The sequence below is a fragment of the Nostoc sp. LEGE 06077 genome (assembly GCF_015207705.1).
Lineage (GTDB): Bacteria > Cyanobacteriota > Cyanobacteriia > Cyanobacteriales > Nostocaceae > Nostoc_B.
The window spans coordinates 57,672-173,014 of sequence record NZ_JADEWI010000007.1 but is presented as its reverse complement, the minus strand read 5'-3'; the positions used below and the strand labels follow the sequence as shown (position 1 = coordinate 173,014).

Sequence of the window (115,343 nt, the reverse complement as noted above, 5' to 3'; positions counted from 1 at the left end):
AAAACGAGAACCTGTTGTCAAGTTAATTTTTTGAGCTTCCTGCCATCTTCTATAATTGATAAAACCTGCACATATATTCTTAGGCATGAAGCTGTGACGGAAACTGGAAGCTACAAAGACACTGTAAATCTACCTAAAACTAATTTTGAGATGCGGGCTAACGCCATCAAGCGTGAACCGGAAATTCAAAAGTTTTGGGCAGACAATCAAATTTTTGAACGCCTGTCGCAAGAAAATCCAGGCGAACTATTTATACTGCACGATGGCCCACCCTACGCAAATGGCTCTCTGCATATTGGTCATGCCTTAAATAAAATTCTCAAAGATATTATTAATCGCTACCAGTTGTTACAAGGGCGAAAGGTTCGTTATGTGCCTGGTTGGGACTGTCACGGCTTACCAATTGAACTGAAAGTTTTGCAAAATCTCAAGTCGGCAGAACGGCAAAATTTAACGCCTTTGCAATTGCGCCAAAAAGCTAAAGAATTTGCTTTAAAAACGGTAGATGACCAACGCCAAAGTTTTAAACGCTACGGTGTTTGGGGTGACTGGGATAACCCATATCTGACGCTGAAGCCGGAATACGAAGCGGCGCAGATTGGTGTATTCGGGCAGATGGTGTTAAAAGGATACATCTATCGCGGGTTGAAGCCGGTTCACTGGAGTCCAAGTTCTAAAACGGCTTTGGCTGAGGCGGAGTTGGAATATCCAGAAGGTCATACTTCGCGGAGTATCTATGCGGCTTTTCCAGTCACTGGTTTGTCGGAGGCTGCAAAATCAGCTTTGGGAGAGTATCAGTCAGAGTTGGGTGTGGCTGTGTGGACTACTACACCTTGGACAATTCCCGGTAACTTGGCGGTGGCGGTGAATGGGGATTTAAATTACGCGGTGGTGGAAGTTTCAAGCACAGACGCTCAAAGTAATTTTAAATATCTCATTGTAGCGGCGGATTTGGTGGAACGGTTGGCGGCGACTATCTCGGCTGAGTTAACGGTGAAGGCGACTTTTAAAGGTAAGGAGTTGGAACATACTACTTACCGTCATCCCTTATATGACCGCGAAAGTCCGGTTGTAGTTGGTGGTGATTACATCACTACTGAGTCGGGTACTGGCTTGGTACATACTGCCCCTGGTCACGGTCAAGAAGACTACATTGTGGGTCAGCGTTATGGTTTGCCTATCCTTGCGCCTGTTGATGATAACGGCAACTTTACCGAGGAAGCGGGACAGTTTGCTGGGTTGAATGTGTTGGGTGATGGAAATCAGGCGGTTATTGATGCGCTGGCGGCGGCGGGTTCGCTGTTGAAGGAGGAGGCTTACGCGCATAAGTATCCTTACGACTGGCGGACGAAAAAGCCGACGATTTTCCGGGCGACTGAACAGTGGTTTGCTTCAGTGGAAGGATTTAGGGAAGAAGCACTAAAGGCGATCGCATCGGTAAAATGGATACCAGCCCAAGGTGAAAATCGCATCACGCCAATGGTGGCGGAACGTTCTGATTGGTGTATCTCTCGTCAGCGTGCTTGGGGGGTGCCAATTCCCGTATTTTATGATCAGGAAACAAACGAACCTCTGCTAAACGAGGAAACTATCAACCACGTTCAAGCCATCATCGCCGAGAAAGGTTCTGATGCTTGGTGGGAATTATCGGTGGCGGAATTATTACCAGAATCCTATAGAAATAATGGTCGGTCTTACCGCAAAGGTACTGACACAATGGACGTATGGTTTGATTCTGGTTCATCTTGGGCGGCTGTACTTAAGCAACGTCCAGAGTTAAGCTACCCTGCTGATATATATTTAGAAGGTTCCGACCAGCATCGCGGTTGGTTCCAGTCAAGTTTGCTGACTAGTGTAGCGGTAAATGACATTGCGCCTTACAAAACTGTGTTAACTCACGGCTTTGCTTTGGATGAGCAAGGGCGTAAAATGAGCAAGTCTGAAGGAAATGTGGTTGACCCCAATGCAATCATTGAAGGCGGGAAAAATCAAAAATCAGACCCAGCTTATGGTGCAGATGTATTGAGATTGTGGGTATCATCGGTAGACTATTCCGGTGATGTCCGCATTGGGAAAAATATCATCAAGCAACTAAACGATGTGCGCGGTAAGATTCGCAATACAGCGCGGTTCTTGTTGGGTAGCTTGCATGATTTTGACCCAGAAAAAGATGCAATTCCCTTTGAGGATTTGCCGCAGTTGGATAAATATATGTTGCACCGCATTCGTGAGGTGTTTCAAGAAGTAACGGAAGCGTTTGAAAGTTTCCAATTCTTCCGCTTCTTCCAAACTGTGCAGAATTTTTGTGTTGTGGATTTATCCAACTTCTATTTAGATATCGCCAAAGATAGGCTATATATCAGTGCGCCCAATGCTTTCCGCCGTCGCAGTTGTCAGACAGTTATTCACATTGCTTTAGAAAATTTAGCACGAGCGATCGCACCTGTTCTCTGTCATACTGCGGAAGATATCTGGCAATATCTCCCCTATAAAACACCCTACAAATCAGTATTTGAAGCTGGTTGGGTGCAGTTAGAAGATAAATGGGATAACCTCGAACTGGCAGAATTTTGGAAAACACTGCGACGGCTTCGCACGGATGTAAATAAAGTCTTAGAACAAGCCAGGATAGAAAAAATGATTGGTTCTTCCTTAGAAGCTAAAGCTTTAATTTACATCAAAGATACAAACATTCGTAACGCCATTGCAACTTTAAATCCTCAAGTTGGTAAGGGTGTAGATGAACTGCGTTATCTATTCCTAACATCTCAAGTTGAATTGTTAGATTCTGCTGATAAACTCCAAGCATTGAAAACCTTAAACGTCCAAGGTGAGGATAATTGGGAAATTGGAGTAGCGAATGCAGATGGTGAAAAATGCGATCGCTGTTGGAACTACTCAACCCATGTGGGAGAATCAGCAGAGCATCCCTTATTGTGCGAAAGGTGCGTTTCTGCCTTAGCTGGGGAGTTTTAAAACAGGTTTAACATGAATGTAGGGACGTTTAATCAAACGTCTCTATGTTTATGTAGGAATTGATATTTTCCAAGATTATGAACACCCAAACACCTGTAGCCACAGAAATCTTACCAATGGTGCTGAAAATGCAACCAAACATAATCGTAAGTGACGAGCAACTTTTTGATTTCTGTCAAGTAAACCGTGATTTTCGCATTGAACGTAATCACCTGGGAGAATTATTGATTATGCCCCCCACAGGCTCAGAAACAGATGAACGCAATTTTAATTTAATTGTCCAGTTAGGTATTTGGACAAAGCAAGATGGTACGGGTGTAGGTTTTGGTTCTAGCGGTGGTTTTACTTTACCCAACGGTGCAGTGCGTTCTCCTGATGTAGCCTGGATAAAAAAAGCCAGATGGGAAACAATACCTTTACAGCAAAGAAAGAAGTTTGCGCCTATTTGTCCTGAATTTGTAGTGGAATTGCGTTCAGAGACAGATAATTTGCAAACATTACAAGAAAAAATGGAAGAATATATAGCTAATGGTACAGAATTAGGTTGGTTAATAGATAGAAAACAACACAAAGTATTTATTTATCGTCCTGAAAAAGCTGTAGAAGAATTAGAAAATCCTTCGACATTAAGCGGTGAAAATCTATTACCAGGATTTGTTTTAGATTTAAGTCAAGTTTGGTAAGCAGATAATCTTAGAAAGAAAGTTAAGAAATCCTTTATTCATTATTTTAATTCTGTTTTAAAAATTGATATACCTGATACCATTTCACTTTAACAATGATACATATATGCAATCAGCGCCTCAACTTCGCTGCTGGTAGTTTTAGGGAATAGGTGACAGGTTACAGAAAATGATCTGTAATATCAAGTCCTGATGATTAGTTATAATTCCCACAATCGTAGCACTCCACTCCCAGCCCTTCCCCGTGAATAGCTACGGTGCGGTGTACACACAAGTCAAAAATTTTCGTGTTCAACCACATCCCGCCTAGAACTAAAGTTCCAGGCTCATAGCCAAAGTCCACTCAACTGGACTGCAATATAATTCTCTTTCAGCCATCTTGAGATGACTTGCGCTATGAGACTCGGAATTCATTCCGAGGTGGGACAGATGCACTCAACGAACATTTATTTGTGTGTACACCACAGCCGTGAACAGCGAGGAGAGACAAAACGTAGTTTTGGCGGGGTGGGGTTCCTCGGTTTTTATAAGTAATCAAGCGGACATGACATAATCTATCCTCTACAACTTCTGCAATAACTCTTGCGTCAACTGCAAAAATGCTTTAGAACCAGCAGATTGAGGTGCATTTAAAACAGCAGGCATAAAACTATCCACAGCTTTCGCCACATTAATATCAACAGGAATTTGGGCTTTACAAATTTGTTCTACACCAAAATCTTCCACAACTCGGTGCATAACTTGTTTGTAATATCTGCCAGTGAGTAAATTGGTATTGCACATACTAAAAACAATTCCCAGCATCTTGATATTTATTTTCGCTTCATGTTCATGACTATCTTTTAACTGGCCAATGCGTCTTTCTAACAGTTGAATTCCCACCACCGATAAAGGTTCTGGCTTGGCGGGAAGAATGTAAAAATCACTCGCAGCTAAGGCACTACGAGTCAGCAAATTGTAACCAGGAGCGCAATCTAACAGAATAAAATCATATTGATCGCGTACTGGTTTTAATATGTTATTTATCAAAACTCTTTCAAAACGGTTCCAGACATTTTCAAAGTTTTGTTCACCAAAAGCAACGGTTTGTTTGTGCAGCATTTCTGATACAACAAACTCATCATATAAGTCGATATCCCCAGGCAATAAATTAAGTTCTGGAAGTCCACAAATTTGGGTTTGAATAATATCGTTAATTGTTACCTTGCTATTGGGATCTGGATTAATAACATCGTCGATTAAATATCTAAACGTTAGTCTTTGTTTGCGGCGCTTGGCAAAATCTAAAGGCGACATTAAACTCAGGGTGGCGCTAATTTGGGTATCTAAATCTAATACCAGTACCTTTTTACCGTAATTTTTCGCTAAACAAGTAGCTAAGTTGACGGTGAGAGTGGTTTTCCCTACACCGCCTTTCATATTTGCAGTAGCAATTACATATCCCATTGGTTAAATCCTCTGATGACGCATTCCCATCTAGGTAGCGTACACCCATCCTGAATAACTAAAACTTTCGTTAAATTTAATATTTGTGGGAAGTTAAAAATTCATGCTGTCAGATTATAGCAGTGCAGTGTGTGGCTGATGAATCAATCATGGAAGCAGCCCTGACTGTCCATATCCAGCATCAAATTATATTTCTTTTTTTACATAAATTTGTCATAGTCATTTGTCTTTATAGCAATTTTATGAGAAGCTGCACTCGATAAATTTTGTAGAGACGTTGTACACAACATCTCTACAACAACCGATAAATTGTATTTTCATCGAGAAACAGTATAAGGACTTACGCAAGTGTGATATTTTTTTCGTTGACTCTTGTACCCAAAAATTGGTGTGCTAGTTGCACAAGTCCTAGTATTTACAAAAAATAAGGGACAAATGACTAATAACAACCTCACCCAAAGAATATACAACTTGCACGTACATCAACCAATTAATCTCTACACTTACCGTGTCGGAGACAATCTCCTGTTTGATCTTCTCTAGACGAGATTTGCCACGGCACTCGATTAAGTTGAGTGTCTATACTTATTTTAGCAAAATTAGTAGTAGTAATAAAAACATAGTTACTACTCGCTAAACTGGGTTTCGCATTGTAAAAATAAGCAGGTAATGCTATTAATCCAATGCACATTATCCTATACATACAAACCTCAGCAAAGAATTTCCGATCGCGCTATCGCTGAAGATGCCACCTTGATGAATCGGATTTTTTCAACTGAGCATTATCTGTTGATATTGTATCAATTTATGCAATGCTACTGGACGCAGAGACGTAATTGCTTAAATTTCAGTTCCATCCCCATATCTTATGTAGCTTACAGGATGGTGATGATTCACAAGATGGCTTCCCACTAACTTATGCAAGCCTTACCACAAAGAAACAGGAAAAAAATCCTCAATCAGAAATAAACATAATTTTGCTATTTAGTTTTTCAACTAAAACTGACGCAACGATATTCATTACTTTGGCAGCGGTGTAAGGGAGTAATAGAATAGTTAACAAATGTTGCCTAATAGCCTACTCATGACTCCTTCATCAGAAGCCGACACCATTACCAATCCCAATATCGATCTAGAAGGACAAGGCAACTCAGACAATGATCCTCTTGATGAGTTGCCTGGTGAAGTCGAAATGTCTCTTTTCGACCACCTAGAAGAGTTACGACAACGGATATTTTATTCGCTAATAGCTGTAGTCATTGTTGTTATCGGCTGTTTTCTGGCTGTCAAGCCAATTGTGCAATTACTGGAAGTACCAGCACAGGGGGTCAAATTTCTCCAACTTGCACCCGGAGAATATTTCTTTGTCTCCTTAAAAGTCGCTGGCTATAGCGGACTGGTACTTTCTACTCCTTTTATCCTTTATCAAATTATCCAGTTTGTTCTCCCAGGCTTGACACGCCGTGAACGTCGCCTAGTGGGGCCGATAGTTTTAGGGTCGAGTGTGTTATTTGTTGGGGGTTTAGTCTTTGCCTATTCAGTCCTTATCCCCGCAGCTTTGAGATTTTTTATTAGTTACGGTGCTGATGTCGTAGAACAACTGTGGTCAATTGATAAGTATTTTGAATTTATACTGCTGCTACTGTTTAGCACGGGTTTGGCATTTCAAATTCCCATCATTCAACTGTTACTAGGTAATTTAGGAATCGTTTCTTCCGACAGGATGCTTTCTGGCTGGCGGTTCGTGATTATGGCCGCCGTAATTTTAGGTGCTGTCCTCACACCTTCTACCGACCCCTTAACCCAAGCTTTATTAGCTGGTGCAGTTTTAGGGCTTTATATGGGTGGGATTGGTTTAGTTAAGCTCACAGGGAAATGACACAGATAACTTACAATGACTTTGAAAAAGTAGAAATTCGTGTAGGTAAGGTCATCGAAGTTGCTGAATTTCCCCAAGCACGCAAACCTGCCTACAAACTTTGGATAGATTTTGGTGATTTAGGCATAAAAAAATCTAGCGCCCAAATTACCAAACTTTATCAGCCAGGAGATTTAGTAAATTGTTTAATTTTAGCTGTGACTAATTTTCCACCTCGTAAAATTGCTGATTTTATTTCAGAAGTTTTAGTTTTAGGTGTAGTTTTAGATGATGGCAAAGTGGCATTAATACAGCCCGATAGAGATGTGCCTATAGGGGCAAGAATTTTATAGTTTAAATTTAGGACAATTACTAATAAATCAAACAATATCTCCAAAAGGAGTAGGATTTTAAAGTTTTTATTCACTCCTACTTCCTATCTCCTGCTTCTGTTTATACTATCCATTCGGAAGCACGTTCACCCAAATCGAGGGGTATACTGACAGCCTTACCCAGCCTGGGGCGATCGCGTGTTTGGGCAATAAAACTTTTTACCTGTGCTGTACCATCTAAAGCATTAAGATAATTAGCGATGGTATCAAGATGTTCTTGGTACTCTGCCTCTGTAAGTGGAAAAGAAGCTTGCTCTAGATATTTCCACATGACTTGGAGAAATATCTTGCCTTGAGTACGGCGGAACTGGACATCGTAAGAATGTCCCCATTTATCAAGCAACAGTTGGTGTAATTCCTTTCCTGTCATAGCTTCTCTCAATTAGATTTTACATTTAGTTATGATGTTAAGTTCCGTAACTCAAGTATGATAGGGATATAAAGAAATGTAATGCTAACAGAAAAGATGCTAAAAGTATCTTGCAACAAAGAAGTTTAGCATCGTTAGTTGGCATTTCAACCCAGACAAGAGTTGCTCAAGCATTAGTACTCTTGTCAGAATGCTTAAACAAAATATACAAAGAGCGAGCGCGTAGGATATGGCTCAATTTTCGGAATCAATGGACGTGCCTGATATGGGTCGTCGTCAATTCATGAACCTGCTCACTTTTGGGACTGTCACTGGAGTAGCTCTGGGTGCATTGTATCCCGTTGTTAACTACTTTATTCCTCCGGCGGCTGGTGGTGCTGGTGGTGGTACAACTGCAAAAGACAGCCTCGGCAACGATGTGAGCGTTAGTCAATTTCTCGACAGCCATAACGTAGGCGATCGCACCCTCGTTCAAGGATTGAAGGGCGACCCCACCTACATTGTGGTCGAAAGCAAAGAAGCTATTACCGATTACGGCATTAACGCTGTTTGCACCCACTTGGGTTGTGTTGTTCCTTGGAACGCTGCGGAAAACAAGTTTAAATGTCCTTGCCACGGTTCTCAATACGATGCAACTGGTAAAGTAGTCCGAGGCCCTGCGCCACGTTCTTTGGCTTTAAGCCACGCCAAAGCCGAAAACGACAAGATTGTTTTGACAACCTGGACTGAAACAGACTTCCGCACCGGCGAAGAACCTTGGTGGTCTTAATTTTGAGTGCTAAGTGCTGAGTGTTGAGTTAAAAGTCCATAGTGTAAACCATTGACAATTGACCCTTGACTCTTGACCAATGACCGACTACTTCATCCAAGAATCGTTGTCCTTATAGAGATGAGAAATTCCTTTACAACAGCGAGTTTAACTCGCAGTGCTAGAGCAATTACTAGAACATTGCTCATAGCGATCGCTACAGTAACATTCTTCTTTACTAGCGATATTGCTCTTCCTCAAAGTGCTGCCGCCTATCCCTTCTGGGCGCAGCAAACCTACCCTGAAACTCCCCGCGAACCGACAGGTAGAATTGTTTGTGCTAACTGTCACCTAGCCGCCAAACCAACAGAAGTAGAAGTTCCCCAATCAGTGCTGCCTGACACAGTATTCAAAGCTGTGGTGAAAATTCCCTACGATACCAGCGTGCAGCAAGTTGGTGCAGATGGTTCTAAAGTTGGCTTAAACGTCGGTGCAGTTTTGATGCTACCTGAAGGCTTCAAACTAGCGCCTGAAGACCGTATTCCTGAAGAACTGAAAGAAGAAGTCGGTGACACCTACTTCCAAACCTACAAAGAAGGTTCAGACAATGTTGTGATTGTTGGCCCCTTACCTGGCGAACAATATCAAGAAATTGTCTTCCCAGTTCTTTCTCCTAACCCTGCAACAGATAAGAATATCCACTTCGGTAAATATTCAGTTCATGTAGGTGGTAACAGAGGACGCGGACAAGTTTATCCTACTGGCGAAAAGAGCAATAACACAGCTTACAACGCTTCGGCTACTGGCACCATTAGCAAAATTGCTAAAGAAGAAGATGGTGACGGTAACGTTAAATATTTAGTGAACATCAAAGCCGAATCTGGTGATGTGGTCACTGATACAATTCCTCTTGGCCCAGAACTGATTGTTTCTGAAGGACAAGCAGTAAAATCTGGTGATGCTTTGACCAGTAACCCCAACGTTGGTGGCTTCGGTCAAAAAGATACAGAAATTGTGTTACAAGATTCCAGCAGAGTTGGTTGGTTAATTGCCTTTGTCTCTCTGGTAATGTTGGCTCAAGTCATGCTAGTTCTCAAGAAAAAACAGGTTGAAAAAGTTCAAGCTGCTGAAATGAATTTCTAAAATTCTCTGATAAATCCTTTTTTATTAAAGGCAGGCAATATGCCTGTCTTTTTTAGTTTTGGTTAATGATAATTAGGGCTTGCTGAAAAAGTTCTTTGGTGGGGATAAGGAAAAGGGAACAGGGAACAGTTTGACTGGCATTTAGTTAAACAACCACATTTGAGTGTAATTCATAAATTAATGTCAGATGGAACTTATGAAGTGAAGCGCTATAATGAGCGATCGCAGCAATTTTTCGTTATTTTATCTGGAACTGCCACATTAGAAATAAATTGCGATCGCCAAATTTTATCTCAACATGAAGGTGTAGAAATTTCCCCTGGTATTGCCCATCAAATATTTAATCAAAGCGACCAAGGTTTAGAATTTTTGGTGATTTCTCAATCGCCTAGTCATAGGGATCTGATTTTGGTGTGTTAGTTGTAGATAACAATTAAAAACAAATTTTATCAAATAAAACATACTATCCTCAAACTAGAAGTCTGAGGAAGCATAATTTAGGGCTATGCTGGCTAGATATTCAATATTTGAGAACCAAGAATTAGTTCTTCAAATAGTTGTATGTCCATTAACTAGCGCTGAGAAAGTTTTACTGAGACGCGAGGTTTCGCGTCTCACAAACTTTTGTACAAAAATTACCTAAAACGTAAGCAAATAAGCGTCTCAAAAGGATTGTATTACCGATTGAGTTTTAACCAACATACTTTTCCAAAGTAGTAGCTAATGTAGTTTTGGGTACGGCTCCAACGACCATATCAACTTTAGCCCCATCTTTAAAAATCATTAATGTGGGAATGCTGCGAATGCCATACTGACTTGCCACTTGAGGATTCTCATCAGTATTAACTTTTACAACTTTGAGTTTACCTTCGTACTGAACAGCAATTTCTTCGACAACAGGAGCTACCATGCGGCAAGGGCCACACCAGGGAGCCCAAAAATCAACTAAAACAGGTACGCTGCTGTCGAGAACTTCTTGCTTAAAAGTAGAATCTGTAACTTGTGCGGCTGCTGACATGCCTAAAAACCTTTGCCAATTACATTTCTGAGTTTCGTGAAAATTCTACCATAGCAAAAACATCTGCTCTGAAGAGTAAGGATGTACATTTGCAACGAAACCAGATGATAAACATAAGGAACCGCCCGAACAGTAGTCCGGGCGGAGTGTGGTGTGAGGAGTGAACGGAAACATGCGTCTCCGCTTTCTCTATTGTAGGCGACATACAGGATTTTTCCAGTTGAATGTTTGCGAGTCTGGAAAAATTTCCTGAAGATTTTCAACTGGATATATCTAAGGGATTAGGGAAAGTGAAAGTATGAAGCATGAAGTGTGTAGAAGTTTCTAGCTGCTTGCCGCAGGCTAGGATGAAATATGTTTTTTCAGCCGATCACCTTCATAATTTCTTTATTTACCCATACCTAATTGTTGCGCTTTTTGGTAAACTTTGCCCTCAGTTAACAAAGAAGGAGCAATAACAACTTCAACTTGCTGCATTTCTTTGATGTCTTTGGCTCCCAAAGTACCCATACTAGTTTTTAAAGCGCCCAACAAGTTGTGAGTGCCATCATCTAAGCCTGCGGGGCCAATGAGGATTTGCTCAAGAGTGCCAGTTGTTCCAACTTTAATCCGCGTTCCGCGAGGTAGCACAGGGCTAGGAGTAGCCATTCCCCAATGAAAACCGCGCCCAGGGGCTTCAGCGGCTCTAGCAAAGGGTGAACCAATCATCACACCATCAGCACCACAGGCAATGCACTTACAAATGTCTCCACCGGTGATTAAACCACCATCAGCGATCACAGGTACATATTTACCAGTTTGCTGATAGTAATCATCGCGGGCAGCGGCACAATCGGCGATCGCTGTTGCTTGGGGTACACCCACACCCAACACACCACGGGAGGTACAAGCTGCACCAGGGCCAATACCCACCAATACCGCCGCTGCACCAGCCTTAATTAAGTCTAAAGTGACCTCATAGGTAACACAGTTACCCAACACCACCGGGATGGGCATAGAACGGCAGAATTCCGCCAAATCCAGGGTAACTATCGACTCTGGTGAAAGGTGGGCTGTGGAGACGACTGTAGCTTGGATAAAAAATAAATCTGCTCCAGCTTTCGCCACAGTCTCACCATATTTGCTGGCTCCTGCTGGTGTAGCACTCACAGCCGCGATTCCACCTTGTTGTTTAATTTCCTGAATCCGTTTTTCAATTAATTCCGGCTTGATGGGTTCGGCATAGAGTTCTTGCATTAAGGAGACAAATTCATCCTTTCCGACCGAAGCAATCCGATCTAGGATAGGGTTTGGGTCAGCATAGCGAGTTTGAATACCCTCTAAATTGAGAACGCCTAATGCACCTAACTGTGACAAACGCACAGCCATACCTACATCAACTACACCATCCATTGCACTAGCAATTATGGGGATATTTCTCTCTATATTGCCAATCCGCCAGCTAGTATCTGCCAAACTAGGATCTAAAGTTCTGTTGCCGGGGACTAGTGCAATTTCATCAATTCCATAAGCCCTACGAGCCGTTTTTCCCCGCCCAAGTTGAATGTCCACGCTGTTAACTTTTATCAAAACTGTTCTAGCTAGGGTATCAAATTGTGAGGTGATTTGCAGCGATTTTTTGGTAAGTAACTACAAAGATGTTTCCGATTATCGTTAGAGAAAAATACTAGCTGGAAAAGAGGGAACAAGAGAAGAAAGATTTTCTTGTGAATAGCTGACTAGTTGAGGTGGAGACAATACAGAGGAAAAACAATTTTGAGGTGGTATTCAGTAAGCGATCGCTATTTTTGCTTTCACAATCTCTACTAGCAGAAATTTACCAAAAAAATAGCAAGAATATACAAATTTCCTGATGTTTTTTGATGGCTTCTGCCAAGTATTTAGGATTGTCGAAGCTGAAAAAAGTTCGCGATCGCACAATTGCTTTGACACAATTTCTCGCTACAGTGATCTAGCTTAAGAAATTTGAGCAATTGTCACACCACTACCACCATCAGCTGATTCGGCTGGTTCGTAACTGCTGACTCTAGGATGTTGTCGCAAAAAGGCATGAACACCTAGCCTTAGTTTTCCTGTACCGTGTCCGTGAATAATCCAGATGGGGCCATTGGCTTCGGAAATGGCTTTATCTAATTCAATTTCGGCATCGGCTACCCGCTTACCTCGTAAATCGACTGTATTTTTAGAAGTACGAATGGCGGGTGCGGCTTGGGGTGACGGAGTAGTTGGTGTTGGTGTTGGTTTTTGTTTGACAATGGGTTCAGCTTTTTGCCCATCAAGAGATTCGATGTCTGGCAATTTTACTGTCATTTTCATGATGCCGAAGCGCACATTTAACTCTCCATCCTCATCGGGAGCGGTTAAAACTTCTGCGGTTTGGCCAAATTGGGAAATGCGGATGCGATCGCCTACTTTTGGCATAAAGCCCACTTTGGGTTTAGCTACGGCGGCTGGCTGGTATTTTTGGGTAATCTGATTTAAAGCATTGGTGGCTTGTTGAGCATCTTGCGCTGTGGGTGTGCCTTGCTGCAAGCGGCGAATGACTTGGGCAATCTCTCCTTTGGCTTGCGCGATCGCCTGTTGCACAGCAACTTCTTGGGAAACCCGCAATGATTTTTCCCGTTCTTCTAAGGATGCGGCTTTGTCAGAAACTTCTTTATATAATCGTTCCGCTTGCTGCAAGAGTTTTTGGGCTTCTGCGGCTTTGGTTTCTTGGCGGCGACGTTGGGCTTCTAACCCGGCAATTACTTGGTTAACTTCGTCAGAGGCTTCGCCTACTTGAGTTTTGGCATTTTCTACTACTTCTGGTTTTAAGCCTAAACGCAGCGCGATCGCCAAAGCGTTAGAACGTCCTGGAATCCCCCACAGTAAACGATAGGTAGGCGACAAAGTAGCTTCATCAAATTCTACCGAGGCATTTTCAAACCGCGCATCTTCGTATTTTAGGGCTTTGAGTTCTCCAAAGTGAGTTGTGGCAATTGTTAACTGGGCGTGTTCCGCGAGATATTGCAAAAGTGCGATCGCTAAGGCGCTACCCTCGGCTGGATCTGTACCCGCGCCTACTTCGTCGAGTAATACGAGCGAGTTGGGCTGATTTTCTTCCTCTTCATTTTCTAATGCATTCAAAATCCGGCTGATGCGGCGGATATGCCCAGAAAATGTCGATAAACTCTGCTGGAGGGATTGTTCATCACCGATGTCTGCTAATATCTGGTCAAACCAAGGCATTTCCACGGGTTCGCGGGCGGGGATGAATAAACCCACTTTCGCCATTAATGCTGCTAAACCGAGAGTTTTTAAGGTGACAGTTTTTCCCCCAGTGTTCGGCCCGGTAATTGTTACTACCTTAATATGGGGACTAATCAATAAATCTACCGGGATTACCGAGTGGCCTTGCTCATGCTGTTGCTGCCAAATTAACAACGGGTGACGCAACTGACGTAAAGTCACAATTTCTTGTTCTTCACGGTTAATAAATCTGGGGGGATTTGCTTTTAACCAGTAACTATAACGCGATCGCGCCGCCGCTAAATCTAAAGTCGTCACAATGGCTAATAGCCTTTCTAAATCCGGGGTGACGGCTGCGACTTGCTCAGTTAAAATGCGCCGCACTGCTTCTTCTTCTGCTTGTTCTCGTTTCAGCGTTTGCCGCAATTGATTCCCCATCGGCACGATAGAACTAGGTTCCACGTACAGAGTCACACCACTTGTAGAACTATCATGAACGATACCGGGAATAGCATCTTTGTGGCTGGCTTTGACGGGAATAACAAAGCGATCGCCCCGTTGAGTAATTAGTTGTTCTTGAACAGCATTCGATTTCGCTTGTAAAATATTATGCAGTTTTTGATTAATTTGACTGCGTAATCGCCGCAAATCATCACGGATTTCGGCTAATTTTTGGCTGGCACGATCAGCTACAACCCCACGTTCATCAATACAACGGTGAATTTCCTGTTCTAATTCTGGATAAGTGCGTAAATCTGCGACTAAATCAGTTAATACTGGTGTATCTTCTTGGTTATCAATTACACGCCGTAAATTTCTCGCCCCTGCTAGAGTGGTGGCGATCGCGAGTAATTCATCCCCAGCTAAAATCCCTCGGAGTTCAGCGCGTTCTAGAGAATCACCAATATCTTGAATACCATCAAAAGATAAGCCTGTAGCCAGACGGCTTTCTAGTTGGTAAACTTCTTTAGTTTGTGCTAATAACTGCTCGCTGACTGACTGTGATGTAGGAATTTGTAAATTAGTTGATGCGATCGCCCCTAGCTTAGTTGCCGCAAATGTCGCCAAATGCTGGCAGAGGCGATGCCATTCTAGTAGTTCTAAAGTTTCCGATTGGATCAAGGCTACAACATCTAAAAAATCTTATATGAAATTATCGTAACAACATAGTTGTGTTTACAGCCAATATTAGAAGATGCACTTGCTTTGCTGATGATAGAAGAGGGAGCGATCGGCTTTACGTTATGGCTGAAAGGGCATTTATACTCATTCAGTAGTAAAACTTTCTTGTTTATGATCAATTATGTAGGGAACTAGTAAACTTCTGCTCTGCTTTGTTTTGAACAGCTTTTGCTTCTTCTACATTAGCTCTAATCAATCTTCTTAACCTCAACAACTGTTGAGCAAGGGTTCGTGCTACTCCTCGTTTGTCATCTAAAAAATGGCACAATTTGACTATGCGAACTGAAAAAGTAAAAGTGCGAGCGCAAATATCTTTTACCACAAGCTATCTTTTAAATAATTAAATTGTAATTTGTTGTAGAAATATTCAATAATTTTACAATTCATATTGATGTACTCTTTACTCAACTTTAATTTTTATTGGTAAAAATAGCGAATCTTCTATTTTTTGTCTGACTTCACAGCTAACGTAACAATCACTGTTTAAACAATCAAGTAGTAATAAATTAATATTATAGTAATTCCATATCAATTCCGTTTGCTCGTCATTTAATTGTTTTTGATAACCAATTTTCCTATATTTAATTATCAGAATTCTCAGAGTATTTAGCCATTCGTCTATAGTCTTGTCTTCTCGTTCAATCCACTTTTCTGGATTATCACAGAAAGGAATTTGCTTTTTTAAATTTTGAAGTGATTTTTTAAATTCAGGTTCTAAGTTAAGGTTAAGAGAAAGAGCATAACTCAGGCATTCTAATGGATCAGAGTTTACAACTTCAAGAGCATCGGTAAGTTTCTCGTCAAAATCAATCTCTGGATCAACTTCAATATTAAATCCAAGTGCTGTAGCAAGTTCATTGCAGGAATCTAGAACTGAGTAACTAAAAAAAAGAGCGTGTTCCAAGTAGAATGCTCTTACTACTGCTCCTTTATGGTTATATTTGACTGATAATGCTTTGTTATATACTGTCTGTAAAAGGTTCTGTAACTTATCATCAAAAGCTATAAGTAAGTCAATTTTTGACTTGATCAAAACTAATAAATCATCTGCCTTACGCATCATTCCAGCTGCAAGCAAAAATACTTCCCGCCAACGTATCTCTGTAATATGCTCTACCAGACTTTCCCACGCAGAGTTAGCAACTATTTCTCTTGCAGCGAAAAACTCATGAAACGTTAGGTGAGAAAAGGAATAGATACCCTTTGCCCTTTCTACTAGTAGCCCATGCTGTGCTTCAATAGACTTTAAAACGGCTTCACTATCGAGTTTCAATACTTCTGGATCTGTGTCAGCATTGCGTAAGTTACGGATAAAATCAGCAATGTATGTTTCGGCAGTTTTCTGCTTAAAGAAATAGTCTTTCTGCTCAAAGGTAGTTAAGCCTATTTGACTCAGTAAGTCTTCCTTACGCCGCAAAGACAGGTTTTTATAGACCTGCTCTCTCTCAATATTGCGTTTGGCATCCCATTTTTTCAGCAATACATCTAATCCTTCTTGATAAAGTTCAGAACGATTTGCTGGGAAATCTCCACTATCTCCAAACACCAAACATAGTAATGTCAGAAGTAAAGGACTACTAGCTAATTCTTGGATTGGTTTATTCTCCTTTAGTTTTTGAATGAATCTTTGACTTTTAACTGGATCAGTTAACTGGAACCAGTTTTGAGCAAAAATTGCTATTTGTTTTTCGTCAAAATCTGCCATTTCTACTTCTGTGAAACTTTGATAGGTGTATTCTTTGGCAGCAATACGACAGGTAATTACAAACTGATTGGTGTGAAATAGATCAGAAAATTCCCGAATTTGTCGTAAAACACGATTGGTGTCTTCCTCTCGTACTTCATCTAACCCATCCAGCAATACCAATGCCTTACCCTGTTTCAACAGTTTCTCTACTGCTGCACTGGCATGAGTTACCCCACAGCTTGATAATAGTTGAACAGTAAATTTCAAAATATCTGGTTTTTTAGGTGCTTCTGCAAAATCTTTTAATGTGATAAACAAGGGAACTCTATTTGCTTGATATCTCCCTTCAATACACTGCATTGCTAGATATTTTAAAAAAGTAGTTTTTCCTGCTCCTGGTTTACCTAAAACCATCAACTTACTATAACGCTGTACAACCTCTAATCCTGAGACTCGTTTCTGTTTTACTCTGCTAAGTCCAAGTCGCTCAAAGTTATCATGGTCACAGTTTTGCATTAGTTCCGCAACTTTTAGTCGTCTTCGTCCTGTTATTGCTTCCAGAATATTGACATTTGTGTAAATACCTTGTTTTCCTGTTAACTCAATTGGCTTAGGCATATCTAATACCCGCATGGTTCCGCACTTTTCTTTGATATAGGGTTTGATTTGTTTGCGGATTTCTTGCACTAAAGTATCAATAGAATCATCTATACCATCTGTAGTTAAATCGCCAGGGGGTTTTTGCTGTGAGTATCTTTTGCTCAGATACTCCCGTAAGCGGCTTTCTTTAACAGGGCCATTACAAGTGATGCAAACTTTTTTGTAAATGCCTGTAAGACAAGTACCAAGGTTACTTTCAGAAATGTTTAATTCTTGAGTTACGTTGACTCGATTCTTACTACGACCGAATATTTCCAGAAAAACTTCTTTCTCTCGGTGCGACAATTCACTGTATTGCTCCAGTTGCTGAAGAAAGTCCTCTGGTATAGACATTGACCACTCCCACAATTACTTATAAGCCAGTGTAGCCAAAGTTTTTATCAAAATGTGGAGTTAAATCAGTGTAAGTCAGGCTAAGTCAAGGTAAGTCAGATAAATAACTACAAAAGAAAATTGCGACATTGAACTCAGTCAAGCTACTGAGGCAATCGTAATGCTAGAAACACTAATCCCTCTGGTTATAAATAAGTCTGTTGAAGTTGTTGTTGGAATACTGCTGGAAAAGTTTTGTAAATGGCTACTGAGTGATGCCAATATCAAAAGTGCTAACAATTTCTGGAAAATGCAGATTCTTGTACTTTATCTAGATTGGGTTGTGCGAAAAACACCACTAAAATCTCTACCAGAAAAATCACAAGACAAGTAGTAGAGATGATAAAGCGATCGCATTCATCAACCAAAGGCGATCGCACCCTCAACCCATTTCCTAAACTCCTATCGTGCTACCATGACCAATAAATTTTTGTGGGAGGTCTAGCAATGGCTACCCTTCATACGCTGAATATGCCCTTGAAGTTCCGCTGTTGCCGTCAATATAAAAGCGATCGCATCTCTTCAACAATTAAATATATCCTTTGCGGTGAAACATCATGAGCGATCGCAAAATCCTCATCGCCCTATTTATAATGAGGCTAATGTTACCTGAGTAAATAAATCTTATGGTTGTGCAGACTCCCCCCCGTCAATACTCCGCGGAGGAATACTTGGCACACGAAGAGGCTGCTGAGTCCCGCAGTGAATACCGTGATGGAGAAATTATCCCAATGACCGGAGGATCACTTAATCATAACCAAATTATTATCAACCTAGTATTAGGTCTTTCACCCAGGCTAAGACAACAAAATTATAATGTGTATGCCAATGACCTGCGTCTCTGGATTCCGCGTTACCAAGCATACACATATCCTGATGTTCTCATCATCAAAGATGAACCAGTCTTTCAATCAGGAAGGAAAGACACAGTAATAAATCCCAGCATTATTTTTGAAGTGCTTTCTAAATCTACTAGTAGTAGAGATAGAGGTGATAAATTTACTTATTATCGCTCCATCCCCGAATTTCAAGAATATATTTTGATTGACCAATATCAACTGCACATTGAGCAGTTTAGCAAAACTCCTGATGGCAATTGGCTATTTAAAGAAACTGACGATGAAGATGGAGTTTTAAATTTAGTTGCTGCTAACTGCCAAATTCCCCATCGCCAGATTTACGAACGAGTTAACTTTGAAACTCAACCAGAGTAGTTCTTTTGCCTTTTACCTTTTGCCTTTTTTAAGGTGTTCCCACCACGCCAGAGTAAATTAACCCTCGTTGCACATCCAAGGTTAAAATTGCCCCATCACGAATGACCTGGGTGGCTTTTTTCACACCAACAATTACAGGGACACCGAGACGTAAGCCAATGACTGCGGCGTGACAGGTCAAGCTTTCTTCTTCAGTAATAATGCCAGATGCTTTGCGAATCGCATCAACAAAATCAGCACCAGTGCGGGGCGCTACTAAGATATCGCCGGGGTTAAAGTTGCTGACATCTGTACTTGTTAAAGCAACTCTAGCGCGACCACTGACTGAACCTTGTCCCAGTCCAATTCCTTGACCCAATATCGCTGTTACTACTTCAACTTTAATTAAATCTGTGGAACCAGAAACGCCTTGCAGTGTACCCGCAGTCATCACCACCAAATCGCCTTCAAACAGTAATTTATGCTCTTGAGCGACGTTGATTGCAGCTTGGAATGTCTGACCAGTGGAAGGCAAACCCAATACGAGTAAAGGTTTCACACCCCAAACCAATTGTAATTGTCGCGCTACGTTGACATGGGGTGTCACAGCTAAAATTGGTGTCCGGGGACGGAATTTAGACACATTACGCGCGGTCGCTCCAGTTTGAGTTAAGGTCATAATTGCAGCTGCTCCCAGGTTTTCGGCAATTTGACCTACTGCTTGGCTGATGGCGTTGGGAATGGAACGTCTACTATCTCGCAGTTGGCGTGTGGCTGAGTTCCGTTCTTCTTGTTCTATCCGTTCGGCAATTCTCGCCATTGTTGCAACTGCTTCTACTGGGTAGTTACCCACCGCAGTTTCATTAGAAAGCATGACTGCATCAGTACCATCTAAAATTGCGTTGGCTACGTCTGATACTTCCGCACGGGTGGGGCGGGGATTACTCACCATGCTATCTAACATTTGGGTAGCGGTGATAATGGGAATTCCCAAGCGGTTAGCTGTGGAAATTAGCCGCTTTTGCAGTATGGGAACGTCTTCTGCTGGTAGTTCTACCCCTAAGTCACCTCTAGCTACCATTACACCATCACACAAAGCCAGAACAGCTTCCATTTGTTCGATAGCTTCGTGCTTTTCAATTTTGGCAATGACGGGGACTTGCTTCCCGGTGCTGGAAATCAGTTCTTTGATTTCGATGACATCTTGGGGGTTGCGGACAAAGGAAAGTGCTACCCAGTCTACGCCTTGGTCTAGACCAAACATTAGATCCTCTCGGTCTTTGTCGGTCATGGCTTTAATGGACAGGTATACACCAGGAAAGTTTACGCCTTTGTTATTGGATAACTTACCACCAACTGTCACACGACAGCATAAATCACCCTTTTCCCGATTAATTTCTTCCACCACCATTTCTACTCGCCCATCATCGAGGAGAATTTTGGCTCCGCTGGGGACTTCTTCAGCCAAATATTCGTATGTAACACAGCTAATATCCTGTGTACCTACAACTTGGCGATTAGTTAAGATGAAGCGATCGCCTTTTGCTAAAACTATAGACCCATTTTCAAACCGCCCTAAGCGAATTTTTGGCCCTTGCAAGTCTTGCAAAATTGCCACTGGCTGATTAAGTTCAAAAGCAGTTTGCCGAATTAAGCGAATATTCCGCTGATGGTCAGCATGAGTACCGTGAGAGAAGTTAAGGCGCAGCGTTGTTGCTCCTGCTTCGATAATCGCCTTGAGCATTTCTGGGCTGCTGGTAGCGGGGCCAATTGTAGCGACAATTTTTGTCCGACGTAGAGAATCTCTTAATTGCATAGGGGCTGATTTTAGGGAGCTTGTTAAGCAGTCATCGTAGATTAAAGGAGATGCTGTATTCAGTTACTGCCACATCAATCAATTTAAGCAGTTAGCGAGGGGCAGATAAAGAGTAGATTCGAGGAAAGGTTTTTGGATGGAAATTGCTGAGTTTCCCTGGGATTTTTCTGAGGGATTAGAGAACAGAATAGTTATCGTACACTAATCTTGATGCCCTCCCTCCCCAGGAAGATTTTTTTCTCACTACTCTGAAATAACTGAGTTGACACACCCTAGCGATCAGCAAATACTTGGGTTTCGTCTGGAATCATAGCGTTATTCATCTGCTACGAAGCAGATCTTTACATAAAAATTGCTATACAAAACTTTATCAAACTTTATTTTTGACTAATATTTATCGTATATTCGTAATGTTTTGATAAAGAAGGAGTCAGAAATGCTGGCGTTGGAGGCACAACAAAAAGTATTAAAAATCCCGCCGAAAGAATTCTTAGCGCCTCCTGGTTATTTCAGCCCGACAATGCTGGTTTTTTTGTCTGCTGTCACCATGTTAGTGTTATCGAATTTGGGCTACTGGCTGTGGCAATGGCCACACTGGTTATGCTTTTGCATTAACACCTTAGCTTTGCATGGTTCTGGCTCAGTTATTCACGATGCTTGTCACCAGTCTGCACACCGTAACCGGATCATCAATGCGATGCTAGGTCATAGTAGCGCGTTGATATTGGCTTTTGCTTTTCCAGTATTTACACGGGTACATTTACAACATCATGCTCATGTTAATCATCCCAAAGATGACCCCGATCATTATGTCTCTACAGGTGGGCCTTTGTGGTTGATTGCAGTGCGGTTTTTATACCATGAAGTATTTTTCTTTCAACGGCAGCTATGGCGGAAATATGAGCTATTAGAGTGGTTTATTAGCCGCTTAATTGTTGTCAGTATTGTGTATATTTCTGTGCAGTATGGCTTTTTAGGCTACATTCTCAATTTTTGGTTTATACCCGCCTTTATCGTTGGGATAGCACTGGGATTATTTTTTGATTATCTGCCACATCGGCCGTTTGTTGAGCGCGATCGCTGGAAAAATGCTCGCGTTTACCCCAACCCCATTCTGAATCTCCTAATTATGGGGCAGAATTATCACCTCATTCATCATCTTTGGCCTTCGATTCCTTGGTACAATTATCAACCAGCATATTATGTGATGAAGCCTCTGTTAGATGAAAAAGGCTGTTATCAAACTTCGGGATTATCCCAAAAGAAAGATTTTTTTGAGTTTGTTTACGATATTTTCTTAGGAATTAGGTTTCATCATCACAAGCCAACTGATAACTAAAAAATTCGGAGGCTGACATGAAAATTTGGGTATGGAGTGCTATGGGAATTTTAGCGATTAATTTAGCTGTACTGGCAATTGTGGCATTTTTAATTCACCGAGATAGCACTCAGCCAAACTCTAATCAATCACAAATAATGCAAAATTTTGGTTCTTAACTACTGAATTTTTGTGTGTTGAATTTACTCAAAATTAATGATTAATGCCTCGTGGTGTGGGTAAGGCATTTTGAATTTCCGGTTCGGGTGAAATTATCTGCAAAGACCAATAACTCACAACCATCAAAATTAAACCAGAAACCACACCAATGACCAATCCAAGTAGTAAAGGAGATTTTTTTGGAATAACAGAAGTTTCAGTAGTGCTTATTTGTTTTTCTAAAAGCGGCGCTGATATTGTACTGTTAAAAACCGAGTGGGAGTTATATGCAGATAAAGTATTTTGTGAGGGAAATGTTGACAACAGCGTAGCATCTTGATTATTGATATGAGGTAACAGCGCTGCTAATACTTCCTTGGCGGATTTATATCGGTCGTGAAAGTGATAACACACCATTTTATTAATTACCGCCGCTAACTCAACATTCACATTAGCTAAATGTTGCCAAACAATTTCACCTGTTTTGCGGTTTTCTGGTAATTGTGTTGGATGTACCCCTGTTAATGCTTGAATGGCAATTATCCCTAAAGCATAGATATCACTATTAGGTCTTGGTCTGCCACGTTGTTGTTCACTAGGCATATATCCTGGTGTACCGATCGCAATTGTAGATTGTTCAATAGGCACTAAATTTTTTTGATCTTTGACCAATTGCGTCAAAATTGGTTTAACAGCACCAAAATCAATCAAAACTAAGCGATTGTCTGGGATGCGTCGCATAATATTGCTGGGTTTGACATCTCGATGTATCAACCCATGACTATGGACAAAATGGAGAATTTCTAAAACTTCTTGTAGGAGTTGAATAACTTTGCTTTGTGACCAACAGTAACCAGGTTGAAGTTCGGTACTTAAAGTATGCCCTGGAATAAATTGTTGCACCAAGTAGAATTCTTGGTCATCTTCAAAATACGTCAATAAATGAGGAACTAAATCATAGTCGCCGAGTTTTTGCAGAGCTTGTGTTTCTCGATTAAATAGCCGTCGGCGGAGTTCTATGGGAATAGAAACTTCGTTACTTGGTAAAAAATGCTTGACAACGCAGGTGGGACGATTTGGCAGATGTGTGTCTTCAGCCATGTAGGTTTTACAAAATATTCCCTGACTTAAAACTTGCACAACCTGGTAACGTTCACTGAGTAACTTCATTAACATGGTACGATGTACCTGACGGTTGTTTCCCGTAATATCACGTAAAGGTATTTACTTATAGTTTTAATATATATTCTTTATTAAAGACGCTGAATAAAATTCAATCTAATGAGCAACAGTAATAGAAAAGCTGTTTCACTCAGCACAGACGCTATTCAGATGATCAGAGGGCTGATCATTGGCGAAGTAATTACAATTGTACTGATTGGCGGGCTGTGGTTATGGCTGAGACCACGCTTATTTGTTGGTAATCGTCAGATTTCTGTCTCTAGTGAGAATCCCGCAACTGTCAGTACTCCTACTGGTTCAACTTTTGCCCAGGTTAATGATATGCCAATTGGTGCATTCAATTATGGTGGAAGTACAGCTTGGGCATCGATTAGACAATTAGTAGATTCACAGATTCAAAATACTCGTCCAGAATTTCAACTGCTCTACGTTAATCCTACAGATGGTAGTCCTGGTTCGGGCGCAGGAATTAGAATGTTGCTGGCTGGGAAATTAGACTTTACTCAGTCATCCCGTCCTTTAACAGATGCAGAACAAGCTCAAGCAACACAACAAGGTTTAACAATTGAGCAACGACAAGTAGGGATGGATGGAGTTGCAATAGTAGTTAACCCAGAGTTGCAAATTCCCGGCTTAACTGTTGAACAATTACAAAAAATTTATCTGGGACAAATTACTAACTGGAAGCAAGTAGGCGGAAAAGACTTACCAATTGTTCCTTTGTCCCAATCTCCTGAAAATGCAGACACCCTGTTATTCCCTGATAAGCCAGCAGATAAGCAAAATTTGAGTTCTCAAGTTGAGTATGTTTACTCCACTACAGAAGCATTACGCCAGATCAAAACAACTCCTGGTGGTGTGTATTACGCTTCTGCTAGAGGGGTAATCAATCAATGTGGTGTGAAGCTATTACCTTTGGGGGTAACTTCAGAACAGTTAGTATCTCTCTACCGTGAACCAGTTGTGCAGTCAAATCAGTGTCCGCGACAACGCAATCAACTGAATACAGTAGTGATCAAGAATGGTACTTATCCCCTAACTACCAAATTATTTGTCATGATTAAGCAAAACCAAGGTCAAGAACAACAAGTTGGGGAAACATACGCCAAACTGTTGCTGACTGAACAAGGACAAAGAGCGATCGCCCAAGCTGGGTTTGTGCCTGTTAATATTCGAGAGATAGCGGCTAATCAGTAGGTCAACAAGCATCATATTATCTATGGTGCTGGGAATTTTATCCCAGTTGTGCGATCGCTCGACCGATTCACACCCAAACAATAAAAAATCTTCTTCCAAGCCTTTCACTGCACCAAAGCTCTCACATCATTTGCTGACTCTAATTGTAATGCGGTGGTGGCGATCGCCTCTGCTTGAGTTACAGTTAATTTGGCGATCGCCTGTTTAATTATCCCGATAGCTTGGGGATTGACGCTCAATTCATCTAACCCCAAACCTAATAAAATCGCTGCGGCTGAAGGGTCTGCTGCTAATTCTCCACATAATCCTACCCAAATTCCGGCGGTGTGAGCAGCTTGTACAGTTTGTTGGATCATTCGCAATACGGCAGGGTGTAAGGCATCGGCTAAATAAGCTACTCTGGGGTTATTGCGATCGCCTGCCATGACATACTGACTTAAATCATTCGTCCCGATACTGAAAAAGCTGACTTCCGCCGCTAATTGATCAGCTATGGCGACAGCTGCGGGAACTTCAATCATGACACCCACTGGCAGATTTTCATCAAAGGCGATTCCTGCTTGTCGCAGTTCGGTTTGTACTTCACCTAATATTGCTTTAGCTGCACGTACTTCTGTGACAGTCGCAATCATCGGGAACATCACTTTAATATTATGTTCTGCACTGGCGCGTAAAATTGCCCGCAACTGAGTTTTAAATAATTCTGGATGATCTAAACAAAAACGTATCCCCCGCCAGCCAAGGAAGGGGTTAGCTTCGTGAAGGCCGACTCGCAAATAAGGTAATGGTTTGTCACCACCGACATCAAGAGTGCGAATAATTAAGGGACGGTTATCTAAAACTTCGGCGATCGCTTGATAAACTGTCAGTTGTTCTTCTTCAGTCGGATCTGTAGTTCTATCTAAATATAAAAACTCAGTCCGCAACAATCCCACACCTTCAGCACCACCCGCTACCGCCGCTTGTACATCTGCAATGCTACCAATATTGGCGAGGATATTTATCTGTTTGCCATCACGGGTAATTGCTGGTTGATGCGCCTTGGTGAGTGCTTCTTGTTTAGCCGTTTGCCAAGCTTCCCGTTTAGTTTCCAATGTCGTGAGAATATCTGCTTCTGGTTCTACCCAAGCTTTACCGCTTTCACCATCCAGCCCCATCAATGTACCATCTTCTAACCGCAACACTTCGGGATTCACTCCCAAAACGGCGGGAATTCCCAATGTCCGCGCAATAATCGCACTGTGAGATGTAGCACTTCCCGATACTGTACAAATACCGAGTACCTTGCGAGGATCTAATGCGGCTGTATCTGATGGTGTCAAGTCTGTGGCGACTATAATCGCTGGTTCAGCCAGATACAAACTACTAGCAGCATTTCCCGCCAACAGTCGCAGTACCCTTTGCCCTATATCGACAACATCTTCAACTCGTTCTCGCAAATACGCGTCTTCTAAGGTGCGGTAAGAACTTGCAACTTCCTCCACCACGGCTTGCCAAGCGGCTTCTGCATTGAGGTGATGTTCCATAATGCGCTGCTGCACAGTTTCCAACAACACGGGGTCTTCTAAAAATAGTAAATGAGCATCAAAAATTGCCGCTTCTGTGTCACCTATTTGCAAAGATGCTTGGGAAAAAATAGTTTGAATTTCTTGTTGCGCCGTGTGAATTGCTGACTGTAAACGTTGCCATTCTCGCTCCGGGTCATCTACATGATATTGTGTCACAGTTACCGGAGCAGGTTGATAATGAATGACAGGTGCGATCGCCACTCCTGGAGAAGCCGCAATTCCTGAAAGTTCGCCATGAGTTGCCGGAGTTACGGGTTGCTGTATTGTTGGTGGAGACACAACAGCAGTATTATCTTCACCAAAGTTATTCGCGAATAAGCTTTGTAACGTGGCAAGTGCTGCATCCGCATCAACACCAGTTGCAGTAATTAAGAGTTCATGTCCTTGACGTACGCCTAAAGTTGTGACTTGGTTAATACTGTCACCTCGGACAACTGAGCTATTTCTCGTTAAATTCTGCACCTGAATTTGAGATTGAAATCTGGCGGCGGTGGCGACAAACTGCGCCGCCGGACGCGCGTGTAAACCTAAACGATTGCTCACAGTCAGCCGAATTTCTCTACTAGGATAAGCTGCGCTGGTTTTTGGTTGGATATGACTATTAACATCTGCTGTCAGGTTAGGTATACCTAATTGCGTGGCTTTGGCGCTTAATGCTCCCCTAGCTTCCGCCATTACCTGCTGAATATTCTTACCTATGGCGGCTGCAACAGCGGCGGCGATCGCACCTTCTACTAGTGGGGCTTCACAAAGATATACTTTTTCTTGATGTGCTTCTGGTAGGAATTCGACAGCCATTTCTGCATTCATAACGGCACTACCGAGATCCATCAACACTAATACACCATCATCGCTAAATACAGATGCGATCGCCTCATAAATCTTCAGCGCATCTGTACCCAAGGGATTTTCTGCATCTTCAATCCCCGCCGCCACCGCAATGGCAACTTTGCCCTGAACCATTTGTGCCGCGAGTTCCTGCACACCCAGAGCCAATTGTTTACTATGAGAAACAATAACTATTCCGACCACTGCAACACCATCAACTTTGTTGAGAGTCTGAGATTGAGCTAATTACCCGTTATATTTACCCTGGCGCACCACCAAAATAGCATCAATACTTCATTTCAATTGTAATTGTCCAAAAATTTTTAGAATGATGGGGTGGTTAGGGTAAAGATGCGTAGACACATACCGGCTGGTCGTCAACATCGCACTGAGTATTAAGAAACAGTTAATACTATTAAATAAAATTAATTAGCTTTATTCGCGGCGATAAACATCTCTACGATGACCAACCTTAACAACTTTAACTATTAATAGTTCATCTTTTATTTCGTATAAAATCCGATACTTACCTACACGAACACGATAATTATCTTCCTCGCCTTCTAGCTTCACTACTCCATTAGGGCGGGGATTGTTTGACAACTCTTGAATTTTCTCTTCTATGGAAATTTTTATATCTTCAGTCAGCTTTTTTAATTGTTTAGCCGCCCTAGTTGTAATTTCTATTTGATAAATCATGCACTCTCTTGCTGATATTCTTCCCAAGAGATAGTAGTATCATTTTTTGCCACAGCAATATCTTGAATATCCTCTTCATCTTCAATTTTACGAATTTTTAGTAACTCTAAAACATCTTCTAAAGTGTCTTCATAAGCTTGTTCTAGTTCTTCATAAATAGCTTGGAGTAATGCTTGTCTGGTTTTTGTATGTTGCATTATATACCTCATTATTTACTTTTGATGGCGTATATCTACACCATGATTGTGGTATTTGAAATATGCGATCGCAGTTGTTTCTAGTTTAACAATAGATTTTAGCCGTATGATGGCAATCATCAACGGTCGGGTGAGCTTATCACCTATGACGTGAGGGATTTGATCGCAGTATAATTAGCTATGCTTCAAGGCAAAGTACAAATTATCCCAAGTTCATTTTCCTTTAATGAGCCGCTAACATAAAAAATTAATGATGCAATTGTTCCAGGAGTTCCCACTGGAGGTTCACCTGAAATTGACCATGCCTTTAAAGAGAGTTCAACAAAAAATTGCATATTTTCCAGTTTATTCAACCTATCTTGTTGTTCTAAATAATCTAGAACAGTTTCATCTAGATAAATATCTGTACCATCAAAAGCTGGTTCAATTACTTTTGCAAGACTAATACTTTCATTGACTGTTATCCTCATGTCTTTCTCCTTTTTTTTGCTTATAGCTATTGTTAATAGTTGGTAATGAATGTATATATATCAAATATTTTTGATATTAATTACCTAGTCTTCCACCAGTTCTATCAAATCTTCAATCGATACGCCAAAGACACGCGCCAGCTTTAGTACAGAAATTAAATTAACCATTGCCATTCCTGGAGAATTTGCGTAAGTTGCAACAGTGCTGTAGGGAAGTTCAGAACGCTCAGATACTTCCTTGAGTGTCCAACCCCGCACCGCAGCAAGTTCTTTAATTCGCAATTTAAACACACATCATCCTGACTTGACAGTATCGAGATTTCGATTTTTAATAGTTTCAGCCTCAAAAATCGAAATCTCGATTTTTGAAGTAAACACATCAAAAGCGATCGCTCGTCTTGCCTGGAAAACTTGAGAGCGATCGCCATTTCTAACACATCCCACAAAGTGGGACAGTATTGACCTATGATACCAACCTCAAAGCCAAAATCAAATAGTCATCCTTGGTGTATTATTCGACAACTACCAAATATGCAACGAATGGTAGTAGCTAGATTTCATCGTCGCCATGATGCAGACGCTTATAGACAAATTCTTCAGCGATTATTACCCACAGCCAACCATGTAATTGTCTTTGACTCAACAGTTTCAGAAATAGCAGAAGAGATTGAAAGGACTTTAGTAGAGCAAATGTCTTAGAACTCAAGCAAAAATTCTCTCAACCTCTCATTCCTCCGTAACCTCTGGTTACTGAGCGACTTGTACCGAGCATTCGCGCAGCGTCTCCGTCAGGAGAAGTCCAGGTAAGTCGAAGTATGCGCCTCTGTGGTTCGTTATTTGTTTTACTGCATCTGTTGAGACAGCACAAGACTTTTCAATCTGTCGCCTGTCACCTATAACCTATCACCTATTCTAATTTCAACAAAAAACCGAGAAACTGTTATGTTTCCCGGTTTATTTTTAATATTAAAACCCTCAGTTTAAGGAAACACAAAAGTATCCCCTATAAATTTTTAGCTAAATTAAACCTTAGCAGCAGCCTTGCTGATAGCGTTCAATTCACCTTTAGCATATTTAGCAGCAAAAGTTTCTAGAGAAACTTGTTTAATCTTGCTTGCGTTACCAGCAGTACCGAATTGTACATAGCGTTCTGCACAAACCTTCTGCATATATGTAATAGAAGGCTTGAGGAAGTGACGGGGGTCAAATTCCTTGGGATTTTTTGCTAAAGCTTCGCGCACAGCAGCCGTGATAGCCAAACGGTTGTCGGTGTCGATGTTCACTTTACGAACACCGCTCTTGATACCTTTTTGGATTTCTTCTACAGGTACACCGTAGGTTTCAGGAATCGCACCACCGTACTCGTTAATCAAAGCAATTAAATCTTCGGGTACGGAAGAAGAACCGTGCATTACCAAGTGGGTGTTAGGTAGACGACGGTGAATTTCTTCAATGCGGCTGATTGCCAAAATTTCGCCAGTTGGTTTGCGGGTAAACTTGTAAGCACCGTGGCTTGTACCGATAGCTACAGCCAAAGCATCTACTTGGGTTGCTTCTACAAAGCTAACAGCTTCATCGGGGTCGGTTAACAGTTGAGAATGGTCAAGAGTACCTTCAAAACCGTGTCCATCTTCAGCTTCACCTGCGCCAGTTTCTAGAGAACCCAAGCAACCAAGTTCGCCTTCTACACTTACGCCCAAAGCATGAGCTACATTGACAACTTCGCTAGTAACTTTAACGTTGTACTCAAAGCTGGCAGGGGTTTTAGCGTCAGCTTCCAAGGAACCATCCATCATGACGCTGGTGAAGTTGTTCTTGATTGCTGAGTAGCAGGTAGAAGGAGCATTACCATGATCCTGGTGCATGACGATGGGAATCTCAGGATAGGTTTCTACCGCAGCCAAGATCAGGTGGCGGAGGAAGTTTTCACCTGCATAATTACGAGCGCCACGAGAAGCTTGCAAAATTACGGGGCTATCTGTCTCGGCAGCAGCCTTCAGGATTGCCTGAATCTGCTCCAAATTGTTAACGTTGAAAGCTGGGATGCCGTAACTGTTCTCAGCCGCGTGATCCAAGAGCAGCCGCAATGGTACAAGCGCCATAGATAGTCCTCCTAATAATGATTTTCAGCTAGTCGTTATGAGACAAGCGTAATCTTTACGCTAATCTTAAGAGTTTTTTCAACTTATAGGAAATTATAACTAGTGTAGGGTGCTTATGTTGAAAAAGTTTACGCCACCTCTCATCAAGATGACCTATGCTTGACCTAACCTGCTGTCAAGTATGCTACGTTACAGTTATTTGCTTTGGTAGTGTGGTAGTCCAGATAGGTAATAATCCACTGTTGATTATTCAGGCAAATATACAGGCGAATCGCACCTAATTCAAAACACCAGCTGCTCAACAAACGCTGCGTGTTCAGCAGACTGCAAGCCTGTTTGTAAGACATTCAACACAACCTGCATATTTCCAGTTAATAACTCTGTAGCCACTAACCATAAACCGGGAAAAGCCTGACTGCGTATAATCCCCTCATTATCAGGTATTAACTCCAAATATTCGCCCTGTTCCAAATAAAACCAACTCAATTTCTGCTCAAGCACTTGCCAAACAATATATTCTTTCACACCATTACGGCGATAAGCCTGTTTTTTAGCATGAAGGTCAATAGCCACACTACTAGCAGCAATTTCAATAATTAACTCCGGCGCACCTTCGATATAATCATCTTCACTTAGCCTTGTTTGACCGCCTGCTTCTGGTGCGATGAGCAGAACTGCATCTGGTTGAGGTTCGTTATCTAAGTCTAGGCGCACAGTTGGTTCAACTCCCAAAGCTACACCAGGTGTAGCGGCTTCATAAGTAAATAACCAACCAGTAATCCAACCATGTGGTTGACCGTGACTTCTAAAACGTAATGCAGCAGGCATTATATATACAATTCCTTCAATCAATTCGGCTTTTTTGACGTTAGGCGTAGCGTTGTAGCGACGCTCAAATTCATAGCGAGTGAGTTTGTCGCCATTTTCTAGAAGGGGAATTGTCCGATGTTGTGGAGGAGTTTTTACCATGACAACGGTAGTTGTTGAGTTTATGCCTATCCTACCGAATTGAGAATATTTCTTGTAGGTTTTGTGCATAGACCCAAAGCGGTGAATCGGTTTCTGTCGGTTGCGAACTACCGTTAGCGACGCAACAGCATCTCTTTTGAAAAACCCCACATACAAAAATACTTGCCGCAACATCAAAGTCTTAGCAAGCATTTTTTCCTTTTATATGGGTCGCCCGGGATTCGAACCCGGAACTAATCGGTTAAAAGCCGAGTACTCTACCGTTGAGTTAGCGACCCGTGCGTTTCTTTTCGCAACTTTGCCATCATAGCACAAACATCGGTAGAATTGCAAAGTTTTTTTTAGAAAAAGTTTGCAGTGAGTTTGACGGATGCAGTGTAGCTGGCTCCTGGCTCTACTACAGTCAGGTTTTCGCCTGTGTTGAGGGAGTTGCGGGGAGCGCTCCAAGGTTCTAGACAATAGAATTCTTTCCCCTTGACCGTCCAAAAAACTACGACGGGATAATCATTACCGTAATCTAAGGTCAATTTTAACCTACGGCTATTATCGGTTACTGTAGCTGATTTAGCAGTTAAGCGCTTGAAGGCTGCATCAATTTCATCTAAATTAAAATCAAAATTGCCGTTAAAGGTTCTGATTTCCTTGGTTATGTTGTCTTGATACTCGTGACCCGCAATTTTCACCTCTAGCTGTGTTTTATCTGGCGCTTGGAAGTAAGGATGAAACCCAGTGGAAAAAGGTATGGATGTTGCAGAAGAGTTATCTAGATGTTGCTGAATTTCTAAAGTACTCCCGTTGATTTTATAACTGAAACTCAAATGAAAATCAAAGGGGTATACGGCTTTTGTTTGCGCGTTGCTGACAAGATGAACTTTGATATATGTTGTATTATCCTCGGATACTTCCTCCACGTCCCACGGTAAGTCACGAGCAAAGCCATGCTGTTTGAGGGTATATTTCTGTCCGTTGTGAGTATAGGTGTTATCTGGTAAGTTGCCACAGATGGGAAACAAGATTGGATTACCGCCCCTAACACTTAAATCGGGGTGAGTAAAACGCTCTTTATCCAAATAGAAAATTTCTTGCCCTTGAACACGCCAACTAGTAATAATCCCACCGCGTTCTGGTACAACTTTTATTTGAGTGTCGGAAGTTTCGTCCGCAAGAATGTAGGTTTTGTACTGCTGCTGTTGAATGGTAATTGTCGGCACAAGATTATTCCTTAGAGGTTACAGGCTAAAAGTGAGAGGCTATAGGTTACAGGTAAGCCACTGCGGTGGAAGGGTTTCCCGGCATAAAGCAAGCAAGTGGCGTTAGCGACGCAGGAGCGTCACCCGAAGGGTAAGAGGCTAGAGGGTCTAAAAATGAATGTATATATCTCTAGTACAGGTCGGCGTAAATAAACTGACCATCGGGAATTGCTAAAAGGCTTGTGTTATCACAATTCTTTCTTTTTCCTTTTGACCTTTTACTTTTGCGCCTTGTTGTACTAGTCCCTAGTTCCTAGCCTCTAGTCCCTAATTTCCCACTCCCTAGTCTCTGACAATTACTCGTCTTCTGCAAATATAAAGCGATACAATTCGCTAGGATCAGGTTCAGGACTACTTTCGGCAAACTTCACGGCTTCATCAATGACATCCTGAATTTTGTTGTCAATGGCTTTTAGTTCTTCTTCACTAGCCAAATTTTGCTCCAGCATATAAGCAGCCAGCTTCTTAATTGGGTCACGAGAGAACCAAAATTCTTTCTCAGCTTTGCTGCGTAATTCATCTGGGTCTGCTAAGGAGTGACCACGGAAGCGGTAGGTGAGGGCTTCAATTAATGTGGGCCCTTCTCCAGCACGAGCGCGGGCGACTGCTTCTTGCGCGACTGAGTGGACGGCGAGTACATCCATGCCATCTACTTCCACGCCTACCATGTTAAATACGCTGGCTTTCTTGTAAATTTCGGGTTGGGAAGTCGCCCGTTCGTGAGCCATACCAATTGCCCACTTATTATTTTCCACCACAAAAAGAATGGGCAGTTTCCATAAGGCTGCCATATTCAAGGTTTCAAAAAACTGACCGTTGTTAGCAGCACCATCACCAAAGAAGCAAGCGGTTACTTGGTCAGCTTTGGGGTCTCCCAAAACTTCGCGGCGGTATTTGCTTTGAAAAGCTGCACCAGCCGCAACAGGAATACCTTCTGCGACAAAGGCATAGCCACCTAATAAACCATGTTCCGCCGAGAACATGTGCATAGAACCGCCGCGTCCTTTGCTACAACCTGTCTCTTTACCAAATAATTCCGCCATAACTTCTCTGGCGGGAACTCCTGCACTCAGGGCGTGAACGTGGTCACGGTAGGTACTGCTGACAAAATCTTCCCCCGGACGCATTGCCTTGATAACGCCAGATGAAACAGCTTCTTGACCGTTATATAGGTGGACAAAACCAAACATTTTGCCCCTGTAGTACATTTCCGCGCATTTATCTTCAAAAAAGCGTCCTAACACCATGTCTTCGTACAGCATTAAGCCTTCTGCTTTGGTGATTTGAGCGCTGGCAGTATCAAATTTAGGTAACGTCCGTTCTTGAACCATTATTTTTTTAGTATCCCTGTTGTAAAACTGAAATTTACCATGTTAAATAGGCCGCTTTCTGACAAATCTGCTGGTTTGCCTAAGCTAAGTTGGGCTGGAGACAAAAACTAAAAATTTATGCACTAAGCAGGATTATTGGGAATAGAGGGAATAAATAGGTGAATTTTGGCATTTTATGAGTCGCTGTCGGCGATTTTTACACCCTAACTGCAATATATGACCTCTCATACTGCCCTCTGCCGTTTTACAATCCCAACTCCTGCACAAATACTATCAATCAGGATAGCTTGGTTTCTGCATATCTATTAACAATTTCGCACAAATCAACGGCGAAACTGAAATTTATTTTGCTAAATAGTTGTCATTAATATCTAAGCATAGTATAATTTTATTCCTTGATATTATTAACATCTACCATTACCAGTATTACTACTATCACAGCATAGACAGGGTAAACACTTAAGTAAAAAATCAAGCAGATAAGCTTATAAATTAGGTATGACTAGTATGATTAACCAGTGCAATACAGTTTTGCTGTGTCTCATGGCTGATAGGAGTTATACACAAGTAAATACTAAGAATTAAGACAAAGATTCCCTCTGATCTAGGCGAAGTCAAATTAATAGTATTAAAATGTGTCTCAAAATTTCAGAGGGAACAAAATTAATTGTTGCACTATACACTTATAGTGTAAGTCCGGCACGGTATTATTCACCGTAATATTATGGCACGGTTTTACAGGCCTGGAATGCTCTAGGTGGGTTATGTTGATCACGGTGCAGGGGAAGTAGGCTGTGCGAATTCCGCTAGATTACTACCGAATTTTAGGACTACCGTTAGCGGCAAGTGAAGAACAGTTGCGACAAGCGTATAGCGATCGCATTGTACAATTGCCGCGACGGGAATATTCTCAAGCAGCAATTTCTTCTCGTAAACAACTTATAGAAACAGCTTACGTGGTTTTATCAAATCCGAAAGAACGTAGCAGTTACGATCAGCTTTATCTGTCCCACGCTTATGATCCTGATGGCACTGCTACAGCTACAGTCACAGCGGGTAAACGCACAGAGACTAATCGTGATCTTGATGGCCAAGGTCTCAATATTGAAATTCCCCAACAGGAATTAGTTGGTGCGTTATTGATCTTGCAAGAGCTAGGGGAATACGAACTCGTCCTCAAACTAGGTAAAACATACCTAAACAATCATCATGGTGCTATCTCTACCAAAATCGGCAATCATCTGGCCGAGGAAGACTTTCTCGAAAGTAGTGAACATCCTGATATTGTTTTGACTGTAGCTTTGGCTTGCCTAGAATTAGGGCGTGAACAGTGGCAGCAAGGTTATTACGAAAATGCGGCAGTTTCTCTAGAATCTGGGCTAGAAATGCTGGCGAGTGAAGGGATATTTGCCAGCGTGCAGGCAGAAATCCAAGCTGATCTTTATAAACTGCGTCCTTATCGGGTTTTAGAATTACTCGAACTACCTTTAGAAAAGACTGTAGAACGCCACCAAGGCTTGGAATTATTGCAAAGTATCCTCGAAGATCGTGGTGGTATTGATGGGACTAACAACGATCAATCAGGGTTAAGTATTGATGACTTTCTGCGATTTATTCAGCAAATCCGTCACTACTTAACAGTCGCCGAACAACACAAGCTATTTGAAGCTGAGAGTAAGCGTCCATCTGCTGTGGCCACATACCTAGCAGTTTATGCTTTGATTGCTAGAGGATTTGCCCAACGTCAACCAGCCTTAATTCGTCAGGCGCGACAAATGCTGATGCATTTGGGTAAACGTCAGGATGTGCATTTAGAACAGTCTCTCTGTGCGTTACTATTGGGGCAAACCGAAGAAGCAACCCGTGTTTTGGAAATGAGCCAGGAGTATGAAGCTCTAGCTTTTATTCGGGAAAAATCCCAAGACTCGCCAGATTTGTTGCCAGGGCTGTGCCTGTATGGTGAACAATGGTTACACAATGAAGTTTTTCCCCATTTTCGTGATCTGTCAAGGCAGCCAGCTGCACTTAAAGATTACTTTGCCAACCCCCAAGTGCAGGCTTATTTAGAAGCATTGCCTACTGATGCCGAAACTAGCAATGAATGGGGTGTGATTAACCGCCAACCATTTACCTCACCGCAACCTAATCATCCGCGTCAACAAAATTATGCTTCGGGGAATTCTCGCCAAAATCATGGGAGAACACCTGATCTAGATTTACCAGAACCCAGTAACTACAAAATACCTGAGCATTCTCATTCTTCACTGCCTAAATCAAATACACAACCTGCATCAACTACGGCTAATCATCACCAGCCGCCAGAAATACCTGTAGCATCTTTTACTCAGCCCGAACGGGCAAATGGCTCAACTAGTCATAATCTGAATGGTAAAAGTGCTGCGCCCCGTCCTACCCAAAAACGTAGGCGGCGTAAGCCTCCTGCTCAACCTGTTAACCGAGAACATAGCTTAGATAATCATCGCCCGACTCGGCAACGGCGTACTGTCACCAGCAATTTAGATCGGAAAACACGATTAGTCTGGACAGTATTTGCCTCATTGGCGGGTATATTAGTTTTCTGGCTGATAGTTTCTACAACCTTTGGTTGGTTAAAAGATATCTTTTTCCCCTCTCCAGGTATAGAAGGTCAACCGTTAGCCATCCAACTAAATCAACCACCAATAGAAATTCCTAATGGTGATAGAGAATTGCTGCCACCGGATGGCCCTCTTACAGACATAACAGCAGAAGAAGTAATTCGGACTTGGCTTTCTACTAAAGCTTTAGCTTTAGGGCCAAACCATGATGTTGAGAGTTTAACTAACATTTTGACTGGTTCATCTCTATCTCAATGGCGATTAATTGCCCAGCAAGATAGAGCCGATAATCGCTATCGCCAATACAACCACAGTGTTAAAGTTGAATTCGTGAGTAAAAATGAACTAGACTCCAATCGCGCTGCTGTCTTAGCTACTGTCAAAGAAGCAACACAATTTTATGAAAACGGTCAGAAGAAAAAGTCTTCTAACGAAAGTTTGCGGGTTCGCTATGATTTAATTCGGCGAGAAGGTACTTGGCGAATTCAGAGTATGTATGTTGTTAATCAAATTAGTATGAGTTTTTAAACTTATGTATAGCAATCTGAGTTGATTTCTGAACTTATTCATGAAGGTAGGGAACAGGGAACAGGGAATAGAAACTGTACTGAGTTTTTTTTACAAATTAAATATGAGTCCTATCGGCTGATTAAATTGTGAATAGATATGGCAGTGGATTAGATAGCAAATTGATAGTTCCTATTGTCGAGATATATACGTATATCTAGCAATTTGTTGAGGAGTAGCGAACAATAGACTTCTGGCACAAATGCTTAGATAGCAAGATCTTTAAGCCTCACGCCAAGGCTTAGGGGTTATGGAAAATTCACTTGTTTAATAAACAGACATAATCTGACTCATCCATAAGGTCTAATTTTCTTAACGGTGTTCTCTGTTCATCCTTAAAAAATAGTTAATCTATCAAATAAAATTGCTACCAGTATAGCTGAAGGCAGGAGAATAAAGTTTTACTATTTCTGGCATTCAAGCTTTCAAATTGTCCTAATATATCTGACTACCGTTATATATTTAGTTTAGTTAACTAACATTAATATAGTTGCAGTTTGTAACATTAATCCCAGGGCTTATTGCAGTTTGTAAACATTTTGTGTAACTGAAAGGAATATTCCTTTAGACTGAATCTCAATTGCAAAATATTGGGATCGAGGCAAATGCATTCGATGAGTTTTTTGTGTCATGAATTTGTAGTTGCTGTTTCATTTGGTGCTTGTGTTCTTGGTTTAATATTGCTCTGGGACGGTAAGCAACCAAAAGATGACATCGAAGAAACAGAGAAGATTTTGTTTAGAATGAGTTTTTCTTACTGGCTCGTATACTGTGTAGCTTTTGCGCTAGAAAAGGTAATTTTACCTGATTGGGAATCTGTAATGATTTCTTTGAAAATCACAACAGCGTTGTCATATTTTTTGACTTTCTCTTGTATTTTAAGTTTGCCGCTACATAAATTTGCAGTACATAGAGTTGAAGAATAGCCAAATGAAGTTTGAAGTATGAAGTCTGAAATGGGGTCAACCATCAAAGGACGGACTAGTACAACAAGGCAAAAGTAAAAAGGCAAAAGTAAAAAGAAAGAATACTTATAGCGCAAGCTTTTACCCATTTCCAATGGTATGCCTATTTCCGCTGTGACGTACTAGTAACTTTTAAGTTGATTAATGTTTCATGGCGATCGCGATCGCTGTTTGTAGTTCATCCTGGACTAAACTAGTCAGGATGAACACTTCTTGTACTGTTTTACCTTGTCTAGCAATGACTTTGTAACCTCCACGAATTGGTACAGATATACGTAATTGCATTTTCGGGCTATGACCTCTCACCCGGCCAATTACGCCTGGGGTAACAGTGTAAATACCATCTTGCTGACAAAGCAGTTCTAAAATAGGTATAAGACCGGGAAGATGGGTAGAGTGATTCCAGACTAGTCTGCCATCTTTGCGGTTATTTGGTTTTTGGGAATTTGGCTGAGATTTATCCATGATAATTAAGCTGCTTCCAGGGGAGCCATAGTTAAACCGGCTCGCCGCAGCTGTTGGTGATACAATTCTGCTGTTTCTTGGGGGCCTACCCACACGATCGCTTGCCCTTCATAATGTATCTGATTAGTTAAATCCCAAGCGCGATCGCCAGTCATATTCGGGATATACTTCATCAAGCACTCAGCGACGTGCTGAAAAGTATTGAAGTCATCGTTTAAAACGATCACCTTGTAATTGGGATACGGTTTACTAACAGTTTGACTAGACCGTTCAGGAGCAACAGTTGGTGCGGTACCCATCCCGTACACAGCTGCTGAAAGTCTTGTAAGCATAAGACAGTTGACTACCAGAATTTGACAAAACTACATTATAAATAAATAGTTTAGTCTATAGAAAGTCTGAAGTATGAAGTCTGAAGGGTGAAACGTTGTTCTTTAGACTTTTGGACAAAAATATGTAAACCCAGCAGGTAGCACATCACAAAACCACCTGCTAGGAGATAAAAATCTATATCTCGCCATGTTTGAAGGGTAGAGCTTATTTGTCATCAATAATGCCTATCCTTAGATAGAATAACCAGATTGCTTGGGCAACAGGGTTAAGAAAAGTCAATCAATTAGTTAACGCTTGGAAAAGGGAACGGGCAAAAGATCGTTTCGTTCTCAGTACTCACACAGAATTAATTACACAGGTTCTTTTCTGTTACCTGTTCCCCATTCCCTACTTCCTAGATCATAGAGCGAACAATAGCTCATAATATTAAACAGGCGCTTCATACTTCTTAACTATTTAGTTTTATTAGAACAATGGCCAGAGATTTGCGGGGATTTATCAAAATTTTAGAAGAAAGAGGGCAATTACGGCGTATTTCTGCCTTAGTTGACCCAGAGTTAGAAATTGCGGAAATTTCTAACCGAATGCTGCAAAAAGGCGGGCCGGGGTTATTGTTTGAAAATGTCAAAGGTGCATCTTTCCCAGTAGCTGTAAATTTGCTGGGGACTGTGGAAAGAATCTGCTGGTCGATGAATATGCAGCATCCCCAGGAGTTAGAAACTCTGGGGAAAAAGCTGAGTATGCTACAGCAACCGAAACCGCCGAAAAAGATTTCCCAGGCGATAGATTTTGGCAAAGTGCTGTTTGATGTTATCAAAGCCAAACCCGGAAGAGACTTTTTTCCCGCTTGTCAGCAGGTGGTAATTCAAGGCGATGATTTGGATTTAAATACTTTACCCTTGATTCGTCCTTATCCTGGGGATGCTGGCAAAATTATCACCTTGGGGTTGGTAATTACCAAAGATTGCGAGACAGGTACGCCGAATGTGGGTGTATATCGTTTGCAACTGCAATCTAAGAATACGATGACTGTTCACTGGTTATCGGTGCGAGGTGGAGCAAGACACTTGCGAAAAGCGGCCGAACGTGGGAAGAAATTAGAGATAGCGATCGCTCTTGGTGTTGATCCATTAATTATTATGGCGGCGGCTACACCCATCCCTGTAGATTTATCAGAATGGTTATTTGCTGGGTTATATGGCGGTTCTGGGGTACAGTTGGCCAAGTGTAAAACGGTAGATTTAGAAGTCCCCGCAGATTCTGAATTTGTTTTAGAAGGAACCATTACCCCAGGGGAAGTTTTACCAGATGGGCCTTTTGGCGACCACATGGGTTATTACGGCGGTGTGGAAGATTCGCCGTTAATTCGCTTTGGGTGCATGACACACCGCAAAGACCCGATATATTTAACCACATTTAGCGGTCGTCCACCGAAAGAAGAAGCGATGATGGCGATCGCACTTAATCGTATATATACTCCAATTCTGCGCCAACAAGTCTCAGAAATTGTGGATTTCTTCTTACCAATGGAAGCGTTGAGTTACAAAGCCGCCATTATCTCCATTGATAAAGCCTATCCCGGACAAGCACGCCGCGCCGCCTTAGCCTTTTGGAGTGCGTTACCCCAATTTACCTACACCAAATTTGTGATTGTCGTCGATAAAGATATCAATATCCGCGACCCCCGACAAGTAGTTTGGGCAATCAGTTCTAAAGTTGACCCCACCCGCGATGTGTTTATTCTGCCGAATACACCCTTTGATACCTTAGATTTTGCCAGTGAAAAAATTGGTTTAGGTGGAAGGATGGGAATTGATGCAACTACTAAAATTCCCCCAGAAACCGAACATGAATGGGGCGCACCACTAGAATCAGATCCTGATGTTGCTGCAATGGTAGAAAGAAAATGGGCAGAATATGGTTTAGGAGACTTAGAGTTAGGCGAAGTTGACCCTAACTTATTTGGTTATGACATGAAATAAGATCAAGACTTGCGGAAGAAGATTATCTGTTGAAACTGGGTATGAGGGTAGAGGGTGTAAAGGTTCTAGATAATACACCCTTGCCCAAACTCTTGATTTTTAGTTGTTATGCGTAATTCCTCAATTAATTAAGTAGGTCGGTGTTAAAAATTGTCGTTATGACAAGGCAAGAGGCAGGAGGGAAGAGGTGTTCCAGCCACTTTACTTTTCGTTACATAGTTCGGTTTATTTGCACCGTTCTACTTACACAAGTTTTTTCCTGTAACCTGTCTTCTATTTTCACCAATGAATATAATGGTGTCCGACTACTTATAAAACCTAGTTGAAATAAACTCAAATGAAAAAAATTATTTTCATAACAGCGTTAACTAGCTTGTTTTCGCTTTCTTTGCCAGCTAACCACAACTTGATTTTGGCGCAGTCTCCACAAGTAACACAAACTCAAAACACAATCATACCTATTGCGAAAGTTGGGCTAGGAAAAATTCGTCCCGGTATGTCTGAACAACAAGTACGCCGCATTCTAGGAAAACCCACCAGCACTAAAACCGAATTTAGCCAAGGAGTTGGTGACAATATTCGCACGCTGGAATATCCTCATATTTCTTTATCCTTAGTTCCTTATGTAAACAAACCGAAAAACTTCTTTGTTTACCACTTTGTCACGCGTAGTCCAAAACTTCTAACTCCCACAGGCGTGAAAGTTGGCGATACGCAATCTCAGGTAATTAAGGCTTACGGAAAGCCATATATATCGAAAGACGGCAAAGTTATCTTTTTAGGATATGGGGTTGGTAGTCAAGATAATGCAGCAGGATTGACATTCAGCATCGAAGCCGGCAAAGTCACAAAAATTGAGTATAGTGAACAGCTAATTTAAGTTTTACAGGGAACTCTATATATAGGAATCCGACTTAATTATTGAAATTACTTGTGTAGTTAGGGAATAGGGAACAGGAAAAGACGTAACAGAGGTGTACTGAGTTTGTTCTCCAAATCAAATATGATTCCTATAAGTAATTTAATTGCTATAAATAAGGCAGATTTTTGAGTAAAAATAAAGCAAATATGAATAGAATGATAACTCATTACCTGCCAAAACTAGTAATTACATTAGGACTGACGAGTATAAGTGTATTTGTAAATACTGGCATCTGTGAGCAAATAGTTTTTGCAAAATCAGTTAATGTGAAAAAATGCGAAATTTCCGCTTATGTAACTGATCAAGATCCGCAAGGCTTAAATGTGCGGAATGGCGCAAGTTTGCGTCACAAAATTTTAGGACAAGTACCACTCAACGAAACAGTTCAGATTATTGCAACTGCAAAAAATTGGGTAAAAATTACGAATGCAAGTGCTGGTTTTTCGGGAACCGGATGGGTATCTGTAGAAAAGTTAGGCTTATCAAGTCGCGGTTATGGTACTAATGGTGTGAATCTTTACGCTAGTGCCAATCAGCAAAGCCTAAAAATACGTAAGGTTCCGGCTAATGCAACAATGAAATTATTAGGCTGTCAAGGAGATTGGGCGCAGGTAGAATATCAAGGTAGCAAAGGTTGGTTAGTGAAAGAAGATCAGTGCGGTGCAGCCTTAACAACTTGTTCATAATGCCGATGCAGCTTGGGCAAATGAAATATTAAGCCGACAGTCCAGAAATCCCCAACTAAAATTTAAAGTTAGGGATTCTCTTAACTTAGACTCATGACATTTTCTGCTCGTCTGCTTTTGCTTTGTAGCCTAGTCAGTACATTGGGACTAGCATTCACACTGCCAAACTTAGAAATAGCTCAGGCGCAAGCCGCCAACTGTCCGACTCCGGCGTTAAATCGCTTTCAGCGTCATAAGGTTTCTCGCGGCGAAACTTTAGAGAGCATAGCACAAAGCTACAATCTCGCTCCTGAAACACTGATTGTCATGAACCCAAATGTGAATAATGGTCGTGTGAGCGTGGGTAGTGAATTGCAAATACCCCCCTACAACGGCATTGTGGTGGAAGTGCCTAGCGGGCAAAATTGGCGGCAAATAGCAGCAAAATATAAAGTTCGTCCTGATGCACTATTTGAAATTAATGGTTGTCAACAAAACCCTAAAATTGTCTTTGTACCGGGGTTGAATTGGTTGCCAAATCCACCGCAAACGACATCTCTAATCCCAGCAAATTCAAATACACAAAGCCGTGCGTCTATCAGTGGCTATCCTTTGGAGAAATCTGCAACTGTGGGGTTAGGGTATGGTTGGCAAATTAATCCTAAGAATGGAGAGGTATTTTTTCACAGTGGTGTAGATTTGTTAGCCGCCGTGGGTAGTCCGGTAGAGGCGATCGCACCTGGTAATGTAGTATTTGCTCAAGAGCAAGGTAGTTATGGTCAATTGGTGATTATTAACCACAGTGGCGGACTGCAAAGCCGCTATGCTCATCTTGCTACTATCAAGGTGAAGGTTGGTCAACAAGTCAATACAGGCGATGTCTTAGGAACTGTGGGAACGACTGGCGAACCTTCTGCTAAACAAGCACATCTTCATTTTGAAATGCGTTCTAGTTCATCTCAAGGATGGGTGGCGCAAGATCCTAAGAGTTATTTGAAGAAGTGATTAACGCGGAGGAGCGCGGAGAGGAGGTTGTAGATTAGATGAAATCGGTTGTTTTAATAATGTGCATCCCAGCTTCGGCAAACCTCGAAAAAGCTGCGTCTGCTTGTTCTGTATAGTCGACAACCCCTGGAACAACAACCGGGGAAGTGGAATCTTCTAAGAGATAAACTTTTTTAGCAAGGGTAGCATCTACCTGTTTAATTTCTGTTAATAAATCGTCAATTGTCCAAGCAACACAATGACTTTTTGCTTGACCACCAATAATTACAATATCAAATTCTAAAAGTTGTTGGATTAGTTTTGTATTTTTGTGGGTGAGGGGATTTTGATCGTAACCAATCAAGACTTCTGGACGTAATATGGAATAATTTTCTGTTAAGGCATTCTCACCCTTAAGTTCAAATTGAGTTGAACTTTGACGGGCAATACAATGAAAAAATATTGCTTCTTCTACAGCAGAAACTAAAGCATGACCAATTCCACCTAACATAGAATGATAAGGCCAAACAATCAGCGGATATTTACCATTTTGACTTAGCTGATTGACGTAGTGGTAGGCGTGTTTTTCTAATAATTCGTAGTCGCCATTGGTAATGCTGGCAACTGCGGGGTTCACTTGCCAAATACCTTGGTCAATATCTGCTGGAGTAATATTAGTGGCGGCTGGTATGGGGTGTTTTCCTTCAGCATTCACCCAAAAAATCGGGTGAAAAATTTGCATTGCTGTATGTGTATCGAGGGTGGGAATAATTGCGGTGATTTTGCCTAAGTTGCGATAAATAAATTCACATAATCTTTGATTATCCTCTACAGCAGCATTGCCAGATTGTCCGCCAACAAACAATTCAAATCCTGGAATACAAAATGTATTTTGGACATCAATTAACAGTAGACAAATGCGAGTTTGATCTGAAGCTGATGGTGAAATATGGTGTTGTTTTGCCCAGGTTTCGGCTGTATCTGCACATTCTTGGTAGGGTACACGCCAGACTTCGCCGACTTTGTTGGGATTGAAGTGTGGAGGAATGGGTAGTTTGCTATTCATAGTTTAGCTACTGGTAGTTGCGATCGCATTTCTGCTGCTTTGATAGCTGAATATTGTCAGAAAGTCAATGCTTTTAACTAACCAAGCAATCAAAGAGAATTAAGATACTGCTATTGGCAAGGTGAAATAAAATGTGCTGCCTTCGCCAAGGGTACTATTTACCCAAATACTACCACCATGCTGTTGAATAATACTTTGGCAAATTGCCAAGCCGAGACCTGTTCCGCCTTTTGCACGAGCGTCAGAGACATCAACCTGTTCAAAGCGTTCAAATATTGTTTCTAGTTTATCGGCGGGAATACCTCTACCTTGGTCTTGGACTTGAAATAGTACCCAGTCGGCTTGGGGTTGAGCAGATAAAGTAATTACTGAGTTGTGAGGAGAAAATTTGATCGCATTACTCAGTAAGTTGGTGAGGGTTTGGATAATTAAATCAGGATCAGCCCAGACACAAGTAGTGGTAGGAATCATAGAAATTGTGATGGCGGCGGTGAAGATGATGGGTTGTACTTGTTCTACGGCGCGGTAAATTAAATCTGTGGCATTGCAGACTTCTTTAACCAGTTGTACTCGCCCGGAAGATAAGCGTTCTAAATCGAGAATATCATTGACCAACCTTACCAGGCGATCGCTATTTGTGGAAGCCTGCTGAATCATCCGTTTGGCTTTTTCTGGTTTGTTGTCGTAAATTCCTGTATTCAATAGCCCTAAAAATCCTTGGATAGCTGTGAGTGGAGTCCGCAATTCATGGCTGACAATGGAAATGAATTCATTTTTTATTTGTTCAATAGCTTGCTGTTCAGTGATATCTTGAATTTGCAGCACATAGTAAAGTGGTTGATTTTGGAAATCTTGTACCAACGATAAACTAGTTAGACCCCAAGTAACGCGTCCACCATTGCACAAGTAACGCAACTGAACTTGAACACTGCGATTTTTGTTGTTCAAAACTTGCTCTATACTTTGTCTTAGCTGATCAACATCTTCTGAGTGAACTAATGCAAATAAGCTCAAACTGAAAAACTCTAATTCAGAATAACCCAGCATTTCACCTAACACCGGATTGATTTGTAGCCAGCGTTGATCTATTCCTAGTAAAGCCATACCAATAGGAGCATCATAAAACGCATGGCGAAACCTTTCTTCACTCTCACGCAAAGCTAACTCGGCTTGTTTGAGGTCGGTAATATCTAATAATACTCCATACCAAGCAATTTCTCCATTTTCTCGGCGTTCTGGGCGGGAATTAGCGCGTACCCACTTCATCTTGCCAGAGGGGGTAATAATCCGCCATTCGTGAGCAAATGCTTGTAGGGTTTTGAGACTTTGAGAAGTTAGCTGATTGTAAAGAAGCAAATCATCAGGATGTACTTGCTGATAAGTGAGTAAAGCATCAGTTAAAACTTCTTGAGGTTCTAATTCCTGAATTTCGCGTACCCCGGAACTGATATATTCATAACGCATTTCATTTTTATTTGGGTAATAAGCCAAAATGTAAATCTGCGCGGGTGAAGCTGCGGCAATTTTTTGAAAGCGAGCTTCACTTTGTAACAAGGCTGCTTGTGCAAGTTTGCGATCATCAATTTCTTGTTGTAATTGCTGGTTAACTTTTACTAATTGAGCCGTTCTGTCTTGTACACGCTCCTCCAATTCTTCTTGTAGTCGCCGGAGTTGGTTCTCAACTTCTAAGCGTTCTGTAATTTGTGCTTGTAATGCCCAGTTTGCTTCTCTTAATTCCAGCGGACTTGGTAGTGCTAATGCTTGCGGTACTAACGGTACAAGCTCCATCGCTGTAAACAATGAAACTATAGCTGTTGCTGCTTTTAAGATACCTGATAGCCAATAGGTAGGATGCCATAGTGTCCAAATTTCGGCAATGTGGGTTGTGCCACAGAAAATAATAAAAGCAGCAAATAATAGAAATATTTGCGAAAAAGGTAAATCTTGCCGTTTGCGAACAAAGTAAAATAACGTTATGGGAATCGAATAGTAAGCCAGCGCAATCATGCCATCAGAAATTATATGCAACCAAACTAACCCAGGCTGCCACAGGTAACAGTGACCATGTGGAATAAATGCGCGATCGCTAAATAAATTCACTATAAAATCTTGCATACCACCCAACACTAAGCAAGAAAAAATTCAACTTTGACAAGAATCAGCCTCTTATATGAATCAGATTATCAACTTTTAAACAGATAAAATTATTATGTTACTTTCTTTGCTTCTGCGTAAAAGTAAAATTTTTGTGCAAGAGATCTATTGTGTATTTTTAGGTGAAATAAAAACCACAGATGAATATTCATCTGTGGTTTAATTTTGGAGGAAAATCTGGTTTTATTTGATGTTTTGATATCTTCCTAACGCAATTAACGGGAAATATTGCTGATACATATGATATTTGAGATAAAAATGACAGGGGAAGCCAGTCCCAGTAAAGTCGGCTTCAAACCAAGTACCGTCTGATTTTTGTGTTGATACTAGATAATTAATCCCGCATTCAATTGCTGACATTGCAAAATTACCAGTCGCTTCACCTGCGGCGATTAATCCAATTACAGCCCAAGCAGTTTGCGATGCGGTGCTGCGTCCTTGTCCTTTGAGGCTAGGATCGTTATAACTGCGACAAGTTTCACCCCAACCGCCATCAGAATTTTGACATCCAACTAACCAAGCTGCGCCTTTGTCTATATTGGGCTGATATTTTTGCGGGTTAATTAAAGCTAAGGCTGAGAGAACGCCGCTAGTACCGTAGATGTAATTTACGCCCCAACGCCCAAACCAACAACCTTCTTGTTCTTGTTCAGCTAAAAGATAGGTAAGGGCGCGTTCTAGGTTGCGAGAATCAATAGATAAGTCACAAGCACCCAACATTTCTAATACTCTGGCGGTGACATCAGCGGTGTTGGGGTCAATCATCGCTTTTAAATCGCCGTAGGGGATAGCATTCAGCCACTCTTGATCATTATCTAAATCAAAAGCAGCCCAACCACCTGGGCGACATTGCATAGATGCAACCCAATTTAAAGCACGGGCGATCGCAGCTTGTTTTAAACTTTCATTAGGCAGTTTGGCCAGGTGCAAAGCCATCACCACTACTGCTGTGTCATCCACATCGGGATAAAAGCGGTTGTCAAATTCAAACGCCCAAGCACCCGGCTTTCCTTGGCGATTTTTGACCGTCCAATCACCATAATCAAGGATTTGCTTTTGTAGTAACCATTCTCCGGCTTTGACAATGGCGGGATGATCAGGCGCTACACCAGAATCGATCAACCCTCGTATTACCCAAGCTGTATCCCACACAGGCGACACACAAGGTTGAATACAGTAGTTTTCTTCGGTTTCTATGGCAAAGTTATCGATTGCTTGAATTCCCCGTTCGACAATGGGGTCACTTTGGCTGTAACCCAAGCACTTCAACGCCAGCATAGAATTGAGCATCGCCGGAATAATCCCGCCCCAGTCACCTGTAACTTCTTGGCGTTCTAAAATCCACTTTTCGGCGGCTTTAATTCCTTCTTGGCGGAAGGGAACTAAATTCAAGCTTTCAGCTAATTTAAAACCTTGATCTAATGTCAAGAATAAATCAGTCCAATCACCTTGGCGGGGTAATTCATACTGGACTTGATTTAAACCCTCAGCGTATAACTCATCTAAATTAATTGCTTGGTCAAGTTGATAAATAGGTTTACTGTCACACACAATTAACAGCGGTACAGTGCTAGAACGCGCCCAGCTAGACATTTCGTAAATGTTGACGGGGAAAGCTGGCGGTAACAGCATAATCCACGGCGGGAGAGAAGGAATACCACGCCAGCTGTAACAGCCAATCAAGGCTAGATGTAATTTGGTAAAAATGCGAGTTTTACTAATACCGCCCCGTTGGAGAATAAATTCTCGCGCCCGGATTAAAGCTGGGTCGGTTGCTGGTACACCCAACAGCCGCAGCGCCATATATGCTTCTACGGAAGTGCTAAGTTCGCCACCATCATCATAAAATAGTTCCCAGCCGCCATGCTGCCGTTGCTGAGAACGCAAGTAGTTCTCAATTTTATGTAATGGGCGAGTTTTATCTGTTCCCCAAATTTTATGTAGCAGAACAACTTCCGCCGTAATGGTGACGTTAGATTCTAACTCCGCCCACCAATAGCCTGCGGGATATTGCATCGACAGCAGATATGCTTGGCTGGCTGCGATCGCATCTGCAACTTGATTGACTTGTACCCTGTCTTGTGTTTGCATTAAATCCTACTCAAACTCAACACCACTCAACATTTAGTTTTAAACACGGCAATACGGAGAAAAAATTTTTTCCCATAATCAGCAGACATAGTATTCTGTCTGAGACACTGAGAATTTGCAAGAGGTTATGGTGGCAATTGTACTAGGGTTGATGGTTTTATCCTTAATAATTTGGTTAGGATTACTGAGTTTGCGGGGACAGTTTTGGCGCTTAGATCAGCAGTTAGAACTCACAGATTATCAGCTAGAATCTTTACCTAAAGTATGTGCTGTGATTCCCGCCCGGAATGAAGCGGATGTTTTGCCTATTAGTTTGCGATCGCTCTTACTGCAAAATTATGATGATACTTTGCATATATTTTTAGTAGACGATCGCAGTACAGATGGCACATCTGGCTGTGCGGAAGGAGTCGCCCACGCTGTAGATAAACCCCAGCAATTGCAAATTATCTCTGGTGAACCTTTACCGCCTGGGTGGTCTGGTAAATTATGGGCAGTGGAACAAGGTATTCAACAAGCAAAAATACTCGTCCCTGACTATTTTTTACTAACCGATGCAGATATTGAACATGATGTCAATAATCTACGGCGACTTGTTGCCAAAGCTGAACAAGAAAATTTAGACTTGGTTTCTGTGATGGTGCGGTTGCGCTGTGATAGTCCTTGGGAAAAATTGTTAATTCCCGCCTTCGTCTTCTTCTTCCAAAAACTTTATCCTTTCCGCTGGGTGAATCATCCCCAAAACCCCACGGCGGCGGCTGCTGGTGGTAGTATTTTAATTCGGCGCACAGCCTTAGAAAGAATTGGTGGTATTTCCAGTATTCGCCAAGCCTTGATTGATGATTGTTCTTTAGCTAAGGCTGTGAAATCAACTCAAGGACGTATCTGGTTAGGGTTAAGTAGCTTAACTCGTAGTTTGCGTCCTTACAATTCTCTAGAAACAATTTGGGGTATGGTGGCGCGGACTGCTTATACTCAATTAAATTATTCACCTGTGTTACTACTGGGAACAGTGGTGGCGATGACCTTGATTTATCTGGTTCCACCTTTGGGTGTGATTATAGGTGTAATTTTGGGTAATTGGATAATTGCCCTGACAGGTTTAGCTACATGGTTATTGATGGCATTAGCGTACTTGCCGATTATCCGCTTTTATCAATGCTCACCTTTATTAGCTTTTAGTTTACCGGCGATCGCCTTTCTCTACACTTTAATGACAATAGATTCAGCTATCCGCCATTGGCAAGGACGTGGTGGTGCATGGAAAGGACGAGTGTATCCTGGTTAAATGTGCAATCTTGTCACTTTTTTATAACTTCTCGAAAGCCTGTGAAATGTTAATTCCAGGGATAAAGCTGAACAATTTATTTGTCCAAATTAATAAACTGAATTTATCTAGAAATTTCTTCTGGAAACAAAACCTATACAATTTTGGATATTAAATTTAGGTGACACGGAATAATTCTGTTTCTTGGAAAAAATTATTGCAGCTAGTCTTGGGTTATTCCTGAAATATACGCAAAAATTTTTGTATTAGAAAACACGTTTATTTCTAGGAAAAATGTGAGCAAAATTCTTGAGTAATTGGCGCTTAATGATTATCTATATAGAGATTGGCGTGATTGACAGTTGTTGATTAATGACTGTAACTCTTTTTGCATGACTGATAAATATTTTGTGCGTATGGGAATACTAAATCAGGATATTTAAGATTTTGTATTATGCACAGTATTCCCGGACATCGGTTGGGTAAAGAAATTTACAATGGTTCTAAAACGTTGGTTTGTCAGGCTGTTCGAGAGATTGATTCTTTATCTGTAGTTATTAAACTGCTGAAAAATCCTTATCCTAGCTTTAGCGAACTAGTGCAGTTTCGGAATCAATACACCATCGCTAAAAATCTCAACTATCCCGAAATCATTCAAACTTACAGCCTGGAAAGCTATCAAAATGGCTATGCGTTGGTGATGGAAGATTTTGGAGGGGTTTCACTTCAGGAATGGAGAGTAGGGGTAGGTGAAGAATTTCTGAGGGAATTTTTACATATAGCGATCGCTCTGTGTAATTGCTTAGATATACTTTACCGAGAGCGGATTATTCATAAAGATATTAAACCCAGTAACATTTTAATTAATCTCGTAACCAAACAACTTAAATTAATTGACTTTAGCATTGCCTCGTTGTTAGCGCGAGAAACTCATACTATCCTAAACCCTAATGTTTTAGAAGGTACGCTGGCTTACATTTCACCAGAACAAACAGGGAGAATGAACCGGGGAATTGACTACCGGACTGATTTTTATTCTTTAGGTGTGACATTTTACGAATTACTCACAGGAAAACTCCCTTTTTACTCAAATGATGCAATGGATTTGTTGCATTGTCATATTGCCAAAGTTGCACCTTTAGTACATGAAATTAATCCCCAAGTCCCGGCTGTACTTTCAGAAATCGTCAACAAATTGATGGCGAAAAATGCCGAAGACCGCTATCAAAGTGCATTAGGACTAAAAACCGATTTACAAAATTGTTTAAATCAACTTCAGTCAACAGGTCAAATTCAGAGTTTCCCAATTGCTCAAAGGGATATTTGCGATCGCTTTATTATTCCTGATAAACTCTATGGCCGAGAATTAGAAATAACAAAGCTTCTAAAAGCATTTGACAGAGTTAGTACTGGCGCAACAGAAATGGTCTTGGTTGCTGGGTTTTCTGGTATTGGTAAAACCGCAGTTGTCAATGAAGTGCATAAACCAATTGTGCGCCAACGTGGTTATTTTATCAAAGGTAAATATGACCAATTTCAACGAAATATTCCTTTTAGTGCCTTTGTCCAAGCATTTAGAGATTTAATGGGGCAATTGTTAACCGAAAGTGATGTACAGATTCAGCAATGGAAAAACAAAATATTAGATGCTGTTGGTGAAAACGGACAGGTAATTATTGAAGTTATCCCCGAATTAGCCAGAATTATTGGTGAACAACCAGCAGCAATAGAACTATTGGGAACAGCAGCCCAAAATCGCTTTAATTTATTATTTCAAAAATTTACTCAAGTTTTTACAAGTCCAGAACATCCCTTAGTCATATTTTTAGATGATTTGCAATGGGCAGATTCAGCATCATTAAAGTTAATGCAAATATTAATGGCTGATACCAGCTATCTTTTATTGATTGGTGCTTACCGCGATAACGAAGTTCATCCAGGACATCGCTTGATGTTGACTTTAAAGGAAATTCAAGAAAAACAAGTCCTGATTAATACAATTACTTTAGCCGCATTGAGTCAGGAAACAATCAATCAATTAGTAGCTGATACTCTAAAATGCCCTGAAACTTTCGACTGTCATCTTTCTCACTTAATATATCAAAAAACTCAAGGAAATCCATTTTTTACTACACAATTTATCAAAGCATTATATCAAGAAGATTTACTGAGATTTAATCTAGAGATAGGCTGCTGGCAATGTGATCTTGCACAAGTCACAACTCAAGCGGTTACAGATGATGTTGTAACTTTTATGAATTTACAGTTGCGAAAATTGCCATCATCTACTCAACGAGTCTTACAGTTAGCTGCTTGTATTGGCAATTCTTTTGATTTAGAAACCTTAGCAATTGTTTCTGAACAATCAGAAATTGAGACGGCAGCTACATTGTGGAGAGCATTACAAGAAGGGTTGATTATACCAATTAATAATATTTATAAATATTATCAGCAAGAGTCATTGGTCAATGTTCCTTTGTCATTAGAAAACAGTCAACAAAGAATAAATGACGAAGAACAAATGACAGTTACTTATAAATTTTTACATGACCGAGTACAGCAAGCAGCCTATTGCCTAATTCCTGATAATCAAAAACAGGCGACTCACTTGCAAATTGGTAAATTACTCCAAGAACAATTCTCAGAACAGGAGCAAGAAGAAAAGCTATTTGATATTGTTGGGCATTTGAATCAAGGGCTGGCATTAATTACCCAAAAAAGCGATCGCCAAACACTAGCCCAACTTAACTTAAAAGCTGGTGCCAAAGCCAAAACAGCCACGGCTTATGCCGCTGCCACAGCTTATTTACAAACGGCGATCGCTCTTTTGGAGTCAGACTGCTGGCAAACACAGTATGAATTAACCTTAAATCTGTATGTGGCAGCGGCCGAAGCCTGTTATTTGCATGGTGATTTTGACAACATGGAACAGTTTGCCGCCTTTGTATTGCAGCAAGCCAAAACCATTCTTGACAAAGTGAAAATCTATGAAATTCAAATTGCCGCCCAAACTTCTAGAAGCCAAATGTTAGCGGCGATCGCTGTCGGTAGAGAAGCTTTATGGCAATTGGGAGTAGAATTTCCCACGGAACTAGACGAAATTCAGATAGGCAAAGCCTTAGAAGAATTAAACCAGCAACTAAGCGGTAGAGAAATTGCCGAACTCATTGATTTACCCCTCATGAGTGAACCCACAGCCCAAGCCGCAATGCAACTGTTAGGGATGTTGTTTGCACCAGTATTTTTAGGCAATCCAGGGTTATTACCTTTGTTGGGTGCAACGATGGTGCGGTTGTCGCTAGAGTTTGGCAATGCTCCCGCCTCGACAGTCGGATATGTGACTCAGGGTGTGGTGCTTTGTGCCTTTTTGGGTGAAGTTGAAACAGGCTACGAGTTTGGGAAATTATCCCTCTCTCTCCTAGAGAAGTTAAATGCTCAAAGCTGGAAATGCTGCACTCTCACACTGTTTGGATGTTTCATTCAACATCGCCGACAAGCACCTTTACCAACTTTTGCCACACTCAAAGAAGCCTACAGAACTGGGTTGGAAACTGGTGATTTTCTTTATGCTGGCTACAGTATAGTAATTTACGCCTTTACCTCGCTGTTCACGGGTGTAGATCTGGAAAAATTGATGCTGGAATTTCCTGCTTACCGTCATGTCTTGGCTCAAGTGAAACAAGATTCAGCGCATATTTATTTGGATATGATGCAGCAAACAATTGAGCAATTGAAAGAAAAAGTCAGTCAACCAGATCGCTTAATTGGCACAGTCTATGACGAGACGACGATGCTGCCCAAGCACCAACAGGATAATGATCTCACGGGGATTGCTTTTGTTTATATCTATAAACTACTGCTTGCCTACTCTTATGGTAATTATTCGACTGCTCTCGACTACATTACCCAAGCCAAACCCTATTTAATGGCATTATCAGGACTGGTTCATGTTCCTATCTTCCATTTTTATGCTGCCCTCACCCACCTCGCACTTGTTTCCACAGAACCAGGTGTAATTCTGGATGAGATAGAAACCCATCAAAAAACTCTGTACCAGTGGGCGCAATCTGCGCCGATGAATCATTTGCATAAATGGCATTTAGTGGAAGCCGAAAAGTGTCGAGTTTTCGGGAAAAAATTAGCAGCAATAGAACATTATGATCACGCTATCTCCCTTGCCAAAGATCATCACTTTCTCAACGAAGAAGCCTTAGCCAACGAACTTGCTGCTAAATTCTACCTGAGTTGGGGCAAACCAAAAATTGCTCAAATTTACATGATTGAGGCCTATTACTGTTATGTGCGTTGGGGAGCCAAAGGTAAAATCATCGATTTAGAAACTCGCTATCCCCTACTACTGGTTGCAATTTTACACAAACAGCAGGTATCTGTATCTTTGAAACCCACAGAAACAATAATTTCAACTTCCTTTGAGACAGTGGATAGTTCCAGTTTCACGCCAGTAAACCTGTCAAAAAGTCTTGATTTAGCTGGTATTTTCCAAGTTTCGCAATCGCTATCCAGTGAAATTGAGTTAGAAAAATTACTCTCCATCTTACTAGAAGTCATACTCAAAAATGCCGGAGCCGATAAATGTGCATTACTCATGCCAAAAGGCAATTCCTGGTTCATTGAAGCACTTTGCCAACTGGAACAACCTACCATTGTTTTGCGATCGCTACCCTTTGAAGATCACAAAACAGTACCTGTGAGGCTGATCAATCAGGTAAAAAATACCTTGTCCTTAGCTGTAATTGAGAATGCAGCTACCGAAGCAAGTCTTGTGGCTGATCCTTATATATTGCAATATTCACCCAAGAGTCTTTTGTGTGCGCCAATTCTCACTCAAGGTAAACTGATTGGCATTTTATATTTAGAAAATAACCTGACAGTGGGAGCATTTACCCGCGATCGCCTAGAGGTTTTGCATTTATTAATTTCCCAAGCTGCCATCTCCCTAGAAAATGCTCGGTTGTACGCTCAATTAGAAGATAGAGTCAAAGAACGCACCCAAGAATTGAATCAAAAAAATGAACAACTGCAAACAACCTTAAAAGAATTACATCGCACCCAAACACAAATGGTACAAAGTGAAAAAATGTCAGCGTTGGGACAATTGGTAGCTGGCATTGCCCACGAAATTAACAACCCCATCACCTTTATACATGGCAACCTGAACTATATTCATACATATACACAAGATTTATTGCAGATATTAAATGCCTATCAATTCCACTATCCTCATCCCCCAGAATCTCTACAAGCATCAATAGAAAATGTAGAATTTAACTTCTTAAAAGACGATTTAACTAATATTCTGAAATCGATGAATATGGGTTCCGAGCGAATTCGACAAATGGTTGTATCTTTACGCAACTTCTCTCGTTTGGATGAATCAGAGTATAAAGCTGTGAATCTGCATGAAGGATTGGACAATACCTTAATTATGTTGCAATATCGACTGCAAGCACAGGCTGAACGTCCAGCAATTGAAATTATCAAAGAATATGGTGAGCTACCATTAATAGAATGTTACGCTAGAGAAATTAATCAGGTATTTCTCAATGTGATTGTAAATGCGATCGATGCCTTAGAACAAAGTAATCAGGGGCGAAGCTTCCAAGAAATTACTGCTAACCCAAACCAAATTCATATTCGTACTCTCAAGACAAAACAAAAACAAGTACAGATTATTATTGCTGATAACGGAATCGGTATTCCCGAAGAGATCCAATCTCGCTTATTCGATCCTTTTTTCACCACTAAACCAGTAGGTAAGGGAACAGGTTTAGGGTTATCAATTAGTCATCAAGTTATCACTGAGAAACATAGCGGTTCAATTAACATTAACTCTGTACTAGGTCAAGGAACAGAATTTATTATCACTGTACCTATCAAGACAAATTTAGATTCTCTCCACACCGAGGGGAATAATCTAACAGAAAAGCAGTAGCTTCAAACATTAGTGCCGTATCAGAATCATCCACTAAAAGCTACTATACAAACTAAGTCCACTGAGGTTAACTAAGAAAAAATCAATGGTTTTAACCTTAACCCACGGAGATGGGTTTTGACTCTGTAGCTGCGACTTCCAGTAAATATTAAGTAGGGTGTGTTACAGCTATACAAGGATTTTGGAACTTAAGAGGGTGAGAATTAGCCTTAACGCACCATCTTTCTCGGTGCTTTAAGCGTTGCTAAAACGCACCCGACAATTTAAGGTTTACTTTATAAATCATCTTTTATAGTTTATTACTGCATTAATAAAGAATTAGCAAAAAAAACCTTAAGTAGGGACGTTTAATATCCTATTGCGATATAAAGTATTTACCCAGAAAAAAGTAGCTACAACATAAATAGGTTGTCCAAAATTTATCAAGTGAATTGCTTTTATTACATGACTTGAATCAAAGGCTTGATATAAATGACAATTCACCAAATGAATATAAAAGTGCGTTTAACTGATTGCTTCCACTTAAAAATACGAGGCAATTAGAAATTGCTGCTACACAAACACAGTCCGTACAGGGAAGTTTTGTTTGTCTGGCCTCCTCAGAAATATTGCAATATTTACAGCGATAATTTACTCCAATAGAATTGGTCTATTCACAATTTACATAAAGGTATAGTAATTAATTTATGAATAATAAACTTAGACTAACAATAATTGAACCATCAGGTATTTTAGATAAAATTAGAGGCAATCAATTGCAAAGTGAAATTACTACCCTTATAAACAATGGTACAAATGTTGTGTTGATTGATATGAAAGGAATTAAGTTCATAGATAGTTCTGGTTTAGGTTTTTTAATGTCGATAATGCAAATGGCACAAAAGGCTAACGCCAAGTTATTTATTTGCTTTATTAATGATCAAGTTAAAATGTTATTGGCATTAACTAAGGTAGATAAATTTTTTCAAATTTTTATTGATCAGGATGAGTGTAAAAACTATATCCTCACTACTCTATCTCGGATTACGCCTAAGTAAGAAAAAATAATTTTTTACCCGGTGATATGAGACGTTATTTATCAAGTTTTTTGTTGCTTTAAGCAAGCTAAGACTAACTCCGAAAACGAAAAATCAAGGATTTCGGGAAGGTTGAAGGGTTTTGGATATATACACATGCCCCTACACCCAATCTCCAAAAAAAATCTTTGTGCGTAAGTCCTGTTATTATTTACTGCACTCTACACTGATTTTTCCTGTTCCCCAACTTTTAACGAAGGGCGTAGCCAGAAATATATAATCAGTCCCCAAAATGGGACAAGACGAACTACCCATAGCACTTTTTCATTATGCCATTGACGACGTGCCATATCATCTTTAACTAGCCATGATTGAAACAACCAAAATACAATCAAATCCGTTAAAAATGAATATGCTAATCGGTCACTGAAGAATAAATCTAATAAAGCTTTCCAGCGAACTGCAAAATCACCGTATTCAGGACGGGCGAATACACCCCAACCCAATGAAATAACAAAAACCACAGCCAAAACTGAAGGTAAAATTCGGCTTTCTCCGATTTTTTCAATAAATGTCAAAGAATTTGTCGGTACTTGCTGATTCGATTGTCGCAATCCCAACCAAGGAAGAAAAAATAAATTGGTAAGAAATGCTGTGCCAATTAAAAATGTTATGATCGAAAACCGCTGATTGCGACCATCAATCACAAAGCCCCAAAATAATATTCCCCAAGTCACTACAATATTAAATACTCCCTCTAGCGCTGGATTATTAACTGGTGCTGCACTAGGAAAGATGATTGGTAGTAATAGCCAAAAATTTAAACTCAAACTGAAGATTTCTGCGAATGTTTGAGATGTGATATGCAATAGTGATGAACCTGGAGGTAAATCACTTAATAATAAATAAGCAACATAAACGAACCACACACTCCATATAAATATTCGTGATAAGTTTACTGATATATCTTTAGAAAAAAATTCTCTCAACATTACGTTGTATATCTAGGTTTACTAATAACTTTTATCCCTAAAATTTTTAAAGTTTCATGATTATGGCTGATTGTCAGTGAGGTTAACTCTTGACTCAACAAATAAAAGCTACCTATAATACTAACGAAAGTAGACATTCCCTGCTTTGCTTTATTCAGTATTATTCTCGCATTTTTTTGATTATTTACGCCCTTAAGTATCAAAATACCAGCAAAATTGAAGCTGCCCGATATGATTAATTGAGTACTATTAATACTAGCAGTAATATCAGCAAAGGTATAACCGAGAAACTTGAGATTACCAGCAAGACTAGCAGAATTATCAATATTACCATCAGTTTTTTTCAGCAGAGTAACTGTAGCGCCATTGAAAGCTAAAATCCCAAAATCAAAATTACTACTAGCTTGTAAACCACTTTCACTAAGGCTAATACCTGACGCAGTAAATTTTTTTCCTAAAAGAGTCACATCACCTAAACCAAAAAGCTTTCGATTCATTAAGTCAAGCTGAAAATTAGGCACGCTTAAGTTCAGAACATTGCCTAAATTAATCACTGCATTATTAATTGCCACGTTCTGAGTATTCAAAGATAAAGTTCCGCCGCCTAAAGATTGATTAAAAGCAACAATATTTGCTGTCCCTGTGGCACTTTTGTTTATCAAGTCAATGGTAAGGCTGGGAATAGTCAAATTCAAGAAATTTGCTAAACCTAGATAAACGTTATTCAGGTTAATATGATTTTTGCTAACATCAAAGGTAATTCCTACTAAGGTGTTACCCAAAAGTGAAATTGTGCCTGCGCCACTTCCGCTGCCAGATTTTAGATCAATACTGAGGGCATCAACATCAATACTCAACAAATTAGCTAAACTGATGTCAAAATTTTTGAAGGTAGCATTATTAGAGGTAATAATAAATTCAACATTAGCAATTTCTTGGTCAAAAATCTCTAGATAACCATCCCCTTGCAGATACTGATCATTGGGTGTTACTTTGAGGGCTATATCTAAACTATCATCATCTGTTCCTTTGATTTTGAGAAATCCTAAATCTATTTCTGGAACTTTTAAGAACCCAACAATATTCTGGAAAGTTTTGTCACCTTGAAGACTTAGAATAGCCTCATGTCCCCAAGCATGAACTTTGCCATTAATTTCTAACCCTTCTGATATTGCTTGACCCGCAATTGTTGTTGGAAAAGGAACATACTTAATTAAAGGATTAAGTTGTCCATCGCCATCAATTAGTTCAATGTTTAATGTCAGGAATTTTTCTAAAAAACCTAATGCTTGATTAACTAAATTAATTGAATAACCTACTTGTTTGTTGATAAAAGATGTGACTGGCCCACGCCACAAGTCTATTAAGCTGACTGGTTGTCTGGGGTTTAAAATTAAAGCTAATCTTTCAGGATCATTGGTATCCATGAGAAATGCTACTTCAAGGTCGGCTTTTTCCCATTTCAAATCACCAATAAAGCCGAAATTATCAAAATAAGGAGGTAAATAAGTTCCTCCTCCTTGAAATCTGATATTACGAAGTTCAGTTCCAACTAAACCGTAGGGATTACACCAAGGTTTTTCACTTTGTTGGCTGAAGAAGGCGGTCAAAGATTCTGGTTCGAGGGAGAGATTACCAGATAGCAATAGTTGAGGTTCTTGTTCTTGGCTGGTATCATAGCCTTCAAGAATGAGGTTTCCCGTTAATCCAAAATTTGGTTCTAAATTACTACCAATATTTAAATTGATGAGCAAATTATTAAAAGTAGCTTTAAATTGCTGCTGGCAGAATAATTGAATATCGCCGGCAATATTACTGGTTAAGCTAACTTGTCCCGCCGGGTTAAAGCTGATCATCGCTGCGAAGCGAGTCATTTTTAAATTTTGCTGAATAAAGCTACTGAAATTTGCCGGAAAATTTTTGAAATCAATATCTCCGATAAAATTAAATCCTCTACTTAAGTTAATGCACCCCAATTTTGGATGTGTATAACAATAACCTGTATCCGTGAGAATTAATTCTGAATTTTTGAGTTTTAAATCATGGAAAATAGGTAATTCACTTGGTAAGAAATTAAAAGCAAAATTTTTAATTAATTTATATTTTAATGTTGTTGGTTGACCAAAAATCAATTCGATTTTTTGCTTGTTTAGTAAGCCTGTAATTCTGAACTCAGGTTCTTGAAGATTTTGAGATAATATATATTTTGGTGCAGATATTCTGATTTCATTACTGCCAAATATTTCAGTGATAATTTTAGCGATCGCCGCATTCATGTATGAGACTTTACTATGAATATTAAAAACTTTCTCTAAATTTATATCTAAATAATTATCCACATCTAAATCTGTTTCTGAACCTGAAATAGCTAGATTTAGAGAATCTAAAGACTGAAGTTTTAATTTGATATTCTCAGGGAGAATAGTTCGTGATAAATCAAGGCTTTTAGGCATAAATAAATTATTGTAAATGTGTTTTATAGCGTTTTTTAGTTTAGTGAACTCAGAAGTTGGGTTTTATCTATTTCTACCCACTTTGTGCTTACTAGCGAAGTATAACAAGAAAGAATTAACTGCTGATCTAATACCATTTCACTTTATGGATGATGCAAATACAGGTGTAGGGGCAAACAGCCGTTTGCCCCTACGAGTTCTTGTATGTGTATCAAGATTTTGGTGAATTGGTATAAGAAGATAAACACAGACGAACACAGATAAAATAATAACTATACAAAAATTCGAACAAGTTCAGTGTATACGCACAAAAATTTTATAAAAATAAATTAGCCCTACTTTCTTAGTAGGGCTAATAGTTATCTTTTACCTGTTGTTCAGCACAGGTATTTTAGCTGAACAACAAAATTAGGCGATATTTAAATTAACGCGGACGATTAAATCGTTGAAATCGCGATCGCCACCTCTGGGCAAATCTTCAAAGCCAAAGATGTTACTACCTAACAAAGCAATTTGGTCTGTTTGTCTGGTGTTAGCACCTAAGAAGGGGAAGTAAACCGCGGGATTTCTGGGGTTACTATCTAAAACTGCTTCTGGTGTGCCGTTGGCAATGATAAATGGTGCATAGATATAACCAGGTTGGAAGGTTGCTTCGTAAGTCGATCTACCACTGTTGGCTGTGAGGTTAATCCCTGGAACACGGTTTCTCACAGCAGCCTCAGTGTAACCAGCTTGTCCGGGTAAAATATCTGCTTGACCATCACCGTTAAGATCAATGCCACCATTAACATCAGTAACTCGATAGAAACTAGCGTAGTTCCGATAGGATGCATCTTTGCTAACGACAAAATCAGCAGTAACTAATTCTGTGATGTTACGTAAGTCAATGAGTTCGGCTTGTGATTGACCTTGCAAAGCTGTACCAATGGGTAAAACTGTGTCGGTTGATTGAATTTTTACTACCAAATCTTGGAAAGGTTGACCATTTCCGGGTTGAAATTCCCACGCGAGGGAGAATGTGTCATTGCCCAAGTCAGTAATTCTTTGGGTGTTGGGATTAGCGAAGATGACACTGTTGCTGGGGATATTTCCTGCCCTGACAGCATCACTTGTACCATTGTTCACTACATAAAATCTCAGGCGATCGCCTGAGTCAAATTCTAGTAATCTGGAAACATCGGCAGTGTTTAAGCCACGATTCACCGCCGAGAATATGGTTCTTCCCCTTTCTAAAGCAGCTGCGGTGTAACCTGCTTCGCCTGGGGCGATACCGTTGATTCTACCTGCGGCATCATCTACAGTAAACACGCCGATTTCGTTGGTGCGATTGGAACCGCGTCTGGTGAGGTCTACTTGCAGTCGGGTTTTTTGGCCACTACCTTTGATTGTGAATATATCACTGTTGGGAGTTTGGACGAGGGGGCGATCGCTATCGGCAATAGTAACAGTTGCAGTTGTGTTAGTTCTGGCAAGGTCGTAGTTGTTGCCATCAACTAACGTCAAAGTCACTCTTTCATTGGCTTCTACCAAGTTATCATCAATTGGTTTAACGGCAATATCCACGTAGGAACTACCAACCGCGATGGTTGCTGTACCTGTGAGGCTGTCGTAATCACTCCCGTTAGTGGCAGTTCCACCAACAGTATAGTTGAAGGTTAAAGCCGCATTGGTATTACCAACGCGAGAAATGCGGAAGGTTGCGGGGGTAGAATCTCCTTCTATGGCATTGGGTGTGGGGCTGGTAACACTGATCACACCAGTTGTTAAATTCAGTGGTCTGTCTAACTCCAGGAGAATAATTTCGTTGTTGTCGATGTCTCCTGGTCTGCCTTGGGAGAAGGGATAATTATTATCATTGGCAACCAAGATGGTGTTTGCATCTAGTACCAAGACATTTTCAATGGTAAGAAAAGGGAAGGTAAATGTTGTGCTACCGTCTCGATTCAAGTCGTTGGGGTCTTGAATATTGAGCAAATTTGCAACTTCTTGTTTTTCCACAAAGCCGTTAGCATCGCGTTTTGAGAAGTCAACTTTGAAGATTTTTTTGAATTGGGCGGCGCTACCTTGCAAACCATCCCGTTCAATTACTAGATACTCATTCTCATTCACTACGGTGAAGTCACCAATGGCATAACTAGGGTTATCCAAACGGTAGTAACCAACCAAACCTTGATATTGTTCTGAGGCGACATCAAATTTATAAATCCGCAGTGAACCAGCCGGATCACCAACTACAGTCCCTTCTAATAAAGGATATAACGTTTGTCTGTCGGGACTGATGGCTAAACCTTCAAAACCTCTCGAACCACCAAGGTTAGCAACGGCTGGCTGTCCAACAAATTGGTCGCGGACTGAATCACCAACACCGGGGAAGTCGGTAAAGTAAGCATCTACACCCAAATTAATAAACTGTGCGTATTCTTGTCTGGGGTCGCCGTTGTAATCTGGGGACAAGAAAAAGCTTTCGCTGCGGAAGGTGTAAGGATGTACTTGCAAACCTGCGGCGTGGGCATCTTGTACTAAAGTTGTGGGAGTACCCAAAACGCGATCGCCATCACTGATTTGTCCATCACCATTCAGGTCATCTGGTCTACCATCACCGTTGCGGTCTACCGTTGTAGCAGGCACAATCAAGCGTTTATCTGGGCCAATTCCCGTTGCATAGGTGGCGATCGCCGCGAGTCCTGTTGGTCTAATTAAGTCGCCATAGGTGCGTGTATCACCACTAACTACGAAGTCATAGGGTCTAGTTGCTGCGCCACCAATTAACTGAATCAAAGGTATATTAATGCCAGCTTGAGGAAGAATTTGCTGTTTCAATTCCCGCAGATTACCCACCTCAAAGGATTGAATAAAGATGCGGCTGGGGTCAGTGAAATTTTCCCGAACTAATGTGTCAACCAGTAATTGACTAATATTAGTGTTGATGGGTGTACCATCAAGGCGTGTACCGACTGACTCAAAGTAAATTGGGTGTTTGGTTTCGGGATAAATGCCAATTTTCCGCCCAGTTTCGGCTTCGACTTGCTTGACTAAATCAATGATTTCTTCCAAGGTAGGAATTTTCAACCCGTCATTGTTGAATCGAGTTCCTCGTAGGGCTGGCAAACGTTCGATCGCATTTAAAGTTTTCAGTTCTGCCAGAGTAAAATCTTCAACAAAGAAGCCATTCTCGGCTACCCCATCAACAATTTTCGTAGTTCTGCGATTTGCAAATTCGGGATGATCTAAGACATCGGTGGTGCTAATAATATTCGGTTCGTGACGAGCTACTAAACGTCCATCTTTAGTAACTACTAAATCTGGTTCGATGAAATCTGCACCTAGAGCGATCGCTAATCGGTAAGATTCTAAAGTATGTTCAGGGCGGGAACCACTCGCACCACGATGTCCAATAACTAATGGTGCATCACCACTTAAGGTATTAAACTCGCGCAGATTGCGGACATCGGGGTTTTGTGGCGATCGCACAAACTGTCCGGTTAACTGATCACGGACAAAATCACCAGTACCAGGGAAATCGGTAAAGTAGCCATCTACACCCAACTGAATAAACTGGCGAAATTCTGCTTGGGGATCACCGTTGTAGTCGGATGCGAGATAACGTCCTTCGTTGCGGAATGTATATGGATGGACTAACAAGCCTGCATCATGGGCATCACCTACCAAAGAGGTTGGTGCAGTTAAGGTTTTATCTGCATCGTTAACTAATCCATCGCCGTTGACATCATCAGCTACTCCATCGCCGTTTGCATCTACACCGCGAACTGAAACAATCATCCGCTTCCAAGGGCCAATTCCTTCGGCATAGGTGGCAATTTCTCGCAAACCTTCGGGGGTTCTTAAATCGCCGTAGGTGCGGGTGTCGCCACTAACTTGGAAGTCAAAAGGTCGATACTCAATCAGCGAACCATCAAGTCTGGTATCAATCGCATCTAATAGCTGAATTAATGGCAAGTCAATTCCAGCCGCAGGTAGAATCACATCATTGAGTTGACGGAGATTACCGACCTCAAAAGATTGAATAAATACTCGCTCAGGATCAGTAAAATTATTAGCAACTAACAAGTCAACTAATTTTTGACTGATATCTTGATTGATGGGTGTGCCATCTAAACGAGTACCGACTGAGGCAAAGTAAGTGGGATGTTTGGTTTCGGGATAAATGCCGATTTTTTTACCTGTATCTGCTTCTACCTGCTTCACCAAATCAATAATTTCTTGCAAGGTAGGAATTTCGTACAAGTCGTTAAAGGCTTGAGTACGGAAACTCGGCTGGATTCTGGCGCGGAGGGTTTTAATTTCCGCTAGGGTAAAGTCTTCGACAAAGAAACCATCCTCAGCGATACCGTCAATAACTTTCGTTCTGCGGCGATCGGCAAATTCTGGATGATCTAAAACGTTGGTGGTGTTAATAATATTCGGTTCGTGACGAGCAATCAATACACCATCTTTTGTCACTACCACATCGGGTTCAATGAAGTCTGCACCTCGTTGAATCGCCAACATATAAGAACCAAGGGTGTGTTCTGGTAGTTCACCGCTTGCGCCTCGGTGTCCAATCACAATTGGTGCTTGACCATCTAAAGTATTGAGATTAGTGATGTTGGGTGTAGGAATCGGTGCATCTAAAAGTTTGCCAGTTGCATCAAAGTGCAGCAGGTAAGGGCCGAACTCATCGCCAATCCAAAATGTCCCATCTTCCGCAATTACGAGAGATTCCACATCGAAATCTGCACCAGTGAGAAGGCGTTGACTGGTGTTTTCATTCACAATTTGGAAAGGAACTTTATTATTTGGGTCAGATAACTGAATAAAGTTCAAAATATTGACGCTACCGTTACCCCCTGGTTCAGCACCCCGGAAACTTGGATCAGCACGATAAATCCGCAACAGGTAGTCGGCGCTATTATTTTGACTGCCAAAACCGTTGTCAGATAAAAAGTAGAAGGAATTATCATCAGCCCTTTGGACACCACTAAATCCTTGTATCGGTTGGGCGGCGAAGGGGACATTCCGGCCGTTGGTTCCGGTGATTGCACTACCAGATGGTGGCCCCTCAGCGAAGGTATCAGCGGGAAGTGAAGCAAAACCTTTGAGGGTGACTCTGGGGATAAATTGGGAAGTATCAGGGTTGCGGGGATTGTAACCTGTGGTATCGATTGTTAAAGCTTCTGGGAAAGCGTTGGCGATATTTTCCCAAGGAACAAATTTAAAGTTACTGCTGATGTTTTCAATTTCCCCGTCATCTTCTACAAGTACGGCGGGATCATTAGAACCGTCTTGGGTAATGAATACGCCTGATGGGAAGTTAGCACCTAACGGCACATTAATCACATCTGCGCCATCAGATTCTTGTACGCTATCAATTGACCCATTATTCCCAACAGCAAAACTACCTATATACTCGTTATTACCAGCACGGTTGTAAGCAACAAAGGTGTTATCGCCTTGGCTAGAAGCTAACAGATAGCCTTGACCATCGCTACCATAGTAGATAGTTAATCCTTCTACATCATCCGAGAGATTACTACCACCCAAATCGCGGACGCGATCAATCAGTGTACCTGTATTGCTACCAAAAGGTTCTGCGTCAAATTTCCAGATACCGACATCTTCTTGACCAATGTAGAGATAACCTGTTTCTTGGTCAACTACCATTCCTTCGGTTTGTGGCGATCGCCCGATTGTGGTAGGAATGGTAAATTCCCGCACTAGTTCAGCACCAATTTGACCATTACCTCGGTCAATTAATTTCAACTGGGCGACATCTCCAGTTTCCCGACGGCTAACAAAGGCGTAGTAATCATTAGTTTGGGGGCTGCGGTAGAGTGCCAAACCGTAAGCACTGCGTTCGTCGGATGAATAAGGCGGGTCAAAGGGATCTGCTTGGAAGATAGTACCAAGACTGCTATCGGTAATATTTTCTAAATATTCACCAGGGGTTGTGGGGTTGGGATTAATTTTGAAGATTGCTAGTTGATCATTTTCGCGATCGCTGGCTACTGCGATATCAATTGTGCTATTACCCAACTTAAAGCCATATTGCAAATCAATATTGTTGTAGCGAATGTTCCCAGGATTAAATGTTTGCAACAATTCCCCAGACAAGTTATAAACCCGCAACCCACCATTTTTTACTGAGGTCAATACCAAGCTGTCGGCGGAATTGTTGGCGTTGACATAAATCGCTGGGTCATCCGCATCCGCATTTTGGATATCATCATCCAATAAAGCCGGGCTGGTTTCGACAGTTGGCGCAACGGTGGGAATTAAATCTGCACCTAAAGTTAAAATTTGGGTAAATTGGGTAGGGCTGAAGTTGTTGTCACTCACCAGAACAATTGATTGACGACCATCTGGGAGAGTGGGGCCAAATTCTATCCCTTCGATGTTATCTAAACCAGTGGGTAAATCCAAATCATTTAAATTCAACACTAGGCGTTTTTGGGCTGGTTGAATCGCGGTTAATTGTTCAGGAGTTAAACTATTAAGGGATTCAATACTGCTGATATCCGTTGCACCTTGGAGAGAGATTTCGTAGATTTTGATTGTGTTACCAGTACCAGAAAGTCCCGCAGAAAACGAACGTTCTACCGCGAGTATTGTCCCGCGATTATCAATAGCCAGTAAATCTACTAAGCCGTTAGTATTAAATCCATTAGCAGGATTAGGCGCTTCGGCTACTGGGTCAGTTACATATAAATATTCTTTTTCTGGCTGTCCGGTAGCTAAGTTATATTGCAGAATGCGCGAAGGTGTCCCGGCGGTAAGCGAAGCTACCCCCCCATCTTGGAATAAGGCGTTTTCGGTGGCGGTGAATAAAGTTGTTTGGTCTGGAGTGATGGTGAGACTTTCCAAAGCCAAGTTATTTCTGACACCAGAGGTTTGGGTATTACCTGCAACTACTGGCAAGAATTTTGTCGGGATAGTCAAAGAACGCACTTCTTGACCTGTGGTGAGAGAGAACTCTTTCACAAAAGGATTTGTCACCCGACCAGCACTAGGATTAACTTCCCCTTCCGAAGAAATGAAAACTGTGCCGTTGTTAGTTAATACAATGTCTTCTGGGTCTAAACTCAAGGCTGGAAATAAATTGCCATTGGCATCTCTGAGGACAGTAGCATTAGTAAAGGTGACACTTTGATCAGCAGGATTACCTGTAAAAGTGTAGAAGCGGGCATTTTGGGAGCGATCGTCTGAGATGGCATAATAACGGTTATTTGCGGCATCATAAGCAAGACCAGACAAGCCACCCACTTGAGTTGGTGTACCATTGATGATTCCGGCTACACCAGAGGGAATAAAGCCTGTAGCAAAAATTTGCTGTCCTAAAAATCCGACGTTGGTGATAGTTTTACCAGCTTGCATATTTTTGGGTGTGGATAAATCAGGATAGGAAAAAGCGATGCACCTAGCAAGCCGCTTCGCGTCTACGCAAATTTGGCAAGACAATATAGACTGCAAAGATGGACTTTACAGCTTGGGCGATCGCACCATGAGATAATTCTTAGATTCAGTGCTTCAGGCTATCCCAGCTAGGTTAAGAAAGGTCTAGCGAAAGGTTAATTAAAGAAGGCAAGAGTTAAACTCTCGTTTCGATTAAGATTATTTCTAGCTGTATTCTGAAATCTGCAAACATGAGTTTTAGAGACTGGGCAACCAGGGTGCTATTAATTTCTCTAATGTTCACGGCTTTGAGTGTGGCACTCTTGATTGGCAAAATTAATCAACTAAAAACGCATTCCATCACGCCATCAAATCAAGAGATTACTACCAATTGGAGTGAATATCCCCAGGCACAATTACAATTATCAAAAAATCAACCAGCTAAGTCTTCAGTCAAGTCTCAGCAAAATGCTGGCAGATATAGAACTACAGAAGCTTTTGCGAGATATCAGCCGAGATATCAAATCGCTGCGGTAGATCCAACTAATTACGGCGATCGCTATACTCAAGACGTTAATGGTGTAAAACTCACCAATCAACCAATTATTGTCTTACATGAAACTGGTTATTCTGCCGATAGTGCAATTAATTTCTTTCAGACACCCCATGAAGATGAAAGTGTCCAGGCAAGTTATCATACATTAATTAAATTAGATGGTACGGTTGTTTATTTAGTACCACCAGAAAAACGAGCTTTTGGGGCGGCAAATTCAGTATTTGAAAGTTTTAATGGCGTTGAAACTGTCCAAACTAATCCTAATTTATCGCCATCTGTCAATAATTTTGCCTATCACGTTTCTTTAGAAACACCACTCGATGGCCGAGGTAATAATTACATCCAAGCTCATAGCGGCTATACTCCAGAACAATATCATTCTCTAGCTTGGTTAATTGCTCAAAGTCAAATTCCTGAAGATCGCATCACTACCCATCAACAAGTTGATCGTTCTGGTCAAAAAGTTGACCCGATAAGTTTTGATTTTGATCAATTTCTGACTTTACTTAATACTTATCGTCAAATCAGTCCAGTTTATCGAGCGCATGGGTAATAATATAGCAATTCTTGGTTGGATACAGTACATTTTGACCTTTCTCCTACAAAGCTACGGTGTACACACAAATTTTCGTTGAGTGCATCTGTCCCGCCTCGGAATGAATTCCGAGTCTCATAGCGCAAGTCATCTGAAGATGACTCAAAAAAATTGATTCCAGTCTACTTCAGTAGATTTTTGCTATCAGCCTGGAACTTTAGTTCTAGGCTGGATGTGGTTGAACACGAAAATTTTTGACTTGTGTGTACGCCGCAGCCTACAAGGAGAAAGGCTTTGAGTCTTACTACCCTTCCCTTATCTACGGTGTACACACAAATATGGGTTGAGTGCATCTGTCCCGCCTCGGAATGAATTCCGAGTCTCATAGCACAAGTCATCTAAAGATGACTCAAAAAAATTAATTCCAGTCTACTTCAGTAGACTTTTGCTATCAGCCTGGAACTTTAGTTCTAGGCGGGATGTGGTTGAACACGAAAATTTTTGACTTGTGTGTACATCATAGCTTTGTAGGAGAGAGGCTTTGAGTCTTACTCCCCTTCCCTTGTAGGGAAGGGGTTGGGGGTTAGGTTTTTCTTTCCTACTCTCCATCTTTCACTTTCTCTTGTTGATGCCAAGCTTGATAAAAATCTGGATAGGGCATACTTTGGGCACACTTCCAGATAACTCGGTAGCAATTATCAAATCGCTTAAAGTCATTTTTGTAAGTTTCAGGTGATAAGTAATCCTTCAACATGGTGACAACACTCGGCATCTGTTCCTCTAAGATAATTTTCTCTAAGCTATATGCCACTAGCTCTCGGGTAGGATAATCCAGTTGTGGTTTGCCAATTAACTCCACCAAAGCAGCGATCGCTTTTTGGTTACCAGAGTCAATTTTACCTAAGCTTTCTGCCACTTTTCGGGTAAAATTATCCAATTGTGGTTTGGCGATTAACTCCACCAATGCAGTAATCACTTTTTGGTTGCCAGAGCCAATTTTCTCTAAGCTTTTTATCGCTTGCGTTCGGGTATCATTCAGTTGTGAATTGCCAATTAAGTCCACGAAAATATCAATCGCTTTTTGGTTGCCAGAGCCAATTTCCCCTAAGATAGATGCCGCTTGCGATCGGGTAAAATCATCCAACTGTGGTTTGTTGATTAACTCTACCAAAACATCAATCGCTTTTTGTTTAACAGAGTCAATTTTCCCTAACCTAGATGCCACTACCCTTTGGGTATAATCATCCAACTGTGGTTTGCTGATTAACTCTACCAAAGCATCAATCGCTTTCTGGTTGCTAGAGCCAATTTCCCCTAAGCTAGATGCAGCTTCCCTTAGGGTAAAATTATCCAATTGTGGTTTGTTGATTAACTCTACCAAAGCATCAATCGCTTTTTGTTTAACAAAGTCAATTTTCCCTAACCTAGATGCCACTACCCTTCGGGTATAATCATCCAACTGTGGTTTGTTGATTAACTCTACCAAAGCATCAATCACTTTCTGGTTGCTAGAGCCAATTTCCCCTAAGCTTTCTGCCGCTAGCCATCGAGATTTATAGGCTGCTAGCCATCGATAGTTATAGGCCGCTAGCCATTTGCTATAATTATCCAGTTGTGGTTTGTCGATTAACTCCACTAACGCATCAATTGCTTTTTGGTTGCCAGAGTCAATTTTCCCTAAGCTAGATGCCACTACCCTTCGGGTAGAATCATCCAGTTGTGGTTTACCGATTAACTCTACCAAAGCATCAATTGCTTTTTGGTTACCATAGCCAATTTCCTCTAAGCTTTCTATCGCTTCATTTCGGGTATTATTATCTAGTTGTGGATTGCTGATTAACTCCACTAACGCATCAATTGCTTTTTGGTTGCCAAAGCCAATTTGCCCTAAGCTTTCTGCCGCTTGCCTTCGGGTAAAATCACGCAGTTGTGGTTTGTTGATTAACTCTACCAAAGCATCAATCGCTTTTTGGTTGCCAGAGCCAATTTGCCCTAAGCTTTCTGCCGCTAGCCATCGGGTAGAATCATCCAGTTGTGGTTTGTTGATTAACTCTACCAAAGCATCAATCGCTTTTATGTGATTTGTCTGAGGTAGTGCTGTCCTTGCTCCCTCTGCGATTGATGTGGGAAATTTTACCCACTTGTTTTGTTCAACCTTAAACTCGCCAAAGCCCCATTTAACGATTTCCGCCACAATAGCATCTGCGTTGCAAGAATTTTTCCACTCATCAACCCCCGCAGCAGCGAGAAAATAAGCGCGAAACTCGTAAAATCCCCTTCTGACTCTATCAATTGCTCTGCATTCTCCGCACCCATCATTAAATTCCACCAACGCTTGAATAAACTCTTCCTTCTCCACATCCTCACCTCCCAACCACAGCAAAATCACCTCTTTCCACTGCGGGGCAAAAATGCGATAAACGCCTAACGCAGGGTTGTCGGGAACATGATTCAGAAACTCGTGCCAATTCTCAACCGCCAACGCTGCAAAATATTCCTCAAATGTGGGATGGTAGAAAGCGTAAACTTTCTCTTTCGTTGCTGATTCCGCAGCCACTCCAACTTCATTTAGCCATCCCAACTTTAACGCTAACCAAAATAAAGAATCTTGCTGTTTTGCATCACCTAATTCCTCACGCACCAACTTATGTCGTAGCCTAAACCGTGAGGTTTCTTGATCGATTGCCCGTTTTGCCAAACGTCCCAACGCAGCGTTTAATTCTTCTTGCTGCTGTTCGGTGGTAGGGAAGCGGTTTTCTTTCCACTTGTAAACCTCTTCCACAAACTGCTGATAAAGTCCGGCTTTAGTTTCCGGTAAACCTTTATCCGAATCTTGCCAAGTGCTACACAACAGCGCTAACCGCAAAGGATTTTTAACTAAATCTTGGATGCGCTGACGTTCAGTTTTATCTAATTCCTGCCATAATTTTTCGCCTTTATTTGCATCCTTGTTGTGAAACCAACGCCCAATAAACTCTTGTACTTGTTGCGGATATTCAAAATTGAGTAACTGATAAGTCTCAAAATTTTCTAAAGCGTTGGCATTTGCTTCCCAAACATTCACCCGACAAGTCAGCACAACCCGCGCATTTTTCACCCATCCCGTCAACTGCTGGGAAATCTCAGTTAATGGTTGGAGTGAAGACATTTCATCTGCTGCATCCAACAACAACCACACAGAATTATTCTTAAATAAATCTGCAAAAGCGTTTTCCTGTTCTTCTTTTACACGCACCACTTCTAAAGCATTCTTCAGCCAATCTTGCAACAGATAATTTTCTACACTCTTTCCTTGCAAGTCTGCCAAAGAAATCCAAATTGGTAAACCCAGATTGTTGTTTAATATCCAAAAAGCTATAGTTTGCAACTGAGTAGTTTTTCCCGCACCCGGTTCTCCAATTAATGCAATACGGTGTCCTTGAGTTTTACCAACACCGTCACGGATAATTTGCTCTAAAAAAACCTGATGTTCAAATCGCTGCTTTTCCTCATAACTCGGTTCGTAAAGCCGTGAACCTTGTTCTGCGGAAATATCCTCGCTGCACTTCTTCGGTTTAGTACGCTCTACCAATGCTAAAGGGACATGAATTTCCTCTAGCTCAAATTTCATCTCATCATCAGCAAACAGCAATTCGTTTGTGGTGAGACGCTTGTGCTTTTGGAGCATAGCGCCGCATTTTTCTTGCCAATGAAAGCTATTATCTGTTGTTTGTTCCTGGAATGTTTCTTTTAAATTCGTCTTTTGGTGTTCCTTCCACTTCTGCTTAACCACCTCCAGATTCTCTTTTATCGTCGCTGTCTGATGTTTTAGCGTCAGGGTAAATTTCCAATAACCTTGACTCTTTGTAGATTTTTGGTCTTCTCGCACTCCCAAATTTTTCAACCAGTCAAGTGCAGTTTGAAGCTCGTCTAATTCTCTTTTGTTCTGAGAAATGTTAGATTCTGCTTTTTGCGGGGGAAGTTTTAAAGTTTTGCCAGCATCTTGAATCTGTTGGAGTAAATATTCCTTCTTTGTACCAACTTCTGTTGTTTTAGTTCTATTTCCTGTTGTCTTTTTGATTCCATATCCGGTAATTTGCAGCTTATCAGCATTCCAGACAACGCAAAGTGGAAGTTTTGATTCACAGTCTTGTTCTTCCGACAGTTGCAACAATGCTTCTACCAGACTGAGTACATTCTCTAAAACTGATTCATCTCCCCGAATATTTCTTGACATCAGTCTGAAATAATTTTAAATTACCCAAACAAACAAGCTTCCCCAAGCCGCAAAACCTGACGATACAAGCATTATAGACGTTGCGTGGGGGATGTGTCTGGGGAAATACCCAAAAAAATAATTGACCTTGTAAACCCAAAAACAAGGTTAATTCAGATGTCAGCTAAAAAATCTGGTCAAAGTGCAAGTCAAAAAGCTATTACTTTCTTGCTAATTCTGCAAACAATATTAATTGGCATAAATGCCGAAAACCGCCTTCAGCAAGGAGACTCATCAATCGAGGTTTTAATGTGGATGATTAATCAGTGTATTCCAGTCTTGAAACAAGCCAGCAGTTTGCAAGAAAAACAGCAAAAGAGCGTGTTACCCATACATCGCCGTTCTGAGGAGCAATAATATCACAAGCCACTCTTTGCAAAGCTACGGTGTACACGCAAATCTGGGTTGAGTGCATCTGTCCCGCCTCGGAATTTATTCCGAGGCTTATAGCGCAAGTCATCTGAAGATGACTCAAAAAAATTGATTCCAGTCTACTTCAGTGGACTTTTGCTATCAGCCTGGAACTTTAGTTCCAGGCAGGATACGTTTCATACTGCCTATTTTCGACTTGTGGGTACATCGTAGAAGATGTGCGATCGCACAAGTGGTGTATCTGTTGCAAACATTATTAGTTCAAAACACAAGTCTATTCGTTCAAAACACAAGTCTATTTGTTCAAAACACAAGTCTATTTGTTCAAAACACAAGTCCATTCGTTCAAAACACAAGTCTATTTGTTCAAAACACAAATCCATTCGTTCAAAACACAAGTTGATTCATTCACAACACAAATCTGTTCTCAACGATTTATTATCTTTTGTCGTAAAACTACTGAAATAGTCATCCAACCTTATTATAAAAAACATCTTATTTTGTAAGTTTTACTGAACTAATAAATTGCCTTATTGAGACACCCTAGAAAGATAAAGTTTCGTAAAAGGTATTTATTGATGCCACGCAAACAAAGAAGCTCTCCGGTACTAGACAAAGCAGAACAGAGATTAATCGGATTTAAATCAATTGATTCCAGCCTTGACTTTGGTGATTCCGTCAGTTTAAACCATTTAACTGAGTTAACAGAACAACTCCGCCAGGAGCTTGACCAGTATAATATGATGCTAACTGCCCTTGACACAGCAAAAGCAAACATAGAAACCCTGGAAAAGACTATTCGTGAAACTTCCGAACGCTTGGTTAGTGGTGTGGTGTTGAGGTATGGCAAAGACAGCCGAGAATATGAAATGACAGGCGGAGTACGCAAAAGCGATCGCATTCGTAAAGCCATCATTACCCGGTTAAAATCAACCGCAGACGCAAAAGCGGCTTCTACACAGACTGTGTAATAAATAATAAGTCGGCATCAATAAAAAAGTAGGGGCAAACGGCCGTTTGCCTCTACCGTTAGGGAAGGGGTTATTTGAGTCTGTCTAACTCAGGTTAAATTAATTCTGACTTCTGACAATTCCTAATCACGCCATAAAGCAATTCCACCTAACAAACCTGTCACATTTGAAACAAGTTTGACATTCAGGGGTAGTTGTAAATTTATTTTCACAGCTTCGCCACCACCGATATAAAGATAATCATAATTAAACAAATGCTGCAAAGACGCGATCGCTTTTTCTAAGCGTCTGTTCCATTTTTTCTCGCCGTGTTTTTGTAAAGCCGCGCGTCCTAATTGTTCTTCGTAAGTTTGTTTTTTGCGGAACTGATGGTGTCCCATTTCCATATTCGGGACAAGTTTCCCATCAACAAATAAAGCTGAACCAAAGCCAGTTCCCAAGGTAATGACTAACTCTACACCTTTCCCAGCGATCGCACCTAAGCCTTGCATATCTGCATCATTAATTACCCGTACTGGCTTATTTAAACGTTGGGATAATACTGAGGCTAAGTCAAAGCCAACCCAATCAGAATGTAAATTTACCGCTGTTTCTGTGACTCCGCAGCGCACCACACCAGGAAAACCCACAGAAACGCGATGAAAATCACCTTGGGCGGCGGCTAAAACTGCGATCGCATTAATTACCACTTCCGGTTTTGCTGGGGATGGTGTATCTACCCGCGCCCTTTCTGTGAGGGGAGTTCCAGTAATATCCAAAACCATCGCTTTCACACCGCTACCACCGATATCAACTGATAAAGTGCGAATTGAGCCATTCTCATCAACCATTGAATTTTCCTTGTTGTTACTTGTTCTTTGGCTATTATGCGTCCCTACTTCTGGTAATATCCTGATGTATAAGAGAGTCTTCACAAGACTCAAAATTTTAGCAATCATCAAGCCAGTTTAGGATATGATTGACTACTCAAAGCTTTGAAAACACTGGCACTTTGCTTTGAAGAATTCAGCAGTCAGAATTCAGGAGTCAGAATACAATCAGTAGGGGATTCAGACCCACCACTGATTGAACGCAAGTGCGTCTCCCTTTGGGAGAAGACCACTAAATCTTCAATTTAGTGGGGGTCTTAAACCCATTTATTCATCCACCAGTCGCACAGAATTCATACTGAATTCTGGCTCCTGACTACTGAATTCTGTTTGATAAAATGCACAGCTTTATTCCCCCAGAACGCTTCTTTCCCTACCTTTCTTGGACTGATATCCAAGATATGCCCAATAAAGAAAATGTAGTGATTATTCAACCAGTAGGGGCGATTGAACAACATGGCCCCCATTTACCATTGATTGTGGATGCAGCAATTGGTGTTGGTGTTTTGGGAAAAGCTTTGACTAAGCTAGATGCAAACATTCCTGTTTATGCTTTGCCCACTCTCTATTATGGTAAATCTAACGAACACTGGCATTTTCCTGGAACCATTACCCTCAGTTCCGCAACCCTGACAGTCATAATTATGGAAGTGGGTGAAAGTATTTATCGGGCTGGGTTTAGAAAATTCGTCCTGATGAACTCCCACGGCGGACAACCGCAAATTATGCAAATGGCGGCGAGAGATTTACACGTTAAGTATGATGACTTTTTCGTATTTCCGTTGTTTACTTGGCGTGCGCCGAATATTACCAAAGAATTGCTGACTCCCAAAGAAGCCAAACTCGGTATGCACGCCGGAGACGCAGAAACTAGCATTATGTTGGCAATATTACCAGAACAAGTAAAACTCGAAAGAGCCGTTGCTGAATATCCCCCAGAACAGCCAGAAAGTACTTTAATTAGTTGGGAAGGGCAGTTACCAGTATCTTGGACAACAAAAGATATCAGTAAAAGTGGGGTGATTGGTGATGCGACAACCGCCAGCAAAGAAAAAGGCGATCGCATCCTGGAATCTGTATCTGATGGTTGGGTACAAGTTATTCAAGATATTTACGCCTTTAGGCTACCACAGAGTTAGTTTCCCAAATAATGTCTGTTAAGTGACTTCCACCAGTTTCTAGATTTGTTAATGTAGAATTAGTGCTTGTTAGTAGAACGGGCGATTTATTTTTATCAATAGTAAATCAGAGATAGGAACTATGGCAGCATTTGAACCTAATAATCATCGTTCTTATAGTCAAGAAGATGTCCAGCGCATTCTTCAATTGGCGATCGCCCGTCAATCTGATGACCAAGAGAAGGAATTTCCTTACGAATTATTATTAGAAATTGCTGGTGAGTTAGACATATCACCAGAGTCTTTACAATTAGCAGAAAGAGACTGGCGATCGCAACAAAGTGAAATTCAACAACGTCAAGCTTTTGATACTTACCGTCTTTCAAGATTTAAAAGACGTTTGGGTAATTTTACTATTGTCAATAGTTTTTTAATATTAATTAATTTTGTGAGTAGCGGTGGTCATCTTTTGTTATTTCCTTGGTCGTTATACATTCTTATGTTTTGGAGCTTAACGGTTGGGCTAGATTTCTGGAATAACTTTTACGCCAAAGGTGAAGCCTATGAAATTGCTTTTCAAAAATGGCATCGTAAGCATCAATTAAAGCAAAATTTCAATACAGCTATGCAAACTGCCAATACGCTTGTTAATAAGTGGCTGAAGTCATTGCAGACTTAGGCGATAGTAAAAATATATATAGCGTTTCTTTGCCTAAAATACACTCAAGTAAATTAAAGATATGCAGATTATCAAGGGTAAAAATGAAAGCATATTCTCTCGATTTACGTCAAAAAACACTGGATACAAAAACGATTCTCTATAATTCCAGGTTCAAGCAACTCCATGCAACGGATTTCTGTAGTCGGAACTACTGGCTCAGGTAAAACAACTTTGGCGCGCCAAATATCCCAACGTCTCACCATATCCCACATAGAACTAGACTATTTGCATTGGGAACCCAACTGGGTAGAAGTTGCAAACGATGTGATGCGCGATCGCGTTTCTCAATCTTTATCTGGCGATCGCTGGGTTGTAGATGGTAATTACAGTATAGTACGCGATATTGTTTGGCCTAGGGCAGATACAGTTGTCTGGCTAGACTATTCTTGGCCAGTAGTGATGCGTCGAATATTGTGGCGAACCCTGTTGCGGGTAGTCACACAACAGGAAGTCTGCAATGGTAATTATGAGACTTGGCAAAAGTCTTTTTGGAACCGGGATTCTATTTTGTTATGGGCGATTCAAACTTATGGTAAAAATCGCCAAAAATATCAGACTCTATTCCACGAATCTAATTATGCTCATCTAAATTTTATTCGTTTACACTCACCAGTAGCCGCCAAAGATTGGTTATTATCATTGTGAAAAATTCCAACAAACTACGGTTAATCTATCGGAATACAGCTGTATGTTTTATTTTTTGATGATAAAATTTTATTTGTAGTTAATACATCTTGGGATAGATGAGTAATCAAATTGGACACTCAGGCTACAATTGGGTGCAATCTCACAATCCTGCAAAGTTAGATTTGAAACTGCAACAAGAGTTACAAAAAGAGCCAGCATTCTATTATTTCGCCTATGGCTCGTGTATGTGTCCTGTAGATTTAAAGCGATCGCTGGGGGAAAACACTCACCCTTACGTCATCGGCCCTGGAGTATTAAAAGGATATCGTCTGGGGTTTTATCTCTACTCCCCCACCCGGAAATGTGGTGTTTTGGATGTGGTCAAAGACCCAAAAGCCAGTGTCAAAGGTGTGCTTTATCAATTACCCTGGCGATTGAGTGAATATTTAGATAAACGTGAAGGTGTTAGTCAAGGGCTATATCAACACGAAGTAGTAGAAATTCACAGCCACAATGCTATATATAAAAATGTACGTACATACATAGTAGTAAGTAAATTAGCTGAAGAAATCGCACCCAACGACTGGTATTTTAACGTAGTCCTGCGGGGTGCGGTTACTTGTGGTTTACCAGAAGAATACTGCTGGCATTTATTTAATCATATGTATCGCTTGCAACAGCAACATCAAGCACAACCCATCAGGCGATCGGCTTAGAAAAATCTCCTAACTTAGCAAAAATACTTATAACTATTAATCACTTCCATTTGATTCGACATACAGCTTAATGGCTGTGATATTATGGGAGACTGCTGCATATATTTAGAAAAATTAGAAATTAATCGATCATGGCTCTGACGCAACAGCGCAAACAAGAAATAATTACCAATTTCCAAGTTCACGAAACCGATACCGGTTCCGCTGATGTGCAAATTGCAATGCTGACCGAGCGAATTAATCGCCTCAGCGAACATCTCCAAGCTAATAAAAAAGACCATTCTTCCCGTCGTGGCTTATTAAAGCTAATTGGTCATCGTAAGCGCCTGCTTGCTTATCTCCAACAAGAAAACCGGGAAAAATATCAAGCTTTGATTGCTCGTCTTGGTATTCGTGGATAGGGACTACCGCTTATGTCTGCTGAAGAATCTGAACGCAGTCGTTTGCCTTTTGAACCGAACAAAAAACGCCAAAAACCTGTAAAAGTTCAAAAAAAACCCATCAACTCCAATACTTTGGAAACATCAGCGAGCCGGAAGCAACCATTTTCCAAAGAGGAGATGGCTATTCCCCAAGTGGTGAGTCAGCGGATGATTCGGCGGGTAGCGTTTTTTTGTGGTCTCCCCACAGCTTTGGGGATTACTACATTAATAGTTAGCTATCTACTGGCTACCCAAACCCAGATCAAATTAGCTCCTATTGCCGTCTTGCTGGCAAATATGGGGTTATTTGGTTTAGGGGTTTTAGGCATTACTTATGGCGTTCTTTCAGCCTCTTGGGATGAAGAACGACCAGGAGGTTTAATCGGACTCAGCGAATTTAATATTAATTGGGGTCGGATGGTAGCGGTTTGGCGCGAATCTCGGCAAAAGAACGTCTGATATTAGCGCTCAGGTATTTAGATAACTCCGGTATTGGGTAATTTGCCAGTAAATGTTGAAGTTAAAGTTATATAACTTCAACATTGCTAATCAAAAAATATAGTATCTAATTTAAACCCAATATTCAGTAACCCCACGACTGAGCGCTTTATTTTTTTAACTTATAAATGTTAATTTCTCATCACTAAAAATTACACTAAATACTTTAGAAGTACGAAAATATAGTTAGTCTGGCTTAAGTAAGTCGGTGGAAACGGAACTTAGTTACGAAAAGTAAATATGTCTCACAACCTGACACAAGGACAAGTGACAAATTAATGACGACCTAACTAGTTAGCTTGATTTCCATCGACCTACTTATGCGTTTGGTATTTCACTCAACTAATCAGGTAATTTAAAATGATCGTAGTCATGAAGATTGGTTCCCCAGAGGCGGAAATCAACCGCATTGACGAGGAACTAACTAGCTGGGGACTAACACCAGAAAAAATTATTGGTAAACACAAAGTTGTAATTGGTTTAGTCGGTGACACGGCTGATTTAGATCCTTTACAAATTCAAGAAGTTAGCCCGTGGATTGAGCAAGTACTCCGGGTAGAGCAACCTTATAAACGAGCCAGTCGCCAGTTCCGTCACGGCGAAGCTTCGGAAGTGGTAGTAAATACCCCTGATGGCCCAGTGACATTTGGCGAACAACATCCATTAGTGGTTGTGGCTGGCCCTTGCTCTGTAGAAAATGAAGAAATGATTGTAGAAACAGCCCAGCGTGTCAAAGCCGCAGGTGCTAAGTTTTTACGCGGTGGTGCATACAAACCCCGAACTTCCCCTTACGCCTTTCAAGGACATGGTGAGAGTGCTTTAGATTTACTCGCCAAGGCGCGAGAAGTTAGCGGGTTGGGTGTGATTACAGAAGTAATGGACGCGGCTGAACTTGATAAAATTGCTGAAATTGCCGATGTTATCCAAGTAGGGGCGAGAAATATGCAAAACTTCTCCCTGCTGAAAAAAGTCGGCGCACAACCAAAGCCAGTTCTATTGAAGCGGGGAATGTCATCCACTATTGAAGAGTGGTTAATGGCGGCTGAGTATATTTTGGCAGGGGGAAACCCGAATGTGATTTTATGTGAGCGGGGAATTCGCACCTTTGATCGCCAGTACACTCGCAACACGCTAGATTTATCGGTAGTGCCAGTATTGCGGAAACTCACACACCTACCAATTATGATTGACCCCAGTCATGGTGTAGGCTGGGCAGAATTTGTCCCAGCAATGGCGATGGCGGCGATCGCATCTGGTACCGATTCCCTGATGATTGAAGTTCACCCCAACCCCAAAAAAGCCCTCTCGGACGGGCCACAGTCCTTAACACCAGAGCGTTTTGACCGCTTAATGCAAGAATTATCCGTAGTTGGTAAAGCAGTGGGGCGCTGGCCGCAACCAGCAGTTGCTTTGGCTTGAAGAATTCAAAAGTTAGCACAATTCTTGTAGGGTGGGCATGATTAATGTCCACCCTACTTTATCAAAGAGACAAAAACAAGACTTAATACTGTGTCTACTTAATCGTCCTATTGGTGAAATTGATACGTCATTAATTGAGCAAATTAAAAAATTATCGCCTGAACATTGAGAGAATTTAGGAGAGGTATTGCTATATTTTTCTAGTGTTGTTGATGTAGAAGCTTGGTTAAACCAACACTCAGGATAAGTGATCAGTAGATAAATTAATAACCAGCTTTTTATATTTAATTTATTAATTAATAAAGACTCGTTATTATACTCAACAACAATTAACCCATTAATAATAGCGATCGCAGCAATTAAAACATCTTTAGTTTAAATTAGTAATCAAAACTACACTTTAAGTATAAGTCGAAATTCTTGATAAGTGATTACCAGTAAGGCTTTGAGCTATAAAATAAGGTAAACTTTTATAGCCAAGTATTGCCTAAAAATATTTCATAATTAAGGGAAGAACATCCCAACAGAGAATACAAAAATGCTAGAGTCATACCGTCAACACGTTGCCGAAAGGGCAGCATTAGGAATTCCCCCCTTACCGTTGGATGCAAAGCAAACTTCAGAGTTATGTGAATTGCTGAAAAATCCCCCCAAGGGTGAAGAAGAAACATTATTACATTTATTGCGCGATCGCGTTTCCCCTGGTGTTGATCCTGCGGCTTACGTTAAAGCTGGATTTCTCACCGCCATTGCTAAAAGAGAAGTCAAAAGTCCCGTCATTTCCTCTATAGATGCGGTGCAGTTATTGGGAACAATGGTCGGCGGCTACAATGTGCAGTCTTTAATTGAATTACTGCAATTTGCTACCACATCCACATCAGATTCTTCCGAAACACCCTTGGTAATGGGTGGGGAAGGCAAAGAACCCATAGCCGCCTACGCCGCCGCCGCCCTCAGCAAAACCTTGCTGGTATATGATGCTTTCCACGATATTATAGAACTAGCAAAAACCAACCCCTATGCTAAACGGGTGGTTGATTCCTGGGCAGCAGCCGAGTGGTTTACATCTCGTCCCCAATTACCAGAATATATTAACGTCACAGTTTTTAAAGTGCCTGGGGAAACCAACACCGACGACTTATCCCCCGCCACCCACGCCACCACCCGCCCAGATATTCCCTTGCACGCTTTAGCAATGCTAGAGTCAAGGCAACCAGGAAGCTTGGAAACCATTGCTGAGTTGAAGAAAAAAGGGTTTCCCGTTGCTTACGTTGGCGATGTAGTTGGTACTGGTTCCTCTCGCAAATCGGCAATTAACTCAGTTTTGTGGCACACAGGCGAAGATATTCCTTATGTTCCCAACAAACGCGCTGGGGGTTATATTTTAGGTGGGGCGATCGCTCCCATCTTTTTCAACACTGCTGAGGATGCCGGTGCTTTGCCTATCCAGTGCGATGTCACCAAGTTAGAAACAGGTATGGTGATTACCATCTATCCCTACAAAGGCGAAATCACCACCGAATCTGGCGAAATCATTTCTACCTTCACCCTCAAACCAGACACCATCCTCGATGAAGTCCGCGCGGGTGGACGCATCCCCTTACTAATTGGACGTACCCTCACCGACAAAACTCGCCTTGCACTTGGTTTAGAAGCCAGCAACATATTTATCCGTCCCCAACCACCGGCAGACACAGGCAAAGGCTACACACTAGCACAGAAAATGGTGGGTAAAGCTTGCGGTTTACCAGGTGTCCGTCCAGGGACATCCTGTGAACCCATCATGACTACTGTTGGTTCCCAAGATACCACAGGCCCCATGACCCGCGACGAATTAAAAGAACTGGCTTGTTTAGGTTTCAGCGCTGATTTCGTCCTGCAAACTTTCTGTCATACCGCTGCCTATCCCAAGCCCGTTGACATCAAAACCCACCACGAACTACCAGATTTCTTTTCCTCCCGCGCTGGTGTAGCTTTGCGTCCCGGTGATGGTATCATCCACTCTTGGCTCAACCGGATGCTGTTACCGGACACAGTTGGTACAGGTGGCGACTCTCACACTCGCTTCCCCTTGGGTATTTCCTTCCCCGCAGGTTCTGGTTTAGTCGCCTTTGCTGGTGCTTTGGGTGTCATGCCATTAGATATGCCAGAATCAGTTTTAGTCAGATTCAAAGGCGAATTGCAACCAGGAATTACCCTGCGAGATATTGTTAACGCCATTCCCTATGTCGCCATTCAACAAGGTTTGCTGACAGCAGAGAAGGAGAACAAGAAAAACATCTTCTCTGGACGCATCATGGAAATTGAAGGCTTACCAGATTTGAAAGTCGAACAAGCCTTTGAACTTACCGATGCTACCGCCGAACGCTCCTGTGCAGGTTCCACCATTAAATTGAGTGTCGAAACAGTCGCCGAATATCTGCGTTCCAACGTAGCCCTACTGAAAAACATGATTGCACGGGGTTATCAAGACTCCCGCACCCTCCTACGCCGTATTGCCAAAATGGAAGAATGGTTAGCCAACCCCGTGTTATTAGAAGGCGATGCAGATGCGGAGTATGCAGCCATAATTGAAATTGATTTAAACGACATCAAAGAACCAATTGTCGCGGCTCCCAACGACCCCGATAATGTTAAGCTATTATCAGAAGTTGCTAATGACCCAGTACAAGAAGTATTCCTTGGTTCTTGTATGACAAATATCGGTCATTATCGCGCCACAGCCAAAGTTTTGGAAGGTGCAGGAGAAGTCAAAACTCGCTTGTGGATAGCACCACCAACCCGCATGGATGAACACCAATTAAAAGAGGAAGGTGTATACAGCATTTTTGGTGCGGCTGGTGCAAGAACTGAAATGCCTGGATGTAGTTTATGTATGGGAAATCAAGCGCGAGTTGCTGACGGAACCACAGTATTTTCCACCTCCACCCGCAACTTTAATAACCGTATGGGTAAAGGTGCGCGAGTGTATTTAGGTTCTGCTGAATTAGCCGCAGTTTGTGCGTTGTTAGGACGGATTCCCACGGTACAGGAATATCTTGATATTGTGGCGAGTAAGATTCATCCTTTTGCTGATAATTTATATCGGTATTTGAACTTTGATCAAATCGCCGGTTTTGAGGATGAAGGGCGGGTGATTGCGTTGGAAGATATGCCTAAGATTGAGGAGATTTTGGGTATGCCGTCTGCGTCGAGGTAAGTAATTTAATGATGTTAAGGTGGGTATTACCCACCTTTTGAACTTTTCATTTTTGAAAAAGCTTAGAAATAGCTAGTAATTCACGTCCTTGTACTTCTACAGTAGAAGAATCTTTTCTAGAAAAAACTTTATCTCCAAGAAATGAAACTTCAGTTTGAACTGGTATAGTAATTCTAATTACAGAAAAACCCTTATATGATATTGTGTCGAATTTTGTTAATACTTGTGTTTTTAAAGGGTCAGTTAGCAAAGAATTATGGATTGCATTAGTTAAAACTCTCACATATTGCTCTACAGTCTGATTTTGTAACTTTGCTTCTCTATCAATCCCTACAACATATCTTCCATTAACTTCAATCGGTTTTATGTTGTCTAATCTATCTATTTTATGAGCATCTTTTTCTGAGTCTGTAATACCAATGTGAATATATCCATCGGTGTCTGAACCTAAATTTGCAATACCACAGATAGTTTCAACAATTCTTGCTATTAAATCTTTATTGAGTTGTCTTTTCAGCGATAAATCAAGTAATCCTTGCGTACATTCATACCTTGAAGTTTCAATGCGAGAACGACGCAAAGAGTTTTCAAGATCAAGCACAAGTTCAACGCCATGTCCTAAAGCAGATGGTTCTTTTTTAGCAAAACAATCTTGAATTAAACCTATAGTTTGCTTAATATTACTCTTACGTTCTTCAGTTGTTGTGTAATGACTGCTCAAATCTAACTTTTTCTGAAGTCCTCGCAGACCATTCATTATACCTTCGGGATCAACCGGAGAAAGTTCTTTACGAATAATTAGCTCGAAAAAAGCCATAAATATAGTATAAAATGCTGTTCTAATAGGATTATTACTATTTGGATTGACAATACGCAGTAAACACTTAGGTTCGGAGCTATAGGCTTCTATGGTTTCTCGCATCACTGCAAATGTTGTGATTATATCCTGAGTTAATTTTTTAAAGCCATAGGTTGCTAAAGCACTATTTAAAACTTGGGAATATTTACTATCGAAATCATATAAACTATCTAAACGTTCAGTGCTAACTGGTAAAGGTTCATTAAGTAAAATAGAAGCTAGAATATCAGCTATCATTTGTTCATCTTCGCTTTCACGAAGCTGTTTTACAGTTAGTCCTCCTTGTTTACACCATATTGTATCTTCAGCTTTAATCTTATAACCTTGATTACTTTTTTGTGAGTCAATACTTATTTCTGGCATATCAGTAAGACGTAATACTTTATCTGAAACGTCTCCCCGTAACTCCATAGATATGCTTCTTACTAATTCTGCAAATGCAGTTGTTACACCTGCTTGTCTTCTTTCTTGGCTGCTTAAGTGTTTACCGCTAGAATTAATACGACCAAACACTTCTGTGATATCTTCTTCAGCCATTGCAGTATATATTGTCACTGCAAGTTGATAATCTAAAACATCAGCACATTCTTTACCTGAGAGCCAACTAGTTTGTAGCTTTTCATTATTTTTTTTGTTATTTTCATCTATGGTGTTATTTTCGATTTTAAGAATACCATCAATTGCTAATTGTTTAGCATAAGAAAATTCATCAATATCGAAATATTTATCATCAAAACCAAAGGAATTCTCAATAAAACTAAAGATTGCATTAAGACGTTGCATTCCATCAATAATTTCATATTTGCCACTACCGTATATCTGAGGGCGTTCTGCTAATAGAATTAATGGTATAGGATATCCTTTTAAAATACTGCCAATTAATTTTTCTTTTTCTGCAACTGTCCAAACAAGCTTTCTTTGATACTTTCTATTCACTAATAAACTACCAGAACGATAAAGCCGATAAGCTTCTGTAACACTCATCCCGCGCGGTGTAATACTCATAATAAATGTTGTATTAATTAGATTGACAATAAATAATTATACGTCAATAGTAAGTTATATTTAATACATAAATATTTCTTAAATTTGAGTTACAGTTGCACCTTGTGATATTTCACATAAACCTAAACCCACAGCCCCCTTCCCTACCAGGAAAGGGGGAAAAATCATGCTCCCCTCTCCGCGTCGGAGAGGGGTTGGGGGAGAGGTCAGCCATAATGTATGAATCAACACCAGGTTCGATAATTCATACATGAATAATCCAACACCAAGAAAACACCAAATTACCAATATAGTTATCGGACAGAAAATCAACCCAAATAAAATGCAGCTTGCGAAAGAATTGCGTCGCCAAATGACACCAGCAGAAAAAATTCTTTGGCAACATCTTTGCGGTAATCGTCTCAATGGTTTACACTTTCGTCGTCAGCAAATTATTGATGGTTTTATTGCAGATTTTTACTGTCACGCCGCTAGATTAGTGATAGAGGTGGATGGAAAAATTCATGAATTACAGGCTGAATATGACGCAGAACGCGACAGGGTTTTGTTAGCAAGAGGATTGCGTTTGTTGAGGATTAGAAATGAGGAAGTTGTACAGGAAATTGATCGGGTTTTGATGCTTATTTCTCAGGTTTGTGGTGAAGAGACCTAACCCCCTAACCCCCTTCCCTACTAGGGAAGGGGGAAGAATTGGTTTCTCTTTTCCCTTGGAAGATATAATCTAAATCATAATTTCCTCACGTTGACAATCCAAAAACACCATAAACTTAGCGTCAGGTATAAGTTTTCGTAAAAGTTGCACTTGACCATCTTCATCAAACCGAGTGTGAAATTTAGCAACAGTTACCCGTTGCATATCTGAAAGTAGCCGAGTAATAGCCCAAAGATTCAAGCGTTCTTTATCTGCGATCGCCTGATTTTTTAATGTAGAATCTTGGTATTGAATTTTTGCTCAAGTAAACAATAACAGCGATCGCACCCCTAAGTTCTCAAGAGCGATCGCGCTCAATTATTGATAAAATTTGTAAATTTGACCCTGTGTGTCTCCTTTCGCCTCTGCCTAGATAGCACAGATTGACAAGCATACACTTTTTTACAAATATAGAAAAAACCTATCGAGTTGATTGGATAAAACGTATTGCCCTTGATAGATGGTTGTTGGGCTAGTTTTCATTCTGCATCTGCAATTCCCTAAACTTTTCAGTTTGCGCTGGGGATTTTAAATCGATTTTGATGTATCCTAGATTTTCTTAGGTAATTTTTTCAACACCCAAGTTCATAAAACTTTTTTGCGGATTTCGCTCAAGATTCTTGAAGAAGTTCTTGAACTCTCTAAGAATCTACCTCTTGTTGCTTATTTTTTTGTCAAACTTTAAGGCTTAATAAATCATCATGGATATACGACTCATCAAAAAATCCGAAAAATTAATTCTGAAAAAAATAAAAGAGATAGAAGAAGAAAACCTTTCAATAGATGATTTTGAGAGCCAAGAAGCTACAGTTGAGGAAAAACAAGTAATCAATATAGTAGAAGACAGAGAGGATGACTACATTCCATTACGAGATAATCCTGTAGTTTTATCTATTGCCAATTCAGGATGGCAGGTTTCGGAAATCTTACGAGATATCAGAGTGGATACTTTCTATGATTGATAAATAATATATATAGCAATCATATCTGATTGCTAAAAATCGAGAGGTATAGATACCCGAATTATTAAAGAATTCGGGTATTTTGCTGAATCAGCGCAGACAAATTCTCGATTATTTCCCATTCCTTGTGGTAAGCTTTTTGCTAGTTATTACCGCATCTTCATATTTCATGTTAGAGCTAGTATTAATCAAGCTGGGGGGTTCTTTAATCACTGATAAGAACCAACCATACACTGCTCGGCTAGAAACTATGCAAAAACTAGTTGAGCAAATTAGTCTAGTCCGCAAGTATCATCCTAGTTTGAAATTGATTGTTGGTAACGGGGCTGGTTCTTTTGGGCATCAGTCAGCGCATAAATATAATACCATCAATGGCATTGCCTGTGATGCTGAAAAACTAGGATTCTGTTTAGTTCACCAAGATGTTTTAGATTTAAATATATTATTAGCCAAGTGTTTTTTACAAGCAGGTTTGTCAGTAGTGAGTTTACCACCTTTAACTATGGTAGTTACTGACAATAAAAAACTACTGAAAACCAATTTTTCTGTGATAGAAAATAGTTTACAAGCTGGCTTGATCCCTTTAGTTTTTGGTGATGTTGTTTTAGATCAAAAAATTGGTGGAACTATTCTGTCTACTGATACCTTATTAGCAGAATTAGCCAAATACTTTCATATTCAAGGTAACTACCAAGTCAAACTTATTAATGCAGGTAATTATCCTGGTGTTTACAACCAATATGGGCAAGTTATACCTCAGATTACACCTGCCAATTATTTTCAAATTAAAGCTTTTATAGGCAAGAGCGAATCTGTCGATGTTACTGGTGGTATGACTCAAAAAGTAGAAGAGTTTTTGGCTATTTCTAGTTTAGGAATTGATTGTTGGATAATTGACGGCAATATTTCGGGAAATTTAGTCAAGGCTGTTTTGGGACAGCCAACTTTAGGGACGGTAATTCGCGCATTATAATTTTATTGTAAGAATTCAGCACCCAGGAGTCATACCGTTTCACTTTAAGTTTGATACAAATAGGCCGCAGGGGGGCAGAGGAGCAGGGGAGCAGAGGAGAAATTATTTGTATCATTTATTTGGTGAAATGGTATCAGAAGCCAGAATTTAGAAGTATCTATAGGATGAGCAAATTAATTCATCAAATCTTTCTCCTGATTCTTTAAACCTTCTGACGGATGTATTCTGACTCCTGAATACTTACATTTTATTACCGATGAATCAGAATCAAATAAGCGAATTGTTGCTCTAAAGCATTACCAGAAGTCTAGCAGATGAAACATCAAAAATTAGGGTGCGTTAGGCTTAAAACCTTAACACACCCTGAATCTACACCCGGATAACTTAAATAAGGTGTAGCAACTGAAAATTTCCTAAAATTAATCCCAGCGATTATTAGGTGATTCTGGAATCACCGCATAAGCATCAATTTCAAACAACATACCATCAAGCGCCAATCTCGGAACAGGAATGAGTGTGTTTGCGGGTAGTTTATTACCCCACAAATTACCAATTTCGCGTCCTAACGGAATTAATTTTTCTTGGGTGTGATTTACTATCAGAACAGTGGTTTTGACTACATCTTGAGGTCTTGCACCAGCCGCATTTAAGGCAAACCGCAGATTCTGAAAAGCCTTGACTAATTGTTCTTCATAGTCATTGGAAACAAGATTACCTTGTAAATCTGACCCAAATTGTCCAGAAATATACACAGTTCTTGTTCTTGGTGGTGTAATTGCTATATGACTATAGCCGTTTTGAGGAGCATTATATAAAGTTGGCGGGTTCACCAATTCCACATCTCTAGGTCTATTACCTTGAGCAATTACTTCCTTTTGTGTTCCTGCAACTAAGGCGGTACCTAATCCGCTACCTCCTAGCCACAAAAGAGCATTTCTTCGTGAGAATTTTGTCACTATTGAATTGACCGCACTGCTGATACGTTGATTCATTGAAGCTCCTTAGATATGAGTTCTCTATGTTTGACTAGGCTCAAATTCTATTATGTAGTGAATAGGATTCAAAAAGCACCATGAATCTCACTAATTGGGTGCAATTACGCAACGAATATACTAACTTTAAAATATCTTTAATATTTGACTAATTGTTCTAGAAAACTTATCTTCTTTTGAAGAAAATCGCTACTTTTACAAAATTTTTGCTGTTCTTAGTTTTTTTGGTAATCAGATTGCTGTAATTTATCAATTTAGGCATATCCTTACTCATTAGGTCTAGAAAATTTTTCAATGTTTATATTATGTTTCTGATGTTTCCATTTTTAAATAATCACTATAAAAAAGTGGCGATCGCTCATAATGGAGAACAATCACCACTTTTTTATGCTATTCAACGGCTATCTGGGAATATCTGCTGATTTAGCTATGTTGTGTATTCGGCGTTGATTTTAACGTAGTCGTAACTTAAATCACAACCCCAGGCTTTACCTGTACCATGATCATTACCAACGCTGACGGTAATGATTACGGGATTGTCTAAGCGTTGAGTTTTGATATTGCTGCGGACATCGCCTGATAAATCATTACTATTATTAGTAGCCACTACATCAGCAACAGGATAATTGGTGGCTGCTTGTTTTAAATATGCGCTGGCGGCGGCGCGGTCAAATTGCAGAGGTTGACCATTTTCTAACAGTAAGAAATTTCCTAATTTAATTTGCAAGTTATCTTGTTCAAAGGGTACACCTGCTCGTCCGGCGGCGGCGGCGATGCGTCCCCAGTTGGGGTCACGACCAAAGATTGCAGATTTAACTAAGGATGAACCTGCAATGGTTTTGGCAATTTGTCGTGCGGCGAGGTCATCATGAGTTCCCGTAACTTGCACTTCTATGAGACAGGTTGCACCTTCACCATCCCGCGCGATCTCTTTGGCTAAATGCTGGCATACTGCTGTTAACATAGCCTCTAATTTTTCGGCTTCTGCGCCCATCTCGGTAATTGCTGGGGTGCGGGATTGACCATTTGCTAAGGCAATTAAACTATCGTTGGTGCTAGTATCGCCATCTACGGTAATGGAATTAAAGCTTTTATCTGCGGCTCTACTCAACATTTGCTGCCAAAGGTGGGGAGAAACAGCGGCATCACAGGTAACAAATGCCAGCATAGTTGCCATGTTGGGGTGAATCATTCCAGAACCTTTAGCAATACCACCAATGCGGACTGGGCGATCGCCTATAGTTGTTTCTAAAGCAATGGTTTTTGGGACTAAATCTGTGGTGATAATTGCCCCAGCAGCCGCATCGGAACCTGTTTCGGAGAGTGATGCTACTAATTTAGGAATACCGCTGCGTAAGGCATCCATCTTGATGCGTTTTCCAATTACGCCAGTGGAAGCCAGCAAAATCAATTCTGGGTCAATATTTAATTCTTTGGCTAATAACGCAGCACTTTCATTCGCATCACGTACACCTTGACTACCTGTAGCAGCGTTGGCTTGTCCGGCGTTGCAGAGAATGGCAAGAGCGCTAGGTTTGGCTTGTAAAATTTGACGGCAATAATCTACACAGGCGGCTTTAACTTGAGAAGTGGTAAATACACCAGCTGCGATCGCCTCAACATCAGATACTATCAAAGCTAAATCTGGCAATCCCGACGGTTTTAATCCTGCGGTGATTCCTGCGGCTCGATATCCTTTAGGAGCAGTCACACCACCAGTAATTTCTTGCCAGTCTGCCATTTTTAGTTCCCCCACAAATATTTAGCGGTTTGACTGGGGATTATACCAATTAACGAGTGCTGAGTGTTAAGTGCTGAGTGCTGTAAAGCCCTGCGGGCATGGCTGCGCTTAGAGCGGTAGCGGGGCGTTTAGCCCGTGCTGAGTTTTGAGTGTTAAGTGCTGAGTAAGATTTATTTTTGCAACTGAGGGATAAGTCAGAATGCTGGTTTTTTTCTGGGAAATCAGCACTGTTTTATTGAAAAAGGAGAGCCACTTGAGCAGCTCTCCAGATCATCAGGGTGCATCTACTTAACACAGCATATCATTTTTGCCATGAGGAGTATCACCCATTATTTGTTTTTTTGTATAAATATTATTAAGATTTTATCCGTAGAATACTTAGACATAAGATTTTAGATGAAAATGGTAAATTTAGTTACTACCCTGTGTCACATCTAAAAATGCACATTGATGTTTATGGTTGTCTTGAATCATTTTTGATTACTTTGATGGGTTGAATTACTTGCTTCAGAAAATAAACTGGCTAAGTTAATTGCTTTGCTTACCAAATCAAGATTTCAAATGTGATAGAAACATAACTTCCTAGTTAAAAAATAAGGAGAGAAGCTAGGGCAACTCTCCGAATCATTAGGTGCATCTACTAAGCAAATAATAGCCTTTTATTTGTGAGGGTTATTACTTAGCAAGCTGTGATTTTAGTAAATATACGGTAAAGAAATTACTGAACTAAAACTGGCGAAAATGTCTGAGTGAAAAAACTTTGCTGACAATCAAACTAGGCATTCAGCTTTTTTTCCACCAGTTCGTTAGTTAACTTCGGATCAGCACGTTTGCTGGTCTTTTTCAGCACTTGCCCGACAAAGAAGCCTTTGAGATTGGTGTTACCGTTACGGTATTTTTCTAGTTCTTTGGGGTTAGCGGCAATCACTTCATCGACAATTGGTTCTAGGATACTGGGGTCGGTGATGAGTTCTTGACCGGCAAAAGCTTTTTCTGGAGTCACGCCTTGGAGTAAATCGGGCAATTTTTCTTTAGCTTGGGCGTTGCTAATTTTGCCAGTCTCAATGCGGGTAATGACTTCAGCCAAGTTCGCCGGAGTTAAAGCAATATCAGTAATACTGAGTTTTTGCTTGTTGATATATGCGGCGATATCTTGAGTAATCCAGTTAGCTGCGGCTTTGGGGTTTGCGCCAGCTGCGATCGCTGCTTCAAAATATTCTGATACGTAGCGCTCTTCTGTCAAGACTCGCGCATCATAAGGCGAAAGTCCCAATTCGTTTTCATAATGATGGCGCTTTTGGGCGGGGAGTTCTGGTAGTTCGCTACGCCAGTTCTCTAATTGAGTCTCAGATACTTCAATGGGGGCTAAATCTGGTTCGGGGAAGTAGCGGTAATCGCTAGAACCTTCCTTTGTCCGCATACTAATTGTGCGTTGTGCGCCTTCTTCCCATAACCGGGTTTCTTGGATGATGGGTTCTCCGGCTTCAACTGCGGCGATTTGGCGTTCAATTTCGTATTCAATCGCCCGTTGAATGGCGTTGAAGGAGTTCATGTTTTTAATTTCGACCTTTGTCCCGAATTTGTCTTGTCCCACAGGACGGACGGAGATATTAACATCACAACGCAAAGATCCTTCTTGCATATTTCCGTCACTCACACCGAGATAACGCACAATCCGGCGGAGTTCTTGGGCGTATTCTGCGGCTTCTTGTCCCGAACGAATATCAGGTTCCGAGACAATTTCAACTAACGGTACACCTGCGCGGTTGTAGTCTACTAAAGAATAGCTCGAACCAGACAGGCGATCACTTCCCGCGTGTACCAACTTACCTGCATCTTCTTCCATGTGCAAGCGTGTAATTCCAATCCGCTTGCGGACAGGATTACCCTCAGCATCTACCAACTCAATTTCGATCCAACCATGTTCAGCAATGGGTAAATCATATTGAGAAATTTGATAATTTTTTGGTAAATCAGGATAAAAATACTGTTTGCGGTCAAATTTGCTATATTTAGCGATTTGGCAATTTAATGCTAAACCTGCTTTCACTGCATACTCTAGAACTTTTTCGTTGAGTACTGGTAAAACCCCAGGTAATCCCATACACACGGGGTCAATGTTAGTATTTGGATCAGCACCGAACGCCGTAGAGCTACTAGAGAAAATTTTTGTATTCGTACTTAGCTGACAATGGGTTTCTAGACCAATAATCGCTTCGTACTCAGTTTTGACTGGAGTAGCAGAAGTCATAAGATTAAAAGTTCGACCAATTTACACGTAAATTACTATTTTAGCTTCGCCTTGACAATTCCTAATTTTCTGTGTGAACTCTGAGCCTCTGCGGCTAGATGAATGTCTTTATAAACTGCAAAGCTAGTAGGTTGGGTGGAGGCGCACAATAACTAATGATGACAATACAGTAATGTCATTTGTTGGGTTAGGTTGGGTGAAACGAAACCTACAGTAATGCCTATGTTATCTAGAATTTATTTTCTTGCTCTTTTACCCTTGGCATCAAAAAATAATTATAACCACATATAAATATAAGCTATGACTAATCAAATATATACAACTGATATCTTAGTTGTAGGCGGGGGAACTGGGGGAACGGCGGCGGCGATTCAAGCAGCCAGAAGGGGTATTAAAACGCTTTTGGTGAGTGAGTTTGCTTGGCTGGGGGGAATGCTAACTGCTGCTGGAGTGTCTGCACCAGATGGGAATGAATTAGTTGCTTGGCAAACTGGGTTATGGGGTGCGTTTTTACAAGAATTACGCGATCGCCAACCAGGAGGATTAGATAATAGTTGGGTGAGTTTTTTTAGTTACGATCCTGCTGTGGGGGCGGAGATTTTTGCCGATTGGGTAAAGGAGTTGGCAAATCTGCAATGGATTTCTGGATACGTACCGTTGGAGGTTTTACAACAGGGAAATTGTATTACTGGGGTACGATTTGCAGATTTTACTGTGCAAGCCAAGGTGATTCTCGATGGTACAGAATTAGGCGATTTATTGGCGTTGGCGGAAATACCTTACCGTTGGGGTTGGGAGTTGCAAAGTGAATGGGGAGAACCCAGCGCCCCAGTTAGTTATAATGCGCTGACGGATAAATACCCAGTGCAGTCACCAACTTGGGTAGTAGTTATGCAAGATTTTGGTGATGCTGTTGCACCAGAAATTCCGGCTGCACCTAATTATAATCCAGCGTTGTTTGCGGGGGCTTGGGAAAATTATGGTGCTGAGAAGTTTTTAAATTATGGACGCTTGCCGGGCGATCGCTTTATGATGAACTGGCCAATTAAAGGTAATGATTATGCTGAAGGTGTCGGGCGTTTAGTCGAGTCAGAAGCATCTAAAGCTGAGTTTATACAGGAATGTCGCTGGCAAAGTCAAAATTTCGCTCATTTTATCCAAAATCAGTTAGGTCGTCGTTATGGTTTGGCTGAAAAAGTTTTTCCGTGGGCTGAGACGGCTTTTGCATTACATCCCTATTACCGTGAAAGTCGCCGTTTAGTAGGACTCACAACAATTCGAGAACAAGATATTTTACCTGTGGCTGGAGGTAAAGTTGCATCTTTATTAGCCGATGCAGTGGCTATTGGTAACTACGCCAACGACCATCATTATCCCGGCTTTGATTTACCACTACAATCAAAATCAATCCCCTGGGGAGGACGCTGGACGGGAACACCGTTTACTATTCCTTACAGTTGTTTAGTTCCGGCGACTACGGACGGTTTATTGGTGTGTGAAAAAAATATTTCTGTGTCTCACATAGCTAATGGTGCAACAAGATTGCAACCTGTGGTGATGGGTATCGGTCAAGCTGCTGGTATGGCTGCGGCTATGTGCGTAGAGTTGGGTTTACAGCCGCGAGATTTACCAGTTAGGGCTTTACAGGAAGCATTATTACAAGATAACCAAGCACCTGCGGCGATCGCACCTTTATTTAATCTCAATTTTTCCCCCAATCATCCACAATGGTTATCGACGCAACTATATTATTTAGATAATCCTCAAAATTATCCTGTAAGTGGTAATTGCCCTCGGATATCTTCAGTTAATGAAGTCGTAATACCAGATGGTGAATGTTTTACAGGTGTTTTCCAACGCATAGATCAGCAGAATTACAAACTTTTAGTGACTGAACCAACTGCTGAACAAGGGCAAACTTGGCAACTAGTAACTTTGCGATCGCAAATAGATGAACAACTACAAGTTGCTGTACATGAACAATTGATCACTGTCTGGGGAAAATTAAATCACTCTGGTAATTGGTTATTAGTTGAGCGATTAAAAGGGTAAGAACTGAAGCAGAATAGAGCCAACACTACCAACAAAGTCAAAGAAACTGGGTTTACCTGTAGTCACATTTTCTTTGTAAGGTGTTTGCAGTTCTTTCATAAAAGCCTGGGCTGTTTGGGTTCCATCACCATTTTGTTGGGTATTAAAGAGCTTTTCGGCAATTTGGGCATCTGTGAAAGCACCTTGGCGGTCAAATAGTTGGTATTTAGCAATACCACGGGCTAGGTAAGCACCTGCATATTCTGGTTTAGCGGCGATCGCCTGATTGAAGTAACTAATTGCTTGTTGGTGATTGCCTTTTTGCCCTTCTGCTATTCCCCAAGCATAAAATTCTTCTGGGGTAGCAATTTGTAATGGAATACCAACTGCACCTTGAAAGTTAGCTCCCTGGAGGTAAGCCTTGGTAAATTCGGCATTTCCTAAATAAGTATTTCTTAAATCTGCACCGCTAAGATTCGCACCATTGAATTTAGCTTCAGTTAAATTAGCACCAAACAAGCCTGCACCAGCTAAATTTGCACCACGTAAATCAGCACCAGTTAAATTAGCTCGGCTGAGATTCGCGCCTGTGAGATTAGCACCACTCAAATTTACTCCAGCTAAATCAGCTAAGACTAAACCTACACCAGTCAAATCACAGTTCTGACATTGTTTGGTGGCTAATAACTGTCTTAGATGTTCGGAATTAGCTGCTTGGGCAGTTGAGCTTAAACTGATGGTGGCTACAAATATGATTGTGGCTAAAGTTGGGCTTTTCATACTGGGTTATACAATATTTGCTGCTCAAAACTCAAAATTAGGCTATAAATTTATACTTCAGCCTATGATATGAAGAGTTTGAGCAGTTTGCCCTCAGTAGATGCCTAGATTAGTTAATGAATTTGCATAACCGCAAACTCTCCTGGCTGATAAAAATCAATTTTTTGACTTGTATTGCTGGGAGCAGACCAACCTATCTCTGCAATTAAACGTAAGACTAAGGTTAAAATAGTTGCAAGTAAGAGTTTCTCTAGCATCATCCTCTCCCCACTCCGCCGCACAATAATCAAAACTTATACTTACAGTAAGTATAGGTTATAATTACCCCAAAGGCTAAGTTAGATTGCCTGGAAACACAATGATGTAGATCTGGTCTTTTAGTGATAGTAATCACTAAAAGAGCTTATGATGAATACCATGTACAGTTTTAGAGAAGATTTATAAAGTAAATCTTAATTAGGGTGCGTTAGGCGATCGTAGATAGTTTTTGTGATTAGTTAGCTCACAATATCCGCCTAACATACCCTACGAAAATTTTTATTTATACTTTATAAATAACCTCTTATATTAATTGTTAGCGAATAGAATCAAACAAACTTTGCTCCCCTTTGCGTTTAAGCTGATGTGCATTTAAACTGGGATTTTTGAAAGCTATACTCCTTGCGGTGTCGAGATTGCTCGCTCGATTTTAATGCTGAACAGCTTAAATTTCAACCCTCAATTTGATATTGAGATTATTTTGATAATTTTTTCTGTGCGACAACTCAACCTACCTGCTTAATGACATCTAGTGGTAACTCTAAAGCTTCAGCAATTTGCTCATCATTTAAGCCAAACCTTCGTAACTTATCAATTTTAGTTTGGTAGTTGCTATTTTGCCGTAAATTAGAAGTATCAGAATTACTTTTATTTGGTTTAACTTTAGGCTGTTTAGAATTAAAGTTTATACAGCCAACTATATTATTATTAATTGTACTATTTTCACCGAGAGAAATATTTATATTTCGTTGACGTTCTAAAACGGATTTAATATTACCCTTATCAACTGGTTCATCAAAAACATCAGATAACATTTGCAAAAGTTCATAACCTACATCTTTTGCGTGACCAGGACTACAATCACAATTGTCTGCAATATCAGAATATATTTGATGCTTTAGTGTTCCCTCAATAACTCCACACTGTAAGTCATTGAGATGCTTACCTGTCTTAGTATAAACAGCCTCATCCACAAATTGTAATAGTTCGTGAACTTGCATATTTAGAAATGTATATAAGGTGCCATAAAAATTTTAGCAGACTCTATCCGTATTTTTTAGGCTTTTTCCGCCTTTTTTGTAATTTTTATGGCAATTCGCTATTTTCCGTTTTTTAGATTTATGTAAATATTATATTTTAACCCCATAAATAAAATTAAAAGTATTTTTTGAATATTTAAATTTATGAGTAGCATATCATCAGAAGAAGATTGATTAGAGTAACTTTCATTGGATAATTAAAATATCTCAAGATGCCATCGCTTGCTTTTAACCTAATATTCCTTGACATAAAATCCCTAAAATTTTATTTAATTCTTTAATATAATAGTTATTTAAATCAACAAATACATTAGTACCTTCTAACTTCAGAAATTTCCAAATATCTCCTGTTGTTACTGCGCCATAAATGGTTTTAATATTATTTCCTTCGCGTTCGTTAAATATTTGAGCCGCTAACATTGCTGCCATACATTGACCTAAGCCACCTTTAATGTTTTCATTTTTGGCTTCAATAATGATAATTACAGGTGCATTTATTGTTAACTGTTCCCTAGAACGACTGATAACAAAATCACAATAACCATTCAAACCCTTCTCTGGATCAACATTAAAATCAGTGCCTGAAAATAAACTTATCTGATAATTAGCACTACGTCTTACTTCTAATAAGATAGGCGTAATAATCATTTCCGAGCGGGCTTTTTCTGTATTAATTGCTAATGCTAACTCTGTTGTTTCTGCCAGAGTATTTTTTAGTTGATCACTGATTTGGATAGATTCAGTATGAAGAAACAAATCATTTTGTTCATCAATATGAATATTGAAGTCTTTTTTAAACTTAGTTAAGCTGAAATCACTATAAGCCATGAGATTTTTGTGATGATTTAGCTAGTAAGTTAGAACAATTACCAGTTCTATTAAATTTCATACAAAGTTCCGTCTTTCCTTGTAAAAATTCGCTCTCCATTGATACCTGCTTTGGCAATTAAATCATCGTCTGGATAGTAACCTTCATCATTCGGTGTTCTATCGCCAACTTCTAAATAAACTACGATTTCCTGAGAACGATTTACTAGGTGATGTCCGTTTTCTTCGCCCGCGGGAAAACCAGCCATCATTCCTGGGGTGAGAATTTGCTCTCCTTCATTGGTGACTAGTGTTACTTCACCTTCAATAATATAAATAAATTCATCTTGCCGAGTATGCCAATGTCTTAAGGAAGAACGACTTCCTGGTGCTAGGGTGACTAAATTTACCCCATAATTTTTTAATCCGGCGGCATTTCCTAATGCTTTTTTCACTCTCCCAGCAACGAAAGGGCGGAATTTTTCTGGGTAAATTGAAGTTGTGCGGCTAGGAACATTTTCTGGGTTAATAATCATTTAGTTTATCCTTATGCAAGTGGTTATATCGATACATCAATTGGAGATTGCCAACTTCTGATGTAAAGCCCCAATGCTGATAATATGGCATCATTTCTGGCAAACAGTAAAGGGCGATATGCTCGACTTGATTTAATTGAGGATGATTAACAATTCCATCTAGTAACTTTACACCAAGCCCCTGTTTTCTATAGCCTGGTTTAATTATGACATCGTAAATAGTTGCTCGATAAACAAAGTCTGTCAGAACGCGAGTAAAACCAATTAATTGTTCATCATTATCTATCAAACCTAAAATAATATCTGAAAATTGTAGCATTTTAGCAACATCTTGATATGTGCGCTGTTTGCTCCAGAATTCGTTTTTGTACAACTCTACTAATTCGGAAGTTTGCGTTTCTGTGAGAGTATCAACAAATTTGTAAGTCATCTGACAACAGTTTTTGTATATACAAGAAATTTATTGGTTTGAAGATATAGCGGTAGTCAAATATATTAGGACAATTTGAAAGCTTGAATGCCAGAATAGTAAGACTTTTTATCCTGCCTTCTGCCTTCTGCCTTCTGCCTTCTGCTATGGTAATCAGCAAAATGATTTATCTTACTCAGAGACGTAGAGAAAATAATAAGTTATCTCATAGGCCTTGTAAAGTTGTTGGTTACTCAAATTCCTGGCGGTAAACTAGCCTTGGTAAAGTGCTATGAGGAATTTTTATTGCTGTTAATGGTCTAACAGTCAGTCAGCAAAATTTTTCTGATGCAGGAGCGATCGCGTCCTTGGGCTTTAGCTTGGTAAAGGGCTTTATCTGCGGACTCAATCAAATCCAATGGAACTAGATCAGGCGTAGGAATTACCATCGCAATTCCAATGCTTAAGGTGACATACTCTTGAACCACCGATGCAATATGGGGAATATGTAGCTGTTGAACAGCTTGATGAATTGCTTGAGCAACCTGAAAAGCTCCATGTTCATCGGTGTTTGCTAAGATAACGACGAATTCTTCTCCGCCATAACGCGCAACTAAATCTGTATTCCGTTTAATAGTTTGTTGAAAAGCTTGAGCTATCAGGCGCAAACAGTCATCTCCTGCCCTATGACCATAAGTATCGTTATATTTTTTGAAATAATCAACATCGCATAAAAGTAGTGAAACACAACCTTGTTCTTGTAAAAGATATTGCCAGACACTTTCTAGTCTGCTCTCAAAACATCGGCGATTGGCAATCTGAGTTAACTGATCAACCATTGCTATATTTTCTAGTTGCTGGTTAGCAAGTTGTAATTTTTGATATAGTTCTGATTGCTGAATCGCGATCGCTATTTGTGTGGCTAGTTGTTGCAGCAGTTCACTTTCCCAAGGTTGCCAATTACGCGGAGCGCTGCAATGATGAGCAATTAACAGACCCCAAAGGCGATCGTTTTGTAAAATTGGTACAACTAGTTTGGCTGTGACTTGCAATTGTTCCAAGAATTGCACATAACAATCAGCAAATCCAGCGGTGTAGATGTCTGAAGTAGCTTTTAATGTACCCTGTTGGTAATATTGCCCCTGTGTTTCTACAAAATATTGGTCGGTAATTTCTATATTTAAAATCTTTTGCCAACCTTCTGCCACAGACTCACTAATAACTACCCCACGCCAATCTCGGTGAAAGCGGTAAACGATGACGCGATCAGTTTGCAGAAATTGTCTGACTTCGGCAACTGTTGTGTTTAAAATTTCCTCTAAATCTAAAGACTGGCGGATGTGTTGAGCGATCGCCGCAATCATCCGTTCTCGTTGTGCTTGCTGTTGTAGTGTTTGCTCTGCCTGTTTATAGGCTGTGATATCTGTAAATGATGCAACTACTGCATAAGGTTTTGATTCATTTGCATGAAACAATGGTTGAGAATTAATCGAAATCCAAGTGAGACTGCCATTAGGTTTATAGACTCCCATAATCACATTAAACTGAGGTCGTCCTGTACTTAATGTGGCAACATTGGGATAAGTATTGTGGGGAAATGGTGAACCATCTTCATGAATCGTTCTCCATTGGGGATCAATGGCAGTCAATCCCATCATTTGTTCGGATGTCAGCCCCAAAATTCTTTCGGCACTCTCGTTACAGGCGGTAATACTACCATCGGCTTGCTGTAACACAATACCTTCTGTCATTGTGGTAATTACAGAACGATAGCGTTGTTCACTATCTTTAATTGAGATGTCTGCTTGTAGGCGATCGCTAATGTCTTCAAAAATATATAGTTGCCCAAAATACTCATCTTGAGTATCTCGAATTTGGCTAGAAAAGCGGCGAATTGTCCGCCCATCGACAAACCGAATTTCATCGTCAACGATCGCCCGATTTTCCTCAGACTGTAATGGTTGACAGGATTCTATAAATCCAGGTAAATCGGCAATCAGTGGTATACATTCAGGGGTAATGTCATTGTTTTTCAGCCCACCAATAAGCATTTGAGTTTCTAAATGCTCAATACCCCAAATTTGACAGAAGCGCTGATTGAAATAGAGAATTTCGTCGGTGCGATTGTCAACAACCAAGAATCCTAGTAAAGATGTATCTGTCAAGGAACCTAGCAACGCTTCCCGCCAGCGCAACTCTTCTTCTACGCGTTGGCATTTTTCCAGAGCAGTTTGCTGCTTAGTGGGCAGAATTAGGGAGTTTTCTATCACCGACTCGCAGGTGTGTCGTATGTCTATCTCAATTTGATTGACGGCTTCTATAATTCCTTCAACCAACATTGCCATTCGTCTTGGCTGAATTTCAATCCCAGAACAGAGACAGCGAACAGAAACCGGTTGGCCTTCTGGGTAAAATATCCAGTTTTCAGTGATAGTTTGTCCTTGCTGGAATTCTTGCAGATAGTTTTGCAGCTGGATGCGCCTAGGCTTGGAAACATTGCTGAAGTTGCGATTTAGCAATTCTTCTCGACTTTGAGCATCCCAAAGATGAAGTGCTGCTTTGTTCGCCCACCATATCTGCATTTTTTCAAAATCATAAATCCAAATTGGAGTTTGTAATCGCTCAAATGCCCTCAATTCTGAGATAGAGATATGCTTTGGCAAAGCTACTTTTTTTGTAGTGGATGCTTGATACTTTTTATGCAGAGCTATTTTTATTCCTCAGATTACTAAAGTAGGTACAAGGATTTGCTGGAAGTTAACTTCACAACCCGAATAGATGATAGAGTTTATGGGCATATTACATGAGTCAGCTATTTAAGTAACTTTATGGAGTCTACTTGTATAAAAATGGTGCTAACAACAACATACCTGAAGTAGAAATTAAGTTCAAGCTAATGTTTGGTAGTTATTAAAAACTTCAAACTAAAATTACAGGCTTGATAAACTTACATCATCTAATATTCATTTACTGGAAATATGCTGTAATTCTTTAGTATTTCATTATTTTCAATTAGGAGAGCTTATTCAAGGCTTCTTGCACCATTTTCCGAACGATGGAGTTTTCATCTTCTAAGCATTGATTAAGTGGTTCTACTGCTCTTGAATTTCCCAAATTGCCTAGATTTAATACTGCTGCACCACGAACCCTAAAGTCTTCATCTTTGAGCATCTCAATTAAGGCTTTCACAACCCGCTTATCATTCATTTTTGCCAGAGCGTAAACAGCTGCTATCCGCACATCTGCATTCACATCCTGCATAATACTGATCATAGGTTCAATGGCTCTTGTATCTGCGCGTTCTCCCAGGTAATACATAGCACTTTTACGTAGCCAGCCATTTTCATTTGCTAATGTCACAATTAACAAATCGACCATCAGCGGATTTGCAATCTTCGCGATCGCAGAAAGAGTGTTTGTTTGAATGCGACTTTCTGAATCTTGCAGCAATTGGGCTAATATTTCCAGCAAGTCTGGATATTGACGGGTAAGGAGAGTTTCGATAACTTGGTGAGTTGCTTGTTCCGAGCGTAGCCAATCTCTGTTGATGGCTTGCAACATTCCTTCCTTGTCTCTCAGAAATTCCACCAAAATCTCTGTAGTTCTAGAATCTTCAATTAGCCGTAAAGCATGAACCACAGCTAATTTGACGTGAGGGAAACTAGAAACATCTCTGAGAAAACTACCATTGCTGCGAAACACTGCAATCAGAGGTTCAATAGCTCTGACATCGCCAAACTTGCCTAATGCTGAGGCGATCGCACTACAAGCAGTAGACTGATTCTCATGGCTCAATGCTTCAATTAACGGTTCAATCGCTTGAGTATCGCCAAATTCTGCTAACGCCCATGCGGCTTTAGTTCGCACAAAAGAATCTGAGTCTTGCAAACACTGAATTAGCGGTTCAACGGCTCGACTATCTCCCAACTTTACCAATGATTCAATTGCATTGGTTCTGACTTCACTAGAGCGATGGCTTAAAGCTTGTAGAAGTGGCTCAACTGCTCGAATATCGCCTAATTCACCTAACTTTTTTGCCGCCAGAGCATGACCAGCATTATCATACAGTATATTTTGTAAACCAATTACTAACGGTTCCGCACCAACTTGATTAGCTAAACCCGAATTCGCTAAATTATCTAATGTATTAGCTGCCATTGCTTGCAACATCCCAGCATCAGGACTCAATGGCGCAGCCTGCAAAGCCTGGATTAATTCTTCTAGTGCATTCGGATTAGATAAATCAACTTCACTAGCAACTGTTGACGGCTCAGGATTGTAAGATTCATTCGTAGTCGATTTTTCTCTGCCCCGATAGTTATACTTACGGTGAATTTCTGCAACTTTTTGTTCGTCTGCCTCTATGTATCCTTCATCATCAAAATAATAAGCACCAGTTTCGTAACACTCTGCTGTCGCCAGCATTAAATCTGTTAAACTATCCCAGCGAATTTCTTCAATGCCACATTCTGGATCGATAAACCAAATAGGTGCAGAATCTTCTCCTGTAACAACAGCGTACCTATAATCACCATTAAAATCTAATATCGTTAGCCAGTGCGGATTCCAATCAAAGCCCCAACTTAAAAAGTCTGCGTACCATTTCAACGCCTCTTGCAAAGAGAAAAAATTGTCAAATTTAGGAACTATATAGCCATATTGGCAACCATTATGCCACCCGTAAAACTCGTATAATTCTTCTGGCAAGCGATAAGGAAAATTTTCAACAATTGCGTCTATTTCTTGGCGAGTTAATCCAGGCGATAAACTCAAAGCAAATTCGGGTTGATTTTTGACTAACCAAGTCTCAATTCTATCCAGCGCATCTGTTAAAAGTGACATAAAAATTCTGGTGAGTGTATCTATATAATTCCCCAACTAAAACTGCGAAAAACTATATCAGAAAACCAAAATTTTTTACAACTAATTTGAAAATATTTGAGCTTAAATGATTAAGGTATTGCTATAAATATTAGTGTTTGCCATCTAGACTCAGATCAAAACCATCAATTACAGAAGTTTGTGTTTATTAAAACTACCCTCCTGTACCCTTCTCTGTGCCTCTACCTCTCTGCGTGAAACCAAAAAGATGTAGTTTCTTCACATAAAGGTAGTAGGACTTGTCAAGTCAAATAAGTCACAAATATAAATTTATTTTACTTACTACCAGATTAGAAACAGACCAGTTATGATTACCCAATGCTGATGAGCATAAAAAAGCCTGTATATTAGCACAGTAAATCACAAATCACATCGTAGAAAATGGGGAGTAAGAAATGCTGGAATTATTGAGTTCAGGTTTGGTTTCTCTGTGGCTGGAAATGGCCGGAGTCGAAATCAAGCCTTCTGATGCTTTAGAAGCATTGGCTGGGCAAGTAAATCCTGGCTTGGTTCTGGCTTCTGATCCCAATCCCACTGGGGTGAATACAGTCCAACAATACTTACAAGGATTAATTAAATCTAAGTTAGTCGCCCAAAATTTAGCCGAAAGCCAGGGAATTTGGTTACAGTCAGGGCCAATACTTATGGCTAATCACGAAGGTACAACACCTTTGCCGGCAGCTTCTTTAACCAAAATTGCGACTTCTTTGGTATCTTTAAAAACTTGGGGGCCAGACCACCAATTTGAAACTTTGATTGGGACTACGGGGCCTGTAGTTAATGGTGTATTGCAAGGTGATTTGGTCATTGTTGGTGGTGGCGACCCCATGTTTGTGTGGGAAGAAGCGATCGCTCTTGGCAATACACTCAATAAAATGGGTATTAAGCAAATCAAAGGGAATTTGCTAATTACAGGCAATTTTGCCATGAATTTCCAGCGCCATCCCCTACTAGCTGGTCAAATGGTAAAGCAAGCCCTAAATCATAAAACTTGGACTCGTCCAGCGAATTACATCTACTCCATCATGCCTAAAGGCACACCCAAACCGGAAGTTGTGATTACAGGTACCATCAAAGTTGCACCGCAACCACCGGAACAAACTTTGCTGGTGCGGCACAAATCTTTGCCCTTGCGTCAGTTACTCAAAGAAATGAACGTTTACAGCAATAACGAAATGGCCGAGATGCTGGCAGAATCAGTAGGCGGTGCAGGTGTAGTGCAATCAACTGCGGCTTCTCTTGCGAGAGTACCTGAGTCAGAAATTCAATTAATCAATGGTTCTGGACTCGGCCCCGAAAATCGGATTTCTCCCAGGGCTGTTTGTGCAATGTTAATGGCAATTCAACAGCAAGCAGCAGGATATAACCTGAATTTGGCAGATTTGTTTCCGATGTCGGGATTTGATCATCGCGGTACAGTACACAGCAGACATATGCCAGTCGGGACTGTGATTAAAACTGGTACTCTCCGCGATGTAAGTTCTTTAGCTGGAGTTATGCCAACACGCGATCGCGGTTTGGTTTGGTTTGCTATCCTCAACCGTGGCCCCTTCGTATCTAATTACCGTCTAGAACAAGATAAGTTACTGCAAAGTCTTGTCAAACAATTAGAAGTAACTCCCGCAGTTCCCACAGCGATTACACCCCACTCACCAGCTAACTCTTTACCAGAACTAGGCGCTACTAGCCGCAACGAAATTCTATTTAGAGGTTAGTAAAAAACCATAGAGCATATTTTTTGGCGAACTATCTGTTATCTAAAACTTGCTCTACGGATAAATCTAAGTTAATTTTTTGGAGTATGGGTGCGATCGCTTCCACTCATCTCTAATATTTAGGTTGGCAAATCTCCCCAATAAAGCGCAACACCATACTCGCGGCGATTCCTTTCCAGAGCAGCACTCAACGTAGATTTAACCCAGTTACCAGGATCAGAATCATTCTCGTAAATATTGCTTCCACCGGCTGAGAGTGCAACGTGCTGTCCCTCATTGCCAAAGATGATCACCTTCCCTATAGGAATTGAAAGATTCTCTACTTCATTATCTTGAATAAAATATTTTCCATTGGTTTTAGCAGCATTAGCTTCTCCACTTTTTTCGAGAGAAGGCTTCACGATACTACCATCAGGATTGGCGATAATCTGCCGGGCTAGAGCAGTAGCTCCTTTTATGCGGTTAATTAACTTCATAATATCTTCTTTGCTGAGTTTACCAACTTTATATCCGGCATATAATACTGTTTCCCAGCAATTCATTGCTTTAGGCTCTTCCCCATCTTTATATAACCATTGATAAAAAGGTTTATACGCTTCCATACGATGGCGTACATTCCCATTGGTTTTTAAGATACCTTTTTCGTACTCTAATCCTTCTTTCTCCAAAATTTCCATACCTGCGGCTAAAACAAGCCGATGGAATTTCTCTGGAAGAGCCTGCAAAAAGGCATTCTTTTGGCTAGTATCCCATTGTTCCAATGCTGCTTTTATCTGGGACTTGGCAACTTCCTCATCAGCTTGCTCCTGAACAGCAGTAGCAACTGCGTTAGGTTCCGGTGGATCTCCATCACGTTGAATAGTTGTGTTATTTGTCCCATGTTGTACAACTTTTTCAGCATAGGCTTGCACAGTTGAGCCATTCTGCTGCACTACATGAGTCAATTCGTGGGCTATTAATTCCTGTCCACCTCTACTCCCAGGCTCATAAGTTCCTTGGCGAAAGAAGATATCTTGACCTGTTGTAAACGCTTTCGCCTGAATTGATTGATTCATCTGGTCAGACTGAGCATCTGTATGAATTTTCACTCCACTAAAATCAGCCCCGAATGCTTGTTCCATTGGTGCTTTGATAGTCTCTGCAAGCGGCTGTCCACTACCCTGCGTTCGTTGGATAGAAGCTTCTAAATCTGGTGTTGCACTCGTTTCATCTACATCTGATAGACTTTGCACTAGGGATTTTTTTCTCAGTTCTTCTTCTGGTTGCTGCGCCTGTACTGGTGGAGTTTCTGGTGAATTTATTCGTTCCACCACATCTGCTGCTAGTCTGTCAGCTTCTTGTTCATATTTATCCCCTGGTTCACCAATGGTAAGCTTCATCTGGATTCTTGGTGGTGGCGGTGGTTGATAGCCAGGGGGAAAAATTGGAATATTTGCAAAGTGGTTAACAGGAGTTGTTTGTGATTTCGCCTGTAAATCTGCTGGTGTTTGTTCCGCTTCTTCGGGTTGGGGTTGGATGACAAAGCGACGGGGTGCAAATTGATTGGTTGTTACATCATGATTTGTAGATGATTGACCTTTATTGGGTTGTCGCTTATACATTTTTCTCCTCCAGTTATTTTTGTGCCAGCAAAAAACCTGCCGTAGTTTTGCGGCAGAGGTATTGTAAAAATTTGGCACTATCTTACTGAAGATTAATTGCGATCGCCATAATTGATATCATTGTTCACAATGAATTGAACCTGCGACTGCTGCAAAAATCGGTAAATATTGCAATTCTTCGGTTGACTCTACCATTGCAATTAATCCATAGACAGTTTGATGATTTTGCCAACACACTTGATATTGTGTAGTAAGCAGTTTAACATCAGGAGATTGAAACACAAAAATATCTAATCTTGCTGGATAGTTATCAATTTTTGTCTGTGTTTGAGTTATTATTTCAAACTGTTCTGGCTGTAATTTTTGTAATGGTAATTGCATTAATTCATCTGCTAGTTCTGCAAAATTTTGTTCATTTTGCTCTGCATCGGGAATAACAATTTTTTTGATAAAAATTTGTGGGTTGTGTGCCACTTGTGCAGGATAGAAATATCCTTCTATTTGCTCATCTAAATATTGTTTTTCAATTTTTTGCCAAGTCTGAGGAATTTCTAAGGATATTCCAAGTTTGTCACTGAAATGACGCTCAAATATAACTGGGTCATTCATAGAAAAATCCTAGGTTAAATATTTTATTCTTCCTTGTTTCCAGAGAAGTAATTGGTGACATTTTCATAAAGACTTGATGCGCCAGAAGCGATCGCACTTCCGGCTATTGACGCACCAGAAGCGATCGCATTTCCAGCTTTTGACGCACCACTAGCGATCGCACTTCCGGCTATTGACGCACCACTAGCGATCGCACTTCCGGCTTTGGTCAAACCTTTGTAAGCTAATCTCGTGGGAACTTCTATTGCTGTTCCTGCTAATCCAGCCGCACCAACTAACAAACCCCCAGCAACCGCTGTACCTTTATTTAATGCCATCATCCTGCCAGCTTCAACTAATCGAGATTTAGTATACGGACGAGTGGCGTTTTCTGTCATCGTTATATCTTTTGTATGATTACCATGACCTGCATCTCCGATAATATCTTCAGTATTTAATAGCTGAGATGTGTGTGCTTGTTTAATTCTGGCGAGTGTAGAAACATTCGCTAATCCTGAAGTTTCCAGATCATGTTCAAAAAAGGTTCCTTTGAGATGTTCTCCTCCAGCTAAATCTACAATATCGCCTTTAGCAATGTGGTGAACTACCTCTGGTCTTTCTTCTTCTGAGAGAGAATCAATATTGTTGTGATATTGTTTGGCATTAGGCGCGGCGGATTGAAATGTTACCAGTCGTCTTACCAAAGTTGGATGAGTACCAACAAAATGTTGAGCTAATGCACCGCCTAAACTGTGACCTGTAACATCTATTTTGCCTGATTGGGAAACAATATTACCGATGTAGCCAGTAGGGACTTCTTTGAGCAGATTTTGAATACCACCATGTCCAGGAGAGTTAATATCTAAATCTTGCCATGCTGTTGCTAAATCACTGGTTCCACGAAATGCCAACACAGGATGTTTTCCGGCTGTTACTCCTGCTTCTGTCGGTAATAATAATCCATAATTCAAACCACTACCAGCATTAACAACATTGCCATCAGGAAACCATTGTTCTTTAAATCCTTGCTCTCTCAACCATTCTTTATCTTGATCTGTTAAAACGTCATCATAAATTAAGCCATGTCCAATTTTCTCTAAATTAATATCTTGGGGATTAATTGGCGTTGTCCCATTTTTGACTTGGGAAGGATCGATATCTCGGTTGAGAATTTGAGTTTGGCTATGCTGAATATTTCCAATAATAGGTGAGTGAACTCGCTGTATAGCTTTGACTACAGCGTTAGTTTCTTGCTCATATTCATCTCCTGGTTCACCAATAGCAAGTTTCATCTGAATTCGTGGTGGCGGCGGTGGTTGATAACCAGGAGGAAAAATTGGAATGTTGGCGAAATTGTGACTAGGGAGTAATGTATTATTTCTGACTTGTTGAGCCTGTAAATCGGGTGTTTGGGTGGTATCTTCAGCTTCAGTTGGGACAACAAACGGACGAGGCGCAAATTGATTTACTGGTTTGTCAGATTGATTTGCCGATGCTTTACCTGTTCTATGTTGTCGCTTATACATTTTTCTTCTCCAGAGATTTTTGTGCCAGCATCACAGATACCGTATTTTTGCGACAGAGGTATTGTAAAATTTTGGCACTATCTTACTGAAGATTAATAGCGATCGCCACAATCAATACTATTGTTTACATAGATTGCATCTTCAGCCAACTAAAAACCTGCTCTACCGACAGATTTAGGTCGATTTCTGGTAAACTCAATAAGCGATCGCTACCTTCCAACAATTGTGGTTGTTGATTCGGAGCAAAAACAAGAATAGAGCGATCATTTGGATCGATTAACCAACCAAGCTGACAACCATGTTGTAAGCAGTAAAGAATATTACCAATTACTTTATTGGAACTTTGTTCAGGAGAAAGAATTTCAATTGTCCAGTCAGGACACAGTAAAAAATCGTTGGGTGCTTCCCCATCCGCATCAAAGGGAATGCGCGACCATTGGAAAACTGCTACATCAGGTACAATTGAGCGCGTACCAAAACTACAACGCAACTCTGGGAAAGCATAAGCAATCTGTTGATTTTCTGCAACATCATTAATGCTATTACACAACTTTAACTGCAATCGACTATGCTTCCCTTTCGGCATTGGTTTTTGAATAATCTCGCCGTTGATATATTCACTAGCTGGTTTGGTTTCTGGGAGCTTCAGAAACGTTTCTAGGGTTAGATTTGGGCTAGTTGTGGCACTCATAGCTCCTGAAGATTACGAGGTGTGATTTTAGTTTAGCAGGGTGGTTGGATGGGCGATCGCCACAATCAATACTATATGTTTACATAGATGGCGATCGCTCTCAAAAACCCAACACATTTTTCTACTAACTAGCTGTCATCCTCAGCCAAGTAAAAATTTGTTTGATCTGAGAAATCTTTACTGAGGAGAGGATTAGGATGGTTGACATGCTTTCAGTAATTCTTGGGAATCTTTTTTATTTGTTTCGACGCGGGTTCCCGGCCCTATATTGTACTTGTCGCCCTTATTCTTGAAGCCAGGTCTTTCTAATCCTGTTTTAGTAATGTGTACATGCCATTCTGGAACGATACGTAGAATCTGTACACCATTGAAGTAGAAAGTATATGCAGTATCCTCTGTACCTGTAAGTTTAGGAACTTTGTATGTTCCACCTTGTGCTACTACGGCGTTATTCTTAATCAAGGTAATCAAAGTTTGGATATTAATTGTTGATTTATCCTGCATTTCACTCCAGCTGCTTGCCAAAGTAGTCAGTGCTTCTGTGGTGTTTACCTCTCCTTTAGCCAGCACACTTAGCGCAGTTTCCCGAGCGTCTTGGCTGTAATTTTTTAGAGAATTCAGAACCACTGTTAAATCCCATACTTTAATTGTACAGGTCATGGCACATTTTTTGATTATATTTGTATCTTCCGTTGTGTCTTGAAAAAGAAGTAGTTGTTCGGCAGTCACACCGAGTTCTTTCAACTTTGCTTGCTGTGCATTTGCTTTTTCAATCGCTACAATCGCATCTTTTATTTTCTTCTTATCTATTGTATTTGGAACGAGATCGTTTACTTCGTCATCCCAGGTATCAGATTCTTCTCTCTGTAACCATTCTTCAAGTTTTTCTTTTGGGGCATTGTTTATGCTTTCTTCTGTGACATCGCTGGCATCCTCTAGCTTGTCTTTAAACCTTTGGATAACTTGCTCATAAGATTTTGATATCTTTGATGTACCACCTCTCTGCTGCACCACATGGGCTAACTCATGACCAAGTAATTCCTGTCCCGCTCGGCTGCCTGGATCGTATGCTCCTTGGCGAAAGAAAATATCTTGCCCTGTGGTAAAGGCTTTTGCTTGAATTGACTGATTTAACTGGTCAGATTGAGCATCAGTGTGAACTTTCACGCCGCTGAAATCAGTGCCAAATGCCTGTTCCATTGGTTGTCGGATACTTTCTGTTAGTGGCTGTCCGCTACTCCTGGCCTGTTGTATCGATTCTTCTAAATCAGGTGTTGCAGCCATACCACCAGCCATAGACAGACGCTGCACTATGGGTTTCATTTGCAGTTCGTCTTCTTCTTCTGTTGATTGCTGACGCTGAACCTGTTTACTCTCAGGTGCATTAATTCGCTGCACTACATCTGCTGCTAATCTGTCCGCTTCTTGTTCGTATTTGTCACCTGGCTGGCCGATGGTGAGCTTCATTTGAATGCGGGGTGGCTGGGGTTGAGTGACATTGCTGGCAAATACGGATATATTTCGCAAGTTGTTGCCAGATTGTTTTTTCTTTTCTGATTGAGTCTGTAAATCAGGCGTTTGGTTGTTGGTTATTTCTTCGGCTTGCGGCTGGACGACAAAGCGGCGTGGTGCAAATTGATTGGAGGTTGAGGTATCAGAATAATTTGTAGAAGCTTTTTTTGTTTTGTACTGTCTTGTATACATTTACTCAACTCTCCAATTTTTTAAATTAGTGGTTTGTTGTCCAGACATAGCTAGTATCAATTTTGGCATTAACTTGTGGACATTGGTTAGCGATCGCCACTACTATTCACAGTGTCAAATCCAACCTTTCACCTCGGCATCTGTTAACTGTCTTTCTAGCTTGGCGTACTCACTCCTGGCGGCTTGTAAAAGATGTTTCATCTGCACTGCTTCCCCGCTATCGGCTGCTAAAAAGGCGGCGTTTAGAGCGATATTGCGAATATTACCGCCCGATACATTTAATTTGGCTAACTTACTCGCATCTAAATCTTGAGTAGGTGTTTGACGCGGAAAAACCCGTTGCCAAATCTCGGTGCGCTGGGTGATATCGGGAAAAGGAAACTGGGCAATAAATCGAATTCGCCGCAAAAATGCCTGATCTAAGGAAGCTTTTAAGTTGGTGGTGAGAATTGCTAAACCCCGGTAAGATTCCATTCGTTGCAGTAAGTAGCCTACTTCAATATTGGCGTGGCGATCGTGGCTGTCTTTGACTTCGCTACGTTTACCAAATAAAGCATCTGCTTCATCAAATAATAAAATTGCGCCTCCGGCTTCGGCTGCATCAAATACGCGCCGCAAGTTTTTCTCGGTTTCGCCAATGTACTTACTGACAACTTGGCTTAAATCTATGCGGTATAAATCTAAACGTAGTTCATTGGCAATTACTTCTGCGGCCATTGTCTTACCAGTACCACTAGCGCCAGCAAATAAGGCGCTGATACCTAAACCCCGCCCGCCTTTGTTGCCAAATCCCCATTGTTCATAGACTTTTGCCCGTTGTCGGACATGGGCGGCGATATCTCGGAGAACTTGACGTTGTGCTTCTGGTAAGACTAAATCATCCCAGTTCGCGCCCAGTTCTAGAGGTTGCGCCAACTCATCTAGACGTGATCGCGCTTGAGAACGGCAAGTATCCCATAAGAGAGTGCTGAGTGCTGTACACTGAGCGAAGTCGAAGTGTGAGTGCTGACTTTTAACTTTTAACTTGCCTTTGGCTTCTGCACAAATGGTGTGAATATTAGAAGCATTTAGGCTGAAGTGGGAAACTAGGGTGTCTACATGGCCGTTGAGGCTGGCGGCTGCTTCGCCTAAAGCATTTTGCCAGATGATCCGTTGTTCGGGGGTGCTAGGTTTATGAACGTCGATCGCAATTAGGGGACGTTGGGGCGATCGCTTTCTTTCTCGACTAGTGATAATTAAGGGACTGGAGATACTCGCTATCAAGCGAGCGATCGCATTTTCTTTGACTGGATCTGTCTGATCTACTTCGTCACAATCCAATAGCAAAACGCTATTGTTGAGCATCGATTCTCTTTCCCACAGACGCAACAATTCGTTGATCTCGTTCTGACGCAAGTGAGTAATTGCCCCAGCGGACATTAACTGTAAATTGAGATTGAGTAACTTGCACGCTGTGGTGGCGATCGCTTTTTTGCTGGCGATTTCATCTCCACATAACTGGATAATTGGTAATGCTGTTTGTGTTTCAATCCAAGTTGTGGCTAATTGTTCAACTAACTGCTGATGAGAGGGGATATTTTCAATACTTGGCATTTCCAGCGGTTGAACAATACCTTGTAATCTTTCATCTAAATGATTCAACCCTAACAAATAATGAAAAATTCGTTCATCAATTCGCAAAGGACTCAGATTTCGGGTAGTACCTTCACCAACTTGGATTAACTGCCACTTTCGCAACGGTGCATTTGGTGTAAAGGCATTCCAATTAGGTTGCGGTAAGGTTGCTGTAGCTAACATAAAGGTTGGGTAGGGTTTTCCTAAACTACCTGGGGCGTTAGCACACAACAAACCCCAATTAGCATCTAATTCCATACCAACGCACAGTAATAATACATAACGTTCAAATTCTGATAAACCAAAAATTTGACTGAGATTGTTGAGGGCTGGCGGCGGGAGATTGGGATAATGTGGAGTTAAGTTTTCTTGAGGATCTTCAGGTATTAAGGCATGACGAACTATATCTAGAACATTCATTAAGTAATCATAGTTAGCTGCTTGCCATTCATAGTTCTGAGTTAATAATGTATCTATCATTAATTTCAAATCTCAAATGGGATGGTTTATTAGGCGATCGCTATTACAGGCCCGATATAACTTTCATAAGTAGGACTATGAGGATCTGTATCAACTGAGAGTAAACTTTCGGCACCGTCTACAACTAGGCGAACTAAATAGTTTCCGGGTAAGCAATCGGTAATCGCAAAGGTAATAGAGTTGCTGTTATTGCGGCGGTGCTTGGTTTGTTCGCAGGAATATCCGGTAAATTGGGTGAGGGAAAGTTCTGTTAAAACTAAAGTGACTTGTTGTGTTTTCTCAATTGTGAAGTTAACTATAACGTTGACATCCGCCGATCGCAGGTCGTTACCTCTGCCATGTAAATTAGATACGGTAACTTCTTGAATGGTGGGGCGCAGTAATATCGGCACAACATTGGAGTTTACACGCTGCTGGGGATGAATTACTTGTATACTCTGAACACCAGCCCGTAATGATTCTACGGGTATGGTGGCAAGATCTAAAGTAATTTGCGTTTCGGTGACGGTTTGAGGAGTGATTGTCACGTTACCAATGCGGACTTGTGTAATATCTGCGTGTAATTTGTTGCCTTGAATTAACAAGGTGCTGGTGGCGAGAATTAGTGGTGTTGCGGGATTTTGGGTTTTCCAGAGTTTGGCTATTTCTTCGGCTACCTTGATGTGAGCGATCGCTGGTTGGTATGGTGTAACATGACGCTGAATGTTGCGTACAGGTAAGGGTTTTTTCGGGATGTCGCCGCTATCAATTAAGATGACACTGGCTTTATAACCCAATGAGAGGGAGTATGGTGTTTGAAAAAATACCGTCCAAATTTTCGAGATTTCTTCGATATTCATATCAACGGGAGAAATAGCGATCGCTTCCACTTGTTCGGCTAAGTTAGAATCGGCTAAAAATGTAAAAGTTGAATCGGCTACTGTTTCCCGAATCATCTCTTGGGTGATAATCGATTTGCTATTGAGTGTGCTGACAATACTACCCATGAGGCGCTGCGGTTCCAACTCTACATCGTTACCGTAACAGG

86 protein-coding genes, 1 tRNA gene and 1 pseudogene (1 of these 88 only partly in view) are annotated in these 115,343 nt (G+C 40.8%); 39 read left to right on the top strand and 49 right to left on the bottom strand.

What is annotated here, in order from left to right; genetic code table 11:
• Positions 1-93 precede the first annotated feature (93 nt).
• Positions 94-2,976, top strand: coding sequence for an isoleucine--tRNA ligase (gene ileS / locus IQ244_RS07505; protein WP_193891463.1), 2,883 nt, complete (start codon positions 94-96; stop codon positions 2,974-2,976).
• A gap of 77 nt (positions 2,977-3,053) precedes the next feature.
• The gene (locus IQ244_RS07500; RefSeq protein WP_193891461.1) at positions 3,054-3,659 is read left to right on the top strand and encodes a Uma2 family endonuclease; all 606 of its coding nucleotides are present in this window, start codon (positions 3,054-3,056) and stop codon (positions 3,657-3,659) included.
• A gap of 561 nt (positions 3,660-4,220) precedes the next feature.
• On the opposite strand, the gene IQ244_RS07495 is transcribed toward IQ244_RS07500, so the two are convergent.
• Positions 4,221-5,105, bottom strand: a complete 885-nt coding sequence (locus IQ244_RS07495) for a ParA family protein (RefSeq protein ID WP_193891459.1) — start codon at positions 5,103-5,105, stop codon at positions 4,221-4,223.
• Between the two features lie 1,084 nt (positions 5,106-6,189).
• Between IQ244_RS07495 and tatC the strand changes: the two genes are divergently transcribed.
• Together tatC and IQ244_RS07485 are read left to right on the top strand one after the other, a co-directional pair.
• Complete coding sequence (tatC, locus tag IQ244_RS07490; protein WP_193891544.1) at positions 6,190-6,984, top strand: twin-arginine translocase subunit TatC; 795 nt, start codon at positions 6,190-6,192, stop codon at positions 6,982-6,984.
• Positions 6,981-7,316 (top strand): tRNA-binding protein, encoded by a 336-nt coding sequence (locus tag IQ244_RS07485; RefSeq protein WP_193891457.1) that lies wholly within the window; start codon positions 6,981-6,983, stop codon positions 7,314-7,316. Before tatC ends, IQ244_RS07485 begins: the two co-directional genes overlap by 4 nt.
• A gap of 100 nt (positions 7,317-7,416) precedes the next feature.
• Here IQ244_RS07485 and IQ244_RS07480 read toward each other — a convergent pair whose 3' ends face one another.
• Positions 7,417-7,725 (bottom strand): DUF3067 family protein, encoded by a 309-nt coding sequence (locus tag IQ244_RS07480; protein ID WP_193891455.1) that lies wholly within the window; start codon positions 7,723-7,725, stop codon positions 7,417-7,419.
• Between the two features lie 229 nt (positions 7,726-7,954).
• Between IQ244_RS07480 and petC the strand changes: the two genes are divergently transcribed.
• The 3 genes from petC to IQ244_RS07465 all read left to right on the top strand — a co-directional run bounded on the left by petC (position 7,955) and on the right by IQ244_RS07465 (position 10,036).
• On the top strand, positions 7,955-8,494 hold the full coding sequence (gene petC / locus IQ244_RS07475; RefSeq protein WP_193891453.1) for a cytochrome b6-f complex iron-sulfur subunit: 540 nt from the start codon (positions 7,955-7,957) through the stop codon (positions 8,492-8,494).
• A gap of 120 nt (positions 8,495-8,614) precedes the next feature.
• On the top strand, positions 8,615-9,616 hold the full coding sequence (gene petA / locus IQ244_RS07470) for a cytochrome f (protein ID WP_193891451.1): 1,002 nt from the start codon (positions 8,615-8,617) through the stop codon (positions 9,614-9,616).
• Positions 9,617-9,817: 201 nt separating this feature from the next.
• Positions 9,818-10,036 carry a cupin domain-containing protein gene (locus IQ244_RS07465; protein ID WP_322746034.1) on the top strand — a complete coding sequence of 73 codons (219 nt, stop codon included), beginning with the start codon at positions 9,818-9,820 and terminating at the stop codon, positions 10,034-10,036.
• Positions 10,037-10,307: 271 nt separating this feature from the next.
• Here IQ244_RS07465 and trxA read toward each other — a convergent pair.
• The 4 genes and pseudogenes from trxA to IQ244_RS07445 form a co-directional block, all read right to left on the bottom strand.
• Positions 10,308-10,658: pseudogene (gene trxA / locus IQ244_RS07460) on the bottom strand (thioredoxin); the annotation flags it as partial.
• A 363-nt stretch (positions 10,659-11,021) separates the two neighbouring features.
• The gene (locus IQ244_RS07455; RefSeq protein ID WP_193891443.1) at positions 11,022-12,185 is read right to left on the bottom strand and encodes a GuaB3 family IMP dehydrogenase-related protein; all 1,164 of its coding nucleotides are present in this window, start codon (positions 12,183-12,185) and stop codon (positions 11,022-11,024) included.
• Between the two features lie 405 nt (positions 12,186-12,590).
• Positions 12,591-14,984, bottom strand: coding sequence for an endonuclease MutS2 (locus tag IQ244_RS07450; RefSeq protein WP_193891440.1), 2,394 nt, complete (start codon positions 14,982-14,984; stop codon positions 12,591-12,593).
• A gap of 460 nt (positions 14,985-15,444) precedes the next feature.
• The gene (locus tag IQ244_RS07445) at positions 15,445-17,724 is read right to left on the bottom strand and encodes an NACHT domain-containing protein (RefSeq protein ID WP_193891437.1); all 2,280 of its coding nucleotides are present in this window, start codon (positions 17,722-17,724) and stop codon (positions 15,445-15,447) included.
• 160 nt (positions 17,725-17,884) lie between these two features.
• Between IQ244_RS07445 and IQ244_RS07440 the strand changes: the two genes are divergently transcribed.
• Together IQ244_RS07440 and IQ244_RS07435 are read left to right on the top strand one after the other, a co-directional pair.
• Positions 17,885-18,097: a hypothetical protein gene (locus IQ244_RS07440; protein ID WP_193891435.1), complete on the top strand. Its 213-nt coding sequence runs from the start codon at positions 17,885-17,887 to the stop codon at positions 18,095-18,097.
• Between the two features lie 292 nt (positions 18,098-18,389).
• Complete coding sequence (locus IQ244_RS07435; protein WP_193891432.1) at positions 18,390-18,977, top strand: Uma2 family endonuclease; 588 nt, start codon at positions 18,390-18,392, stop codon at positions 18,975-18,977.
• A 28-nt stretch (positions 18,978-19,005) separates the two neighbouring features.
• Here the strand turns inward: IQ244_RS07435 and pyk are convergent, their stop codons facing one another.
• Complete coding sequence (pyk, locus tag IQ244_RS07430) at positions 19,006-20,772, bottom strand: pyruvate kinase (protein ID WP_193891429.1); 1,767 nt, start codon at positions 20,770-20,772, stop codon at positions 19,006-19,008.
• Between the two features lie 436 nt (positions 20,773-21,208).
• On the opposite strand from pyk, the gene crtR reads away from it, so the two are divergent.
• Both crtR and IQ244_RS07420 read left to right on the top strand, forming a co-directional pair.
• Positions 21,209-22,111, top strand: a complete 903-nt coding sequence (gene crtR / locus IQ244_RS07425; RefSeq protein ID WP_193891426.1) for a beta-carotene hydroxylase — start codon at positions 21,209-21,211, stop codon at positions 22,109-22,111.
• A gap of 17 nt (positions 22,112-22,128) precedes the next feature.
• Positions 22,129-22,269, top strand: a complete 141-nt coding sequence (locus IQ244_RS07420; RefSeq protein WP_193891423.1) for a hypothetical protein — start codon at positions 22,129-22,131, stop codon at positions 22,267-22,269.
• 34 nt (positions 22,270-22,303) lie between these two features.
• Here the strand turns inward: IQ244_RS07420 and IQ244_RS07415 are convergent, their stop codons facing one another.
• A complete protein-coding gene (locus IQ244_RS07415) occupies positions 22,304-23,425 on the bottom strand; it encodes a serine/threonine-protein kinase (protein WP_193891420.1) in 1,122 nt (373 codons plus the stop codon).
• Positions 23,426-23,530: 105 nt separating this feature from the next.
• Here IQ244_RS07415 and IQ244_RS07410 point away from each other — a divergent pair, with 105 nt between their 5' ends.
• A complete protein-coding gene (locus IQ244_RS07410) occupies positions 23,531-24,628 on the top strand; it encodes a PstS family phosphate ABC transporter substrate-binding protein (RefSeq protein WP_193891417.1) in 1,098 nt (365 codons plus the stop codon).
• A gap of 104 nt (positions 24,629-24,732) precedes the next feature.
• Here the strand turns inward: IQ244_RS07410 and ptsP are convergent, their stop codons facing one another.
• The 6 genes from ptsP to IQ244_RS07380 form a co-directional block, all read right to left on the bottom strand.
• Positions 24,733-27,228, bottom strand: coding sequence for a phosphoenolpyruvate--protein phosphotransferase (ptsP, locus tag IQ244_RS07405; protein ID WP_193891414.1), 2,496 nt, complete (start codon positions 27,226-27,228; stop codon positions 24,733-24,735).
• 231 nt (positions 27,229-27,459) lie between these two features.
• A complete protein-coding gene (locus IQ244_RS07400) occupies positions 27,460-27,723 on the bottom strand; it encodes a type II toxin-antitoxin system RelE family toxin (RefSeq protein WP_193891411.1) in 264 nt (87 codons plus the stop codon).
• Positions 27,720-27,920, bottom strand: coding sequence for a hypothetical protein (locus IQ244_RS07395; protein WP_193891408.1), 201 nt, complete (start codon positions 27,918-27,920; stop codon positions 27,720-27,722). Before IQ244_RS07395 ends, IQ244_RS07400 begins: the two co-directional genes overlap by 4 nt.
• Before the next feature lie 185 nt (positions 27,921-28,105).
• On the bottom strand, positions 28,106-28,390 hold the full coding sequence (locus IQ244_RS07390; RefSeq protein WP_193891405.1) for a hypothetical protein: 285 nt from the start codon (positions 28,388-28,390) through the stop codon (positions 28,106-28,108).
• Between the two features lie 84 nt (positions 28,391-28,474).
• Positions 28,475-28,681: a helix-turn-helix transcriptional regulator gene (locus IQ244_RS07385; RefSeq protein WP_322746033.1), complete on the bottom strand. Its 207-nt coding sequence runs from the start codon at positions 28,679-28,681 to the stop codon at positions 28,475-28,477.
• Positions 28,682-28,684: 3 nt separating this feature from the next.
• The gene (locus tag IQ244_RS07380; protein WP_193891402.1) at positions 28,685-28,834 is read right to left on the bottom strand and encodes a hypothetical protein; all 150 of its coding nucleotides are present in this window, start codon (positions 28,832-28,834) and stop codon (positions 28,685-28,687) included.
• 21 nt (positions 28,835-28,855) lie between these two features.
• Between IQ244_RS07380 and IQ244_RS07375 the strand changes: the two genes are divergently transcribed.
• The gene (locus tag IQ244_RS07375; protein ID WP_193891400.1) at positions 28,856-29,089 is read left to right on the top strand and encodes a hypothetical protein; all 234 of its coding nucleotides are present in this window, start codon (positions 28,856-28,858) and stop codon (positions 29,087-29,089) included.
• A 323-nt stretch (positions 29,090-29,412) separates the two neighbouring features.
• Here IQ244_RS07375 and fba read toward each other — a convergent pair whose 3' ends face one another.
• The 5 genes from fba to pdhA all read right to left on the bottom strand — a co-directional run bounded on the left by fba (position 29,413) and on the right by pdhA (position 34,042).
• Positions 29,413-30,492, bottom strand: coding sequence for a class II fructose-bisphosphate aldolase (gene fba / locus IQ244_RS07370; protein WP_193891397.1), 1,080 nt, complete (start codon positions 30,490-30,492; stop codon positions 29,413-29,415).
• Positions 30,493-30,774: 282 nt separating this feature from the next.
• Positions 30,775-31,461: a Uma2 family endonuclease gene (locus IQ244_RS07365; RefSeq protein WP_193891540.1), complete on the bottom strand. Its 687-nt coding sequence runs from the start codon at positions 31,459-31,461 to the stop codon at positions 30,775-30,777.
• Positions 31,462-31,667: 206 nt separating this feature from the next.
• A tRNA-Lys gene (locus IQ244_RS07360) sits at positions 31,668-31,739 on the bottom strand.
• A 63-nt stretch (positions 31,740-31,802) separates the two neighbouring features.
• On the bottom strand, positions 31,803-32,672 hold the full coding sequence (locus IQ244_RS07355) for an aldose epimerase (RefSeq protein WP_193891394.1): 870 nt from the start codon (positions 32,670-32,672) through the stop codon (positions 31,803-31,805).
• A 335-nt stretch (positions 32,673-33,007) separates the two neighbouring features.
• Positions 33,008-34,042 (bottom strand): pyruvate dehydrogenase (acetyl-transferring) E1 component subunit alpha, encoded by a 1,035-nt coding sequence (gene pdhA, locus IQ244_RS07350; RefSeq protein WP_193891391.1) that lies wholly within the window; start codon positions 34,040-34,042, stop codon positions 33,008-33,010.
• Between the two features lie 794 nt (positions 34,043-34,836).
• Here pdhA and IQ244_RS07345 point away from each other — a divergent pair.
• Positions 34,837-37,167 (top strand): IMS domain-containing protein, encoded by a 2,331-nt coding sequence (locus IQ244_RS07345; RefSeq protein WP_193891388.1) that lies wholly within the window; start codon positions 34,837-34,839, stop codon positions 37,165-37,167.
• A 644-nt stretch (positions 37,168-37,811) separates the two neighbouring features.
• Positions 37,812-38,132, top strand: a complete 321-nt coding sequence (locus IQ244_RS07340; protein ID WP_193891385.1) for a hypothetical protein — start codon at positions 37,812-37,814, stop codon at positions 38,130-38,132.
• A gap of 180 nt (positions 38,133-38,312) precedes the next feature.
• On the opposite strand, the gene IQ244_RS07335 is transcribed toward IQ244_RS07340, so the two are convergent.
• On the bottom strand, positions 38,313-38,636 hold the full coding sequence (locus IQ244_RS07335) for a DUF2103 domain-containing protein (protein ID WP_193891383.1): 324 nt from the start codon (positions 38,634-38,636) through the stop codon (positions 38,313-38,315).
• 5 nt (positions 38,637-38,641) lie between these two features.
• Positions 38,642-38,968 (bottom strand): ATP-dependent Clp protease adapter ClpS, encoded by a 327-nt coding sequence (gene clpS, locus IQ244_RS07330; protein WP_193891380.1) that lies wholly within the window; start codon positions 38,966-38,968, stop codon positions 38,642-38,644.
• Between the two features lie 474 nt (positions 38,969-39,442).
• Between clpS and IQ244_RS07325 the strand changes: the two genes are divergently transcribed.
• The 4 genes from IQ244_RS07325 to IQ244_RS07310 all read left to right on the top strand — a co-directional run bounded on the left by IQ244_RS07325 (position 39,443) and on the right by IQ244_RS07310 (position 43,543).
• Entirely contained in the window at positions 39,443-40,951 is a 1,509-nt protein-coding gene (locus IQ244_RS07325) for a UbiD family decarboxylase (protein WP_193891377.1), read from the top strand.
• 337 nt (positions 40,952-41,288) lie between these two features.
• Positions 41,289-41,831, top strand: coding sequence for an outer membrane protein assembly factor BamE domain-containing protein (gene bamE / locus IQ244_RS07320; protein WP_193891373.1), 543 nt, complete (start codon positions 41,289-41,291; stop codon positions 41,829-41,831).
• 308 nt (positions 41,832-42,139) lie between these two features.
• Positions 42,140-42,559 carry an SH3 domain-containing protein gene (locus tag IQ244_RS07315; RefSeq protein ID WP_416209763.1) on the top strand — a complete coding sequence of 140 codons (420 nt, stop codon included), beginning with the start codon at positions 42,140-42,142 and terminating at the stop codon, positions 42,557-42,559.
• Between the two features lie 93 nt (positions 42,560-42,652).
• Complete coding sequence (locus IQ244_RS07310; RefSeq protein WP_193891367.1) at positions 42,653-43,543, top strand: LysM peptidoglycan-binding domain-containing M23 family metallopeptidase; 891 nt, start codon at positions 42,653-42,655, stop codon at positions 43,541-43,543.
• A 34-nt stretch (positions 43,544-43,577) separates the two neighbouring features.
• On the opposite strand, the gene IQ244_RS07305 is transcribed toward IQ244_RS07310, so the two are convergent.
• From IQ244_RS07305 to shc, 3 genes are all read right to left on the bottom strand, one after another.
• Positions 43,578-44,588 (bottom strand): isochorismatase, encoded by a 1,011-nt coding sequence (locus IQ244_RS07305; RefSeq protein ID WP_193891363.1) that lies wholly within the window; start codon positions 44,586-44,588, stop codon positions 43,578-43,580.
• Between the two features lie 99 nt (positions 44,589-44,687).
• Positions 44,688-46,703 carry an ATP-binding protein gene (locus IQ244_RS07300; RefSeq protein WP_193891360.1) on the bottom strand — a complete coding sequence of 672 codons (2,016 nt, stop codon included), beginning with the start codon at positions 46,701-46,703 and terminating at the stop codon, positions 44,688-44,690.
• A gap of 222 nt (positions 46,704-46,925) precedes the next feature.
• Positions 46,926-48,833 carry a squalene--hopene cyclase gene (gene shc, locus IQ244_RS07295; RefSeq protein WP_193891357.1) on the bottom strand — a complete coding sequence of 636 codons (1,908 nt, stop codon included), beginning with the start codon at positions 48,831-48,833 and terminating at the stop codon, positions 46,926-46,928.
• 127 nt (positions 48,834-48,960) lie between these two features.
• On the opposite strand from shc, the gene IQ244_RS07290 reads away from it, so the two are divergent.
• From IQ244_RS07290 to IQ244_RS07280, 3 genes are all read left to right on the top strand, one after another.
• The gene (locus IQ244_RS07290; protein WP_193891355.1) at positions 48,961-50,121 is read left to right on the top strand and encodes a glycosyltransferase; all 1,161 of its coding nucleotides are present in this window, start codon (positions 48,961-48,963) and stop codon (positions 50,119-50,121) included.
• Between the two features lie 433 nt (positions 50,122-50,554).
• The gene (locus tag IQ244_RS07285) at positions 50,555-56,053 is read left to right on the top strand and encodes an ATP-binding sensor histidine kinase (protein WP_193891353.1); all 5,499 of its coding nucleotides are present in this window, start codon (positions 50,555-50,557) and stop codon (positions 56,051-56,053) included.
• Between the two features lie 686 nt (positions 56,054-56,739).
• Positions 56,740-57,090 carry an STAS domain-containing protein gene (locus tag IQ244_RS07280; protein ID WP_193891351.1) on the top strand — a complete coding sequence of 117 codons (351 nt, stop codon included), beginning with the start codon at positions 56,740-56,742 and terminating at the stop codon, positions 57,088-57,090.
• A 200-nt stretch (positions 57,091-57,290) separates the two neighbouring features.
• On the opposite strand, the gene IQ244_RS07275 is transcribed toward IQ244_RS07280, so the two are convergent.
• The 3 genes from IQ244_RS07275 to IQ244_RS07265 form a co-directional block, all read right to left on the bottom strand.
• A complete protein-coding gene (locus IQ244_RS07275) occupies positions 57,291-57,998 on the bottom strand; it encodes a hypothetical protein (protein ID WP_228058789.1) in 708 nt (235 codons plus the stop codon).
• A gap of 62 nt (positions 57,999-58,060) precedes the next feature.
• Complete coding sequence (locus IQ244_RS07270) at positions 58,061-60,514, bottom strand: hypothetical protein (RefSeq protein ID WP_193891347.1); 2,454 nt, start codon at positions 60,512-60,514, stop codon at positions 58,061-58,063.
• A gap of 408 nt (positions 60,515-60,922) precedes the next feature.
• The gene (locus IQ244_RS07265; protein WP_228058788.1) at positions 60,923-67,969 is read right to left on the bottom strand and encodes a phytase; all 7,047 of its coding nucleotides are present in this window, start codon (positions 67,967-67,969) and stop codon (positions 60,923-60,925) included.
• 185 nt (positions 67,970-68,154) lie between these two features.
• On the opposite strand from IQ244_RS07265, the gene IQ244_RS07260 reads away from it, so the two are divergent.
• Positions 68,155-69,012 (top strand): N-acetylmuramoyl-L-alanine amidase, encoded by an 858-nt coding sequence (locus IQ244_RS07260; protein ID WP_193891345.1) that lies wholly within the window; start codon positions 68,155-68,157, stop codon positions 69,010-69,012.
• A 580-nt stretch (positions 69,013-69,592) separates the two neighbouring features.
• On the opposite strand, the gene IQ244_RS07255 is transcribed toward IQ244_RS07260, so the two are convergent.
• Positions 69,593-73,210: a HEAT repeat domain-containing protein gene (locus IQ244_RS07255; RefSeq protein WP_193891343.1), complete on the bottom strand. Its 3,618-nt coding sequence runs from the start codon at positions 73,208-73,210 to the stop codon at positions 69,593-69,595.
• 156 nt (positions 73,211-73,366) lie between these two features.
• Between IQ244_RS07255 and IQ244_RS07250 the strand changes: the two genes are divergently transcribed.
• A complete protein-coding gene (locus tag IQ244_RS07250) occupies positions 73,367-73,606 on the top strand; it encodes a hypothetical protein (protein ID WP_193891341.1) in 240 nt (79 codons plus the stop codon).
• Positions 73,607-74,199: 593 nt separating this feature from the next.
• Positions 74,200-74,592 (top strand): hypothetical protein, encoded by a 393-nt coding sequence (locus IQ244_RS07245; RefSeq protein ID WP_193891338.1) that lies wholly within the window; start codon positions 74,200-74,202, stop codon positions 74,590-74,592.
• A 122-nt stretch (positions 74,593-74,714) separates the two neighbouring features.
• Here IQ244_RS07245 and IQ244_RS07240 read toward each other — a convergent pair whose 3' ends face one another.
• Positions 74,715-75,422: an ROK family protein gene (locus IQ244_RS07240; RefSeq protein ID WP_193891335.1), complete on the bottom strand. Its 708-nt coding sequence runs from the start codon at positions 75,420-75,422 to the stop codon at positions 74,715-74,717.
• 377 nt (positions 75,423-75,799) lie between these two features.
• Between IQ244_RS07240 and IQ244_RS07235 the strand changes: the two genes are divergently transcribed.
• The 9 genes from IQ244_RS07235 to acnB all read left to right on the top strand — a co-directional run bounded on the left by IQ244_RS07235 (position 75,800) and on the right by acnB (position 84,181).
• Positions 75,800-76,600: a creatininase family protein gene (locus IQ244_RS07235; RefSeq protein ID WP_193891332.1), complete on the top strand. Its 801-nt coding sequence runs from the start codon at positions 75,800-75,802 to the stop codon at positions 76,598-76,600.
• Between the two features lie 121 nt (positions 76,601-76,721).
• Positions 76,722-77,258 (top strand): 2TM domain-containing protein, encoded by a 537-nt coding sequence (locus tag IQ244_RS07230; protein WP_193891329.1) that lies wholly within the window; start codon positions 76,722-76,724, stop codon positions 77,256-77,258.
• A 165-nt stretch (positions 77,259-77,423) separates the two neighbouring features.
• Positions 77,424-77,945: an adenylate kinase gene (locus tag IQ244_RS07225; protein ID WP_193891326.1), complete on the top strand. Its 522-nt coding sequence runs from the start codon at positions 77,424-77,426 to the stop codon at positions 77,943-77,945.
• A gap of 98 nt (positions 77,946-78,043) precedes the next feature.
• Complete coding sequence (locus IQ244_RS07220) at positions 78,044-78,643, top strand: gamma-glutamylcyclotransferase (protein ID WP_193891323.1); 600 nt, start codon at positions 78,044-78,046, stop codon at positions 78,641-78,643.
• A 131-nt stretch (positions 78,644-78,774) separates the two neighbouring features.
• On the top strand, positions 78,775-79,044 hold the full coding sequence (gene rpsO / locus IQ244_RS07215; protein ID WP_096579741.1) for a 30S ribosomal protein S15: 270 nt from the start codon (positions 78,775-78,777) through the stop codon (positions 79,042-79,044).
• A 12-nt stretch (positions 79,045-79,056) separates the two neighbouring features.
• Entirely contained in the window at positions 79,057-79,524 is a 468-nt protein-coding gene (locus IQ244_RS07210; protein ID WP_193891320.1) for a PAM68 family protein, read from the top strand.
• Between the two features lie 399 nt (positions 79,525-79,923).
• Positions 79,924-80,982 carry a 3-deoxy-7-phosphoheptulonate synthase gene (gene aroF / locus IQ244_RS07205; protein WP_193891318.1) on the top strand — a complete coding sequence of 353 codons (1,059 nt, stop codon included), beginning with the start codon at positions 79,924-79,926 and terminating at the stop codon, positions 80,980-80,982.
• Between the two features lie 37 nt (positions 80,983-81,019).
• The gene (locus IQ244_RS33365) at positions 81,020-81,151 is read left to right on the top strand and encodes a DUF4351 domain-containing protein (RefSeq protein ID WP_416209762.1); all 132 of its coding nucleotides are present in this window, start codon (positions 81,020-81,022) and stop codon (positions 81,149-81,151) included.
• Positions 81,152-81,520: 369 nt separating this feature from the next.
• Positions 81,521-84,181, top strand: a complete 2,661-nt coding sequence (gene acnB / locus IQ244_RS07195; RefSeq protein WP_193891315.1) for a bifunctional aconitate hydratase 2/2-methylisocitrate dehydratase — start codon at positions 81,521-81,523, stop codon at positions 84,179-84,181.
• Positions 84,182-84,227: 46 nt separating this feature from the next.
• Here acnB and IQ244_RS07190 read toward each other — a convergent pair whose 3' ends face one another.
• Positions 84,228-86,024 carry a GmrSD restriction endonuclease domain-containing protein gene (locus tag IQ244_RS07190; RefSeq protein ID WP_228058787.1) on the bottom strand — a complete coding sequence of 599 codons (1,797 nt, stop codon included), beginning with the start codon at positions 86,022-86,024 and terminating at the stop codon, positions 84,228-84,230.
• Between the two features lie 271 nt (positions 86,025-86,295).
• On the opposite strand from IQ244_RS07190, the gene IQ244_RS07185 reads away from it, so the two are divergent.
• Positions 86,296-86,697 (top strand): endonuclease domain-containing protein, encoded by a 402-nt coding sequence (locus tag IQ244_RS07185; RefSeq protein ID WP_193891309.1) that lies wholly within the window; start codon positions 86,296-86,298, stop codon positions 86,695-86,697.
• 69 nt (positions 86,698-86,766) lie between these two features.
• Here IQ244_RS07185 and IQ244_RS07180 read toward each other — a convergent pair whose 3' ends face one another.
• Positions 86,767-86,937, bottom strand: coding sequence for a hypothetical protein (locus tag IQ244_RS07180; protein WP_322746032.1), 171 nt, complete (start codon positions 86,935-86,937; stop codon positions 86,767-86,769).
• A gap of 500 nt (positions 86,938-87,437) precedes the next feature.
• On the opposite strand from IQ244_RS07180, the gene IQ244_RS07175 reads away from it, so the two are divergent.
• Entirely contained in the window at positions 87,438-87,698 is a 261-nt protein-coding gene (locus IQ244_RS07175; protein ID WP_193891306.1) for a hypothetical protein, read from the top strand.
• A gap of 169 nt (positions 87,699-87,867) precedes the next feature.
• A complete protein-coding gene (locus IQ244_RS07170) occupies positions 87,868-88,671 on the top strand; it encodes an isopentenyl phosphate kinase (RefSeq protein WP_193891303.1) in 804 nt (267 codons plus the stop codon).
• A gap of 419 nt (positions 88,672-89,090) precedes the next feature.
• On the opposite strand, the gene IQ244_RS07165 is transcribed toward IQ244_RS07170, so the two are convergent.
• The 3 genes from IQ244_RS07165 to gatB form a co-directional block, all read right to left on the bottom strand.
• Positions 89,091-89,663 carry a Rid family hydrolase gene (locus IQ244_RS07165; RefSeq protein ID WP_193891299.1) on the bottom strand — a complete coding sequence of 191 codons (573 nt, stop codon included), beginning with the start codon at positions 89,661-89,663 and terminating at the stop codon, positions 89,091-89,093.
• Positions 89,664-90,090: 427 nt separating this feature from the next.
• Entirely contained in the window at positions 90,091-91,404 is a 1,314-nt protein-coding gene (gene argJ, locus IQ244_RS07160; RefSeq protein WP_193891295.1) for a bifunctional ornithine acetyltransferase/N-acetylglutamate synthase, read from the bottom strand.
• Between the two features lie 775 nt (positions 91,405-92,179).
• Positions 92,180-93,655 (bottom strand): Asp-tRNA(Asn)/Glu-tRNA(Gln) amidotransferase subunit GatB, encoded by a 1,476-nt coding sequence (gatB, locus tag IQ244_RS07155; protein WP_193891292.1) that lies wholly within the window; start codon positions 93,653-93,655, stop codon positions 92,180-92,182.
• 300 nt (positions 93,656-93,955) lie between these two features.
• Here gatB and IQ244_RS07150 point away from each other — a divergent pair, with 300 nt between their 5' ends.
• The gene (locus IQ244_RS07150; RefSeq protein WP_193891289.1) at positions 93,956-95,707 is read left to right on the top strand and encodes an FAD-dependent oxidoreductase; all 1,752 of its coding nucleotides are present in this window, start codon (positions 93,956-93,958) and stop codon (positions 95,705-95,707) included.
• Here the strand turns inward: IQ244_RS07150 and IQ244_RS07145 are convergent.
• The 8 genes from IQ244_RS07145 to IQ244_RS07110 all read right to left on the bottom strand — a co-directional run bounded on the left by IQ244_RS07145 (position 95,696) and on the right by IQ244_RS07110 (position 104,358).
• Entirely contained in the window at positions 95,696-96,466 is a 771-nt protein-coding gene (locus IQ244_RS07145) for a pentapeptide repeat-containing protein (RefSeq protein WP_193891286.1), read from the bottom strand. The genes IQ244_RS07150 and IQ244_RS07145 overlap by 12 nt on opposite strands.
• A 113-nt stretch (positions 96,467-96,579) precedes the next feature.
• The gene (locus IQ244_RS07140; protein WP_193891283.1) at positions 96,580-96,726 is read right to left on the bottom strand and encodes a hypothetical protein; all 147 of its coding nucleotides are present in this window, start codon (positions 96,724-96,726) and stop codon (positions 96,580-96,582) included.
• A gap of 504 nt (positions 96,727-97,230) precedes the next feature.
• Positions 97,231-97,725 (bottom strand): hypothetical protein, encoded by a 495-nt coding sequence (locus tag IQ244_RS07135; protein WP_193891280.1) that lies wholly within the window; start codon positions 97,723-97,725, stop codon positions 97,231-97,233.
• A 267-nt stretch (positions 97,726-97,992) separates the two neighbouring features.
• Positions 97,993-98,592, bottom strand: coding sequence for a hypothetical protein (locus IQ244_RS07130; RefSeq protein ID WP_193891277.1), 600 nt, complete (start codon positions 98,590-98,592; stop codon positions 97,993-97,995).
• Between the two features lie 50 nt (positions 98,593-98,642).
• Positions 98,643-99,107, bottom strand: coding sequence for a cupin domain-containing protein (locus IQ244_RS07125; protein WP_193891274.1), 465 nt, complete (start codon positions 99,105-99,107; stop codon positions 98,643-98,645).
• The gene (locus IQ244_RS07120) at positions 99,097-99,537 is read right to left on the bottom strand and encodes a GNAT family N-acetyltransferase (RefSeq protein ID WP_193891271.1); all 441 of its coding nucleotides are present in this window, start codon (positions 99,535-99,537) and stop codon (positions 99,097-99,099) included. The genes IQ244_RS07125 and IQ244_RS07120 overlap by 11 nt, the downstream gene beginning before the upstream one ends.
• A gap of 299 nt (positions 99,538-99,836) precedes the next feature.
• Complete coding sequence (locus IQ244_RS07115; protein WP_228058793.1) at positions 99,837-102,152, bottom strand: diguanylate cyclase domain-containing protein; 2,316 nt, start codon at positions 102,150-102,152, stop codon at positions 99,837-99,839.
• A 376-nt stretch (positions 102,153-102,528) separates the two neighbouring features.
• Positions 102,529-104,358 carry a HEAT repeat domain-containing protein gene (locus tag IQ244_RS07110; RefSeq protein WP_193891254.1) on the bottom strand — a complete coding sequence of 610 codons (1,830 nt, stop codon included), beginning with the start codon at positions 104,356-104,358 and terminating at the stop codon, positions 102,529-102,531.
• A 434-nt stretch (positions 104,359-104,792) separates the two neighbouring features.
• On the opposite strand from IQ244_RS07110, the gene IQ244_RS07105 reads away from it, so the two are divergent.
• Positions 104,793-106,112 carry a D-alanyl-D-alanine carboxypeptidase gene (locus IQ244_RS07105; protein ID WP_193891251.1) on the top strand — a complete coding sequence of 440 codons (1,320 nt, stop codon included), beginning with the start codon at positions 104,793-104,795 and terminating at the stop codon, positions 106,110-106,112.
• Positions 106,113-106,231: 119 nt separating this feature from the next.
• Here the strand turns inward: IQ244_RS07105 and IQ244_RS07100 are convergent, their stop codons facing one another.
• From IQ244_RS07100 to IQ244_RS07070, 7 genes are all read right to left on the bottom strand, one after another.
• Positions 106,232-107,713 carry a DUF4157 domain-containing protein gene (locus IQ244_RS07100; RefSeq protein ID WP_193891248.1) on the bottom strand — a complete coding sequence of 494 codons (1,482 nt, stop codon included), beginning with the start codon at positions 107,711-107,713 and terminating at the stop codon, positions 106,232-106,234.
• Positions 107,714-107,830: 117 nt separating this feature from the next.
• The gene (locus IQ244_RS07095; RefSeq protein WP_193891245.1) at positions 107,831-108,322 is read right to left on the bottom strand and encodes a hypothetical protein; all 492 of its coding nucleotides are present in this window, start codon (positions 108,320-108,322) and stop codon (positions 107,831-107,833) included.
• A gap of 23 nt (positions 108,323-108,345) precedes the next feature.
• Positions 108,346-109,827 (bottom strand): hypothetical protein, encoded by a 1,482-nt coding sequence (locus IQ244_RS07090; protein WP_193891242.1) that lies wholly within the window; start codon positions 109,825-109,827, stop codon positions 108,346-108,348.
• A 124-nt stretch (positions 109,828-109,951) separates the two neighbouring features.
• Positions 109,952-110,518: a Uma2 family endonuclease gene (locus tag IQ244_RS07085; protein ID WP_193891239.1), complete on the bottom strand. Its 567-nt coding sequence runs from the start codon at positions 110,516-110,518 to the stop codon at positions 109,952-109,954.
• Between the two features lie 192 nt (positions 110,519-110,710).
• Positions 110,711-112,222 (bottom strand): DUF4157 domain-containing protein, encoded by a 1,512-nt coding sequence (locus tag IQ244_RS07080; protein ID WP_193891237.1) that lies wholly within the window; start codon positions 112,220-112,222, stop codon positions 110,711-110,713.
• A gap of 114 nt (positions 112,223-112,336) precedes the next feature.
• Entirely contained in the window at positions 112,337-114,316 is a 1,980-nt protein-coding gene (locus tag IQ244_RS07075) for an ATP-binding protein (protein WP_193891234.1), read from the bottom strand.
• Positions 114,317-114,345: 29 nt separating this feature from the next.
• A protein-coding gene (locus tag IQ244_RS07070; protein WP_193891231.1) for a DUF4255 domain-containing protein crosses the window boundary here: on the bottom strand, positions 114,346-115,343 show its 3' portion. Its footprint extends 268 nt past the window's final position; the window shows 998 of its 1,266 coding nt (coding positions 269-1,266); its start codon lies beyond the right edge, outside the window; the stop codon is at positions 114,346-114,348.

Excerpts from the sequence above, each read along its gene's own strand:
- IQ244_RS07500 (WP_193891461.1), top strand. The coding sequence starts at position 3,054 with ATGAACACCCAAACACCTGTAGCCACAGAAATCTTACCAATGGTGCTG.
- IQ244_RS07495 (WP_193891459.1), bottom strand. The coding sequence starts at position 5,105 with ATGGGATATGTAATTGCTACTGCAAATATGAAAGGCGGTGTAGGGAAA.
- tatC (WP_193891544.1), top strand. The coding sequence starts at position 6,190 with ATGACTCCTTCATCAGAAGCCGACACCATTACCAATCCCAATATCGAT.
- IQ244_RS07485 (WP_193891457.1), top strand. The coding sequence starts at position 6,981 with ATGACACAGATAACTTACAATGACTTTGAAAAAGTAGAAATTCGTGTA.
- IQ244_RS07480 (WP_193891455.1), bottom strand. The coding sequence starts at position 7,725 with ATGACAGGAAAGGAATTACACCAACTGTTGCTTGATAAATGGGGACAT.
- petC (WP_193891453.1), top strand. The coding sequence starts at position 7,955 with ATGGCTCAATTTTCGGAATCAATGGACGTGCCTGATATGGGTCGTCGT.
- petA (WP_193891451.1), top strand. The coding sequence starts at position 8,615 with ATGAGAAATTCCTTTACAACAGCGAGTTTAACTCGCAGTGCTAGAGCA.
- IQ244_RS07445 (WP_193891437.1), bottom strand. The coding sequence starts at position 17,724 with ATGTCTATACCAGAGGACTTTCTTCAGCAACTGGAGCAATACAGTGAA.
- IQ244_RS07440 (WP_193891435.1), top strand. The coding sequence starts at position 17,885 with ATGCTAGAAACACTAATCCCTCTGGTTATAAATAAGTCTGTTGAAGTT.
- IQ244_RS07435 (WP_193891432.1), top strand. The coding sequence starts at position 18,390 with ATGGTTGTGCAGACTCCCCCCCGTCAATACTCCGCGGAGGAATACTTG.
- pyk (WP_193891429.1), bottom strand. The coding sequence starts at position 20,772 with ATGCAATTAAGAGATTCTCTACGTCGGACAAAAATTGTCGCTACAATT.
- crtR (WP_193891426.1), top strand. The coding sequence starts at position 21,209 with ATGCTGGCGTTGGAGGCACAACAAAAAGTATTAAAAATCCCGCCGAAA.
- IQ244_RS07420 (WP_193891423.1), top strand. The coding sequence starts at position 22,129 with ATGAAAATTTGGGTATGGAGTGCTATGGGAATTTTAGCGATTAATTTA.
- IQ244_RS07415 (WP_193891420.1), bottom strand. The coding sequence starts at position 23,425 with ATGTTAATGAAGTTACTCAGTGAACGTTACCAGGTTGTGCAAGTTTTA.
- IQ244_RS07410 (WP_193891417.1), top strand. The coding sequence starts at position 23,531 with ATGAGCAACAGTAATAGAAAAGCTGTTTCACTCAGCACAGACGCTATT.
- IQ244_RS07400 (WP_193891411.1), bottom strand. The coding sequence starts at position 27,723 with ATGATTTATCAAATAGAAATTACAACTAGGGCGGCTAAACAATTAAAA.
- IQ244_RS07395 (WP_193891408.1), bottom strand. The coding sequence starts at position 27,920 with ATGCAACATACAAAAACCAGACAAGCATTACTCCAAGCTATTTATGAA.
- IQ244_RS07390 (WP_193891405.1), bottom strand. The coding sequence starts at position 28,390 with ATGAGGATAACAGTCAATGAAAGTATTAGTCTTGCAAAAGTAATTGAA.
- IQ244_RS07375 (WP_193891400.1), top strand. The coding sequence starts at position 28,856 with ATGATACCAACCTCAAAGCCAAAATCAAATAGTCATCCTTGGTGTATT.
- fba (WP_193891397.1), bottom strand. The coding sequence starts at position 30,492 with ATGGCGCTTGTACCATTGCGGCTGCTCTTGGATCACGCGGCTGAGAAC.
- IQ244_RS07365 (WP_193891540.1), bottom strand. The coding sequence starts at position 31,461 with ATGGTAAAAACTCCTCCACAACATCGGACAATTCCCCTTCTAGAAAAT.
- pdhA (WP_193891391.1), bottom strand. The coding sequence starts at position 34,042 with ATGGTTCAAGAACGGACGTTACCTAAATTTGATACTGCCAGCGCTCAA.
- IQ244_RS07340 (WP_193891385.1), top strand. The coding sequence starts at position 37,812 with ATGCATTCGATGAGTTTTTTGTGTCATGAATTTGTAGTTGCTGTTTCA.
- IQ244_RS07335 (WP_193891383.1), bottom strand. The coding sequence starts at position 38,636 with ATGGATAAATCTCAGCCAAATTCCCAAAAACCAAATAACCGCAAAGAT.
- clpS (WP_193891380.1), bottom strand. The coding sequence starts at position 38,968 with ATGCTTACAAGACTTTCAGCAGCTGTGTACGGGATGGGTACCGCACCA.
- IQ244_RS07325 (WP_193891377.1), top strand. The coding sequence starts at position 39,443 with ATGGCCAGAGATTTGCGGGGATTTATCAAAATTTTAGAAGAAAGAGGG.
- bamE (WP_193891373.1), top strand. The coding sequence starts at position 41,289 with ATGAAAAAAATTATTTTCATAACAGCGTTAACTAGCTTGTTTTCGCTT.
- IQ244_RS07310 (WP_193891367.1), top strand. The coding sequence starts at position 42,653 with ATGACATTTTCTGCTCGTCTGCTTTTGCTTTGTAGCCTAGTCAGTACA.
- IQ244_RS07305 (WP_193891363.1), bottom strand. The coding sequence starts at position 44,588 with ATGAATAGCAAACTACCCATTCCTCCACACTTCAATCCCAACAAAGTC.
- IQ244_RS07300 (WP_193891360.1), bottom strand. The coding sequence starts at position 46,703 with ATGCAAGATTTTATAGTGAATTTATTTAGCGATCGCGCATTTATTCCA.
- shc (WP_193891357.1), bottom strand. The coding sequence starts at position 48,833 with ATGCAAACACAAGACAGGGTACAAGTCAATCAAGTTGCAGATGCGATC.
- IQ244_RS07290 (WP_193891355.1), top strand. The coding sequence starts at position 48,961 with ATGGTGGCAATTGTACTAGGGTTGATGGTTTTATCCTTAATAATTTGG.
- IQ244_RS07285 (WP_193891353.1), top strand. The coding sequence starts at position 50,555 with ATGCACAGTATTCCCGGACATCGGTTGGGTAAAGAAATTTACAATGGT.
- IQ244_RS07280 (WP_193891351.1), top strand. The coding sequence starts at position 56,740 with ATGAATAATAAACTTAGACTAACAATAATTGAACCATCAGGTATTTTA.
- IQ244_RS07270 (WP_193891347.1), bottom strand. The coding sequence starts at position 60,514 with ATGCCTAAAAGCCTTGATTTATCACGAACTATTCTCCCTGAGAATATC.
- IQ244_RS07260 (WP_193891345.1), top strand. The coding sequence starts at position 68,155 with ATGAGTTTTAGAGACTGGGCAACCAGGGTGCTATTAATTTCTCTAATG.
- IQ244_RS07255 (WP_193891343.1), bottom strand. The coding sequence starts at position 73,210 with ATGTCAAGAAATATTCGGGGAGATGAATCAGTTTTAGAGAATGTACTC.
- IQ244_RS07250 (WP_193891341.1), top strand. The coding sequence starts at position 73,367 with ATGTCAGCTAAAAAATCTGGTCAAAGTGCAAGTCAAAAAGCTATTACT.
- IQ244_RS07245 (WP_193891338.1), top strand. The coding sequence starts at position 74,200 with ATGCCACGCAAACAAAGAAGCTCTCCGGTACTAGACAAAGCAGAACAG.
- IQ244_RS07240 (WP_193891335.1), bottom strand. The coding sequence starts at position 75,422 with ATGGTTGATGAGAATGGCTCAATTCGCACTTTATCAGTTGATATCGGT.
- IQ244_RS07235 (WP_193891332.1), top strand. The coding sequence starts at position 75,800 with ATGCACAGCTTTATTCCCCCAGAACGCTTCTTTCCCTACCTTTCTTGG.
- IQ244_RS07230 (WP_193891329.1), top strand. The coding sequence starts at position 76,722 with ATGGCAGCATTTGAACCTAATAATCATCGTTCTTATAGTCAAGAAGAT.
- IQ244_RS07225 (WP_193891326.1), top strand. The coding sequence starts at position 77,424 with ATGCAACGGATTTCTGTAGTCGGAACTACTGGCTCAGGTAAAACAACT.
- IQ244_RS07220 (WP_193891323.1), top strand. The coding sequence starts at position 78,044 with ATGAGTAATCAAATTGGACACTCAGGCTACAATTGGGTGCAATCTCAC.
- rpsO (WP_096579741.1), top strand. The coding sequence starts at position 78,775 with ATGGCTCTGACGCAACAGCGCAAACAAGAAATAATTACCAATTTCCAA.
- IQ244_RS07210 (WP_193891320.1), top strand. The coding sequence starts at position 79,057 with ATGTCTGCTGAAGAATCTGAACGCAGTCGTTTGCCTTTTGAACCGAAC.
- aroF (WP_193891318.1), top strand. The coding sequence starts at position 79,924 with ATGATCGTAGTCATGAAGATTGGTTCCCCAGAGGCGGAAATCAACCGC.
- IQ244_RS33365 (WP_416209762.1), top strand. The coding sequence starts at position 81,020 with ATGATTAATGTCCACCCTACTTTATCAAAGAGACAAAAACAAGACTTA.
- acnB (WP_193891315.1), top strand. The coding sequence starts at position 81,521 with ATGCTAGAGTCATACCGTCAACACGTTGCCGAAAGGGCAGCATTAGGA.
- IQ244_RS07190 (WP_228058787.1), bottom strand. The coding sequence starts at position 86,024 with ATGAGTGTTACAGAAGCTTATCGGCTTTATCGTTCTGGTAGTTTATTA.
- IQ244_RS07185 (WP_193891309.1), top strand. The coding sequence starts at position 86,296 with ATGAATAATCCAACACCAAGAAAACACCAAATTACCAATATAGTTATC.
- IQ244_RS07175 (WP_193891306.1), top strand. The coding sequence starts at position 87,438 with ATGGATATACGACTCATCAAAAAATCCGAAAAATTAATTCTGAAAAAA.
- IQ244_RS07170 (WP_193891303.1), top strand. The coding sequence starts at position 87,868 with ATGTTAGAGCTAGTATTAATCAAGCTGGGGGGTTCTTTAATCACTGAT.
- IQ244_RS07165 (WP_193891299.1), bottom strand. The coding sequence starts at position 89,663 with ATGAATCAACGTATCAGCAGTGCGGTCAATTCAATAGTGACAAAATTC.
- argJ (WP_193891295.1), bottom strand. The coding sequence starts at position 91,404 with ATGGCAGACTGGCAAGAAATTACTGGTGGTGTGACTGCTCCTAAAGGA.
- gatB (WP_193891292.1), bottom strand. The coding sequence starts at position 93,655 with ATGACTTCTGCTACTCCAGTCAAAACTGAGTACGAAGCGATTATTGGT.
- IQ244_RS07150 (WP_193891289.1), top strand. The coding sequence starts at position 93,956 with ATGACTAATCAAATATATACAACTGATATCTTAGTTGTAGGCGGGGGA.
- IQ244_RS07145 (WP_193891286.1), bottom strand. The coding sequence starts at position 96,466 with ATGAAAAGCCCAACTTTAGCCACAATCATATTTGTAGCCACCATCAGT.
- IQ244_RS07140 (WP_193891283.1), bottom strand. The coding sequence starts at position 96,726 with ATGATGCTAGAGAAACTCTTACTTGCAACTATTTTAACCTTAGTCTTA.
- IQ244_RS07135 (WP_193891280.1), bottom strand. The coding sequence starts at position 97,725 with ATGCAAGTTCACGAACTATTACAATTTGTGGATGAGGCTGTTTATACT.
- IQ244_RS07130 (WP_193891277.1), bottom strand. The coding sequence starts at position 98,592 with ATGGCTTATAGTGATTTCAGCTTAACTAAGTTTAAAAAAGACTTCAAT.
- IQ244_RS07125 (WP_193891274.1), bottom strand. The coding sequence starts at position 99,107 with ATGATTATTAACCCAGAAAATGTTCCTAGCCGCACAACTTCAATTTAC.
- IQ244_RS07120 (WP_193891271.1), bottom strand. The coding sequence starts at position 99,537 with ATGACTTACAAATTTGTTGATACTCTCACAGAAACGCAAACTTCCGAA.
- IQ244_RS07110 (WP_193891254.1), bottom strand. The coding sequence starts at position 104,358 with ATGTCACTTTTAACAGATGCGCTGGATAGAATTGAGACTTGGTTAGTC.
- IQ244_RS07105 (WP_193891251.1), top strand. The coding sequence starts at position 104,793 with ATGCTGGAATTATTGAGTTCAGGTTTGGTTTCTCTGTGGCTGGAAATG.
- IQ244_RS07100 (WP_193891248.1), bottom strand. The coding sequence starts at position 107,713 with ATGTATAAGCGACAACCCAATAAAGGTCAATCATCTACAAATCATGAT.
- IQ244_RS07095 (WP_193891245.1), bottom strand. The coding sequence starts at position 108,322 with ATGAATGACCCAGTTATATTTGAGCGTCATTTCAGTGACAAACTTGGA.
- IQ244_RS07090 (WP_193891242.1), bottom strand. The coding sequence starts at position 109,827 with ATGTATAAGCGACAACATAGAACAGGTAAAGCATCGGCAAATCAATCT.
- IQ244_RS07085 (WP_193891239.1), bottom strand. The coding sequence starts at position 110,518 with ATGAGTGCCACAACTAGCCCAAATCTAACCCTAGAAACGTTTCTGAAG.
- IQ244_RS07080 (WP_193891237.1), bottom strand. The coding sequence starts at position 112,222 with ATGTATACAAGACAGTACAAAACAAAAAAAGCTTCTACAAATTATTCT.
- IQ244_RS07075 (WP_193891234.1), bottom strand. The coding sequence starts at position 114,316 with ATGATAGATACATTATTAACTCAGAACTATGAATGGCAAGCAGCTAAC.